The following is a 112601-nucleotide window of genomic DNA, read 5'->3' as shown; positions in this document are numbered from 1 at the left end:
CGCCGGCCAGGGTGGGATCCTGGGCGGCCATGCCCAGCACCTGGTTGCGCGCGGCGACCAGGGCGTCGTGGCCGACGCCGCCGACGTCCTGCAGCTGGAAGTCGAAGCCCGACGAGGTGCCCAGTTCCGGCACGGCCGGCGGCACGATCGCGAAGACCATGGCGTCGCGGATCTGCATGAACTTGCCCATGGCCCGGCCGGCGACGGCCTGGGCCTTGCGCTCGGGAGCCTTGCGCTCGTCGAAGTCCTTCAGGCGGATGAAGGCCAGGCCGGCGTTCTGGCCGGCGCCGGCGAAGCTGAAGCCGGCGACGGTGAACACCGCCTGCACGGACTCCTTCTCGTCGACCAGGAAGTGGTTCCGCACGGTGTCGAGCACGGCCTGGGTGCGTTCTTCCGGCGCGCCGGGCGGCAGCTGGACGATGGTGAACATCGTGCCCTGGTCTTCCTCGGGCAGGAAGGCGCTGGGCAGGCGGATGAACAGGAAGCCCATCACCAGGATGATCACGCCATAGGCCAGCATCCAGCGCCCGCTCTTGCCGAGCAGGTTGCGCACCCGGCCTTGATAGCGCTGGCTGACGTCGTTGAAGTTGCGGTTGAACCAGTTGAAGAAGCGGTTGAACAGGTTGACCACCGGGCCCAGCGGGCCCTGGTGATCGGTGTTGAGGGGCTCGCCATGACCCCGGCTGACCGGCCTGAGCAGGGTGGCGCAGAGGGCCGGCGTCAGGATCAGGGCGACCAGCACCGACAGGCCCATGGCCGAGACGATGGTGATCGAGAACTGACGGTAGATCACGCCCTGCGAGCCGCCGAAGAAGGCCATGGGCACGAACACCGCGGCCAGGACCAGCGCGATGCCGATCAGGGCGCCGGTGATCTCGTTCATCGATTTTCGTGTGGCCTCGACGGGCGACAGCCCTTCCTCGCTCATCACCCGCTCGACGTTCTCGACCACGACGATGGCGTCGTCGACCAGCAGGCCGATGGCCAGCACCAGGCCGAACATGGTCAGGGTGTTGATCGAGTAGCCGAAGGCCGCCAGCACCCCGAAGGTGCCCAGCAGGACGACCGGCACCGCGATGGTCGGGATCAGGGTCGCGCGCCAGTTCTGCAGGAACAGGAACATGACGATGAAGACCAGCACGACGGCTTCGACCAGCGTCTTGATGACTTCCTCGATCGACAGCTTCACGAACGGCGTGGAGTCGTAGGGGATGACGTACCGGAAGTTGGCCGGGAAGTTCTTCTCCAGCACGGCCATCCGCGCCTTGATGGCGTCGGCGGTGTTCAGGGCGTTGGCGCCGGGGGCCAGGCGGATGGCCAGGCCGGCGGCGGGCTTGCCGTTGTACTTGGCGCCGAAGCCGTAGCTTTCCGCGCCCAGCTCCACGCGGGCGACGTCGCGCAGGTGCACGATGGCGCCGCCGGGGCTGTTCTTGACGATGATGTTCTGGAACTCGGCCGGGGTGCTCAGGCGCGACTGGGCCGTGATCGTGGCGTTCAGGCCGATGCCGGGCACGTTGGGCACGCCGCCCAGCTGGCCGGCCGAGACCTGGGCGTTCTGGGCCCGGATGGCGGCGATCACGTCGGCGGGGGTCAGGCTGTAGCTGGCCAGCTTGGTCGGATCCAGCCACACGCGCATGGCGTATTGCGCGCCGAACAGCTGGACCTCGCCCACGCCGTCGACGCGGCTCAGCGGGTCCTGCAGGTTGCTGGCGATGTAGTCGGCCAGGTCGGTGTTGGTGGTCTTCGGATCGTCCGAATACATGCCGACGATCAGCAGGAAGTTACGGGCCGACTTGGCGACCGTCAGGCCCTGCTGCTGGACTTCCTGCGGCAGCAGCGCGGTGGCCGTCTGCAGCTTGTTCTGGACCTGCACCTGGGCGATGTCGATGTCGGTGCCGGCCTTGAAGGTCAGGGTGGTGGTCGCCGAACCCGAGCTGTCGCTGGTCGACGACATGTAATCCAGGCCGTCCAGGCCCTTCATCTTCTGTTCGATGACCTGGGTGACGCTGTCCTCGACGGTCTTGGCCGAGGCGCCGGGATAGATGGCGTTGACCGAGACCTGGGGCAGGGCGATGTCGGGATACTGGGCGATCGGCAGGGTGCGGATGGCCAGGGCGCCCGCCAGCATGATGACGATCGCGACGACCCAGGCGAAGATCGGCCGATCGATGAAGAAACGGGAAAGCATGAGGGGCCGGCCTTACTGAGCAGCGGGGGCGGTGATGACGGCCGGCTTAACCGGAGCGCCGGGACGGACCTTCTGCAGGCCCTCGACGATGACCTGGTCGCCGGCCTTCAGGCCCGAGCTGACCAGCCACTTGTCGCCCACCGTCTGGGTGGTGACGATCTGGCGGGGTTCGGCCGCGCCCTTGGCGCCGACCACCATCACGGTGGCGTTGCCCTTGGGGTCGCGGCTGACGGCCGCCTGCGGGATCAGCATGCCGCTGTTGGCGACGCCCTTGCCCAGCTGGGCGCGGACATACATGCCGGGCAGCAGCACGCCGTTCGGATTGTCGAAGGTGGCGCGCAGGCCGACCGAGCCGGTGGTCGGGTCGACGGTGACGTCCGAGAACTCCAGGCGGCCGGAGATCGGGTAGACCGAGCCGTCTTCCAGCGTCAGGGTCACCTGCGCCGAGCCCGAGCGGCCCAGCTGGCCGCTGTTCAGCGCCGCCTGCAGCTTCAGCATGTCGGACGAGGACTGGGTCAGATCGACATAGATCTTCGACAGGTCCTGGACCGTGGCCAGGGCCGTGGCCTGGCTGGCGGTGACCAGGGCGCCCGGGGTGACCGAGCTCTTGCCGATGCGGCCCGAGATCGGCGAGACCACCTTGGTCCAGCCCAGGTTGATGCGGGCGGCGTCGACGGCGGCCTTCTGGGCGGCGACGTTGGCGACGGCCTGCAGCGCGGCGGCCTGGGCGTCGTCGTTGTCCTGCTTGGAGACCGCGTTGATCTCGACCAGACCCTTGTAGCGGTCGGCCTTCAGCTTGGCGGCCGTGGCGGTCGCCTGGGCCTGGGCCAGGCCGGCGGCGGCGCTGTTATAGGCGGCCTGATAGGTGGCCGGGTCGATCTGATAGAGCGGCTGGCCGGCGCGGACATAGCCGCCTTCCTGGAACAGGCGGGCCTTGATGATGCCGCCGACCTGCGGGCGCACTTCCGAGACCAGGTAGGCCGAGGTGCGGCCGGTCAGTTCGGAGGTCAGGGTGACCGGCTCGGTCTTGGCGACGATGACGCCGACCGGGGTCGGGCCGCCGGGGCCCATGCCGCCGGCTCCGCCCTTGCCCGGGCCGCAGGCCGCCAGGGTTAGAGCGATGGCCGCCAGGGAGGCCGCCGACAGAGCGGCGCGAGAACGGTCGAAAGACATGCAGAAACCCCAGGAGCGACAGGGCGTCGCAGGCCTTCAGCCTTGACGACGCCCTGTTGGTGACCAACATGAGAATGAACGTTCATTCTCAACGGGGCTGGACATAGGTCCGAGGTTGTCGCAAGTCAACCTCGGGGGTTCCGTCCAGCTTGACGTGACGGAAATTTAATTGGGAAGCGAAGCTTTCGATGACTGACGACGCCAACACGACGCTGAGGCCTACGCCGGAAGCGCGGCGGCAGCAGATTCTGGACGCCGCGTGCGATTGCGTGCGGCAGGCGGGGTTCCACGGCGCCAGCATGGCCGAGATCGCCAAGGCCGCCGGCCTGAGCGTGGGCCAGATCTACCGCTATTTCGAGAACAAGGAGGCGATCATCGCCGCCATCGTCGCCCAGGACCTGGCCGAGATGCGCGAGAAGTTCGCCGAGATGGAAAGCCGGCCCGGCGACCTGCTGGACGCCATGAGCGAGCACATGCCCGAGGCCGTCGACAAGTGCTTCGACCTGCGCCGCGCGGCCCTGACGCTGGAGGTCCTGGCCGAGGCCAGCCGCAATCCCAAGGTCGCCGCGATCCTGCAGGCCGCCGACCAGCAGGAGCGGGTCTACGCCCAGGCCATGCTCGACCGCAGCCGCAGGCCCGAATGGAGCGACGCCGAGTTCGAGGCGCGTTGCGAGGCCGTGGGGCTGCTGTTCGACGGCATGATCATCCGGGCGGTCAATCACCCCGACACCGACCGCGAGCCTCTGGCCCGCGTGCTGATGGCCACGATCCGGCAACTGCTGAGCTGAAGCCGCGTAACTGCTCAAGAACCGTCTCCAGGGGGCGGGATCGGGCCGACGTAGCGGGTGGACAGCAACACCGACCCTTCCGTAACGTCAAGTCGCGACGAGAAAAAGGCCGGCCCGATGTCGGATCCGTGCACGGTGCTGCGTCCTTCGTGGGACCGTGCGCCTCGGATTTGACCGGAAGGGTGCGGCCGCCAACTTAGTAGGGAAGACGCCATGACCTTTTCGACCGTTCCGCACGCCCTCCCCAAGGCTTCCTGGCCCAAGGTCTCCTGGCTGATGGCCGGCGCCGCCGCCCTGGCCCTGGGGGCTTGCTCGCCGCCGACCGCCAAGAAGGCCGAGACTCCCGCCGCCGCGCCGTCCGCCTCAGCGCCGGCCGACAAGTTCGTGATGCCGCAGGTGCCGGCCGGCGACTACACGCTGGACAAGAGCCACGCGAGCCTGTCGTTCAAGGTCAATCACCTGGGCTTCTCGCACTACACCGCGCGGTTCAGCGACTTCGACGCCAAGCTGAAGTTCGATCCGGCCAATCCCTCGACCTCGAGCGTCGAGGCGACCATCGATCCCAAGTCGCTGACCCTGCCCAGCCCGCCGGCCGGCTTCAAGGACGAGCTGACCGGCAAGAGCTGGCTGGACGCGGGCCAGTATCCGGCCATCACCTTCCGCTCAACCAAGGTCGAGGTCACCGGCGCCAACACGGCCAGGATCACCGGCGACTTCACCCTGCACGGCGTGACCAAGCCGGTGGTGCTGGATGCGACCTTCAACGGCGGCTACGCCGGCCACCCGATGGACCCGCACGCCCGCATCGGCTTCTCGGCCCACGGCGTGTTCAAGCGCTCGGAGTTCGGCATCGGCGGCGGCGTCCCCGCGCCGGGTTCGACCATGGGCGTCAGCGACGAGGTGGACGTCAGCATCGAGTCCGAGTTCAGCGGCCCGGCGTTGCCCGACGCGAAGGCTCCGGCGGCGCCGGCGGCTCAATAGCAGCGAGGCTCGCGATAGGGGACATGCCCATGGGCGTGTCCCCGGCGGCGGCTACGGAACCAGGTTGCGCGCCAGCGCGGGAACCGCCTTCACCAGTTCCTCGGCGATGATCTTCGAGCACGCCGCCGCGCCCTCGGGGCCCAGGTGGGTGTAGTCGAACTTCGACGGGTTCGCGGGCGCCGCCCCCGGCGGGTCCATCGGCACGGGCGCGGCGCCGGGGATCGGCGGTTCGAAGAACTTCACGCCCACGGTCGTGCCGCCGGCCAGCGCCTTGGCCAACTCGGGCGAGGGCGGACCCTCGGCCCAGGCGGCGGCCTTCAGCGGTCCCAGGGCCTGGGCGGCCGCGGCGCTGCGGGCGTTCAGGTCGACCAGCGGCGTCCCGGTCTCGGCGGCGACCGCGCGGACCGCGTCGGCCCACGGGATCAGGTCGTCGATCAGCTTGCCGTCCTTGAACTGCCGGCGCGACAGCGGGGTGACCAGCACCGGATGGGCGCCGGCCGCGCGAGCCTCCTCGACATAACGTTTCAGATTGGCCGGGAACTGCGTCTTCAGGTCGGTCAGCCGCTCGGCCCGGCCGTAGGCGTCGTTGTGGCCGAACTGGATCAGCACGTAGGTGTCGGCGAACGGGCCGCCCTTCGCCTCGCCCAGGGCCAGGGCCCAGGAGCCTTCGCTGCGGTAGGTCTTGGTGCTGCGCCCGCCGCGACCCAGGTTCACGCAGGCGATGTTCGAGGTCACCCGCGTGCCGCAGAACACCCCGCCCCAGCCGCTGTTCACGGCCGTGGTGGAGTCGCCGACCAGCACGATCTTGGTCGCCTTGAACGGCGGCGGATCGGCGGGCGCCTGGGCGAGGGCCGGCGTCGCGAACAGGACGGCGGCGAGGACGAGGGGCTTGAACGTCATCTTCGAAATCCAACTCCACAAACGCCTGTCATCCCGGACAAGCGAAGCGCAGATCCGGGACCGCCGGAAGCGCTGAGCTCAGGCGTCGGTCCCGGATCTTCGCGCTGCGCACTCGTCCGGGATGACAGCCTTTGGGGTTAAGCCAGCGCCCGGTACTTGAAGTTCCGGAACCGCGCCGAGCCCTTGCCCGCCGCGTAGAGGCCCGGCTTCAGCATCAGGAAGCCGCCGCGCACATTGTGGTGGTAGCCCGAGACCTCCATGCCCCGGTCGAAGCGCTTCCAGGTCTTGCCGCCGTCGCCGCTGGTGTGGAAGGCCACGATGTGGCGGTCGTTGCGCAGCCGCATCAGCATCTTCGACCCGTGTGGGTTCGAGGGGCGCCCGCGCTCGATGCCGTACTGGTGGGTGACGAAGTTCTTGGCGTCGAAGCCCAGGCCGCAATAGAGCTGGCGGTCGTAGAACAGGATCAGGCCGGCGCGGGTGTCGGCGTCGATCTCGATCTCGCACTCGATCTCGTAGGCCTGGTCGCCGTTGACGAAGATCAGCGGCGCGCCCGTGCTGGGTGCCTCGCCGGCGCCCTTCAGGGTCAGGACGCCGCCCTCGCGCTTGATCCGGTCGCGGTCGCCCGGCTTGGGGTCGAAGAAGCTCCACTGCACGCCCAGCTTGTCGGTCGTGAAGTCGTCGGACAGCGCCATGCCGTGGGGCAGGGCCTTGCCGCCCTTGGGCTTGGCCAGGGGCTTCGAAAGGTCGCCGCCGCCGACCTCGAACCAGCCGTCCTTGGTCCAGGTGACGGGGGCCAGCAGGGTCTGGCGGCCCAGGGTGTAGAAGCCGTTTTCGTAGCCGTGATAGACGGTCCACCAGTCGCCGGCCGGGCCTTCGACCAGGGTGGCGTGGCCGCGCGACCACCACTTCTCGCTGTTGTCGGTCGTGCGCACGACCGGGTTGCGGGGATCGTCCTCCCACGGACCGCCCAGCGACTTGGCGCGGGCGACGATGACCATGTGGCCGGTCGGCGGGCCGGCCGTGCCGCCCACGGCGGTGACCAGGTAGTAGTAGTCGCCGCGCTTCATCACCTTGGGGCCTTCGGGCGAGAAGCCCTCGACGTCCCAGTCGTCCGGATAGCGCCAGGGATTGTAGACGTGCTCGGGCTGGCCGACCGTCGACAGGCCGTCGGGCGCCAGCTGGATGCGGTCGCCGCCCGACAGGAACAGCCAGCGCACGCCCTTCTCGTCGACCACGTGGCCGGGGTCGATGTAGCGCGGCAGCTTCAGGTCGACCGGCTCGCTCCACGGGCCCTCGATCTTGTCGGCCCAGATCACGTAGCTGGTGTTGTTGTCCGGGAACTTGGCCGGCAGGTAGATGTAGTAGCGGCCCTTGTGCTTGCAGAGCTCGGGCGCCCATATCGAGCCGACGTTCTTCTTCAGGGTGGGACCGACCGGCGTCCAGTTCACCAGGTCCCTGGAATGCCAGATCAGCAGGCCCGGATAGGCGTCGAACGACGAGTGGGTCATGTAGTAGTCGTCGCCGTCCTTGAGGATCGACGGGTCGGGATGGTCGCCGGCCAGGATGGGGTTGAGGAAGGTCCCGTCGCCCAGGTCGGCCTTGCGCTGGCCTTCGATCCCCTTGACCCAGGTCGGTCCCGCGCCGGCTTCCGGCTTGCCCGGCAGCGTGCCCATCTGGGCGGCCTGCGACGCGGCGGGAACGGCGGCGACCGCCGCTCCGGTGAGCAGGGAGCCAAGGGCGCCGCGACGGCTGACATCGACCATGAAAAACTCCTCCCGACTGTAGCGTTCGCACGCTTGTTGCCGGCCACTTAGCGGCAAGGCCACGGCCTTGTCCACCGGTGTCATTCCCGGTTTTCGCGGGTTTTCGCCGGTCTGAAACTGACGCTGAAAGCGACGTCCGGCAAAGGAAAAACCGCACAAGAAAACGCCCGGGAGGCGGAACCTCCCGGGCGTTTCCAGTTCGTCGATGCGAAGAGGGCCTAGCCCTGCATCGCCTCCAGTTCCTTGCCACGGGTCTCGTGGATCAGCTTCTGGACCAGGAAGAACGAGACCACGGCGCTGAGCGCATAGAAGCCGTAGGTCGCCGACAGGCTGAGCTTGGCCATGGCCGGGAAGCTGAACGAGATGGCGAAGTTGGCCATCCATTGGGCGAAGCCGGCGACGGCCAGGGCCGAGCCGCGCATCTGGTTGGGGAACATCTCGCCCAGCATGACCCACATCACCGGGCCCCAGCTGAAGTTGAAGAACACCACATAGGCGTTGGCCGCGACCAGGGCCAGAACGCCCGTGCCGCTGGCCAGGTGCAGCGCGCCGTTCACCGTGGTGGCGGTGGAGAAGCAGTAGGTCAGGATGCCCAAGGTCACGGCCATGCCGGCCGAGCCGATCAGCAGCAGCGGCTTGCGGCCGATCTTGTCGATCACGGCGATGGCGGCCAGGCAGGCCAGGATCGACAGCGCGCCCGACAGGATGTTGATCTTCAGGCTGTCGTCTTCGGAGAAGCCGACCGACTGCCACAGCACCGAGCCGTAGTAGAAGACGATGTTGATGCCGACCAGTTGCTGGAAGATGGCCAGGACCAGGCCGGCCCACAGGATCGGGCGGATCTTCTTGCTGACCGGATCCAGCAGGTCGGAGAACTTGGGCTTGTGGTCGGCGCTCAGCGAGGCGCGGATCTCGGCGACCTTGGCCGCGCCGGTCCCCGGCCCGAACAGGCGCGAGAGAATGGCTTCGGCCTGGGCGTCCTTGCCCTTGGCGACCAGGTAGCGCGGGCTTTCCGGAATGGTCAGCAGGGCGAAGAAGAAGACGCCGGCCGGGATGACCTGCATCCAGAACATCCAGCGCCAGGCGGGGAAGCCCAGCCAGAACTCGGCGGTCGAGCTGCCGGCGGTGTGGGCCAGGATGTAGTTGGCCACGAAGGCGCCGGTCAGGCCGGTGATGATCATGATCTGCTGCACGGACGACAGGCGGCCGCGGATGTTGGCGGGCGTGACTTCTGAGATGTAGACCGGGCACAGCACGCTGGCCGCGCCCACGCCCAGGCCGCCGATCAGGCGGAAGATGACGAACACGGTCGAGCTGGGGGCCGCGCCGGTGCCGATGGCGCTGATCAGGAACAGCAGGGCGGCGACGATCATCACCGTGCGGCGGCCCCAGACGTCGGCCAGGCGGCCGGCGGCGAAGGCGCCAAAGGCGCAGCCGATCAGGATGGCGGCGACGTTCAGGCCGGTGCCGAACTCGGTCAGGTGGAAGGCGCTGTTCAGGCCTTCCTGCGTGCCGTTGATGACGCCGCTGTCGTAGCCGAACATGAAGCCGCCGATGGTGGCGACGGCCACGATGGCGGCGATGAAGGCGATGTTCACTTTGGCGCCGTCGGCGCTCATCCCCGGACTCGGTCCGGCGTTAGCTACAGATGCCACTGTATCTTCCCCATGAGGCCCGAAGGCCGCGTTTGATCCCTAACGAGCCCTGAAGCGGGGCCTTGGTTGGCGTGACCTTAGTGTTACCGGTATCAGCGTGCAAGCGGTGGTTCGGAGCCTCCGCCCGCCGCCCCGATCGGCCGACGCGAGGGGATAGTGTCAACGCTGTCATCGGCCCGCAACCGTCCTGCGCGCCCTCTTCGCGAAAACATTGCCGAAAAGACATTTGCTTCGGCTCGCGAGTTGGCCTCTTTCGCGCCTCTAAGTCGTGGGCAAGCTTCACCTTGCCGCTCAAGTATCCATCGGGGGATGACCTTGCGCCTGAAAGTCCTGTTGCTTGCCGCCACGGCGATCCTGTCGCCGAGCCTGGTCCTGGCCCAGACGGCTCCGGCGCCCGCTCCGGCGAGCAAACCCGCGCCCGCGCAAGGCAAGGCCTCCGACACCCCCACCGCCGTCGAGGGCGTGACGGTGACCAGCGACTCCACCGCCATGCGCACCTCGATCGACCGCCGCAGCTACAGCGTCGCCAACGACCTGTCGGCCAAGACCGGCTCGATCAGCGACGCCCTGCGCAACATCCCCTCGGTCGAGGTCGACGTGCAGGGCAATGTCAGCCTGCGCGGCGATCCGAACGTCACGATCATGATCGACGGCAAGCCGTCCAGCATGTTCAACGGCGAGGGCAAGGCCGACGCCCTGCAGCAGATGCCGGCCGACCAGATCGACCGCGTCGAGGTGATGACCAACCCTTCGGCCGCCTACCGCCCCGACGGCACGGCCGGGATCATCAACCTGATCACCAAGAAGACCCACAAGCCCGGCGCGACCGGCTCGTTCAAGCTGAACGTCAGTCCCAACAACCGCTACAACACCGGGATCACCGGCAATCTGGTCAAGGGCAAGCTGACCCTGTCGGGCGAGGCCGGCTATCGCTACGACCGCCAGAAGTTCTGGTCGACCGACGAGCGCGAGACCATGCCCCTGGTCGTCGCCCCGGCCCACACCCTGCAGGACGGGGCGTTCGTGAACGACGGCAGCTCGGTGAACCTGCGCGGCGGCCTCGACTACAACCTGACCCCGAAGGACCGGCTCAGCGCCGAGGTCCGTTACCGCGGCATGGACTACGACGCCGACGGCGTGGAGAGCTTCACCGACCTGACCGTGTCGCCGACCGCGCCGGTCTATACGCGCGCCTCGGGCGCCCGCATGCAACGCGACAACAGCGCGGTCAGCGGCGACTGGCGCCACCAGTTCAAGGGCTCCGAGCACGAGCTGGACGCCCACCTGGAGTACGAGGTCACCGACTTCCAGCGCGACGGCAAGGCCTTCATCGACAACGCGGCGGTCGCCGACGTCTACGAGTCGTTCGGCTTCGGTTCGGACCAGGACCGCGTGAACTTCAAGCTCGACTACACCCGCCCGATGCCCGACGAGGCCAAGCTGAAGACCGGGCTGGATTTCGAGGTCGTCGACAACGACTACGACAACCACGGCTCGACCGGCCCGACGGCCGCCGACCAGACCGAGGATCCGCGCCGCACCAACCGCTTCCTCTACAGCCAGGACGTCTATGCGGGCTACGTCACCTACGAGCGCCCGTTCGGCGACTTCACGGTGCTGGGCGGCCTGCGCGCCGAGCAGGTCGAGATCCGCACCAACCAGGTGACGACCGGCCAGAAGGACGACAACGCCTACTTCCACGTCTATCCGTCGCTGCACATGGGCTACACACTGAGCCAGACCCAGACGGTGACGGCCAACTACAGCAAGCGGGTCCAGCGTCCGCAGGCCCAGGACCTGAACCCCTATCCGATCTACCAGGACCCCAAGAACTTCTTCGCCGGCAATCCCGACCTGAAGCCGCAGATCACCGACTCCTACGAGCTGGGGTATCAGTACCGGAAGGGACCCGCCTCGTACCTGGCCACGCTGTACTACCGCGAAAGCCGCGACGGGGTGACCAACGTGGTGCGGAACCTGGGCGACGGCGTCTTCCTGACCACCCGCGAGAACCTGGCCAAGAGCCGCAACGGCGGGCTGGAGCTGGTGGCCAACGGCAAGCTGACCCCCAAGCTCAGCTACAATGTCAGCGGCAACGCCTATTGGAACGAGATCCAGTCCACGACCCTGGGCGTGGCGGGCACGCGCTCGGGCACGACCCTCACGGGCCGCGGCAGCCTCAGCTGGCAGGCCACGCCCAAGGACTTCTTCCAGCTGAACGGCTTCACCTCGGGCAAGCGCCTGACGCCCCAGGGCTATCGCGAGCCGATCTCGATGCTGAACCTGGGCTATCGCCGCAAGGTCAACGACAAGCTGAACTTCGTGGTCACGGCCAACGACGTGCTGGACTCGTTCAAGGACAACGCGATCCTCGACACGCCGACCCTGCAGCAGCGCGTCGAGCGCCGGGTGGACGTGAGGGCGGTGTTCTTCGGCTTCACCTACGCCCTGGGCGGCGGCAAGGCGCGGCCGGAACAGTTCGACTTCGGCACGGGCGCGGTCGGCGGCTAGTTCAACGGCGGCCCGCCAGGCAGCTGGCGCGCGCCTGGTCGAAGGCCGCCTGGCTGGCCGCCACGGCCTGGGCGTTGGCCTCGTTCTGGGAGCGTGCCGCGCGCCGGTTCTTGCCGCGTCGGACGACCCCGCCCGCGACCGCTCCGGCCACGGCCGCGTCGCCCGCGTCGCCGCCCGAGATGGCGCCGATGCCGGCCCCGACCGCCGCGCCCTTGACCCTGGCCCCGCTGCCCGTCACCGGGGCGGCCGAAGCCTGGGCGGGCTGGGGCGGATTCATCGGGTCGAAGCCGGTCTGCTGGGTGGCCTGCCGCGAGCACTCTGCCTCGTCCTGCTGCGACTGGCCGAGCGCCGAGCCGGCCATCCCAAGCTCGCCGACCAGCAGCGCGATCGCCAAGGCCGTCCGGATCCTGCCCGCCATGGAACGTCTCCCGTCGTGAGGCCCGGGCCCGCCGTGGCGGCGAGCCGAGCCTGAAGACAGAAGCTTTGCGCGTCGCCCGGACCCGCCGCCATCGGGCCATCGCCGCAGGGGCGCCCGGGCAAATCCCCTAGCCGGCCAGCCGTTTCTCGTAGCGCCAGACCTCCAGCGGGAAGAGGCCCTCGGACGTTTCGGTCGGCACGTTCTCGATCCTCGCCATCGTCCAGCCGGACTTCTCGTAGAACCGCGCGGCCCGGGCGTTGCCGATCGCGCAGGCCAGCCAGGCGGTCTCGACGCCGGCCCGGGCCAGCCGCGCCTCGGCGTCGGCCATCAGCACCGCCGCCGCCCCGGTCCCGCGCGCCTCGGCGGCCAGGTAGAACTGATAGAGCTCGTCGTCCTTCAGCAGGTGGAAGCCCAGCGGCGCCCCGACGGGGCCGAGGGTGCGCACCTTGGGCAGGGCGAGCGCCATGCGTTCCTCGAAGCTTTCCAGCGTGCGCAGACGCCTCAGGGCCTCGGGCAGCAGCCCCTCGTGGCCGTCCCGCCAGCCGGACCACCACAGGCGGGCCAGGGGCTTGAGGTCTTCCGGCTTGGCGCCTCGCACCGCCGTCATCGCGTGGCTCCGTCCAGCGCCTCGACCAATTTCTGCGGGGCCAGGACGCGATAGCTGACCTTCAGCAGTTCCGCCAACTGGTCCCAGTCGGTCGCCTCGTCCAGGACCAGGCCCACGATGTTGGGGAACCAGACCGGGCGGAAGAACGGCGGGGCCTCGAAGTCGACCGGGTCGAACTGGCGATCCAGCGTGCGGAAGGTGACGACGCAGCCGTCCGTCTTGGCCGCCCGCGCATAGGCCTGCGGTCGGCCCTCGGCGATCATCAGCACATGGGCGAAGGTCTTGTCCCGCACCCGCCAGCGCGTCCCGACCCAGGCGGCTTCCTCGCGGGTTTCCGGCAGGGCGCGGCAGAGGGTCCGGAGGCGAACGATGATCTCGGACGGGACCTGGGGGCGGGCGGGCGTCATGCCGGGAAGGTTGGCGGATCGGGGAGGGGCGTCAACCGTGGGATCTCACCCACTTGCCCCCACCTGACGGCTTCGCCGTCTGTCCGCCCCCATAGGGGGCGGAGGACCCCCCCCAACGCACGGCGCGCCTCTTCCCCCTGTGGGGGAAGACGACCGCGAAGCGGTCCGTAGGGGGCAAGTGTTAGCCGCCGATCCCCAAACCAAAGGCCCTCGGATCGCTCCGAGGGCCTTCCAGATCAGTGGTTATGCCTGGGCAGCTTGGACGCCAGGTCCTGGTACTTCACGGCGAACTCCAGGACCCCGCCGGTCTCCAGCTGGCCCGTGTGGGCGCGGTAGATTTCCTGCCAGGGGGTCATGGTGGCCGGGACGGCCGGGATGCCTTCCTTGCGGCGCTCGGCGATCACGGCCTCGTCCACCAGGGCGTCGCAGCGGCCGGTGTTCAGGTCGATGCGGATGGTGTCGCCGGTGCGCAGCCACGACAGGCCGCCGCCGATCGCGCTTTCGGGCGAGGCGTTGAGGATCGAGGGGCTGTCGGCGGTGCCCGACTGGCGGCCGTCGCCCAGGGTGGGCAGGCTCATGATGCCGCGCTTCAGCAGGGCGTCCGGCGGCTGCATGTTGACGACCTCGGCAGAGCCCGGCCAGCCGATCGGACCCGCGCCGCGGATCACCAGGATGCAGTGCTCGTCGATGGCCAGGGCCGGGTCGTTGATCCGGGCGTGATAGTCGTCCGAGCCGTCGAACACGATGGCCCGGGCCTCGAAGATGTCTTCCTGGCCGGGCTTGCTGAGGTAGCGTGCCCGGAAGTCGGCGCCGATGACGCTGGACTTCATGATCGCGAAGTCGAACAGGTTGCCCTTCAGCACCAGGAACCCGGCCTTCTGCGCCAGCGGCTCGGCGTAGGGGAAGATCACCTCGCGGTCCTTGGTCTCGCGGCCTTCCAGGTTCTGCGCCATCGTCTTGCCGGTGACGGTCAGGACGTCGCCGTGCAGGCGGCCCTGTTGCAGCAGCTCCCACAGCACCGCCGGCGCGCCGCCGGCCCGGTGGAAGCGCTCGCCCAGATACTTGCCGGCCGGCTGCATGTTGACGATCAACGGGATGTCGTAGGCCGCCCGCCAGTCGTCGGCGGTGATTTCGAGCCCCGCATGCCGCGCCATGGCGGCGATATGAGGCTGGGCGTTGGTCGAGCCGCCGGCCGCCGCGACCAGGGCGATGGCGTTCTCGAACGCCTGCTTGGTCAGGATGTCCTTGGGCTTGATGTCCTCATAGGCCAGGTCGACGATCCGCTGGCCCGTGCGATAGGCCATCTGGCCGCGCTCGCGATAGGGGGCGGGGATGGCCGCGCAGCCGGTCAGCGACAGGCCCAGGGCCTCGGCCACGGCGTTCATGGTCGAGGCGGTGCCCATGGTGTTGCAGTGGCCGGCCGAGGGGGCGCTGTCGGCGGCGCGCTGGATGAACTCGTCCTCGTTGATCTCGCCGGCCGCCAGCTTGCGGCGCGAGCGCCAGATCACCGTGCCCGAACCGACCAGCTCGCCGTCGTGCCAGCCGTCCAGCATCGGACCGCCCGACAGGACGATGGCCGGGATGTTGACCGTGGTGGCGGCCATGATGCCGGCCGGGGTGGTCTTGTCGCAGCCGGTGGTCAGGACCACGGCGTCGATCGGATAGCCGTGCAGCGTCTCGACCAGGCCCAGATACGACAGGTTGCGGTCCAGGGCCGCCGTCGGGCGACGGCAGTTCTCGAAGATCGGGTGGACCGGGAACTCCATCGGGATGCCGCCGGCGTCGCGGATGCCGTCGCGGATCCGGGTCACCAGGTCCAGGTGGATGCGGTTGCACGGCGAGATGTCGCTGCCGGTCTGGGCGATGCCGATGATCGGCTTGCCGCTGCGCAGTTCCTCCGGGGTGATCCCGTAGTTCATGAACCGCTCCAGATAGAGGGCGGTCATGTCGATGTGGTCCGGATTGTCGAACCAGTCGCGCGAGCGGAAGCGGCGGGGAGTTCTATCAGGGGCGGTCAAGACGCACCTCGTATTGGGGCTGGCCGGCGACGGCGACGGGCAGGGCGAACAGGCCGCCGCACAGGGGATAGGCGGCGAGTTGCTCGTCGCTCAGGCCCTTGCGGGCGGTGGTGAAATAGATGGTCTTCAGGTCGGGCCCGCCGAAGCAGGGCTTGGTGACGTTGATGGCGTCGAGCGTGACGCGATCGACGATCTCGCCGGCGGGCGACAGGCGCAGCGCGCCGTGGCCGCCCCACAGGGCCGTCCAGACGAAGCCCTCGGCGTCGACCACCGAGCCGTCGGGCCAGGCGTCGTCGATCTCGAGCTTGAAGAACGGACGCTTGTTCGACAGCGCCCCGTCGGCGTCCAGGTCGTAGGCCCAGATCACCTTTTCCAGGGTGTCGGTGTGGTAGAAGGTCTTGCCGTCGGGCGACACGCAGGGACCGTTGGTGATGCAGACGCCGCTGTCCTGCTGGATCGGCCGGCCCGCCTCGTCCAGGCGGTAGAGCGCGCCCGTCGGGGCCTCCTCGCCGTCGTGCATGGTGCCGAACCACAGCCGGCCCGCGCCGTCGACGGTGGCGTCGTTGGGGCGGTTGTTCAGGGCCGCGTCCTCGATCTCGCCCAGGAAGGCGAAGCCGCTGTCGGGGTGGAAGTGGTGCAGGCCGCTCTTCAGCCCCGCCACGAAGCCGCCGCCGGCCCGGGGCGCCAGGAAGGTCACCTGGTCGGGAGCGTCGAAGCTGGCCGTCTCGCCGCTGGCCGGATGGAAGCGGTGGACCTTGTGGCCCTTGATGTCGACGAACCACACGGCCTGTTCCTCGGCCGACCAGATCGGCCCCTCGCCGAGGGTGGCCTTCAGGTCCCAGACGCAGGTGGGGTTAGGCATGCGCGACGTCCTCTCGGTTCATAGCGGTATACCCCCTCGGCCGCCTCGCGACAGCACCTCCAAAGGTCGAGGATCGGCGCGGCGCTTTTTGGAGCGAGGCCGGGTGCGCGGGGGTTACGCGCCGATCAACGCCAGCCGGCGTCGATCCAGTATTCGTGGCCGGTGCACAGGCTCGCGTCGTCCGAGGCCAGGAACATCACCAGCGAGGCGACGTTCTCGGGGATCAGGCGGCCCTTCAGGGCCTGGGCCTTGACGATCTCGGCCTCGCCCTCGGGCGTGTACCACTTCTCCTGGCGCTTGGTCTTGACGTTGCCCGGCACCACGCAGGTGACGCGGATGTCGTCGGGACCCAGCTCGCGGGCCAGGGCGCGGGTCATGCCCTCGATGCCGGCCTTGGCGGTTTCGTAGAGGACCAGGTCCTCCAGGCCCAGGTGCCAGCTGATCGAACCGAAGTTGATCACCGCCCCGCCGCCGCGCGCCTTCATCCCCGGGGCCACGGCCTGGGTGCAGAACAGCATGTGGCGCAGGTTGACGTTCATGCGCTCGTCCCAATAGGCGGGCGTCACGTCGGCCAGCTTGTGGCGGTCGTCGTTGCCGGCGTTGTTGACCAGCACGTCGATGGGACCGATGTCGGCGAAGGTCTTGGCCACCGCGTCCAGGTCCATCAGGTCGCAGCGGATGTAGGTCGGCGCGATGTTGGAGCCCGCGAGTTGCGCGGCCAGCGCCTTGGAGTCTTCGTCGGCGACGTCCAGGAAGATGACTTCCGAGCCCTGGCGCGCGAAGCCGGCGACGATGCCCGCCCCGATGCCCGAACCGCCGCCGGTGATGACGACGCGTTTGCCTCGAAGGCTGGGATAGATGGCGGAGGAGGTGCTCACTTGCGGGCGCTTTACTTCAATGTTCACAGCAGGCCTCGGCCGGCCAGATTGCGGATCAGGGCGGAGACGCCGAACGTCCACGGGGCGGCGAGATCGCAGGTGGTGACCTCGTTCTCCAGGACGCCCAGCTTGGGGGTGGCCACGCGCACGCGGTCGCCGACCTTGTGGGTGAAACCCTGACCGGCGGCGTCGCGATCCTGGATCGGGGCGAACATCGTGCCCAGGAACAGGGCGAAGCCGTCGGGGTACTGGTGCTGCTTGCCGTAGGCCTGGCCGGCCAGCACGGCCGGGTCGCGGCTGATCAGGCTCATGTTGCTGTGGCCGTCGAGCACGAAGTTGTCGCGGCCGGTGATGTTCAGCGTCACTTCGGCCGAGCGCACGTCGTCCAGCGAGAAGCCGTCGTCGAACAGGCGGAAGAACGGGCCGATCGAGCACGAGGCGTTGTTGTCCTTGGCCTTGCTGAGCAGCAGGGCCGAGCGGCCTTCGAAGTCGCGCAGGTTGACGTCGTTGCCCAGCGAGGCGCCGCGGATCCGGCCCTGGCCGTCGCACAGCAGCACGACTTCCGGCTCGGGATTGTTCCAGTGGCTGTCGCTGCGCACGCCCACGTGGTCGCCCCAGCCCATCGAGGACAGGGTCGGACCCTTGGTGAAGATCTCGGCGTCGGGGCCGATGGCGACTTCCAGGTACTGCGACCACAGGCCGTCGGCGATCAGGGTCTGCTTCAGGCGGTCGGCGCCTTCCGAACCCGGGTTCACGCTGCGCAGGTCGCCGCCCATGCTGGCCGACAGCTGCTCGCGGATCTTCAGGGCGGCGGCGGCGTCGCCGCGCGCGCGTTCCTCGATCACCCGCTCCAGGGTCGAGACGGCGAAGGTCACGCCGGCGGCCTTCAGCACCTGCAGGTCGACCGGGGCCAGCAGCTTGGCGGCCGCGCCTTCCGGGTTCTCCCACACGGCGCGCACGTCCAGCGCCTCCAGCGGGCCCAGGTCCTCGCCGCGCGGGATCGCCGCGCCGGGCTCGAAGGCGTTCATCAGGTCGGAGGTGGTCGGGGCGATCTTGCTGACGTCTTCGATCCGGCCGCCGCGGATCAGGACGGGAGTCGGACCCTGGCCGAAGTCGATGCGGCCCAGCAGGGTCGCGTCACGCCAATCGTCGGGAAGGAAATCGCTAAGGGCCACCGGTCGTCTCTCTCCCTGGCGGGCGCGTTGGACCGGTCTTAACTCGCCGCCCACGCCCCCCCGTCACTTGTCGATGACGTTGTTAGCGCTAACACGACGCTCAGCGCAAGCCCCGGCGCGAGGTGCAAATCGCGCCTATGCCCTAGCGGAAGGACCGGCCGGAGACCACTTACAACGGTGTAAGCTTTAGCGGGACAACGCCATGACCGATCGCCCGATCAAGATTCCGGGGCCCGATCACCCCATCACCGTCACGCCGAATCCCAGGCGGGTGGTCGTCACCCTGGGCGGCAAGGTCATCGCCGACACCCGCGACGCCCTGACCCTGAAGGAGGCGTCCTATCCGGCGGTGCAATACATCCCGCGCAAGGACGTCGACATGACGCTTCTGGCCCGCACCGACCACGCCACCTACTGCCCCTACAAGGGCGAGGCCTCGTATTTCAGCATCCCGTCGGGCGGCGAGCGGTCGGTCAACGCCATCTGGACCTACAAGGCGGCCTATCCGTCGGTGGCCGCGATCCAGGACCACCTGGCGTTCTATCCGGACCGGGTGGACGGGATCACGGAAGAGGGGTGAGCCTCCAACCTTCGTCGGATCAATCTCGGTTCGCGACCCTGGTCGGACGTCGGGAAACGCGGTTAGCTCAACCATGAACTTCAGATGGGTCATCCTGATCGCGCTTGGCCTTGCGCTTTCCGCATGCAGGGAAATCGGCTTTGACGGCCGCGCTCGCCAGTATTCCGGCGTCTGGCTCTACGAGTTCGAAGGTTCAACCTTTGTCGAGGGCGCGACCGCGATTCCAAAGGCGCGTCCTTCCTACAAGGAGACGGATTGGCTGGAGTACCGGTTCGACCAGCCTCGCCTGGGCCAACTGGTCGAACCGGTCGGGTATGATGACAAACGGGACTGCTACTCTGTTCAGCCGTTCTTGGTCACCTTCGTCGGCCATCGAACGCAACGCCCCTTTGGAGCAGGCCACATGGGGCTATGGCGCTCCCAGGTGACGGTGCACAGGACGATTTCGTTCGAGCGATTGGGCCCCGCATTCTGCTACCCCGGATAGGTCCGCCCAACCTTCTCCGAGGATCGAAGGTCGATACGACCTCAGACCCCGTAGTCCATCGCCTTGAGATCGGCGATCAGGTCCGGGCCCGTGGGGGTCCAGCCCAGGGTCTGCCGCGTCCAGGCGCTGGACGCCGGCATGTCCAGGCCCGCGAACATCGCGAACCAGCCGAAATGACCCGCCGCCTCTTCCGGCGTCAGGGACACCACGGGAACCTTCAGGCCCGCGCCGACGACTTCGGCGATCTCGCGGGCCGAGACGCCTTCCTCGGCCACCGCGTTGTAGCGGGCCCCGGCTTGTCCGCGCTCCAGGGCCAGCGGATAGAGGCGCGCGACGTCCAGCACGTGGGCGGCCGCCCAGCGATTGGCGCCGTCGCCGACATAGGCCGAGATCCCCTTGGCGCGCGCGATCTCGATCGAAGGCGTGATCAGCCCCTGCTTGACCGGGTCGTGGACCTGGGGAAGGCGCATCACCGAGACGTTGACGCCGGCCTCCAGGGCCGCCGCGCCGGCGATCTCCGAGGCGCTGCGGGGGTTGGGATGGTCGAGGTTGAAGACGTCCTCGGTCGCCGGCTGGCCAGGTCCGGGGCTTCCCATGCCGACGCCCGAGGTGATGACCAGCGGGCGATCCGATCCCCTCAGCGCCGAGGCCAGGGCCTCGATGGCGCGCGCGTCTTTCTCGCAATTGGCCAGGAAGTTGGAGAAGTCGTGGTCGAAGGCGCAGTGGATCACGCCGTCGGCCTGGGCCGCGCCGGCGCGCAGGCTATCCAGGTCCTCCAGGCTGCCGCGATGGGCCCGCGCGCCCGCGGCGGCCAGCGCCTGGGCGCCGGCGTCCGATCGCGTCAGCCCCAGGACCTGATGACCCGCCTTGAGCAGTTGCGGAACGATGGCCGAGCCGATGAAGCCGGTCGCGCCGGTGAGGAAGACACGCATGGAAACTCTCCGAGTGTTGTCCGGAGAGGGATATCGCCCTAGGATGATCCTATTAAAGTAGTGACTTTATCCTAGTATAATACCTAACAGGATCGGCATGAGCGTCGAGACGGAAAACCGGTTGGGAGCCTATCTCAAGGACCGCCGCACGCGCCTGGATCCGGCCGCCCTGGGGTTCCCGGCGTCGCGCCGGCGGACGTCGGGCCTGCGCCGCGAAGAGGTCGCCCAGCGCGCCAACATCAGCCCCACCTGGTACACCTGGCTGGAGCAGGGGCGGGGCGGCGCGCCCTCGGCCGACGTGCTGAACCGGATCGCCGGCGCCCTGATGCTGACCGATGTCGAGCGCGAGCATGTTTTCCTGCTCGGCCTGGGGCGTCCGCCCGAGGTTCGCTACAAGGCCAGCGAGGGGGTGTCGCCCCGCCTGCAGCGGGTGCTGGACGGCATGGCCTTCAGCCCCGCCATGATCAAGACCGCGACCTGGGACATCATCGCCTGGAACCGCGCCGCCGCCGTGGTGCTGACCGACTACGGCGCTCTGCCGCCCGACCAGCGCAACCTGCTGCGGATGATGTTCGGCAACCCCCGGGTCCGCGCCGCCCAGCACGACTGGGAACGCGTGGCCCGGTTCGTGGTCAACACCTTCCGCGCGGACGCGGCGCGGGTCGGTGCGATGTCCGAGGTCAGCCAGCTGGTCGACGAGCTCTGCCTGACCAGCCCCGAGTTCAAGCGCCTTTGGCTGGAGAACGACGTGCTCGCGCATGGCGAGGGGACCAAGCACCTGCGCCACCCGATCCTGGGCCCGCTGGCGATGGAATATTCCGCCTTCGTCGTCGACGGCCGGCCCGACCTGAGCATGGTCGTCTACAACCCGGCCACGGACGCGGACGCCGAGCTGGTGCGGTCTTTGGTGGAGGGGGCGACGGGGGCGTGATCGGGCGTTAATCCAGGCCGATCTTGCCGGGCGCCCAGTAGGCCTTGCTGGCGATGCGCCCCGGCGGGACGCCATGAAGCTTCAGGCCCTGGCGAAGCCTTTGGACGGCGCCCGCCCTTCCGGTCAGCACGAAGGACGCACCAGCGGCGACCAGCGGCGCGAACGTGCTCGCCATCGCCTCGAGATGCGCATCGTCGCCAGTCCTCGCGAATAACCCGGCGTCGGGAAGACCGAGCCGAGCCATGACCCGTTTGGCGTCTTCGACGTCGCCGACCTCGAAGGCGCATGAAATCGGTCGGGCGCGGTCCCGCGCCGCCAACGCATGCGCCAGGCCCATCGAGGTTTCGTCGCCGAAGACAGCCAGCGGCCCGGCCATGCCTCCAACCTCCAGCGAGGCGCGCGGGCCGAAGATGTCGCATTCGGCGCCGGGTTGGAGCGCTCGCAGCCAGGCGCTTCCCGGCCCGGCGCCATGCGCGAAACCGAGGATCCGGGTGCGCCCCTTCGCGCTATCCCAGTCCATCGGGGTGTAGGTGCGCGCCGTGAACGCCGAACCCATGGCGATCTGGATCTTCTGTCCGGGTGTCCAACTGACGCCCGCCAGGGCCGGCCCCTCCAGCGTGACAAGCCCGAAGCGGTCGGCCAGCGGTTCGACGGCGACGACGGTCGCGCGCTTCATCAGCAGCCGCGTCAGCGCCTGGCTCAGGCGTCCCGGCGCCTTGGGGGGCGGCCGCAAGGACAAGGTCATCTTGGCCATCACTTCACCCTCACGGCGAACTCGTTGCCGCGACCTTCATCAAGGGGCAGCGTCTGGGCCAGGTAGCCGTTGTCGGGGTCGCGCACATAGCTCAGGTAGTCGGGGTCGAAAGCGTTCTCACCCAGGACCACGGCGCCGGGGCGCAGATAGGGTTCCACGAGCTTGAGCACCGGCAGGTAGAGCGAGAACGCGCCGTCCACCAGCAGCAGATCGACTTCACCGCCGGCGTCCTTCAGCGTCTCGCGCGCATCGCCTTCGCGGATCTCGACCAGATCGCCGAGGCCCGCCGCCTCGAGATTGGCGCGGGCTCGAGCCACCTTGGCGGGCTCGAACTCCGAACCGACGAGCCGGCCGCCGCCATTGTCGCGCAGGGCCGCGGCCAGATAGATCGTCGAAATCCCCATCGAGGTGCCGAACTCGATGATGCGGGTCGCCTTGCAGGCGCGGGCCATCGCGTAGAGGAAGCGCCCATACTTGGCGGTGACGGCCAGGTAGTTGCCCGCATAGCGGCGATACACCGCCCGATAGTCGGAGCGCTCCTCGGCCAGCAGGCCCGCGATCAGCTCGTCCATCGACGCGCCCGGGGCCTCGATGGCCGCCATCATCGCCTCCAGGTGCTCCCGATCCGAGGCCTCGGCGTCACCATGAAGTCGGATCAACAACTGCGCGACGCGTTCGCTGGCCAATGTGGTCACGATGATTTCCTTCCGGGCTCCAAGTCGATGCGGTCTCGACTTCTCCAGGGGTCTGCGATAGCCGTGGCCAGGCTTGGCGTCATTCCGAAGTCTGGACAGAATGTTATTCAATCCCGCCATCGATGATATCCGGCCGGAGCGCGCGCCTTGCCGATCCTGAACGCCGCGCCGACCGACGACTGGATCGAACCCGACGACGTGCCTCGCCCGATCGTGGCGTTCGGCGCGGAAATGGACGGCGTCGGCGAGATCGAGCTCGATCACCATCGTCACAGGAAGGGCCAGATCATCCTGGTGCAGCGGGGCGCGCTCAGCTGCGAGGTCGAAGGCGGGCTCTGGATCGTGCCGCCGCGCAGCGCCATCTGGATCCCCGGCGGGGCGCTGCACGCCATCAAGGCCAGCGGGACGCTGGAAGGCTACAACGCCTTCATCGATCCGGACGTCGGCGTGGGCCTGCCCGAGGCCTGCCGGGCGGTGTCGGTGACGCCCTTGCTGCGCGAACTGCTGGCCCGAGCCGCGCACCTGCCCTACCTCTACGAGGAGGGCGGCGCCAATTCGCGCCTGGTGTCGGTGCTGCTGGACGAACTGGCGCAGGCGCAGGTCGAGGACCTCCACCTACCGATGCCGAGCGACCCTCGCCTGCGCAGGATCGTCGAGGACATGATGGCCTCGCCGGCGGCTCGGGGAACCCTGGATAGCTGGGCCCGGCGAGCCGGCATGAGCGAGCGGACCCTGATGCGCCTGATCGCCCGGGAAACCGGCATGAGCTTCGGACGCTGGCGCCAGCAACTGGGCATCGTGCTGGCCGTCAAATGGCTAGCCGGGGGCGCCTCGATCCAGACGGTCGCCGCCGACCTCGGCTATGAGAGCGCGCCCAGCTTCGTGACCATGTTCCGAAAGGCGCTGGGCGCCTCGCCCGGTCGCTACATGGCCGAACGGCATCCGACGCGAGGCTGACGTCCTACCCCTCCGGGGCCGGCCCCGTGGAATCCCGCACGATCAGCGTGTGCGGGTGCATCAGCTGCCTCGGCTCGCCGGCCTTGCCGCGTTTGCGGCGGATCTCTTCCAGCACCAGGTCGACGGCGGCGCGGGCCATGGCGGCGATGGGCTGGTGGACGGTGGTCAGGGCCGGCCAGATGTTGGCGGCGATCGAGGTGTCGTCGAAGCCGACGATCGACAGGTCTTCCGGCACGTCCAGGCCCATGCGGTGGGCGACGCCCGCCGTGGCCGCGGCCATGTCGTCGTTGCCGGCGAAGATGGCGGTGGGGCGGTCGTCCTCGCCCAGCAGCCGCTCGGCGGCCTCCAGGCCCGAGCGATAGGTGAAGTAGCCCTGCTCGACGCGGACGTTGCCGTCCGGGACGCCGGCCGCCTTCAGGGCCGACAGGAAGCCGTCCAGGCGCTGCTGGCTGACCGTCTGGTTGGGGTGGCCCTTGATGACGCCGAAACGCTTGTGGCCCAGGGCCAGCAGGTGCTCGGCCAACTCGTAGGCGGCGGCCTCGTTGTCGATGCGGATGGTGGCCATGTCGGCGCTGGGCATGCCCGGGGCCACGGCCACGGCGGCGGCGCCGGCCTTCTTGACCTCGGCCAGCACCTGGGCGCTCTCGCACAACGGGGCGGGCAGGATCAGGCCGTCGACGCCGGTCTTCAGCAGGCGGGTCAGGGTGGCGCCGGCCAGCTCGGGCTCGGCGCACTTCTCGATCACCACCTGCGCGCCCGTGCGGCTGCTTTCGTCCAGCGCCCCGACCAGGAACTCCGACAGGTAGCCGGTCGACGGGTTGTCGTAGAGCAGGCCGATGCGGAACGGGGCCGAGCCGGCCAGGCTGCGGGCGGCGGGGTTGGGCGCGTAGTTCAGGTCGCGGATCGCCGCGTCCACCAGGGCCTTGGTCTCGGACTTGACCGTCGTCTCGCGGTTGATGACCCGCGACACGGTCATCGGCGACACGCCGGCCAGGGCGGCCACGTCGCGGATGGTCGCGCTCTGGGTCGTGCGGCGGCGTTGACGCTCGTTACGATCGTTCATCGATGTTCCGTCCCTTGATCGCGGCGGACACTAGACCGTTTCGGCCGCGTCTTGGAAGACAAGCCGCAAGTCTTTGATGGAGCACGCGGTCCGGCGGCGCGATCACGAAGCGTGGTTTCCTGTCCTGACCTGCTTTCGTCCGAACCCGTCGGGCCACGGGCGGGTGCAGACGGCGAACTTTGTCTGACCTAGTCTGTCGGCATGAATCTGTTTGGGGCGATCATCCTGACCGGCGGCGCCTCGCGTCGCATGGGCGCCGACAAGGCCGCGCTGGAATGGGACGGCCAGCGGGCGGTCGACCGGGTGGCGGCCCTGGCGACGGCGGCCGGCGCGGTCCGCGTGCTGACGGCAGGCAGCGATCACGGGCTGGAGCATGTCGACGACCCGGCCCCAGGCGCGGGCCCGGTGGGCGGGGTGCTGGCCGGGGCGCGGGCCCTGGCGGCGCACGGCCTGACGCGGGCCCTGGTGCTGGCGGTCGATGCGCCGACCGTGACGGTCGAGGACCTGGCGCCGTTGCTGGCGGCCGGGGAGCCGGGAGCGTTCTACGAGGGGCTGCCCGTGCCGATGGCGCTGAAGTTGGCCGCCTTGCCGACGGACGCCGAGGCGGGCTGGCCGCTGCGGCGGCTGGTCGAGCGGGCGGGGCTGGCGGCGCTGGCCTGTGACGAGGCGCTGCGGTTGCGGCTGCGGGGGGCGAATACGCCGGAGGAGCGGGATCGTCTGTCCAACTGACGGGGACATGCCCTTGCGGCGTGTCCCCAAGTTTCGCACTGCATCTGCCGGGGACACGCACAAGTGCATGTTCCCGGCCTCAGTACACGTCCCGACGATACCGTCCTTCATCCGCCAGGCGCTCCATCGTCTCTCCGCCCAGCACCGACACGAGCACGGCGTGGACGTCGCCCGACATCCCCTCCAGCGAGCCGCAGACATAGATCGCCGCCCCGTCGGCGACCCAGGCGCGCAGGGGCTCGGCGGCTTCCATCAGCCGGTGCTGGACATAGACCTTGCGGTCCTGGTCGCGGGAGAAGGCCAGGTCCAGGCGGGCCAGCACGCCAGCCGCCCGCCAGGCTTCGATCTCGTCCCGATGGAAGAAGTCGTGGGCCGAGGTGCGCTCGCCGAACACCAGCCAATTGCGGTGACGTCCAGAGGCCGCGCGGGCTTTGAGGTGGGCGCGCAGGCCGGCCAGGCCGGTGCCGTTGCCGATCAGGATCAGCGGCCGGTCGTCTTGCGGGCCGTGGAAGGCGCGGTTGGTCCGCACCCGCGCGGCGATCTCGGCGCCTTGCGCGGCGTGGGCGGTCAGCCAGCCCGAGCCCAGCCCCGGCTTGCCGTCGGCCCGCTTCATCGCCCGGACCAGCAGCTCGACCCCGCCGTCGGCCGGCAGCGAGGCGATCGAATATTCGCGGTGGGGCAGGGGCGGCAGGGCGTCGACCAAGGTCTGGGGCGTGGCCGCCGCGAAGCCGTCGTCGTGCGGCAGGCGTCGCCAGGACAGGGCCTCGGCCAGGGTGGCGGCCTCCTCGGCGACGACCAGGGCCGAGCCGTCCAGCCCCAGCCGGACCAGCAGGGCCGCGACCTCGGCCGGGTCGTTGCGGGGACCGACCTCCAGGATGTCGCCGGCTTCCCAGGTCGCGGCGTCCAGCGCCTCGAGCCGGATGTGGAAGGCCGCGTCGGCGGGGCTGCCAGGGTTCAACCGGCGGCGATCGACCAGCCGCCAGCGGCCGTAGCGCGGACGGGTCCAGTCGGGGGCGTCGGTGACGCCGGCCAGCACGCCGACGTGGCTCTGCCAGTGGCGCAGGGCGGCCGGATCGCCGTCGTCGACCTCGACCCGGTCGAACAGCGGCGCGGCGCCGTGGCGGGCCAGCCAGGCGTCCAGCGTGCGGCCGAACGCGCAGAAGTGGGTGTAGCTGCTGTCGCCCAGGGCCAGCACGCCGTAACTGAGGCCGTGCAGGGCGGGCTCGCCGCTCATCACGTCACGAATGAAACGGCGGGCGGTGTCGGGGACGTCGCCCTCGCCGGTGGTGCTGACCACGAACAGGGCGCGGCCGGCGGTGGTGAGGTCCGACGACGTCACTTCCGCCAGGCTCTTCAGCGTCACCCGCGCGCCGGCGTCGCCCAGCAGCTTGGCGGTGGCCATGGCCAGTTCCTCGGCGAAGCCGGTCTGGCTGGCGTGGACGACCAGGATGGGCGCGCCGGTTCCGGTCGACAGGGCGTCGGCGGCGCGGCGCGTGGCGCGGCGGCGCAGGGCCTCGCGCAGGGCGATGGCCAGGCAGAACAGGACGTAGACGCCCAGCACCAGGCCGGCGGTCCACAGGCGGCGGGCCTCGGGCGTCAGGGCTTCCCAGAAAGCGCTCATGCGTCGAGCATCGCCGACAGGGCGGGCGACAGGCGCTCTTCCAGGCCCGCCGGGCCGCGCGCCAGGATCATCGCGGCCAGGCCGTGCTGGGTCGCGAAGGCCAGGGCGGCGTCGGGGGCCATCACGGTCAGGGCCGTGGCGTAGGCGTCGGCGCGCATGCAGCTCTTGTCCAGCACCGTGACGCTGACCGTGGCGTTGGCGACCGGGGCGGCGGTGGCCGGGTCCAGCGTGTGGGCGTAGCGGCGGCCGTCGTGTTCGAAGAACCGGCGGTAGTCGCCCGAGGTCGCCACGGACAGGCCGTGCAGGGCGACCAGGGTGCGCGAACCGTCGTCAACTGGATGAAGATGCGCGCCTCCGCGCGCGGGGGCGGTGGGCGGCCGCTCCAACTCGACCCACCAGGGCTGGCCATCGGGCTTGGCCCCGGTCCCGCGCAGCTCGCCCCCGACCTCGACCAGGTAGGAGCGGGCTCCCGCGCGGTCGAGGGCGGCGGCGACCTGGTCGACCGCAAAGCCCTTGGCGATCCCGTTGAGGTCCAGGCGCAGGCCGCCGGGCTGGAACAGGCTGTCGCCGTCCAGGGTCACGCGACGCCAGCCGGCGGCCGTGTGGGCCTCGACGACGTCCTGGGTTTTCGGCGGCTCGCCGGAGAAGGGGCGGGGCCCGAAGCCCCAGAGGTCGACCAGGTCGCCCAGCGTCGGATCGAAGGCGCCGTGCGTGGCCTCGGCCACGTCCAGGGCGCAGCGCAGCACCTGGGCGAAGGCCGGGGGCAGGGCGGTCCAGCTGCCGGCGGCCGCGCGGTTGTAGCGCGACAGGTCCGACAGCGGCTCCCACGGGCTCATCTGCTCCACCACGCCGTCCAGCTCGCGCTGGGCCATGGCGGTCAGGGCGTCGGCGTTCGCGGTCGGCGGGGCGACCAGCTTGACCGACCAGGTCGTGCCCATCGTCTGGCCGGCGAGCGCCAGCACCGCGCCGCCGATCGGGCGGGCGGGCGGTTCGGCCAGCTGGGGGACGAGGACGCGGGTCATTGCGGGATCGCTGTCGTCCCGGGCGGAGCGCGGCCCGGGACGACAGCAGCAGGGTCTACGGCCGCAGGGCTTCGAGCGTGGCGGTGTAGCTGGCGCTCATGCCGTTGCCGGCCAGGGGCGTGGCGGGGGCCGGAGCCGCGCCGGGGGCGCCGCCGCCCATGCCGCCGCCAGGACCGCCCATGCCGCCGCCGGGACCGCCCGGACCACGGCCGGTCTCGCCCGTGCGCACGGTGGCGTTCAGCCAGTACATGCCCGCTTCCGGGAAGGTGACCTTGAACGAGCCGTCCGCGCCGGTCTTGACCTTGAAGTCGCCGGGCGTGGCGCGATAGCGCGAATTGCCGGGGGCCAGGGTCACTTCCAGGTCGGCGGCCGGCTTGCCGTCCAGCAGGAACTTGAAGGTCGCCGCCTCGCCCGCCACCAGGTCGTTGGGGTGGGTCACGGGCACCAGCTCCAGGCCCTTGCCGGTCGGGGCGAACACCGTGGTGGTCGGCGCGTCGCGGGTGACGAAGGTTTCGTTGCGGTTGAAGCTCTTGATGGTCTTCAGGTCGGCGGCGCCGGCCGGGACCTGCTTGGCGAAGTCGTCCGGCGAACCGCGGAAGCGCTTGACCTGGCCGTCCTGCGTCCAGCTGGCCATGACGGTGCTGGTGGCCGAGCCGATCTTGTAGGTGCCCGGCTTGGCCAGCTGGACGTCGAAGGTCGAGCGGTACTTGCCGGTCGTGGCGTTCTGGATCTTGTCGACCGAGCCGTCGGGCGCGGTGACGGTCACCGCGTCCAGCCGCATCGGATTGTGGTCGGCGTAGAACAGCTCGTTGGAGATCGCCGCGTCGACGGTCACCCAGGCGCCGTCGCCCGACAGCACGGTGAACGACGGCACGATCCAGCCGCGGTGGGCGCTGGCGGCCGAGGGCAGGATCAGGGCAATGCCGGCGGCGACGGCGAGAAGGCGCTTCTTGAAGGTCATGGCGTTTCTCTCTGGTTCTATTTGACGGCGACGGTGACGGCGCCGACTTCGGCCGTCCCCTTGGCGGTGGCGGGCTTGCCGGGCTTGCCCCCAGGGGCGCCCCACACGAACGGCACGCGGACGGCCTCGTGGCCGCCGACCTCGCGGGCCGCCTCGACCACCAGGGTGTAGGCGCCGGGCTTGAGGTCTTTCAGCGGGCCCTTGGCGCCGCTGAACACCAGCTTCTGCGGACCCGGCGCGCGGGTCGCGCCGCTGAGGCCGTCGGCGGGGAAGGTCATGGTGCGGCCGGCCTTGCGCCACCACTGGCGCATGTCCTTCAGCCACTTGGTCCCTTTGTCTTCCTTGGAGTCGGCGTCGTACCAGACGGCCAGGGTCGCGGAGGCCGAGGCGTCGGGCGCCTCCACCCAGATGGCGACGTAGGGCTTGTGGTACTCGGCGACCGTCAGGCGCGGCACCTCGACGGTGACGTTGAGGTCGGCGGCCAGGGCCGGAGCGCCGGCGACGGCGGCACCGGCGAAGGTCAGGAGAGACAGGGAACGCTTCATGTCGGGACGCCTCACAGGTGGACGAAAAGGATGACGAGCAGCAGCGGGATCACCAGACCGCCGGCCACCAGGGGCCAGGTCAGGGGGCGGGCCCGGGCGTGGAACTGCAGGAGGATCAGGCCGGTGACCGCGAAGACCACGCAGGCGCCGGCGAAGATGTCGATGAACCAGCCCCAGGCCTTGCCGGCGTTGCGGCCCTTGTGCAGGTCGTTGAGCAGGCTGATCGCGCCGCGCGTGGTCTTCTCGTGCTCCACCGCGCCGGTCGCGCGGTCGATGCTGATCCAGGCGTCGCCGCCGGGGCGGGCCAGGGCGATATAGACCTCCTCCTCCGACCACTCGCCCGCGCGGCGGGTGATGTCGGCGTCGACGGCCTTGTCCAGCCAGGTCTCGACCCGGATCGGCAGCGGGCGCTTGCCTTCGACCGGACCCTTGGCCAGTTCGGCCAGCAGGTCGGCGGGCACGGTCGCCTTGCGGCTCACCACCTTGGGCTCGGCCTCGATCTGGCCGGCGTGGTTCAGGGTGAAGCCGGTGATCGCGAACAGCAGCATGCCGATCAGGCTCAAGGCGGCGCTGATCCAGTGCCACTGGTGCAGCTGCTTGAGCCAGAACGAGCGGCTTTGCTGGGCGGGTGCGGTCTTCACGAAATCCAGAGGCGGGAGGTTTGGGAGGCGGGAGGGCCTTGGCTGAGCTTCATGCCCATACTTGAGAACGACTTGCAAAAGCAAGCCTTCCCGCGCGAAGCCGACCGCCCGTTCCGGCTTTCCGATCGGATTAGGGAAATTTCGATCACCCCCTGCTTGGATCGCCCCCTGCTTGGATCGCCCAGTGCGACGATAGCGCACGGGGACGCGCGCCGCAGGGGCGGCTACACCTGTTTACCAGTTGTTAAGCACGTCCGGGGGCGAGCGTTGCGCAAGATCCTAGTCGCGGAGGACGACATCCTCCTGGCCACCATCCACGAGATCACGCTCAGCGAGGCGGGGTTCGAGGTGCTGGTGTGCCGCGACGGCGAACAGGCCCTGGAGGCCATGGACGCCTTCGATCCGGACCTGCTGATCACCGACTTCTCGATGCCCCGCATGAACGGCGGCGAACTGATCAAGGCCACCCGCCGCCGCCGCGGCGCCCGCACGGCCGTGCTGCTGGCCTCGGCCCGCGACGAGCACCTGCTGAAGGAAGACGAACGCGGCGACGCCCGCCTGGAAAAGCCGATCTCGCCGGCGAGGCTGCTGGGCGCGGTGAGGGCGCTGGAGGCGCGTTGGCCGGAAGCGGCGTGAGCGGGCGGCGGTCAGCATCTACCTTTGGCGCGATGCCGTCAGGTCCGGACCTGCATCGACCGAATCCGGCGGAACGTCGCATGAAACCCAACGACCTCCGCGACGGTCGGCCCGTCGACCGGAGCTCGCTGGCTCCGAAAAAACCTATAATATAGATAACGGCGTTATTGCTTAATTGCCTCGATTGCCTCTAAGGTTGCAGATCTTTTTTGCATGTCTCGGGGGTTACATGCGTTTCCAGTCCATTGCCGTTTCGCTAATTGTGCTCCTAGCGGGTGCAACCACTCCAGTACAGGCTCAGGCACCAGCCGCACCTTCGGCTCCAATAGATGTATGTGCGCCAGCCTATGCCGCGAGGATCGCTGAAGCGAGCGCTAGCGCTCGCGCCGATCTCCAGGCCAAGGCCCTGACCAACTTGGTCAACGACGCAAGGAGCCAGCTCGGCGACAAGTCGTCGGTAAAGGCGAAGATCGACGCGCGGTATGCAGTGGCCGCCGCCGGCGGCCTAGCCCAAAATGCCTATCTCGACACCGCTCAAAGCTACTTCTGCTCCATGCGGAAGGCGGCTACGAACGACGCTGCCAAGGTCGCGATCATAGACAGGCAAGAGAAACTCTTTCGTGTCCAGGTCCTAAAATATTTCGATCCTGGGCTGTGGGTTATCGAAGCGACTGACAAGCGCTCGGCTGTTCTTGACGGCTTTACCGACGCAGCGCCGCAGCCGCCGCTGGTCGCTAGGGGCTTCGTCGACGCGGCGATCCCGACCTACAACTTCGATACCGTAAAGCTGTATGAGATCACGGGCGAAGCAACCTTCGCCAATGCGGCATCAGTCTCAGCTTGCGCAGGTATCGTCCGTCGCTCAATCAAGCGCATCAGCCCGTCGGTGCTTTCCAACCTTCAGAATCTGCGTGGCACCGTGATCGATTGGATGAGCGGGGATCAGACTAACGCTCGACTGGATATGTGGACCTATACCGCCTCGCAGATGGGTAACCTTGTGGCGACAGCTGGCACCAAGGAGGAATTCGATATCAAGCCCGAGACGATCGTCTGCATGGAAAAGGTGCGTGACGAATCTGCAGCCAAGACCAGTGCCCCGCCTGCCCCACCGTCCACGCCGCAGATCGGCTGACGTTGGCCAAGCGGATCATAACTCTTTCGACAGCTCGCGTCTGTGCGGCCGCATTGGCGGTGTGCAGCCTGTCGGCCTGTGCCCATGACGGCGTGGCTGTCGGTGGTCAGACCGCCAAGGAAGAAGTGAGGGAGCGCAAGCAGCGCTGCGATACGATCGCTCGTTCCCTTGAGCCTGATCGTGGGGGCTCGGGCGGTGTGTCGGTCCTGAATTTTGGTTTGAAAGGCGAATACCGCGTCGACCACGTCAATAACGTCAAGGACGAGTATCTGACAGCCTTGCAGGGACTCCTGGTGGACTGCCGCGAATGGCAAAGGTCGGCGATCTCAAACCGTGAGTGGCTGGAAGCACGTAAGCGCTTCGCGCTCGTCTATACCAGCAAGCTCGATGCCGCTGCCGTCGATGCGGCGATCCAGAAGCTCGGTGAGGTCTTTACTTCCGGCATCAGCGATCAGGCTGACAAGGCCCAAGCCATCCAGGCCGAACTGACGTCGCTGCGCGAGGCGCGCGACCAGGACGGTCAGGTCCTCGAAACCCGCATCCGCGAACTCATGGATCTCGTTGAAAACCTCCGTGAGGATGTGCGGACGAGATCGGTGACGACGACACCCATGACGTCAATAGGACCCGGTGGGCCCGTAGTAACGAAGCCAGAACAGGGGGCGGAGATCTCTGGTGTCGAGCGTCCAAATCTCAAATTCCAGTGGACGATCAGCTTTGAGGTCGGTCAGGCAGCGCCTGATCTCACCCAACTGGACCAGGCTGCAGCAGCGCTCAAGACACTGAAGACACGAGAACCAGCAACGCGGTTCGAACTTACCGGTTTTGCCGACACGATCGGCGACGAGCGCGCTAACTTGGCGCTGGCGGTTCGTCGGGTGCAGGTGGTTCGCCGCGCGCTCGACAATAGAGGGATACATGGCGCCACAGCCGTGGCGGTTGGTGAGACTGAGGCGTTCGGGAACGCGTTGGGCGCCAATCGCGTCGTGTTGATCTCGGCCTACTTGCCGGCCGCGCGCCTTCAGCCTGAGGCGCGCTCGACCGCGCGCTGATCGTCGCTAGGCCCCGTCGAAGTTCCGGCTCCGATGCACTCAACCCAGTTCGCCGGCATCGACGCTACGGTTTTGCACGCCGCTCCGGACCGCGTTGAGCTCGCGGAGCTTATAGGCCTGAGGGGCGCCATTCTGGACCGATGCGAGCGTCCGCTCCTGGCGCACTTCGGTCCCGTGAGGAACGGCTTCGAAAGCGACAGCCATCCTGGCTGATGATCGAAAGGTCGGCGCTCGGCCACCCGCCAAGTAACCCCGGTCACCCAAAGACACCGCCTGCCCGCCGCTTGGGCGGGCGTCGAAAAGGCGATGAACCACGCGCCCTCCACGACACATGACCTCGACAAGCACGGCTTTAGAGGAGAAGTATGCCGCCTTTCGTCGCGGGAGCATGCCTGCGCGTCGCATTGGGGTCGTTTCTTGAAAACGCTGTTCTTTACCGCCTCCGCCCTCGCCATGTCCTTGAGCTTCGGGGCCGCCTTCGCCCAGGAGCGCGTTCCGGTCCAGGCTCCGCCGACCCCGGCGATCGCCGCCGCCCAAGACGTGGCCTATCCCGGCGTGCTGAAGCTGTCGGTCGACGCCACCGACCTGGACCGCCGGATCTTCCAGGTCCGCGAGACGATCCCGGTGGCCAAGTCCGGCCCGATGACGATCCTGTATCCGCAATGGGTTCCCGGCGGCCACTCGCCCCGCAACGACCTGGACAAGGTGGCCGGCCTGGTGATCACCGCCGGCGGCAAGACCCTGCCGTGGACCCGCGACCCGGTCGCCGTCCACGCCTTCCACTTCGACGTGCCGGAGGGCGCGACCGAGGTCCAGGTCAGCTTCCAGTTCCTGACCCCGGTGAAGTCGGACGTCGGCCGCATCCTGGTGACCGACGACATGCTGAACGTGCAGTGGCTGCAGCTGGGCTTCTACCCGGCCGGCTACTACACGCGCCGCGTCCAGATCGAGCCGACCGTCAAGCTGCCCGAAGGCTGGGCCTTCGGCACCGCGCTGGAGAAGGCCTCGACCAGCGGCCAGAGCACGACCTTCAAGACCACCACCTTCGAGACCCTGGTCGACTCGCCGATGTTCGCCGGCCGCTACTTCAAGCAGGTCGACCTGGATCCGGGCGCGGCCGTGCCGGTGCGCCTGAACATCGTCGCCGACAAGCCCGAGCTGCTGGAGATCAAGCCGGAAGCGCTGCAGATCCACCGCAACCTGGTGCAGCAGGCCTACAAGCTGTACGGCGCGCACCACTACGACCACTACGACTTCCTGCTGGCCCTGACCGACAAGATGGGCGGCATCGGTCTGGAGCATCACCGCTCCAGCGAAAACGGCGTGGTGCCCAAGTACTTCACCGACTGGGAAAAGACCTATGTCGGCCGCGACCTGCTGGCCCACGAATACACCCACTCGTGGAACGGCAAGTTCCGCCGCGGCGCCGACCTCTACACCCCCACGCTGAACGAGCCGATGCGCGACAGCCTGATGTGGGTCTACGAGGGCCAGACCCAGTACTGGGGCAACGTGCTGGCCGCCCGCTCGGGCCTGCAGACCAAGCAGCAGGGCCTGGAGTCGCTGGCCATGACCGCCGCGCTCTACGACACCCGCGCCGGCCGCAACTGGCGCAACGTGCTGGACACCACCAACGACCCGATCATCTCCAACCGCAAGCCGGCCTCGTGGACCAGCTGGCAGCGCAGCGAGGACTACTATTCGGAAGGCCAGCTGATCTGGCTCGACGCCGACACGCTGATCCGTGAGAAGACCAACGGCAAGAAGTCGCTGGACGACTTCGCCAAGGCCTTCTTCGGTGTCGAGAACGGCTCGTACGTGGTGCTGACCTACGACTTCGACACCGTGGTCCAGACCCTGAACGGCGTGGTGGCCTATGATTGGGCCACCTTCCTGAAGACCCGCGTCGAGGGCCTGTCCGAGCATGCGCCGCTGGATGGCCTGACCCGCGGCGGCTACAAGCTGGTCTATACCGACACCCCGACCGAGTTCTTCAAGGCGGCCGAGACCAAGGGCAAGATCGTCAATCTCAGCTACTCGCTGGGCATCACGATCGGCAAGGACGGCCTGCTGTCGGCGGTCAACTGGGACACCCCGGCCTTCAAGTCGGGCCTGACGGCCGGCGAGACGATCGTGGCGGTCAACGGCACGGCCTATTCCGACGACCTGATCAAGGACGCGGTCAAGGCCACGGCCAAGGCCGACGCCCCGCTGGTCGAGCTGCTGATCAAGGACGGCGAGCGCTACCGGACGGTCAAGATCGACTACCGCGGCGGCCTGAAGTACCCGCGCCTGGAGCGCATCGAGGGCACGCCGGCGCGGCTGGACGACATCTACACCGCGCGGAAGTAGGCGCCCGCGCCACGGATGATGAAGGGGCCGCCGGTGGAAACGCCGGCGGCCTTTTCGTCATCCCGCCACGGTCTTGATGCCGCCATCAGTTCCGTGGAAGACAGCTTAGCTTCAAAAACGCACCGTGAGTTTCAGATGAACCGTATCGCCAGCCTGGCCCTGGGCCTCTGCCTGATCTCCGGCCCCGTCCTGGCGCAGCAGCCGTCCGCGCCGCCCCAGCTGTCGGCGGCCGTCGACACCACCAAGACCCTGGCCGAGGGCCAGGCCTTCCTGGCCAAGAACGCCAAGGCGCCGGGCGTGGTCACCACGGCCTCGGGCCTGCAGTACAAGGTGACGACCTCGGGTCCCAAGACCGGCCCGTCGCCGAAGGTCGGCGACATCGTCAAGGTGCACTACGAGGGCAAGCTGCTGGACGGCACGGTGTTCGACAGCTCGTTCCAGCGCGGCCAGGCGGCGATCATGCCGGCCGACGGCCTGATCCCGGGCTGGCTGGAGGCCCTGCCGATGATGCACGTCGGCGACGAATGGACCCTGTGGATCCCGGCCGACCTGGCCTACGGAGAACGCACCGCCGGCCCGATCCCGGCCAACAGCGTGCTGGTGTTCCGGCTGCAGCTGGTGGGGATGCTGGCGGTGGATTGATGATGAGCGTGGGAGGGGGGCGAACACTTGCCCCCTCCGCGCCTGCGGCGCTCCTCCCCCAAAGGGGGAAGAGGACGCCGCGCGAACTTCCTCCGCCCCATGCGGGGCGGACAGGCGGCGAAGCCGCCAGGTGGGGGCAAGTGTTAGCCGCCTAGACCCTTCCGGCTCGCCATCAGCGGCTGGATCTTCGTCCCGAAGTTCTCGACCCCCGCCACGAAGTCGTCGAACACCAGCAGCACCCCGGCCGTGCCCTCGACCGCGGCCACCTCGTCCAGCATCCGCGCGACGCTTTCGTACGAGCCCACCAGCGTGCCCATGTTCAGGTTCACCGCCGATTCCGGCGCGGCCAGCTGGGCGGTGTTCGTCGTGGAGCCCGCCGCCGCGTTGGGCGCGGCCTGGTTGGTCAGCCAGGCCAGGGCCTCCTGGTCGGCGCCGGCCCGGTAGGCCTGCCACTTGGCCATGGCCGCCTCGTCGGTCTCGTCGGCGATGATCATGAACAGGATGTACGAGGCCACGTCGCGGCCGGTCTTGTCGGCGGCGGCCTTGAGGCGGTCGTTGACCCCGCCGAAGGCGGTGGGGGTGTTGGTCCCCTTGCCCAGGGCGAAGCTGTAGTCGGCATATTGCGCCGTGAACGCCAGGCCCTCGTTGGACGAGCCGGCGCAGATCAGCTTGGTGTCTTCGGGATGCGGGCTGACCCGGCAATCGGTCATCTCGAAATACTTGCCCTTGAAGTTCGAGACGCCGGTGTCGAGCAGCTCGCGCAGCACGGTCGCGTATTCGGCCAGGTAGTTGTAGCGGTCGGTATAGTGGCCCTCGCCCGGCCACAGGCCCATCTGGTCGTACTCGGCCTTCTGCCAGCCGGTCACCAGGTTGATGCCGAACCGGCCGGGGGCGATCGAGTCGATGGTCGAGGCCATGCGCGCCACGATGGCCGGCGGGATGGTCAGGGTGGCGGCCGTGGCGAAGATCTTGATCTTGTCGGTCACGGCCGCCAGGCCGGCCATCAGGGTGAAGCTCTCGAGGTTATGCTCCCAGAATTGGGTCTTGCCGCCGAAGCCGCGCAGCTTGATCATCGAGAGGGCGAAGTCGAAGCCGTACTTCTCGGCCTTCTGCACGATCTCCTTGTTCAGCGCGAAGCTCGGCATGTACTGCGGAGCCGCCTCGGAGATCAGCCAGCCGTTGTTGCCGATCGGGATGAAGACGCCGATTTCCATGGGTTATTCCCCCTCTTGAAGGTCGCCGCCGAGGAAGCTCAGCAGGCGTGAATTGAAGGCCTCGGGCGCGGTGACGGTGAAGCCGTGGCCGCCCCAGGGCGCGATGTCGAGCACGGCGTTGGGCAGGCGCTCGGCCAGGCGGCGCGAGCAGGCCAGGGGCACCAGCATGTCGTCGGCGCTGGCGCTGACCAGCACCGGGCAGACGATGCGCTCCAGGTCGGCGTCGATGTCGAACTCGAGCAGGGCCTGGATGCGGGCCCGCATGACGTCCGGGTCCGGGAAGCCGTGGATGTGGTGCACCTCCTCGGCCTCCAGGCGGGCGTTGTTGGCGCTCAGCCAGTCGGCCGGATACAGGAACAGCGGCTGGGCGTGCACATAGGCGGCGATGCCGGTGTTGTTCAGCAGGGCCAGGCGGGTGTCGAAACAGCGCTTGATGTGCGGGTCGGGCCGCGACCAGCCGTTGACCACAACCAGCCTGCCCATGCGGTCCGGATGGTCCAGCGCCATGGCCAGGCCCGCGTTGCCGCCCGCCGCGTGGCCCACCACGTGGGCGCGGTCCAGGCCCAGGGCGTCCATGACCTTGACGATGTCGTCGCCCATGACGGCCACCGTGTGCGGATCGGTCAGGGTCCGCACGCTGCGGCCCGTGCCGCGATGGTCGTACAGCACCACCCGGAAGCGGCTGGTCAGGGCCGCCATCTGCGGGGCCCAGAAGGCGCCGGAACCGCCCAGGCCGGCCGACAGGATCACCGTCCCGCGATCCGCCGCGGGACCGCCGTGAACCTCGTAGTACAGCCCGTCGACGGTCCCGCTCTGCATCGTCTACTTCTTGCCCCCGTCTTTTTGGCCGATGTGGGCGACGGAAGCGATCTCGACCACGAAGCCGGGCTTCACCAGGCCGCACTGGATGCAGTAGCGGGCCGGTTTGTCGCCGGGGAAGTACTCGGCATAGACCTTGTTGATCGTCTGGTAGTTGGACCAGTCGGTCAGGAAGATGTGGTTCATGGTCACGTCGTCCATGGTGCCGCCGGCGGTCTCGATGACCGACTTGATGGTCTCCAGCACCTGGCGGGTCTGGGCCTCGGCGTCGTCGGGGAAGGCGACGTTGTTGTCCTTGTCGAAGGCCAGGGTGCCGGAGACGTAGACGATCCCGTCGGCCAGGGTTCCCGGCGAGAACGGGGCGATGGGCGTGCCCGTGCCGGGCGGGAGGATGATGGTCTTGGGCATGGTGCTCTCCGTGATTGCGAGGCCCTGCGTCCTTCGAGGCCGCTTCGCGGCGCCTCAGGATGAGGAAATCAGTTGGCTCAAAAGGTCCTCATCCTGAGGTGTGAGGCGCAGCCGAGCCTCGAAGGACGCAGGGCGCGGCTCACGCGCCTGCTTCCCTCTGCCCCACCGCCCCCTTGAAGTCCGCCGTGGTCGAGACCCAGCCGAAGAAGGTCTCGATGTTGAACAGCGCGGCCTTCTGCACGAAGTCGGGCCCCGCCTGGTGGGTGGCGTCCTCCAGCACGGTGCCGAAATATTCCAGGAAGAAGCCGTCGCGCAGGGTCGATTCCACGCAGACGTTGGTGGCGATGCCCACGAACACCAGGTGGCGCACGCCGCGCGAGCGCAGCACGCTGTCCAGCTGGCTGTTGAAGAAGCCGCTGTAGCGGGTCTTGTGCAGCACGATGTCGCCGGGGACGGGTTTCAGCTCGTCGACCAGCTCGTAGTCCCAGCCGCCCTTGGCCAGCAGCTTGCCCTGCAGCTCGGGCCGGGCGCGCATGGTCTTCAGGGCGTTGGACTTGTGCCAGTTGGGCGAGCCGGGGCCGCCGGCCTCGACATAGTCGCTGTCCCAGCCGTTCTGGAAATAGATCACCGGCATGCCCGCAGCCCGGGCCACGTCCAGCACGCCCTTGATCTTGTCGATCACCGCCGCCGCGCCGCTGATGTCGAACCCGGCCAGGTCCAGATAGCCGCCGGGCGAGGCGTAGGCGTTCTGCATGTCGATGACGATCACTGCTGTCTTATCGACAGGGAGCGCGATCGGCTCGGGCCGGGCCGGCAGCATCAAGGTGTCGGGTGTCGTCATACGCTCGATCTCTCGCTGGGCGCGTCCCAGGGGGGTGAGCGACGCAGGTAAGACCATCGCGGAGCGCGGCGCAATCGATCGATGAACGCCGATATGCGCCTTGGGCCCGATTGCCTAGGTCTTGGGCTAATTCAGAAACGACTTACTAAATCTCGCCCTCTGGATTTCCCGCCCTGTCCTCGGCCTCTTCCTTGCCGGTCCGGGGCAGGGACAGGGTCAGGACGCAGACCAGGCCGCTGGGGCGGTAGTCGACGCGGGCCTCGCCGGCCAGGTCCGACTTCAGGCTGGCGGCGATCAGGCGCGAGCCGAAGCCCTTGCGGGCCGGCGGCGACACGGTGGGGCCGCCGCGCTCCTCCCAGTGCAGGGTCAGCCGGTGCAGCGCGCCGGGATCCACGTGCCAGACCACCGTCACCGAACCCTCGGGCACCGACAGGGCGCCGTACTTGACCGCGTTGGTGCCCAGCTCGTGGAAGACCATCGACAGGGCCAGCGCCGCGTTGGGCGTCAGGGCCACCGGCGGGCCCGCCAGGACGGTGCGGTCCAGATAGGGCTCCAGCGTCTCCTCCAGGATCTCCTTGAGGTCGGCGCCCTCCCAGACGCTCTGGGTCAGCAGATCGTGGGCCCGGGCCAGGGCCATCAGGCGCTCGTTGAAGGCGTGCAGGCCGGGGGTATCGGCGGGGCGGCCCAGGCTCTGGCGCGCCAGGGATTGCACCGTGAACAGGGTGTTCTTCACCCGGTGGTTAAGCTCGTTGATCATCAACTGCTGGCGCTGGTGGGCGCGCAGCTCCTCGGCCTCGCGGGCCCGCAGCTGGGCGGCGGCGTCGTGCAGGGCCGCGCGCACCTCGGCGATCTCGCGGAAGCGGTCGGGGACCAGGGCGATCTCCTCGCCCGCCGCCATGGCCTTGGCGTCGGCGCCCAGCCCGCGCACCGAGGCCGAGATGTCGCGCGAGACCACCAGGGCCACGCCCGCGCCGATGACCAGCAGCAGCAGGCTGGCCGCCGTCAGCCAGCCCACCGACGACCAGTTGGCCCGGCTCAACTCGGTCCGCGGCACGCCGACGATGAACGACCAGCCGCTGCTCGACGACCGGGCGAAGGCCGACAGGGTGGCCGTGCCGTCCAGCGTATGGCTCAGCGCGACCCCTTCGTTGCCCCGGGCCATGGCGGCGCGCATCTCGCCGCTGACCTTGCGGCCCATGAAGCGGTCGATGTCCTTCGAGCGCGCCATCAGCGACGCGTCGCGGTCGACGATGCTGGCCGTCCAGCTGTGCGGGATGTTCTGGGCGGCGAAGATCGACGAGAAGGCCTTGGGCGACTGCTGGTAGGCCAGGTCGTACAGCTTGCCGTCGACGATGACCGGCATGTCGATCGACACGAACGGCGGGAACTGGTCGGCCTTCTGGGGCCGCACCAGGTTCGACACCGAGGTGCGGCCGGCGCGGATGGTCTGCCAGCGATAGTCCGGCAAGCCGATCCCGGGCGGGGGCGCGCCGGCGGGATGACGGGTGTTGACCAGCTGCCGCTCGTTGTCGAGCAGCACGATCCAGCCGTCGCCGCCCTGCACGGCCGCCCGGGCCTGGCGCTCGAAGGCGGGGATGTCGCCGGAGATCAGGGCGGGCGAGACGGCCAGGGTCTGCAGCACGCTCTGGCCCTGGCCGATCTGGCGGTCGGTGGCCAGCAGCAGGGCGCGGGTGGTGGCCATCAGCTGCTGCTCGTAGCGCGCCCGGCTCTCGCCGAACTCGGCGCGGGCCAGCAGGGCCATGAAGATGGTGGCCGGCACGACCAGGCTCAGGGCCATCAGCAGCAGGCGCCGGCGCACGGTGCCGGCGGCGAGCGAGGGCGAAGTCGTTACGGGGTCGGGGGCGACCGGGTCTTGCAAGGGCGGAACGGGCTCATCCTGCGGGATCGGCCTCAAGAGAAGGCGACCGCCGCGCCGGGTCAAGCGCTTAGGGCGCCAAAGAGGTCGACCGGGCGGAGCGGCAACCTTCGGCGGTCCTCCGGGTTCTCTTGCTCAGCCCACGGCAAAGATGTCGGGGATTTTGGGAGACTTCACAGCATGCGTATCGTCACCATCGCGGCCGTCGCCGCTCTCGCCCTCGGCGCCGCCGCCTGCCAGCCCAAGGCTGAAAAGGCCACCGAAGCCGCCGCGGACGCCAACGCCGCCGCCGCCTCCAGCCAGCAAGCCGCCGACGCCGCCGCCCAGGCCGCCGGCTCGGCCACCACCGCCGCCCAGACGGGCGACACCGCCACCGCCAAGGCCGCCGGCGACACCGCCGCCGCCGCGGGCGACCAGGCCGAGAAGGCCGGCGACGCGGCTGAAAAGGCCGGCGACAAGGCCAAGGACGCCGCCCACTAGGCATCCGGATATCGAACGGAAAGGGCCGGCTCCGCCACGCGGGGCCGGCCTTTTTTCTGGCGGGCGGAGCGAAGGCCGTGGGGGCGGCGTTGTCCCCTCATGCCCAGAACCCGCAAGCCCCGCCGCAAGGCCACGCCCGCCGACACCTTCGCCCTGGCGACCGCCGGCGCCGAACTGGCCCTGGCCTCGCTGCGCGTGGTCAACGCCCGCACGCCGATGATCGTCCAGGCCCTCCAGGACCCGATGCGCGGAAACTACGCCGAGCTGACGCGCATGGTCTCTGAAAAGCCGCTGGCCTTCGCCCAGGGCGCCTCGGCGGGCGGACCGGCCTGGCTGGCCATGGCGGCGGAGTCCAATCGCTACCTCGCCCAGGCCTGGAAGACGCCCAGCTTTGGCGTCGCGCCGGCCATGTCCGCCTCGCTCGGCGCCTTTGCGTTCTGGGGGCGGATGATGTCGCTGGGCGTGGCCTGGCAGTCGGCGATGCTGGCCCCGGTCCACGCCGCCGCGACGGCCAACGCCCGCCGCCTGAGCCCCAAGGCTTGACCGGAAAGTCCGGGCCCGCCGCGTCCGCGAACGCGATTTTCCCTAGCCGCGCGCCGGAATTGACCCTCATCCTGAGGTCTGACGAAGTCGAAGGCGGCGCCAGACCGCCTCGAAGACGCGAGGAGACACGTCGACCATGCCTGGATCCGCCCCCGGACCCGCCGTCGATTTCGATCGCATGACGACCCTGGGCGACGTCGCCCGCTATCACCACGAGGTCCGGCCCGAGGCGACGGCCCTGGTCTTCGAAGGCCGGTCGACCAGCTTCGCCGAGTTCGACCGCCACACCGACCAGGTCGCCAACGCCCTGCTGGCCGAGGGGCTGGGGAAGGGCGACCGCATCGCCTATGTCGGCAAGAACAGCGACCACTATTTCGAGCTCCTGTTCGGCGCGGCCAAGGCCGGGGTGGTGCTGGCCCCGATCGGCTGGCGGCTGGCCCCGCGCGAGATCGCCTACATCCTGGGCGACGCCGAGGCCCGCATGGTGTTCGTCGGCCCCGAGCTGCTGGCCCATGTCCGCGACGTGGCCGTGCTGATGCTGGACCAGCCGGTGGTCGTCGGCATGGAGGCCAACGAATACGGCCATCCGACCTTCGAGGACTGGCGCGACGCGTTCGGCTGCGACCGGCCGGCCGCCGCGATCACCCCCGCCGACATCGCCGTCCAGCTCTACACCTCGGGCACCACCGGCCGGCCCAAGGGCGCGATGCTGACCCATTCCAACATCCTGACCACCCGCAAGCTGGCGGCCCAGGCCGACATGGCCTGGAACCGCTGGGGTCCCGACGACGTCAGCCTGGTGGCCATGCCGGTGGCCCACATCGGCGGCACCGGCTGGGGCGTGGTCGGCCTGGTCAACGGCGCCAAGGGCGTGGTGGCCCGCGAGTTCGACCCGACCAAGGTGCTGGACTTCATCGAGAAGGACCGGGTCTCCAAGATGTTCATGGTGCCGGCCGCCCTGCAGATCGTGGTGCGCCTGCCCCGTGCCCGCGAGGTCGACTACAGCCGCCTGACCCACATCCTGTACGGCGCCGCGCCCATCCCGCTGGACCTGCTGCGCGAGTGCATCGAGGTGTTCGGCTGCGGCTTCGTCCAGCAGTACGGCATGACCGAGACGACCGGCACGGTGGTCTATCTGCCGCCCGAGGACCACGATCCGGCCGGCAACGCCCGGATGCGCTCGGCCGGCCTGCCCATGCCCGGCGCCGAGTTGAAGATCGTCGGCGAGAACGGCCAGACCCTGGGTCCCAACGAGGTCGGCGAGGTGGCCGTGCGCTCGCCCGCCAACATGGCCGGCTACTGGAAGCTGCCCGAGGCGACGGCCGACACTATCGATTCCGATAGCTGGTTGCGGACCGGCGATGCGGGCTACATCGACGCCGACGGCTATCTGTTCATCCACGATCGCGTGAAGGACATGATCATCAGCGGCGGCGAGAACATCTATCCGGCCGAGGTCGAGAGCGCGGTCTACGGCCATCCGCACGTGGCCGAGGTGGCGGTGATCGGCGTGCCCGACGACACCTGGGGCGAGGCGGTCAAGGCGGTGGTCGCCCTCAAGCCCGGCGCGCCGCAGGACCCGGCCGACATCATCGCCTTCGCCAAAAGCCGCATCGCCGGCTTCAAGGCCCCCAAGACCATCGACTTCATCGAGATGCTGCCGCGCAACGCCTCGGGCAAGATCCTGCGGCGCGAGCTGCGCGAGCCGTACTGGGCGGGCAGGGAACGACGGGTGAATTGATGGCGCCCAACTGATGGGGAGTCACGACGGTCGCATCGCGGGGCTTGTTCAGGGGCTGTACCAACCCGAGGGCGGACCGCGCGTCGACTTTCGCCAGCCGGCCGGAGAGCCGGCCCTGGCCGCGCCGGACTCGGTGTCGTGGCGGGTGTTCAAGAACCCGGTCTCGCTGTTCGTCGGCGGGGTGACGGCGGTGATCCTGGAGCTGGCCGAGCCGCGCGTGCGCTCCGGCGTCTGGGAGCATTCCAGCTTCCGCACCGCGCCGCTGCCGCGCCTCAAGCGCACCGGCCTGGCGGCGATGGTCACGGTCTATGGCGCACGCTCGACGGCCGAGAAGATGATCGCCGGCGTGCGGCGGATGCATGATCGGGTCACCGGCGACACGCCCGCCGGGGCGGCCTACCGGGCCAACGACGTGGAGCTGCTGGACTGGGTGCAGGCCACCGCCAGCTTCGGCTTCATGGAGGCCTATCACGCCTTCGCCCGGCCGCTGAGCGACGCCGACCGCGACCGCTTCTACGCCGAGGCCGCCCCGGCGGCGGCGCTGTACGGCGCGCTCGGGGCGCCGGCTTCGGTGGCGGAATGGGAGGCGCGGCTGGCGGCCATGCTGCCCAAGCTGGAGCGCCACGAGATCGTCTTCGAGTTCCTGGAGCTGATGCGGCGGACGGCGATCCTGCCCGCTCCGCTGCGCGGCCTGCAAGGCGCGCTGATCAGGGCGGCGGTGGCGATCACGCCGGCGCAGGTGCGCGAGGTCGTGGGGCTGGGGCGTGAGTGGGACCTAGGGCCGGTCGAGGGGCGGCTGGTGCGGTTGGCTGGGGCGGCGGCGGATCGGTTGCCGGTGAAGGGCGCCCCGGCGGTGGAGGCCTGTCTGCGGATGGGGCTGCGGGCGGACTATCTGTATCGCTAGTGCGGCTAGCACTTGCCCCCTACGGATCGCTTCGCGATCGTCTTCCCCCACAGGGGGAAGAGGCGCGTCCTCCGCCCCCTCGCCGCGACAGACGGCGAAGCCGCCAGGTGGGGGCAAGTGGGTGTGATCCCACGCTAGGACCGATGCAGCCTCAACGGCTTCGTCGCCTCCCGCCGAACAACGCCCTTAGCCTCCAGATCCAGCTGGGCGGCCTTCAGCCACCACCCCGCCTTGTCGCCGCCCGGGAACAGCGCCTCGGGCAGCAGGGGCAGCAGCCGTTCCTTGGCCTCGGCCACCGTCAGCCCAGGCGCGCCGACAGGCAGCACCTGGAGCAACGCCTCGCGCATCGCCTCGTACTTGGCGCGGTCGACGCGCTGCACGTGGCCGGGCGAGGTGAAGTTCTCGATCTCGATCCGGTCGTCGGCCTTCGGCATCGTCAGGTATGGTCCTTGTGCTCGATATGGCCTTCGAGGACCTCGGTTCGGGAGAACACCTCCTCCTGGCCGTCCTGCAGCAGCTCCTCGAAATCGTCCCGGTCGCGCTCGGCCTGGGCCAGGACGAGGCGCAGGGCGTCGACCTCGGTCGGGGCCTCGACCACCATGCTGCGCAGCGGGGCTTCGGGCGGGGCGTCGCCGAGACGGACATCGATGCGCCAGCGGGTGGTCATGGAGCTTCTCCGAGGTTGAAGGCGTTGGTTCGCTCCTCAGGTAACGCACCATTGCACCAAGCGGCGTTTCTGGCGAGGTTGCGGCGAGTTCAGTTCGGGGAGGCTTCATGGCGACGGGTGGCGGGCGACAGGGTCCGAAGCGACAGGGCGTGGATCGTAGAGCGGTCCTGGCCGGCGCGACGGGCCTGGCGGGATTCGCCCTGGCCGGAGCGGGCGCGGCCCGCGCCGCCTCGCCCCGCGTGGAAGCCCTGATCGCCCAGATGACCATGGAGGAGAAGGCCGGCCAGCTGTCGTGCTATTCCGACATGATCCGGCCGCCGGTCGGCGACATCAATCCGCTGGTCAACCAGCGCAACACCCAGCAGATCCTGGCCGACGTCCGGGCCGGCCGCATCGGGACGCTGATGAACGGCGTCGGGGTCGAGGGGGCGCTGCTGGCCCAGACCGCCGCGGTCGAGCATTCGCGCCTGCACATCCCGCTGCTGTTCGCCGCCGACGTGATCCACGGCTTCAAGACCATCTACCCGATCCCCCTGGCCGAATCCGCCAGTTTCGATCCCAGCCTTGCCGAGCGCACGGCGCGGGCCGCGGCGATCGAGGCCTCGTCGTACGGCAACCACTGGACCTTCGCCCCGATGGTCGACGTGGCCCGCGACCAGCGCTGGGGCCGGGGCGCCGAAGGCTCGGGCGAGGACGTGTTCCTGGGCGAGGTGATGGCCCAGGCCCGGGTGCGCGGCTTCCAGGGCCCGAACCTGGCCGCGCCCGACAGCCTGCTGTCGACCGCCAAGCACTTCGCCGGCTACGGGGCGGTGGCGGCGGGCCTGGACTACAACACCGTCGACCTCTCCGAAGAGACCCTGCGCGAGGTGCACCTGCCGCCGTTCAAGGCAGCCTTCGACGCCGGCTGCCTGTCGGTGATGTCGGCCTTCAACGACATCAACGGCGTGCCGTCCACGGCCAACAAGCACCTGCTGACCGACATCCTGCGCGGCGAGTGGAACTTCAAGGGCGTGGTCATCTCCGACTACACCGCCGACCAGGAACTGGTGGCCCACGGCTTCGCGGCCGACGACAAGGATGCCGCGCGGCTGGCGATCCTGGCCGGGGTCGACATCAGCATGCAGAGCGGCCTCTACAGCCGCTACCTGCCCGAGCTGGTGGCCCAGGGCCGGGTGCCGATGGCCGTGGTCGACACCGCCGTGCGCCGGGTGCTGAGCCTGAAGGAGACGCTGGGCCTGTTCGACCGGCCGTTCCGCTCGATCGACGCCAAGGCCCAGGCCGCCAACACCGCCACCCCGGCCATGCGGGCGCTGTCGCGGGAGGCCGGGGGCAAGTCGATCGTGCTGCTGCGCAACGACGGCGGCCTGCTGCCCCTGCCGACCAAGGGCAAGAAGATCGCCCTGATCGGCCCGTTCGGGCAGGACCGCGACAACATCCTGGGGCCCTGGGCCTTCTTCGGCGACACCAGCCTGGGGGTCGACCTGGCCGCCGGGATCCGCGAGGCGATGGCCGATCCCTCGCAGCTGACCATCGCCAAGGGCTGCGACGTCGAGAACACCATCCCCGGCGGCTTCGACCAGGCCGTCGCCGCCGCCAGGGCCGCCGACATCGTGCTGCTGGCCGTGGGCGAGAGCCAGAACATGTCGGGCGAGGCCCAGTCGCGCACCGAGATCGGCCTGCCGCGCGTGCAGCAACAGCTGGCCGAACTGGTCGGGGCGGTGGGCAAGCCGACCGTCGTGCTGCTGCGCCACGGCCGGGCCCTGGTGCTGGAGGGCGCGGTCAAGGCCGCTCCCGCCGTGCTGGCCACCTGGTTCCTGGGCACCGAGACCGGCCACGCCGTGGCCGACGTGCTGTTCGGCAGGGTCAATCCATCGGCCCGCCTGCCGGTCAGCTTCCCGCACGAGAGCGGCCAGGAGCCGTTCGCCTACAATCACCGCACCACCGGCCGTCCCGCGCCCCAAGCCGACGACAGCCAGGAGTACAAGGCCCGCTGGCGCACCACGCGCAACGAGGCGCTGTACCCGTTCGGCCATGGGCTGTCCTACACCAGCTTCGCCCTCAGCGACGTCAAGCTGTCGACCACGCGCCTGGCCTGGAACGAGAAGCTCATCGTCACCGCCACCGTGGCCAACACGGGAAAGGTCGCTGGCGAGCATGTGGTCCAGCTCTACATCCGCGACCGGGTGGCCAGCCGCACCCGGCCGGTGCGCGAGCTCAAGCGCTTCCTGCGGGTGGCGCTGAAGCCGGGCGAGCGGCGCGAGGTGCGCTTCAGCCTGGAGCGCGGCTCGCTGATGTTCGTCGGCGACAACGACCGCTGGATCGCCGAGCCCGGCATGTTCGACCTGTGGGTGGCCAACAGCGCGGTCGACGGCCTGACGGCCAGCTTCGAGCTGCTGGGGGCGTAGGAGACTGGATCGAAATCATGACCAAGAGCCAACTGCTGCGAATGGACAATATCGGCATCGTGGTGGAATCCCTCGATGACGCCGTCGCCTTCTTCACCGAGCTTGGCCTGACGTTCGAGGGGCGGGCCATGGTCGAAGGCGAATGGGCCGGACGCATCACCGGACTGGGCGATCAGCGCGTCGAGATCGCCATGATGGTCACGCCCGACGGCCACAGCCGCCTGGAGCTCTCGCGTTTCCTGGTCCCGTCCGTCGTCGCCGATCACCGCAACGCCCCGGTCAACGCCCTCGGCTACCTGCGCGCCATGTTCACGGTGAGCGACATCGACGACACCCTGGCCAGGCTCCGCAAGCACGGCGCCCAGCTGGTCGGCGAGGTGGTCGAGTACGAGAACGTGTACCGGCTCTGCTACATCCGCGGCCCCGAAGGCCTTCTCATCGGACTGGCGCAACCGCTCGGCGGCGATCAGTAGCGGCTAGGGCGAGCCCCAAGCCTCACTGGCCGTTTGACATCCCAAGCGTCACCAAGCATTTATCCTACAAATAAGCGTTCCCAGAGTCGCGAGGCCCCATGACCGACGCCACCTCCATCCGCGTGGCCCTGATCGGCCTGGGCAAGATCGCCCGCGACCAGCACCTGCCGGCGATGGCCGCCGATCAGCGTTTCGAGCTGGTGGCGATCGTCAGCCGTCACGCCGAACAGCCGGGCCTGCCCAGCTTCCACACCCTGGACGAACTGCTGGCCAGCGGCGTGGCGTTCGACGCCGTGGCCCTGTGCACCCCGCCCCAGGTGCGCCACGGCCTGGCCCGCCAGGCGCTGGAAGCCGGCAAGCACGTGATGCTGGAAAAGCCGCCCGGCGCGACGCTGAGCGAGGTCGAGGACCTGCGCCACGTCGCCGAGGTCCAAGGCGTCACCCTGCAGACCACCTGGCACTCGCGCCACGCCCCGGCCGTCGCCCCGGCGCGCGACTGGCTGGCGGGCAAGACGATCACCGCGGCCCGCATCAACTGGCGCGAGGACGTGCGGGTCTGGCATCCGGGCCAGGACTGGATCTGGGAGCCGGGCGGCCTGGGGGTGTTCGATCCCGGCATCAACGCCCTGTCGATCGCCACCGCCGTGCTGCCGCGCCCGTTCTTTCTGACGCAAGCCACCCTGCACGTGCCGGAGAACCGCCAGTCGCCGATCCAGGCCGAGCTGTCGTTCGTCGACACCGCCGGCGTGCCGGTCACCGCCGAGTTCGACTTCCTGCAGACCGGTCCGCAGAGCTGGGACATCGAGGTCGACACCGACGGCGGCGCGCTGCGCCTGTCGCACGGCGGCTCCAAGCTGTGGATCGACGGGGCCCTGGTCCACGAGCGGCCCGAGGCCGAGTACCCCGGTCTGTACGCCCGGTTCGCCGAGCTGATCGCCGCCGGAGCGTCCGATGTCGACGTCACGCCGCTGCGCCACGTGGCCGACGCCTTCCTGCTGGGACGCCGCGTCACGGCGCCCGCTTTCGTGGAGTAGGACGCCGGTCCTCGACCATTCGGCGCAACGACGTTCTTGCAAATTGGCGGGTCGCAACGTTAGGTACCGCCCAGGGGCGTGAGACCTGCGTGCGGCGAATGGAGCTGGCGGAGAGGGACGCGTCCTGGGGAGAGACGCGTGAAGTTCCTGGACGCACCGCTGCCGCCGCCTCTGGTCGCCGCCCTGCGGGCCTGCCGCCCGCACCTGATGGCCGCCGCCGTGTTCAGCGCCTTCATCAACCTACTGCTGCTGGCCCCGACCATCTACATGATGCAGGTCTACGACCGGGTGGTGCCCACCGAGGGCCGGCTGACCCTGCTGTACCTGACCCTGGTCGTGGCCTTCGCCCTGGGCACCCAGACCGCCCTGGAATCGGTGCGCTCGCGGCTGCTGACCCTGGCGGGCCTGCGCCTGGACCGGCTGCTGGCCGGCGGCATCCTGCAGAAGCTGATGAGCGCCATGGCCCCCGGCGCCTCGGCCCAGGGCATGCGCGAGTTCGACGTCGTGCGCCAGGCCCTGTCGGGTCCCGTGGCCGTGGCCGTCTTCGACATCCCGTGGACCCCGATCTACGTGCTGGTCGCCTTCATGATCCACCCGGCCCTGGGCGCGATGACCATCGTCGGCGGCGCGGTGCTGGTGGTGCTGGCGGTGTTCAACGAGCGGGCCACGCGGACGCGGGCCCGCGAGGCCTTCATCGCCCAGGCCCAGGCCTACGCCTCGCAGGAGGCGGCCGCCGCCAACGGCGAGGTCGTGCGGGCTCTCGGCATGCGCGGCGCCCTGCGCGAGCGCCAGCTGGCCGATCGCCGCGTCGGCCTGGACCTGTCGGCCAAGGCCCAGTTCACGGGCGGCGGCTATTCGGCGGCCACCAAGTTCACCCGCATGTTCCTGCAGTCGGCGGCCCTGGGCCTGGGCGCCTGGCTGGCGGTCGACAAGCAGATCTCGGCGGGCGCGATCATCGCCGCCTCGGTGCTGATGAGCCGCGCCCTGCAGCCGATCGAGCAGTTGGTCGGCTCGTGGGGCGTGGTCGGCCAGGTGCGCGGCGCGCTGAACAACCTGATCAAGCTGTTCCCCAACCGGGGGATGGAGATGTCCGGCACCCAGCTGCCGGCCCCGACCGGGGCGCTGGCCCTGGAACAGGTGGCCGTGCGCGCGCCCGGCGAAGGCCCGGTGCTGCTGCGCGGCGTCTCGTTCCGCCTGACGCCGGGCGAGATCCTGGGCGTCATCGGTCCCAGCGGCGCGGGCAAGACCACCCTGGCGCGGGTGGCCGCCGCGGCCATCGTTCCCGACGCGGGCGTGGTGCGCCTGGACGGCGCCAACCTGGTCGACTGGGACGGCGATCGGCTGGGCCGATACATCGGCTATGTGCCGCAGGACTCGGGCCTGATGGCCGGCACGATCAAGGACAACATCTCGCGCTTCGCCACCTGGGTGGGGGCCGATGCGGCGATCGTCGACGCCGAGGTGGTGGCCGCGGCCCAGGCGGCGGGGGTGCATGAGCTGATCCTGCGCCTGCCCAAAGGCTACGACACCCTGCTGGGCGCCGGCGGACGCGGGCTGTCGGCGGGCCAGGCCCAGCGCGTGGCCCTGGCGCGCGCCCTGTACGGCGAGCCGCCGCTGCTGATCCTGGACGAGCCCAACTCGGCGCTCGATGCCGACGGCGAGGCGGCGCTGAACAGCGCGCTGCTGGCCGCCAAGGCGCGCAAGGCCGCGATCCTGATCGTCGCCCACCGCACCGGCATCCTCAACGTCGCCGACCGCCTGCTGGTGCTGCGCGAAGGCCAGATCGAGATGCTCGGCCCCCGGGTGGAGGTGGTCGCCAAGATGGCCGAGGCCGCCCAGGCCCAGGCCAAGGGGAGCGGCGCCAAGCCCGCTTCCGCCACGACCGCCCTGCAGGCCGCCAAGCCATGACCGACACGATGTTCCAAGCCTCGAGCGAAAAGCCGGGCGAAGCCCCCAACGTCCCGCCGCGCCTGTCGGACGATCCGGCCATGGCCATCCGCGTCGGCGCGGGGGTGGCGGGCCTGTTCTTCGTCGGCTTCCTGGGCTGGGCGGCCCTGGCGCCGCTGGACGCCGGCGCCTACGCCCACGGGGTGATCGCCGTGGCGGGCAACCGCCAGTCGGTCCAGAACCGCGAGGGCGGGGTGGTCACGGCCATCCGGGTGGTCGAGGGCCAGAGCGTGGTCAAGGGCCAGATCCTGGTCGAGCTGTCGGCTTCGGAGCTGCGGGCCAGCGAGCGGGGCATGACCGGCGAGGTCCTGACCCTGCTGGCCCAGCGCGCCCGCCTGGTCGCCGAGCGCGACAAGCAGGCCGGCTTCGCCGCCCCGCCCGAGTTCGCCAAGCTGGAGCCCGAGGACAGGCCGCTGGCCGAGGACGCCCTGCGCCTGCAACGCCAGCAGTTCCAAGCCCGCCGCAGTTCGCTGCAGACCCAGCGCGGCGTGCTCAACCAGCGGATCCTGCAACTGAGCCAGCAGACCAGCGGCGCCGAGCGTCAGCTGGACGCCAACCGCGAGCAGCAGAAGCTGATCGAGGAGGAGCTGGCGGGCGTGCAGGAGCTGGCCGCCAAGGGCTATGCGCCCAAGACCCGGGTGCTGGCCCTGCAGCGCAGCGCCGCCTCCCTGACCGGCGAGGACGGCGCCTATCGCGCCCAGATCGCCCGCTCGGGCGAGCAGATCGGCGAGACCCGGCTGCAGACCCTGTCGCTGGAGCGGCAGATGATGGAGGAGGTCTCGGGCCAGCTGCGCGACGTGCAGGTGCGGCTCGACGACCTGCAGCCCAAGGTGCTGGCCGCCCGCGAGCAACTGGCGCGCGCCACGGTCCGCGCCCCCTCGGGCGGCAAGGTGGTGGGGCTCAGCGTCTTCACGGTCGGCGGGGTGGTGGCACCCGGCCAGACCCTGATGGAGATCGTGCCCCAGGACCGCCGCCTGGTGATCCAGGCCAAGGTCTCGCCCAACGACGCCGACGACCTCAAGCCCGGCCAGAAGACCCAGATCCGCTTCACCTCGCTGCACGAGCGCGACCTGCCGCTGCTGAACGGCACCCTGACCGAGCTGTCGGCCGACAGCTTCACCGACGAGAAGACCGGCGCCCAGTACTTCCGGGCCGAAGTCGCCGCGCCGCCGCAGGAGCTGGAAAAGATCCGCAAGATCCGCGGCGCCCAGTCGGGCCTGCAGGCCGGCCTGCCGGTCGAGGTGCTGATCCCGCTGCGCAAGCGCTCGGCCCTGGCCTATCTGGTCGAGCCGCTGTTCCAGACCTTCTGGCGGATGGGACGGGAACACTAGGGTTTATCAGGAGCCTACACGTTGGCTGCTCCGGTCAACGACGCTGAAGCGGGAATAGCGGTCGGCTGTTCGGCGTCGTGGGCAGACGTTTACGGTGGATCGACGTTTAGGACCACTCGGACGCCACATCAGTTCTTACGGCCGCCATCCTGCAGCGCCTCCAGAGCCTTCTCCACGCCCAGCGAGCCTGAGACTTGGCTTGGCGGGTAGTCTTTGAAGGTGGAGAGGAACTGACCCATGATGACGGTGGCGGGCATCATGACCCACAGCTTTTCTCCCCACCATTGGCCGTATGACGTCGATTCGCTCTGATATCGCTCCCACGGATCGACGCGCAGATTGGTCACGATCGGCACGTTGGTGGAGTCTTCCTTTCCGCTGAACAGGTTGCCGACAATCGTCTTGAACGTGATCTTCCATTGGTCGTAGCGCAGGGCCATGAGATCGGCGTTGTCGCTGAAATAGAAGAACTCGCGGCGCGGACCTTCAGTGACCTCGCCTTCGAAGAACGGCTTGAAGTCGTAACCGTCGAGGTGGGTCCGGAAGGTCTTCTCGCCCGCTTGGTGTCCGGCGAGCAGCTTCTCCTTGATCTCCGTCTCGCCCGCCGCGGCGACCAAGGTCGGCAGCCAGTCTTCGGCCGACATGACGTCGTTGATGATGACACCGGGCTCGATGACGCCGGGCCACTTCGCCAGCATCGGCACGCGGAAGCCGCCTTCGTACACGGTACCTTTCTCGCCTCGAAACGGATGGTTGCCGCCGTCGGGCCAGCTGAAGATTTCCGCGCCGTTGTCGCTGGTGAACAGCACGATCGTGTTGTCCGCGATGCCCAGTTCGTCGAGCTTGGCGAGCAGTTCGCCAACAATCCAGTCCAGCTCGGCCATGGCGTCGGCGAACAGACCGTAGCCGGTCTTGCCGTCCCACTGTTTGGACAGGTGCGTCCAGGAGTGGCACCGGGTCGAGTTGTGCCAGAGGAAAAACGGCTGCCCCGCCCTGACGGAGCGGTCGATGAAGTCGCACGAGCGACGCACCAGATCGGCATCGATGTCTTCCATGCTGACCTTGGCGGCGGGGTCCATGCCCGGATGCGGCGGCAACGGACCGGCGTCGGTGATCTTCTGTTTGCCGACCCGTCCCCAGCGCGGATCGTCCGTGGGGTCGTCGACCTCGGTGGCGACACTGCTGACGATGTTGCGCGGGCCGAACTTCGTCAGGAATTCCGGGTTTTTGGGGTACTCCGGGTCGTACGGCTCTTCCATCGCATTGAGGTGGTAGAGGATCCCGTGGAACTCGTCGAAGCCGTGCACGGTGGGCAGGTATTCGTTGCGGTCGCCCAAGTGGTTCTTGCCGATCTGCGCCGTGGCGTAGCCGAGGGGCTTGAGCAGTTCGGCGATCGTCGGATCGGTGTCTTGCAAGCCCTGCTTTGCCGCTGGCAGGCCGACTTTTAGCAGCCCCGTGCGGAACGGCGTCTGCCCAGTGATGAACGCGGCGCGTCCCGCCGTGCAGGATTGTTGCCCGTAATAATCGGTGAAAAGCGCCCCCTCCTGGGCGAGCCGATCGATGTTCGGCGTGCTGCCGCCCATCATGCCGCGATGGTAGGCGCTGATGTTCCATATGCCCACGTCATCGGCCATGACCATGATGATGTTGGGCTTGGCTGAGGCGGCCATCGGACACTCCTGCTGATCGTGGCCAAACGGGCCCCGCACGAAGAGATTTAAGGCTCGCGACCCTGGGGTCGCCATCGGGGATTCCCCGCGCCAGACCGCAGGGACATTGCCTAAGGGCGCCGCTGGGACTGTCCGACTAGGGCCCAAGTTCGCCCTGGCGCCTTGTCGGCAGGCGGACCCTACGGATCGCCACCCGCCAGCGCTGTCATCGGCAAAATAAAAGGCGGGCCTCCCCCAAGGCCCGCCTTCAGTTTGAGTCCCCCTCGGGACGTGGGCGACGCTAATCGCGAAGACCCCCCCAGGCCTCGCGGTGCGTCGTTCTCCGAGCCGATGACTTCGCGTCCAAGCGTCGGTGAATACGGTCCCGGACGATTATTGATCACTGATCAGCGTTCGTCCGAAGGGACCGACACCAGTAAGGCTTTGCGCGGCGTAACCATTACATGCCGGTCCCATTTTCTTGATCGTTTGTCTCAAAGGAAAAAGCCGCCCTCGCGTGGTGCGACGAACGCCCGCATTGGGCGAATACAGTAAATGCGTGATTGTGCCTTGGGGGAGGCCACATGAGTGAACCTTTGAGTCCGCCTAGCGAGTCCGTGTTCCAGCTAGGGCGATCGAACTTCAGCACCCGGAGCGTCCCGCCCGAGGAGCGACACGATCATTATCGCCGAGAGGTGCTGGTCGCGCTGGACGCCCGCGACCCCGAGCCGGGCTTCTCGGCCAACATCACCTCGCTGCGCCTGGGCCCCCACGCCTTCTACGTGACCGAGACCGGCGGCCACACCATGTTCCGCACGCCGGAGATGATCGCCGCCGACGGCCATGACGCCTACATCGTCCAGTTCAACATCGCCGGATCGCACACCGGCGACTTCGACGGCGTGCCGTTCTCGGCCGGACCGGGCGAGGTCGGGATCTGCGACCTGTCGCGGCCGATGCTGCTGCACAGCACGGCGGTCAAGGTGCTGACCACCTTCCTGCCCCGCGCCGACGTCCAGGCCGTGGCGCCCGGCGTCGAGCTGCACGGCATGGTGCTGGACGGCAACCGCGCCGGCCTTCTGATCGAGCATTTGACGGCGGTTACCCGCTGGTTCCCGCAGCTTCTTCCCGAGACCCTGCCGGGCATCACCCGCGCCACCACCGAGCTGCTGGGCGCCTGTCTGGCGATGGAGGCCGGACGGGCCGACTTCGGCGTGCGCGAGTCGCCGGTGCTGCTGCGGGCCCGCGCCTATGTCGAGCACAACCTGCTGGAGCCCAGCCTGAACCCGGCCCGGATCAGCGAAGCCCTGGGCGTGTCGCGCTCCACCCTCTACCGATTGTTCGAGCCGCTGGGCGGGGTGACGGCCTATATCTGGGAGCGCCGCCTGCACCTGGCCCGCGCCGCCCTGCTGGACCCCAAGCGGGCCCGGCGGATCAGCGAGATCGCCTTCCAGTGCGGCTTCAGCAGCGAGGCCCACTTCAGCCGCAGCTTCCGCAAGGCCTTCAACATCCGCCCCAGCGACCTGCGTTCGCTGCAGCCCAGCCTGGTCGACGAACCCGACACCCCGTTCTCGCGATGGAGCGATACGGCGACGGGGGCTTAGGGCGCGCTAGCACCCTCTCCCCATGGGAGAGGGTTTCAGTAACGCTGCATCAAATCTGCACGGCAAACGCGTCGCTGGACCGGCTTTGTCTCGACCCCGCGCGGGCACTCAACGGGCTCCTTCGGTCGGAGCCCGCCATGCTGCTTTCCCGTCGCCCGCGCGATCTGTCCTTCACGCTCAAGGCCAGCGCCGCGCTGGCCCTGGCGATCGTCGCCGACCTGCTGTTCTGGGGGCATCGGATCGGCTGGACCCTGGGCGCCTTCGCGCTGCTGCTGACCCTGGCCGCGACCGCCCTGCATCCGCACGCCCGTCGTGACCTCAAGGCCGGCTGGGCGCTGGTCGCGGCGACGGTGCTGGCGATCCTCCTGGCCTGGGCGCCCAGCCTGCTGGGCTGGCTGCTGTTCTGGGCGATGCTGGGCCTGGCGGTCCTGCTGCCCCGGGCCGCGCGGTTCGACGACGCCTGGCGCTGGAGCCAGCGCCTGGTCGCCCAGGCCGTGGTCGGGATGTTCGGGCCGTGGCTCGATCTTCGCCGGGCGCGCAAGGCGGGCCGGACGACGACGCCGGGCTGGAACTGGCGGGGGATCGTGCCGCTGCTGGCCCTGCCGGTCGTGGGCGGGGCGGTGTTCCTGACCCTGTTCGCCGCCGCCAATCCCGTGATCGGCCAGGCCCTGTCGACCCTGCGATTGCCGGCCTTCAGCGGCGACCTGTTCTGGCGGGCGGTCTTCTGGGTGATGGTGCTGACCCTGGCCTGGAGCCTGCTGCGGCCGCGCCGCCGCCGCGCCCTGCCGACGGGCAAACCCCGGTCCCTGGGCGCCGTCGCGGGAGTCTCGATCGCCTCGGTGACCCTGTCGCTGATCGTCTTCAACGCCCTGTTCGCGCTGCAGAACGGCCTGGACGCGGTGATCCTGTGGGGCGGGGCGGGACCGCCGGCCGGCCTGACTCTGGCGGAGTACGCCCATCGCGGCGCCTATCCGCTGATCGCCACGGCGCTGCTGGCGGGCCTGTTCGTGCTGGTCGCCCTGGACCCGCGCATGCCCACCGCCAAGGTCCCGCTGGTCCGCGTGCTGGTGGTGCTGTGGGTGGGCCAGAACCTGTTCCTGGTGGCCTCCAGCATCCTGCGGACCGTCGACTACGTGCAGGTCTATTCCCTGACCCGCCTGCGGATCGCCGCCCTGGTCTGGATGGGGCTGGTCGGGCTGGGCCTGGTGCTGATCTGCTGGCGGATGCTGCGCGGCAGGAGCGGGGCCTGGCTGATCAACGCCAACGCCGCCGCGGCCCTGGCGGTGCTGGTCGCCGCCTGCGGGGTCGACCTGGGCGCGGTCGCCGCCGTTTGGAACGTCCGCCAAGCCCGCGAGCTCGGCGGCCAGGGGCCGGAGCTGGACGTCTGCTACCTGAACGAACTGGGTCCCTCGGCCCTGGTCTCGCTGGTCGAGGCCGAGCGCCGTTCGACCTCGCCGGAGCTGGCCGACCGCGTCGCCTGGGTGCGGGAGCGGGCCCTGATCGGCCTGCGGATCCGACAGGCCGACTGGCGCGCCTGGACGCCGCGCGGCGCCCTGCGGCTGGAGCGGGTCCGCGCCCTGAAGCGCGAACGCCCCCTGATCCACAGCGCCCGGGGCTATCCGCGACAGTGCGACGGCCGCCCCGTGATGCTCCCGGAGCCCGAACCGCCGCCCGAACCGTCGCCGTCCTATGAAGCGCCTGCGACAAGCCAGGACGTCTTGCCGTCGACCCCCGACCCGTTGACCAAAAGCCCGGAGCACTGAACATGAGGCCCATGCAGCGCACGATCCTGGTCGTCGACGACGATCCCCACATCCGCCAGCTCCTGGTGTTCGCCCTGGCCAAGGTCGGGCTGGAGACCCGCGAGGCGGCCGACGGCGAGGCGGCCCTGGCCTCCGTCGCCGAACGCGCGCCCGACCTGGTGGTGCTGGACATCAACATGCCGCGCCTGGACGGGCTGGAGGTCTGCCGCCGCCTGCGGGCCCAGGGAGACCTGCCGATCCTGTTCCTGTCCTCGCGCGACGACGAGATCGACCGGGTGCTGGGCATCGAGCTGGGCGCCGACGACTACGTGGTCAAGCCGTTCAGCCCGCGCGAGGTGGTGGCCCGGGTCCAGGCGATCCTGCGGCGCACGGGCGGCAAGAGCGCCGAGGCCGCACCCGCCGACGGCCTGATCGTCCGGGGCAAGCTGACCCTCGATCCCGAGGCCTGGAGCGCGGCGTGGGCGGGCGGCGAGGTGTCGCTGACCGTCACCGAGTTCACGATCCTGCGCACCCTGGCCGCGACCCCGACCAAGGTGTTCAGCCGCGACGCCATCATCGACCGCCTGCGCGGCCCGGGCTTCGCGGTGACCGACCGCACCATCGACAGCCACGTGCGCAACCTGCGCGCCAAGTTCGCCGGGGTGGGCGGGCACGACGTGATCGAGACGCGGGCCGGGATCGGCTACCGGCTCGGCGCTTGCGCGGGCGTCGCCGGATGAGCAGCTGGCTGCGGCGTTGGTGGCCGGCCCTGCGCCTGCGGACCATCCTGCTGACCGTGCTGCTGTTCGCCGCCGCCATGCCGGCCATCGGCGCGGTGTTCCTGCGCACCTACGAGAACACCCTGATCCGCCAGACCGAGGCCGAGTTGACGTCGCAGGGCGCCGCGCTCGCGTCGGCCGCCGCCAACCTGTGGCCCGGCGCGGTGCGCGACCTGACGCCGGCCGACCCCGACGCCCGCGACGACCCCGGCTACTACCGCCCCGAGTCCACCAGCGTCGACCTGCGCACCTCGCCGGTGCTGCCCGAACGCCCGGCGGCGATCCCCGGCCAGACCGCCGACCCCAAGGCCGAGACGGCGGCCGAGGTGCTGGAGCCGATCTTCGACCAGACCAGCCGCAGCACCCTGGCCTCGATCCTGATCGTCGACCGCCGAGGCGTGGTGGTGCGGGGCCTGGGGCAAGGTGGAAGCCTGGCGGCCCTGCCCGAGATCCAGGCGGCCCTGCACGGCCATTCGCGCACCGTCCTGCGCCGCAACGGGGCCTATCATCCGCGCTATTCGTTCGAGTGGCTCAGCCGCGCCTCGGCCGTGCGGCTGCACCATGCGCGGCCGGTGAGCGTCAACGGCCAGGTCGTGGGCGCCCTGCTGCTGTCGCGCTCGCCCCGGGCGCTGTTCCGCGGCGTCTACCAGGACCGGGGCAAGCTGCTGGTCGGGGCGGGGGCGACGATCCTGCTGCTGGTGCTGCTGTCGGGCCTGGTATCGCGCGGCGTGACCCGGCCGATCGAGGCGCTCAGCGCGGCCACCCGCAGCGTGGCCGCCGGCCAGGGCAGCGTGCCGGAGACCCCCGCCACCGCCGCCGTCGAGATCCGCCACCTCTACCAGGACTTCCGCGTGATGGCCGACGCCATCGCCGTGCGCTCGCGCTACCTGCGCGACTTCGCCTCGGCCGTCAGCCACGAGTTCAAGACCCCGCTGGCCGGGATCACCGGGGCGGTCGAGCTGCTGGACGACCATTTCGACACCATGACCCCGGACGAGCGCCGCCGGTTCCTGGGCAACATCTCGGCCGACAGCGCCCGGCTCTCGCAACTGGTCGGCCGGCTGATGGACCTGGCCCGGGCCGACATGGCCATGCCCCAGGCGGGCGTCGTGACCGACCTGGCCTCGACCGCGCGCCGCGTCGCCGACGCCCAGGGCGGCGGGCAGGGCGGCCGGGGACTGGACATCGTCCTGGACCTGCCCGCCGCCCTGCCGTCCGTCGCCGCGCCCGAGGCGACCATCGAGGCGGTCCTGACCGCCCTGGCCGAGAACAGCCGCCAGGCCGGGGCCACGAGGCTGCGGATCAGCGGCGCGGCGGTCGACGACGAGATCGTCCTGCGCATCGCCGACAACGGCCCCGGCGTCCCGACCGCCGACCGCGACCGCCTGTTCGAACCGTTCTTCACCAGCCGGCGGGAAACGGGCGGGACGGGGTTGGGGCTTTCCATCGCGCGGTCGCTGCTGGCGGCGAGTTCGGGGCGGATTTCGCTGGTCGAGGAGGAGGCGGGGGCGGTGTTCGAGGTGGGGGTGTTGAGCGGGTGAGGGCGGGGCTAGAGGGCTGCCTTCGACCCTGAGCGGACGGTCAGATTCCCTCTCTCATAGAGAGAGGGAGGGGCCCGCCGCCAAAGGCGGTGGGAGGGTGAGAGGTTACACCCTTACCGAACGAAGCGCGGTGAGGATGTCGTCGATGACCGCATCGGGATCGGCCAGGACCCGTTCGTTGGGAAATCTCAGGACCACATATCCGAACAGCTCCAGCGTCCGCGTGCGGTTCTCGTCGTAGTCCTCGCGCCCTTCGTGGGCCGCGCCGTCCAGCTCGACGATGAGCTTGCCCGCCTCGCAGACGAAGTCGGCGAAATAGCGGTCGATCGGAACTTGCCGCAGGAACCTGAACCCGCCCGCCCGGCGGTTGCGGACCAGCTTCCAGAGGGCCTTCTCGGCCAGGGTCTGGTTCTGGCGAAGGCGGCGGGCGTTGGCGGTCGCGTCCATGGCGACAGCTTGGGTTCGCCTCGGCGACCGCGCAATGGAAGGAATCGGGGTTTTCCGGCTGACGGTGAAACCTCTCACCCTCCCACCGCTTCGCGGCGGGCCCCTCCCTCTCTCTATGAGAGAGGGGCATCCACGGCCCGTCTTCCGTCCATCGCGGACCTTCAAAATCTCCGCCTGTCGAAACAGACCATCCGCCCCGGATGAGGCCGCGCCTTAAAGCCTTGGTGGAGCAGGCTCGCCATCAAGGTTTCAAGGCGCGGCCTCCCCGCCGCGGGCGGTCTTTCGACATCCCCGACGTCCGTCATCCTCGGACTTGTTCCGAGGACCCCTGTCTCCGCCGCGAAGGCCGTGGGGTGGCGGGCCGGCCCGCCGATGAACCGACGGCTCGGCTGAACGCGGGGTCCTCGGAACAAGTCCGAGGATGACGGTGTGAAATGGAACGGGACGGGATTCTCCTATTGGCTCAGCAGGCCCCACCCGACCCTGGCGCCGCCAGGGCCACCCTCCCCACAAGGGGGAGGGAAGGACCTACGGCCGCCGCCGCATCCCGCGTACCGCCCGCCGCGCCGTGATCACCCCGATCGTCGCGATCACCGCGCCGCCCAGGCGCCAGGTGTCGCCCGTCTGGGTGAAGGCGGCGGCGACGCCGGCGGCCACGAGGGCGGCGCCGAGCAGGATCTGGAGCAGGACGGGTCTGGTCATGCGGCACAGGTAGGGCGGGGGGCACGGTTGCGAAACCCCTCGCGGCTCACAACCGTCCGCGACGCCCGCCCTTCAGCTTGTCCAGCGCCCGCCGGGTGTGTTCGGCCTGCGCCGCCACGGGGGCGTCCACGGGCGGGGCGGCCGGCGTCGTGGCCATGATCATCGCGCTGACGTTCGCCACGCCCTGGGCGGCGTGCAGGCCGGCGGCGGCCGTTTCGGCCAGCTGCGGCTTGCCGCGCGGGGTCGGGACGATCAGGGCGACCTTGCGGGCCATGGCGGCCAGCTCGCCGACGGCCTTGGCCTTGTCGCGGGCCTGGCGGATCAGGACGGGATTGGTGGAGGCCTCGATGCTCGCCCAGGCCGCTTCGAGGGCGGCCATCAGCTTGAGCTGGAAGGTCAGGCACCGGGTGGGGATGTCGATGGTGGCTTGGGTCATGCCGCTAGTGTGCGGCCGTCCTGGAGGGTGAGGACGGGAAACGTGCGTTTTTGTGCAGGGGGTTGGATTTGCGAGGGTTTGTTTTGCGGGGTGCGGGGATAGACGCCCTCCGATCCCCTTTCAGCCGTCATCCCGGGCACAAGGCCCGGGATGACGGTGTGAAAAATGGACCGACAGGCTCGGTGTCCTGTGGATAACTTTTGGTGTCGTGACCGGCGATGGGGACACGCCCAAGGGCATGTCCCCGGTCCGGATCGGGGACATGCGCTTGTCGCGTGTCCCTAGTTTCAAGCGCCTACGACGTCCACCCGCCGCCCAGCGCCTTGTAGATCGCCACGACATTGGTGTTCACGCCGGTCTCGGCGACCGTCATCGAGTCCTCGGCCGCCAGCAGCGTGCGTTCGGCGTCCAGCAGCACCAGGAAGTCGATGCCGCCTTCCTTGTACTGGATCCGCGCCAGTTCGGCGGCGCGTCGCGAGGCGGCGGCCTGGTTTGTGAGGCTCACAAGCTGGGCCTGCTGCTGGCGGTAGGCGACCAGGGCGGTCTCCAGGTCCTCCAGGGCCCGCAGGACGGTCTGGTCGTAGACGGCCAGGCTGGCGTCGTTGCGGGCTTCGGCCGCCTTCAGGCGCTGGTGCGCGCCGCCCAGGTCCAGGGCGGGCCAGGTGACCGAGGGGGCCACCGACCAGGCCTGGCTGGCGGCGTTGCCGAAGCCCGACGAGGTGCCTGACAGGAAGCCGATGAAGCCCGTGACCCGGACGCGCGGGAAGAGGTCGGCCGTGGCCACCCCCACCTTGGCGGTCTGGGCGGCCAGGCGACGCTCGGCCGCCTGGACGTCGGGACGCCGGCGCAGCAGGTCGGCGGCGTCGCCGATCGGCAGGGCGGCGATCAGCGGCGTGACCTCGGCGGTCGTGGTCGCGACCAGGGCGGTGTCCAGTTCGCCCGGCCGCTTTCCGACCAGCACGCAGAGCCGGTAGTTGGCCCGCTTCTCGGCCGTGATCAGGGCGGGGATCACCGCCTCGGTGGCGTTCAGGCGGGCCTGGGCGCTGGCCACGTCGATCGGGTTGCCGGCGCCAGCGTCGTAGCGGACCTTGGTCAGCCGCAGGGTCTCGCGCTGGGTGTCGAGGTTGCGGTTGGCCACGGCCAGGCGGGCCTGGGCGCCGCGCAGTTCCAGGTAGTTGCGGGCCACCTCGGCGGCGATGGTCACCTGGGCGTCGCGCAGGTCGGCTTGCGCCGCGCCTGCCTCAGCCCGGGCCGACTCCACGCCCCGGCGAACGCGGCCGAACAGGTCGATCTCCCAGCCGGCGTCGAAGCCGGCCTGGTAGGTCTCGCTCTCGACCCGCTGGCCGTTCGAGCCAGGCTGCTGCTGGTCGCTCTTCTGATAGGCCCCGCTGGCGGTGACCCGCGGGATCTGGTCCAGGCGCGCGTCCTTGAACAGGGCCCGGGCCTCGTCCACCCGGGCGACCGCGATGCGGATGTCCAGGTTGCCCGACAGGCTCTGGGTGACCAGGCTGTCGAGCACCGGGTCGTTGAACGCCTTCCACCACTGGGCCTCGGGGTTGGCGGTGGAGAAGGCGCCGGCCGGGGCGTTCTGCAGCACCACCGGCGCTGAGACCGGGGTCTTGTAGTCCGGCCCCACGGCGCAGGCCGACAGCAGCAGCATGCTGGCGAACAGGCCGAGCTGGACCTTCAGGTTCCGCCAGCCCGGCTGGCGGATTTGAGAAGCAAACATCAGTGCGCCTCCACGGCGGTCGTCGTTTGTTTGGCCGCCTTCAGCGCCGCCCGGCGGGCGGTGTTGCGACGGATCACGAAGTAGAAGATCGGGGTCAGGATCAGGCCGAAGACCGTCACCCCCAGCATCCCCGAGAACACCGCCACGCCCATGGCGCGGCGCATCTCGGCGCCGGCCCCGTGGCTGACCACCAGGGGCGCCACGCCCATGATGAAGGCGATCGAGGTCATCAGGATCGGCCGCAGGCGCAGGCGACAGGCTTCCAGCACCGCTTGCAGCGGCGTGTCGCCATGCTCCTCCCGCTCCTTGGCGAATTCGACGATCAGGATGGCGTTCTTACAGGCTAGGCCCACCAACACGATCAGCCCGATCTGGGTGAAGATGTTGTTGTCGCCATGGGTCAGCAGCACGCCGGCCAGGGCCGACAGCAGGGTCATCGGCACGATCAGGATGACGACCAGCGGCAGGCTCCAGCTTTCGTACTGGGCGACCAGCACGAGGAAGGCCAGGAGCACGCAGAGCGGGAAGATGTAGATCGCCGTGTTGCCCGCCAGGATCTGCTGGTAGGTCAGCTCGGTCCACTCGTAGCCCATGCCGTTGGGCAGCTCCTTCTTGGCCAGGTCCTCCAGCGCCTTCTGGGCCTGGCCCGTAGAGTAGCCGGGGGCCGGGCCGCCGTTGATCTCGGCCGTGAGCACGCCGTTGTAGTGGCTCTCGCGGTCGGGGCCGGTGGCCTCCTTGAAGCTCACGAAGGCGCCCAGCGGGATCATCTGGCCGTCGGCGTTCCGCGTCTGCAGGCGCAGCATCTGCTCGGGCTGCATGCGGAATTTCTGGTCGGCCTGGACGTTGACCTCGTAGGTGCGGCCAAAGCGGTTGAAGTCGTTGACGTACAGCGAGCCCAGATAGACCTGCATGGTCTCGAAGAGGTCGGTCAGGCTGACGCCCGAGGCCCGCGCCTTCTCGCGATCGATGTTGGCCTCGATCTTCGGCACGCTGACCTGGTAGGTCGAGAACACGCCGACCAGGGCGGGGTCCTTGCGGGCCTTGTCGATCAGGTTCTGGGTCTGCTTGTTCAGCTCGTCCGGACCCAGGCCCGCGCGGTCGACGATCTGCATGCGGAAGCCGCCGATCGTGCCCAGCCCCTGCACCGAAGGCGGCGGGAAGACCGCGATCTGGGCGTCGGGGATGGCGCCGAACTTGGCGTTCAGCTGGCCGACGATGGCGTTGGCCGACAGGTCGTGGCCGGTGCGGTTCTTGAAGTCGTCCAGCGGGAAGAACACCGCGCCGGAGTTGGGGCTGTTGATGAAGCCGTTGGCCGACAGACCGGGGAAGGCGACCGAGTGCTTGATGCCCGGCACCTTCATGGCGATGTCGCCCATCTGGCGGATGACGGCCTCGGTGCGGTCCAGCGAGGCCGCGTCGGGCAGTTGCACGACGGCGACGACATAGGCCTTGTCCTGCTGCGGCACGAAGCCGCCCGGGGTCTTGGCGAAGGCGAAGACCGTCAGGGCCAGCAGGACGCCGTAGATGACCAGGCCCGCCGTCGACTTGCCCAGGGTGCGGCCGACATTGCGGACATAGCCGTCCGACGCCTTGGCGAACATGCGGTTGAACGGGTTGAACAACCAGCCCAGGGCCGCGTCGATCATCTTCTGGAAGCGGTCCTTGGGCGCGTCATGGCTCTTGAGGAGCACGGCGGCCAGGGCCGGCGACAGGGTCAGCGAGTTGAAGGCCGAGATCACCGTCGAGATGGCGATGGTCAGGGCGAACTGGCGGTAGAACTGGCCGGACAGGCCGCTGATGAAGGCGGTCGGGATGAACACCGCGCACAGCACCAGGGCCGTGGAGATGATCGGTCCGGTGACCTCGCTCATGGCCTTGCGCGTGGCCGCCGCGGGTTCAAGGCCGTTGGTTATGTTCCGCTCGACGTTCTCGACCACGACGATGGCGTCGTCGACGACGATGCCGATGGCCAGGACCAGGCCGAACAGGGTCAGGGCGTTGAGGCCGAAGCCCAGCATCAGCAGGACGGCGAAGGTGCCGATCAGCGAGACGGGCACGGCGATCAGCGGAATGATCGAGGCGCGCCAGCCCTGCAGGAAGATCACCACCACGATGACCACCAGGATGATGGCCTCGATCAGGGTGTGGATCACCGAGTTGATCGATTCCTGCACGAAGGCGGTGGTGTCGTAGATGATCTCGTAGTCGACGCCTTCCGGGAATTCCTTCTTCAGCTCCTTCATCGTCTTTTTGATGTCGGCGGCCATCGCCAGGGCGTTGGAGCCGGGGCGCTGGAAGATCGGCATGGCCACGGCCGACTTGTTGTCGAGCAGCGAGCGCAGGGCGTAGTTGTTGGCGCCCATCTCCACGCGGGCCACGTCGCCCAGGTGGGTCAGTTCGCCGTTCTCGCCCGAGCGGATGATGACGTTGCGGAACTGCTCTTCGTCGGTCAGGCGGCCGGGCGCGTTGACCGACAGCTGGAACTCGGCGCCCACATTGGTCGGCGGCGCGCCCAGTTGGCCGGCGGCGACCTGGACGTTCTGCTCGCGCAGCGACTTGACCACGTCGCCGGCCGTCATGTTCAGCGAGGCCAGCTTTTCCGGGTCCAGCCAGATCCGCATCGAATAGGCGCCGGCCCCGAAGATCTGCACGTCGCCCACGCCGTCGACGCGCTTGAGGCGGTCGCGGACGTTCAGCTGCGCGTAGTTGCTGAGGTACAGCATGTCGTAGCGGTTGTTGGGCGAGATCATGTGCACGACCAGGGTCAGGTCGGGCGAGGCCTTGTCGGTGGTCACGCCGATGCGCTGCACCTCCTGGGGCAGTTTCGGCAAGGCCTGGGCGACGCGGTTCTGCACCTGCACCTGGGCCTTATCGAGATCGGTCCCCAGCGCGAAGGTGACGGTCAGGATCATCGCGCCGTCGGAGGCCGACTGCGACGACTGGTAGATCATGCCCTCGACGCCGTTGATCGCCTGCTCCAGCGGAGCGGCGACGGTCTGGCCGATGACGGCGGGGTTGGCGCCCGGATAGGCGGCGCGCACGACCACGGTCGGCGGCACCACCTCGGGATATTCCGAGATCGGCAGGCGCGGCAGAGCCACCAACCCGGCGATGAAGATGACGATCGAGAGCACGGCGGCGAAGCGCGGTCTGCTCACGAAGAACTTGGAGAAATTCATGGGAGGCGCCTTTTGCGGGCGAGTATGGGGAGGAGGCAAAGGGGGAGCGTCAAGCGCCGTCGGGCGCTCGTTTTTCGCCCGCTCCGGACGGTCCGGAGCGGGCTTTTTGGGGTACGCTTAGTTCTGAGCGACGCTGTTGATCATCGCGACACGCTGCGGGCCGGTTTCGAACTGCGACAGGTCGGTCGACAGGTCGGTCTTGACGACCACCGGGCTGACGGTGTCGCCCGGCTTGACCTTCTGCAGGCCGCCGACGATCACCCGGTCGCCGGGCTTCAGGCCCGTGCGGATGATGCGCAGGTTGCCGGCCAGCGGGCCGATCTCGACCGGGCGGTACTCGGCCTTGTTGTTGGCGCCCACCACCACGACGTAGCGCTTGCCCAGGTCGGTGGCCACCGCGCGGTCGGGGGCCAGGGCCACCGTCGCGGACGTGTCGCTGACCATGCGGATGCGGGCGAACAGGCCAGGGGTGAACCGGCCGTCGGCGTTGGCGAAGATCGCCCGGCCGCTGATCGTGCCGCTCTTGGCGTCCATGGCGTTGTCGATGAACTTCAACTGGCCCTGGTGCGGATAACCGTCCTCGGTCATCAGGCCCATATAGACCGGGCTGGCCTTGCCGCGTTCGGCCGAGGCGTACTTCAGGAAGGTCTGCTCGTCGGCGTTGAAGGCGGCGTAGATCGGGGTGTCGCTGACCACGGTGGTCAGCAGGTTCGACGGGGTCACCAGGTTGCCTCGGGTGATCAGGGCCTTGGAGATCCGGCCGTCGATCGGCGAGACCACGCGGGTCCATTCCAGGTTCAGGCGGGCGGTCTGGTAGGCGGCGTCGGCGGCGCCGAGATTGGCCTGGGCGGCCTTTTCTTCAGCCGAGAGCCGGTCGAACTCGCTCTGGGCCAGGGCGTTCTGCTCGATCAGCCGGCGGCCGCGCTCGCGGTTGACGACGGCCAGGTTCAGCTGGGCCTTGGCGCGATCGACCTCAGCCGACGCGCGGTTGGCTTCGGCCTGGTAGGGGCGCGGATCGATCTGGAACAGCACCTGGCCCTTGCGGACCCGGGCGCCTTCCTCGAACCGGGCGCCGTCGATATAGCCGCTGACCCGCGGACGGATGTCGACGGTGTCGATGGCTTCGAGGCGGCCGGTGAAGTCATCCCACTGGCGCAGTTCCTTGAAGGACACGGCGGTGATGGTGACCTGGGCGGGGGGCGGGGCGGCTTCCTGCTTGGCCTGGGCGCTGCAGGCGGCCAGCACGGCCATGGCGGCCAGGCCGGCGAAAGACGTGAAAACGGGGCGGAGGGACATCGGAGGACCTGTCGGACGAATGAAGCGGGGGAGGAGACGCGGAGGTTTTTCTATTCCCAAACGGGGCGCCGGGATTTCTGGCGGGCCTTGGACGAAGAGGCCCAGTCCTGACCGGACGGGCCTTCGGCGCCTTGGCCGATCAGTTTGTGGAGGGAACGGACTGACCCGGCGATCCAGCGGGGAACGCTGGCGGGCGGGGCGGCGGGGTGTTGGCTCGCGCTCGGGGGCATGGCTCGCGCTCCGTTCTGGGGTTAATGATCAAATGTCGCAGTTGCTGTTGCTTGACGTGACGTCCATCTGTGACGATGTAGTCGTATGTGACGATACCGTTCGGTATCATCCACGCGGTGAGAGATACTGACCGGTAACTCTCACGTCAAGGTGAGGTGCTGTGAAAATGGCTGAGAGAAATTCTGGCGGGGGCAAGGTGGACGAGTTGGAGGCAGTCGCGTGCCCTCCGTTGTCCAAAAGACCGGCCCGTGACCGGATCTTCGAAACGGCCCGCGAGCTGTTCTATCAGCACGGCATCCGCGCGGTGGGCGTCGAGGCGATCGCCCACGAGGCCGACGCCACCAAGATGACGCTGTACCGCAACTTCCCGTCCAAGGACGAGCTGGTCGCCGAGGTGCTGCGCGAGCAGGAACGCGACTACTGGGCCTGGTGGGACGAGGTCGTCGGTTGCACCTGCGGCGACCCGCGCGTGCAGCTGGAAGCGATCTTCGACGCCTTCGAGACCAAGGCCTGCAATGCCGACGTCCACGGCTGCCCGCTGTCCAACGCCGCCATCGAACTGCACGAGGCCGACCACCCGGCCCAGAAGGTGTCGGTGGCCTACAAGCAGCAGCTGCATGCCCGGCTGGTCGAGCTGTGCCGCAAGGCCGGCGCGCCGGACGAGGACCTGGCCGACGGCCTGATGCTGCTGATGGAAGGCTCCTACACCGCCCGCGTCACCCTGGGCCCCAGCGGCCCGGTGCGGGCCGTGGCGCGCGCGGGCCGGTCGCTGATCAAGGCGCACCTGGACAAGCCGGACTGCTAGACGCGCCGCGCGAAACCCATCCCCCGACGGGTCCCGCGCGGCGCGCGCCGGCGCCGTCAAAGGGGAGGGAAAAGACGTCGCCTCCAAAAATCTATCAAATTGATAGGAATTGAGTCTCGGCAGATTTTCTGACCCGGCTCGCAGATCATCGAACGACCCGAGAAACTAAAAACGGGGCCAGGAGTTCTGGCTCGCGTCAGTTGCGTTCGGGTCATACCCATGTCGTCAAGTTGTGAAATTGCGAGCCTATAAGATGTGTCGATGTCATCCCCTCGTAGGGCGAATGCCGATCTGACCTCGATGTTTCGGGGCTGATCAGCGCCCGAATAGCCCCGCTCGTTCGCGCCCTTCCAAGGCTTTCCGGCCCGGCGCTCCCAAGTCCGATTTGCGTAAGGAGCTCTCCATGGCTCTGTTGATTTCCGTCACTCCGGCCGAGCAAGGCTGGTCCGTGCGCTCCGAGGCCCTCGAGGCCGAACTCACCTTCGAACGCGGCGGTCGCGCCGAAGCCGCCGCTCGCGACCTGGCCAACCGCCTGGCCGCCTCCGGCCGCGCCGCCGAGGTGCGGGTGTTCCTGCGCGACGGCGCCGAGGCGGGACGTTTCCTGCATCCCGCGCGGGCCTGGGCCAGCTAGCTGGCGCGGCCGGACGCCCCTACAGCCACCCGTTCCTCTTGAACCGCCAGTACAGATACCCGATCAGCCCCGCGACGCCGGCCATCACCATCGGATAGCCGAACGTCCATTTCAGCTCGGGCATGTGTTCGAAGTTCATGCCGTAGATCCCGGCCACCGCCGTCGGCACGGCCAGGATGGCGGCCCAGGCGGCCAGCTTGCGGGTGATGGCGCTCTGCCGTTGCTGTTCCAGCAGCGAGGCGGCTTCGAACACCGAGGTGATCACTTCGCGCAAGGCGTCGACCATGCCCTCGACCTTCTGCGTGTGGTCCAGCACGTCGCGGAAATAGGGGCGGACGTCGTCGTCCAGGCACGGGGTGTCCAGATGCTCCAGCCGCCCGCAGACCTCGGCCATGGGCGACAGCACCCGCTTGAAGCGGATCAGGTCGCGTCGCAGGTGGAACAGGCGCTTGACCTCGGCGTGGCTGAGGAAGGCCTCGAGCGTGCGGCGCTCGATGTCCAGCACCTCGTCCTCCAGCGCCTGGATGATCGGCAGGTAGCCGTCGACCACGAAGTCGAGCACGGCGTGCAGCACGTAGTCCGAGCCCTTGGCCAACAGGGTCGGCGAGGCCTCCAGCTGGGCGCGCAGCTCGGTATGGGCCCGGGCCGAGCCGTGGCGGACGGTGATCAGGTGGCCCTGGCCGACGAAGATCGCCGTCTCGCCATAAGCGATCTGGTTGTCGACCAGCTGGGCGGTGCGGGCCACCACGAACAGCTCGCGGCCATAGACCTCGACCTTGGGCCGCTGGTGGGCGTTGAGCGCGTCCTCGATCGCCAGGGGATGCAGCTTGAAGCGGGTCTGCAGCCGCGCCAGCTCGGCCGCGCTGGGCTCGTAAAGGCCAATCCAGACGAACTCGCCCGGCTTGGTGACAAGGGCGTCTTCGTGATCGAGGCTGACCTCGCGGTTCCTGACGCCGTCCTTGTAGATATAGGCCGCAACGACGCTCATCGGGATCCCGGACCGCTTGCCTGGTCCCGTAAAATGGGACGGCGAAGATTCCTTTTAGCCAACGCTTCGGCTTTCGTCCGGTTCATGTTTAGCCTCTCGCCAACGCCGCGAACGCCGTCCATGATGGTTGCGGTAACATGGTTCGATCGCCCGTAGCGGCGACGCCAAGGATTGCTTGGGGGAGATACGCATGGGAAGCGACGCCGCGAAACCGGTGAAGGGCGCCAAGGGCGGTCGCGCCGTTGGGCGCAAGGACGGCCTGGTGATCGGGGCCGCATCGGTCGGCACCGTCTTCGAGTGGTACGACTTCTACCTCTACGGTTCGCTGGCCACCTACATCACCAAGCACTTCTTTTCGGGAGTCAACGAGACCACCGGCTACATCTTCGCCCTGCTGGCCTTCGCCGCCGGCTTCGCGGTGCGGCCGTTCGGGGCCCTGGTGTTCGGCCGGCTGGGCGACCTGTGGGGTCGTAAGAACACCTTCCTGGTCACCATGCTGCTGATGGGCCTGTCGACCTTCGTGGTCGGCCTGCTGCCCAGCTACGCCAGCATCGGCATCGCCGCCCCCATCGCCCTGGTGGTCATGCGCCTGGTCCAGGGCCTGGCCCTGGGCGGCGAGTACGGCGGCGCGGCCACCTATGTGGCCGAGCACGCCCCGCCCGGACGGCGCGGCTTCTACACCAGCTTCATCCAGGTGACGGCCACCTTCGGTCTGTTCCTCAGCCTGGTGGTGATCCTGCTGACCCGCAACGCGGTGGGCGAGGACAGCTTCCAGGCCTTCGGCTGGCGCATCCCGTTCCTGATCTCGGTGCTGCTGCTGGGCGTGTCGCTGTGGATCCGCCTGCAACTGGCCGAAAGCCCGTCGTTCCAGAAGATGGTCGACGAGGGCAAGGGCAGCAAGAAGCCCCTGGCCGACTCGTTCGCCAAGTGGGGCAACCTGAAGATCGTGCTGCTCGCCTTGGTGGGCTTGACCGCTGGTCAAGCGGTGGTCTGGTACACCGGCCAGTTCTACGCCCTGTTCTTCCTGGAGAAGATGCTCAAGGTCGACGGCGGTACGACCAACCTGCTGGTCGCCGTCGCCCTGCTGATCGGCACGCCGTTCTTCGTGTTCTTCGGCTGGCTGTCGGACAAGATCGGCCGCAAGCCGATCATCATGCTGGGCTGCATCCTGGCGGCCCTGACCTATTTCCCGCTGTTCAAGACCCTGACGACGGCGGCCAACCCGCAGCTGGCCGCCGCCGTGGCCAGCGCGCCGGTGACCGTGGTGGCCGACCCGGCCGACTGCTCGTTCCAGTTCGATCCGGTGGGCAAGACGGTGTTCAACCGCTCGTGCGACCTGGCCAAGTCGTACCTGGCCAAGGCCGGCGTGACCTACGCCAACCAGGCCGCTCCGGCCGGCTCGGTGGCTCAGGTCAAGATCGGCGCGACGACCATCGCCTCGTTCCCGGGCCAGACCCTCGACAAGGCCGCCTTCAAGGACCGCAAGACGGCGTGGGAGAAGGAACTGGGCGCGGCGCTGAAGACCGCCGGCTATCCGGCCAAGGCCGACGACGCGCTGATCAACAAGCCCATGGTGGTGGCGATCCTGACGATCCTGGTGCTGTACGTGACCATGGTCTACGGCCCGATCGCCGCCATGCTGGTCGAGATGTTCCCGACCAACATCCGCTACACCTCGATGAGCCTGCCCTATCACATCGGCAACGGCTGGTTCGGGGGCTTCCTGCCGACCACGGCCTTCGCCATGGTCGCGGCCACGGGCAACATCTATTACGGCCTCTGGTACCCGATCGTGGTGGCCGCGGTGACCGCCGTGGTGGGCGTCCTGTTCCTGAAGGAAACCAAGGACGTCGACATCGAGGCCTAGGGGAGGCCTAGCTAAGCCTAGGCGGGCTGGCCGGGGCCTAGCGTCCCGGTCAGCAGGCCGTCGATACGGGCGCCCTGCGGGGTCTCGCGACGCGCGTCGAGATAGGCCGTCACCCGGTCCAGCATCTGTTCGGCCTGGGTCAGGCCGCCCAGCGCCCAGTCGATCTCGCTGACGGTCCGGTGGTCGCCGTGCAGGCGCTCGCGGGACGAGGCCAGGGCCTTCATGGCCACCGCGTGCAGGGCGGTCATGTCGCGGCAGGCCTCGGCGGCCATCCAGCCGACGGCGGCCATGCGACGGGCCCGACTCAGGGCCGCTTCGGCGTCGCGCTGACGATTCTCCGCCTCGCGCAATACGGCCTGCGCCCGACCCAGTTGGCGGGCTCCGCTTTCGGCGATCTGGCGCCTTTGCCGCTGTTCGCCGTCGCAAACGGCCTTCATGTCGCGCAGAGCTTGCGCCCAGTCATCCTGCTCTCGCGGGTTGCTTGGAGTCTCCGAGAGATTCCGTTTCCCGAAGATCGCCATTTCCTTCCAATTTTGACGAACCATAGAGTCCTCCGTGACCCTGTTTCGCCCTCATGTTTCTTCCGAATCTCTCGGTCTGCTATGCGGCAAGTGCCAATCGCACATCTGTTCCTTCTAATTTTGTGTATTAATGAATAATATTAAATTAACTATACACAAAACTTGGTTATCAAGCTGCGCCATTCGCAAATTTTGTAATTTTCTCTGCTGTTTCGATGCTTTCTAGTGGTTTCACCTTACTTACAACAAAGATGGTCCGTGCCATCCTCAAAGGGTGAATCGGGCGTGACGACAGGTGCGATCGCTTAAAGCTTATGGTGCAGACGCCATTGATCGCATGGTCTCCGCCAGGAGAGGTCCGATGGACAATGAAGGCATGCGGGGAACACACTCTCATTCTCGATCTTGGTCAACCGCTGACTGGCGGCAACCCGCGACGGCCAAGCCGAACGACAGCCTGAGCGACGACGGACTGGTCTCCGGAGGGCTGGACGAGCAGCGGTCGTTCGGCGCGCGCGCGGCGCCGGTGTCGCTGGGCCATGTGGTCCTGAGCGAGACCCGCGGCCCGCACGAGGTCTGGGCCCACACGGCCGGCCGCGACCTGGCGATCACCCAGCTGACGCCCGAGCCGTGCCGCGGCCACCTGCTGCGGGCCAGCCTGGGCGACATGGGCTTCGACGCCGGGGCGTTCGACGGCGACCTCCGCGTGCGCGGGGTCATGGCGCGCAAGGCCTTCAGCCTGGTTTCGGTGATGGAGCAGGAGGGCGTGCTCAACCAGTGGGGCCACCGGATCGAGGAGGGCGACGTCATCGCCATCCCGCCGGGCGGCGAGCTGGACGGGCGGTTCCAGGGCCACGTCGCCTACGCCGTCGTCACCGCGCCTTGGGGCCTGGTGATGCAGCGGGCCGAGGCGTTCGAATGGCTGGCCGACCCGTGCTTCTGGACCGAACCGGCGGTCTATTCGCCGCCGCCCGAGGCCCGGGCCGCCTGCAAGCGCGTGCTGCAGGGCTGCTCCAGCCTGCTGCGGGCCATGGGGGCGGGCGTTCCCAGCAGCACCGTCGCCTTCCTGCGCAACGAGCTGCTGGACGGCGTGCTGTCGGCCCTGGCCGAGGTCAAGGTCGAGGGCGCCCGCCGGCAGGGCGCGCTGAACGCCGCCCGGATCGTCCGGGGCGCGGAAGACTTCCTGGAAAGCGGCGGGGCCCGCCAGGCCGTGCAGATCGAGGATATCTGCTCGGCCCTGAACATCTCGCGCCGCACGCTGTACCGGGCCTTCCACGACCTGCTCGACGTCAGCCCCAAGGCCTATCTGCGGCTGAAGAACATGTCGGCGGCCCGGGCCCGGCTGCTGGACGCCGGCAATCGGCCGACCACGGTGACCCAGGTGGCGCTGGACCAGGGCTTCTGGGAGCTGGGGCGGTTCTCGGGCGCCTATCGGGCGATGTTCGGCGAGTCTCCGTCCGAAACCCTGCGCGGGGCCCAGGGGGCTGTTCAGAGCGCGGCTCAGGGCGACAGCCTTAGGCGTTGACAGCGACCGCCGACGCCGCCGACGCTTGAGGCGAGCGCGCCAGGCGCTCCCGTGCAGGGCGGCGTTGATGGCTTCGCGTTTCCTCCGTGCCCGTTTCGGCGTCTAGTTCGCCGGGCATGCGTAACCGACCGACCGCCGTGGTCCTGTACAACTGGCGCGGCCAGTGGCCGATGCGCCGCTGGGAGCATCAGCGGATCTTCGCCTGGAAGGCCTGTTTCCCCGGGCGGGTGAGCTTCCTGAACATCGGGTTTCCGTTCAATCCGGCCTGGATCACGGGGCTGGATCCCGACCTGGTGGTGGTCGACGCCACCGCCCTGACCGCGCGCTACACCCGCGTCGGCCTGGGCGGCCTGCGGCGGGCGATGGACGCGGTCCCGGCGCGCTCGCGGCGCGTGGCCGCGCCGCTCGACGAGTTCCTCGGCCTTCAGGACCTGCGCGATTTCCTGGTCGAGGCGCGGATCGACCTGCTGCTCACGGCGCTGGAGCCGGCGCTGTGGGACAGCGTCTATCCGGTCGCGCAGCGGCCGTTCGCCCTGAGGCGCTTCCTGACCAGCTATGTCGACGACGGGCTGGCGCGACGGACGTCCAGCGACCTGGCGCGGCGGTCGATCGCCGTCAGCTACCGGGCCTGGGAGACGCCGGCCTGGCTGGGCGAGATGGGCGTGCTCAAGCGCGAGGTCGGGCTGAGGGCGGCGGCCTGGGCCCAGGCGCGCGGCCATCGCGCCGACGTGGCGGTGGACGGCGAACGCAGGCTGGTCGGCGACGCCTGGCTCCGCCTGCTGGGCGCCAGCCGGGCGGTGGTCGGGGTCGAGGGCGGCTCGTCGCTGGTCGATCCGGCCGCCGCCCTGACGCCCCAGCCCGAGATCCGCGCCATGTCGCCCCGCCACCTCGAGGCCGTGGCGACCCGGACCTTCCAGGTGCTGGTGGAGGGCGACTACAGCGGCGTCCTCGAGGCCGGGACCCACTACCAGCCGGTCCGCCGCGACCTGTCCGACATCGAGGCGGCCCTCGATCTCAGCCGCGATCCGCAACGGGCCCAGGCGATGGTCGACCGGGCCCACGACGAGATCGTGGCGTCCGGCCGCTACAGTTGGCGCACGGCGGTGGCCGAGATCACCGATCAGGTGCTGGCGTGAAGCGGGGCCTGCCGCTGTTCCTGCGCCTGCGCGATTGCGCCGCGTGGGCGGTGATCATCGTGGAGGCGCGCCTGCTCAAGGCGCCCATGCTGCGACGGCGGCTGGGCGCCGTCGCGCGCCTGCCGTTCCTGCGGCGCTGGATCGGCGTGGACTAGGCCTTGTCCGGGATCATCGCCGCAGCAGGCGGCGCGCCAGGCCTTCGAGTCCGGCGCGGCGCACGGCCGCGCGCGCCAGCCGCCAGGCCAGGCCCGGGGGGCGCATCTCGTGCGGATTGTCGATGGCCATGAACGGGAAGGCCTTGCGAAATTTGGCGTCGATGCGGTCGGTGGTCACCGCGGCCGGCCGGCCGACGGCGGTCTCGGCGACCCGCTGGTCGAACACCTCGATCATCGCCCCGTAGCCATAGGCGGGATTGAGGGCGATCTCGGCATAGGCGTTGGTGATGATCTCGGCGACCCGCTCCGGATCGCGCAACACGGCCGCCACTTCGGCCATGTTGCCGTGGTCCTTGTCGAGCGGGACATAGTGCCGCCACGGCTCCAGCACGCCCGAATAGCGTCCCGGATAGGCGATGATCAGGGTGCGCAGGGCGATCGCCTCGAAGACCCGGGGCGAGATCTGGGCGATGTCGATCTGGTCTTCCCGCCCGGCGAAGAACCGGTCGCGCAGCATCTCGTACGAGGGCTTGCGGGCCAGGGCGGGGATCGGGTGCGGGCGCTCGATCAGCGCGGCGAAGCTTTCGGTGCGGGCAGCCACCGCGCCGTCGAAGTCGAAGACGCTGGCCCCGCTCTCGACCGCCAGCACGGCCTGGCAACTTCGGATGAACTTCACCCAGTCGCGGCCGTAGAGCCGGCTGCGTTCGGACCAGGCGATGTCGGTCGAGATGCCGAACCGCTTGGCGTCGCGCTTGAACAGCTTGCCGATCCGGATCTTCTCGCGGCCCTGCTCACCGTGCCAGGCCGGATAGGTGCGGCCGCGATAGCCGACCATGGTCTTGCGGGCCGCCAGCGGCACCGGCGGGTACTGGGTAAGCCATTGGGGCACGTAGCCGGTCAGCACCTGCTGGGTGCGCAGCTTGCCGGCCTTGCCGTAGACCTGCTCGGCCTCGGTCGGCCCCAGGCAGGTGAAGACCAGGTCCACGCCGCAGGCCTCCAGCGCGTCGAGGGTGGCGTTCACGAAGCGGTATTCGTCCTGGATGAACACCGCCTTGGCCCCGCGGAAGGCGGCCAGGGCGCGGCGCGACCGCGGGCCGACGAAGGCCTCGATCGCCAGGAACAGCGAATAGTGGATCACGACCGCGTCGAAGGTCTCCAGCTTCACGCCGTCGAAGATCTCGCCGGTCCGCGACAGCACCCGGACCTCGTGGCGCGAGTAGCGGGCGAAGGCGTTGATGTGGTCGCAGACCGTGGCGGCGTTGGCCGGATCGTAGTTGCAGGCCAGCAGGATGCGCAGCGGCCGCGCCTCGCCGTTCAGCGCGTTCTCGAGGGCTTGCTCGGGCGACACGTCGTGAGCGGGCAGAGGCGGCCGGGGACGGTCGCCCCGAGGCTGGTCATGCGTGTCCTTCATGGACGGGCTCCGGTCATGGCGCGCGGCGCGGCTAGCTCGCCTTCGAGAAAACGCGCGATCGTCTCGACGATCCGCTCGGCGGCGTCGCCGGCGCCGTAGTCGTCGATCTCACGCCGCGGTCGGTAGTCGTTCACGGTCCACAGCCGGTTCCACCCCGCGTCCACCGTCTCGCTCCATTCGGTGTCGTCGCGCAGGGTGACACAGGGCTTGCGATGAAAATAGGCCTCCTTCTGCAGGCCGCCGGAATCGGTGAGCACCAGGGCGCAGTGGGCCAGCAGCCGCTGCATGTCGATCGGCCCCACGGGCTCGATCACCGTCAGGCCGGCCAGGTCGACGCCGAACCGGGCCGCCGCCTCGCGGGTTCGCGGATGCAGGGGCAGGATCACGGGACCCCGGCCGACATGCTGGCGCAGATAGCCCACGGCGGCGGCCAGGCCGGCGGCGCTGTCCGTCGTGGCCGCGCGATGCAGGGTGGCGACGGCGTAGGCGCCGAGCGGCAGGTTCAGGCGGCACAGGACGCTGTCGGCGGGGCGGGGCAGGGCGGCCATGGCCAGGACCGCGTCCTGCATCACGTCGCCCACATGATGCACGCCCTCGACCAGGCCCTCGCGCGCCAGGTGGCCGACCGCGGCCCGCGTCGGGGCGAACAGCAGCCGGCTCAGATGGTCGACGACCACGCGGTTGGTCTCCTCGGGCATCGACCGGTCGAAGATCCGCAGCCCCGCCTCGACATGGGCCACCGGCACGCCGGACTTGGCGGCCGCCAGGGCGCCGGCCAAGGTCGAGTTGGTGTCGCCGTAGACGATCACCAGGTCGGGCGCATGGCGGGCGATGACCCCGTCGAGGGCGGCCAGCATCCGGCCGGTCATCTCGCCGTGCGAGCCCCCGTGGATCCCCAGGTTCTCGGCCGGTTCGGGCAGGTCCAGTTCGCGGAAGAAGCGGTCCGACAGGGTCGCGTCATGGTGCTGGCCGGTATGGACCATCACCTCGGTCAGGCCCAGCGTTCGGGCGATGGCGCGGCTGACGGGCATGGCCTTGACGAACTGCGGCCGGGCGCCGACCACGGTCAGCAGGCGCCCCATGACACGCGCTGTCACGCCGGCTGTCCCGAGTGCGCCAGGCGGGCCCGCACCCGCGCCGTCACGCGGTCCAGGCCCTCGTCCAGCGACACCTTCGGCGTCACGCCCAGCAGGTCGCGCATGCGGGTCAGGCTGGGCTGCTTGGCGGCGGTCATCCGGGCCGGCAGGTCGTGCAGGGTGACCAGCGACGGCGAGGCGTTCAGGCGAGTGCGCAAGCCCTCGGCCAGGGCCTCGATCGGCGTCACGTCCGGGTGGCCGATATTGATCACCGCGTGCTCCTCGACCCCGGCGGCGGCCTCGATGGCGCGCACGGCGTCGGAGATGTGCAGCCAGCCCCGGGCGCTGCCGCGATGCACCTGGATCGGCCGGCCGCGCGCCAGGTCGTGGGCGAAGCGGATCATCGCCGAGCGGTGGTCGCCGAAGTCCTCGTTCTCGTCATAGATCATGAACGGCCGCAGGGTGACCGCGCGCAGGCCGTGCTGGGCCACTTCGTAGTCGACCAGCTGCTCGCCCAGCAGCTTGGTCAGGCCGTAGCGGTTGTTGGGGCGGGGAACCGTCAGGGTCTCGTCCATCGGCCCGTCGGTTGGGCCGTAGACTTCCGAGGTCGAGAAATAGACCAGCTTGGCGTCGGCGGCCTGGGCCAGCAGCACCACGTTGTTCAGCCCGCCCAGATTGGTGGCGACCGCCAAGCTGGAGGCCTGCTCGCAGGTCACCCGGCTGACCACGGCGGCCAGGGCGAAGATCACGTCCGGCTTCCAGCGCAGGGTGGGCATCAGGTCGGCCGGCTGGTTGATGTCGACCTGCAGGTAGTCCTTGCGCCAGCCGGGCTTGATGTCGGCGCACAGCACCTCCCAGCCCTGGGCGCGCAGATGCGCCGCCAGGGGCTTGCCGATATTGCCTTCCGATCCGATGACCAGGGCCCGCTTCATCCGACGCTCGCTGACTGTTCTTCACTGATGTCTTCGCCGAAGCCCGACAGGTTGATCACCCGTCGCAGCCCGTCCGGTCGCTCGGCATAGCGGTCGCCGGTGCGGGGGCAGACCAGGTCCGGGCCCAACACCTCGCCGGCGTGGCTGACCCAGCCGACCCGGCGGGCCGGAACGCCGGCCATCAGCGCCAGGGGCGGGACGTCGTGGGTGACCACGGCGCCGGCGGCGATCAGGCACCAGGCGCCCAGGGTGTTGCCGCAGACGATGGTGGCGTTGGCCCCGATCGTCGCGCCGCGTCCCACGCGGGTGGGCCTGAACTCGGCCTTGCGGTCGATCTCGGCTCGGGGTGTCGTGACGTTGGTGAACACGCAGCTGGGACCGCAGAACACGCCGTCCTCCAGGACCACGCCGGCATAGAGGCTGACATTGTTCTGGATCTTGCAGCGGGCGCCGATGATCACGCCGGGGCCGATGGCGACGTTCTGGCCGATCACGCAGTCGCCGCCGATCAGGGCCCCGGCCGCCACGTGGCTGAACCGCCAGACCCGGGTGCCGGCGCCCAGCACCGCGCCCGGTTCGACCTCGGCCGAGGGGTGGGCCCAGGCCGGAGGACGGTCCGATGACGAGGCGGCGCTCATCTCAGGCCTTCACGATCTTGCCGGCCAGGGCGGGATCGACCCGGGCGGCGGCGTTGCGGGTGTCGATCACCAGCGGCGTCTCGCGGACCAGCCGCGCGTAGTCGAGCGCGTCGTGGTCCGTGACGATGATGGCGCAGTCGAAGCCGGCCAGCGCGTCGCGGCCGATGTCGATCGACTGCATCAGCGTGTCGCCGACCATCAGCTCCGGCGCCAGCGGGTCGTGGTAGCTGACCCGTGCGCCGCGGCTGCGCAGGATCTCGATGATGTCGCGGGCCGGGGTCTCGCGGGTGTCGTCGATGTTGCGCTTGTAGGCCACGCCGACGATCAGGATGTGGGCGCCGATCGGCGAGCACCCGCGCTTGGCCAGGGCCTCCAGCGTCTTGTCGACCACCCGCCCGGGCATGGCCTGCGAGATCTCGCCGGCCAGCTCGACCATCTTCAGCGTCGCCCCCTCGGCCTTGGCCCGCCAGGCCAGGTAGAAAGGATCCACCGGAATGCAGTGGCCGCCGACGCCGGGGCCGGGGAAGAACGGCATGTAGCCGAAGGGCTTGGTCTGGGCGGCGTGGATCACCTCCCAGATGTCGATGCCCAGGGCCTCGAAACTGACCTTCAGTTCGTTGACCAGGGCGATGTTGACGAACCGGAAGACATTCTCGGTCAGCTTGACCGCCTCGGCGGTGCGCGTGTCGCGGACCGGCACGGTCGCGGTGATGGCGTCGTAGAGCGCGCAGGCCACGTGGCGTTCGGCGTCGCTGTCGGCGCCGACGATCTTGGGGGTCGAGGCGGTGGTGAAGGCATGGTTGCCGGGGTCCTCGCGCTCGGGCGAATAGGCCAGGGCGAAGTCGCGGCCGGCCCGCAGGCCCGAACGCTCCAGGATCGGCTTGAGCACCTCGACGGTGGCCCCGGGGAAGGTGGTGGACTCCAGCACGATCAGCTGGCCCGGGCGCAGCACGGTCGCCAGGGTCTCGGCGGCCTCGACCACGTGGCTCAGGTCCGGGGCGTTGTGCGAGGTGATCGGGGTGGGCACGCAGATCAGCACCGCGTCGGCGCGGGCCAGGACGTCCGGCGCGCTGGTCGCGGCGAAGCCCCGCTGGCGCATGGCCGCCACGCGCGCGTCGGCGAAGTGGCTCAGATACGACGCGCCCCGGTTCAGGGTCGCCAGGCGGGTCTCGTCCAGGTCGAAGCCGATCACCCGGAAGCCCGCCGAGCAGAAGGCGTCCGACAGCGGCAGGCCGACATAGCCCATGCCGACGACGCCGACGACGGCTTCGCGTTGCAGGATTCTCCGGGCCAGGATTTGAAAGTTCGACGTTAAGTTGTCGTCTGTGTGCAATGGAAACGTCGGAACGTGGACGTTCATCGGCCCCTCGCGCGGCAAGCGTTCTTATTGGAGGTCAATGCGCCCCTCGACATGGCGAGATCGTACGCGTTGAAAGCCTTCGGGAAAAGGTGTTTGTCTCGGGTATATTTACCGAGCTCTGAACGGTATTCACCCTAGTCTTGTCATGCAAGAGTGTCTTTACTTGATGTGGTGAAGTCTTAGAACGATGTTATGCGAGTTGTCGCAAGATAATCCCCATCGCTGACTAGGTCCGAAGCTGATCGAGGCAATGGTTCAATTGGTATTGAACCTGCTCAAGCACCCGCTGTACGCGAAAGCCTTCATCGATACCCGTCAAAGGAGCGTTCCTGGTCTGGCAACACTCGACGAAGTGGCGGATTTCTCTGGTCAGGGGCGGCTCGGCAAGCAGATCGACGAAGCGGGGCTCGCCTCCAGCGGCGACCGGCCCGGCGGCGGTCAGGCTGACGGCCTGGTCGCGCCGCATCAGCTTTTCCGGCCAGGGGCGGACGTCGTCGAACACCAGGGCCCCGGTCTCGCCGACCACCACCAGCTTCTGCTCCTTGAACGGGCTGAGCCAGCCGGCGGCGACGTGAGCGTGGACACCGCCGGCAAAGCCGAGATCGGCGTGGACCTCGTCGGCGACGCCCGGCGTGACGAAGGCCCGGCCGGTCGCCGCCACGCTGACCGGCGCGGCGTCGGCCAGGGCCAGGATCATCGAGACGTCGTGGGGCGAGAGGCTGAGAAAGGCGTTCTCGTGCGTGCGCACCCGGCCCAGGCTCAGCCGCGAGGCGGTGATGTAGCGCAGCGCCCCGATCTCGCCGCGCGCGACGATCGCCGCCAGGGCCTCGAACGCCGGGTGGTGGCGCAGAAGGTGGCCGATCATGAACACCCGGTCCGACCGCGCGACGTGGGCGGCCAGTACCTCGGCCTCGGCCAGGTCGGAGGCCAGGGGCTTCTCGACGAAGACGTCCTTGCCGTGGTCCAGGGCCAGGTGGCAGAGCGCGGCGTGGGCCGGGGCGGGGGCGGCGATGATCAGCGCGTCCAGTCGGGCGTCGTCCAGGGCCTGGGCCAGGGAGACTGCGGGGACGTTCCAGGCCGCGGCCTCTCGCCCGGCGGCCGCGGCGTCGGTGTCGATCACCGCGCCCAGCACGTTCAGCTCGGCGCAGGTCCGGATCAGGTTCCGGCCCCAGGCGCCGCAGCCGACCACGGCGATCCGGGTCAAGCCGCGTCCCCTGGAGTCGAAGGCGGGGCGGGCCAGCGCAGGGTCAGGTGGGTGTCGTTCGCCTCCGTCATGACGAAGCCCTGCCGATGATACAGTCGCTGGGCCGCGAGGTTGTCGCGGGCCACCTGCAGGATCAGCGGCGCGCCGGCGGCGGCCGCCTCGTCGATCAGCGCGCGCAGGATCGCCCCGCCGATCCCCTGGCCACGCCGTTCGGGGATCAGCGCGATGTCGATCAGGTGCATGGCGCCCGCGCGCCGGTCGGTGGCCAGCCGCCCGACCGGCGCGGCGTCGACGGTGACGATCTCGAGCCGGGCCTGGGGATAGGCCGCGCGATAGCCCTGGGTCTGGGCTTGGAACTGCTGCTCCATGATCCTGGTCAGCATGTCGGCGGGCAGGGGGATCTGGTCCCAGCCCGGACCGCGCGAGGCGCGGAACAGCGCCAGGCGGAAGGGCGCGTCGGCCTCGACCTCTGGGCGCAACGCGAAGCGGACAGGCGCCTCCCCCAGGCTTGCGTCTTCAGGGCGCGATGCGACAGGGTCTTCCCGTCCAGGTGGCGAGGTCGTCATAATGGCCACGCTTCGATTCTGACCCGAGGGATTCCATGGCCGCCGAGTTCGTCGCCCTGACCGCCGACACCTTCGCCCCGCACCTGGGGACGTCGTTCCGCGTCGAGGGCGGCCATCATGTCCTGTCGCTGAGGGAGGTCGAGCGGCTCGCGAGCCAGCCGGGTCACGGAGATCCGGCTTTCGAGCCGTTCGTCCTGATCTTCAGCGGTCCCCCCGGCGATGTGCTCGCCGAGGGCATGCATACGATCGCGCGCGAGGACGGAACCGCCTACGACCTGTACCTGATCCCGGTCCACACGCCCGCGCGAGAGCGGCAGGACTACCAGGCCGTGTTCAACTGAAGCCACGCCGCGAACCCAGAGCCTAGTTCCGCGACGGGAAGATCCCCGACAGCGCGATGCAGATGTTCAGCGTCAGGAACGGCTGGCGGTTCTCGTGCGGTTGGCTGGCGCCCGCGTTTCCCATCGCCTGGGGGGCCAGGGGCGCCACGGGCGTCGTCGCGGTGCTGTAGGTGTTGAACGGCGGAGCATCGCCCGAGCTGGCGCTGCTGCCGTTCTGGCCGAAGCTGTAGCCCGCCTGGGCGGCGGACAGGTTGGAGCCGCCCGCCGCGGTGGAGTCGACCTTCATGACGTGCATGTGCTGGGGGATTTCGGTCAGCAGCAGCGTGTGGCTGTACTCGCCGGCGATCGCGCCCAGGGGATAGGTCGTGGACATATGGCCTGGAACCATCGTCTGCAGGTTCGGCAACTGGAAGGTCGACACGCCGTTGCCGCCGTAGGTGGTGCCCAGCAACGAGAACAGCGCCTGGTTCTGTTGGATCGACAGTGTCTGACCGTTGCACACCGCCCAATATTTGGGGGGATAGTTGAAGGCCATGATCCGCACTTCGCCGATATATTGCATCGTCATGAGTCTTGCTCCTCGTGTTCTTCGCGGCGGATCAGTTGCGAGCCGGGAAGGCGCCCTGCAGGGCGATGCAGTAGTTCAGGAACAGCGTCGGCATGACGTTGTTGTGGGGCTGGCTGCCGCCGGCGGCGGTCATGGTCTGGACCGGCAGCTGCGTAACCGGTGCCTGGACGTTGGCGTAGACCAGGCCCTGGGTGCTGCCTTGAAGGTTGCCGATGAAGGCCTTGGCCGGCTGGTTGTTGGCCGAGGCCGTGACGGTTCCGGGGGCGGTGGTCACCATCGGCGAGTGGCTGTGCGTCGCCATCTCTGGGTCCAGGATGGTCACGCTGGTCGAGCCGCCCATCTCCCCCAGGTCATAGACGCTGAGGCCGGGCCCGGGCTGGTTGCGCCCGACGTGCAGCGGGATGTTGCCCATCAGATTGGGCAGGCCGAAGTTGGAGGTGCCGTTGCCGCCGAACGTGGTGCCGAGCAGCGAGAACAGCGCGGTGTTCTGCTGGATCGCCATGATCTGGCCGTTGCACAAGGCCCATCCGCGCGGCGCGAAGCCGAATCCGAACATGCGGATTTCCGCCAGGAATTGATCACTCATGTTTTTGAGTCTCCAAAAGGTCGTCGGGCGGACGGGCCTCAGTTCTGGGGCGGAAAGATGCCGGCGATCGCGAGGATGAAATTGACGCCCAGATAGGGCTGCCGGTTCTCGTGAGGCTGGTTGCCGCCGGCCAGCGAGGTCGAATTGGCCGTCAAGGCGACCTGCTCGTTCGCCGAGTTGTAGGGCGTGTAGGCGAAGATCTTCTGGCCGGCCGGGCCCTGGTCGGAAATCATCGTCGCCGTGGTCGGAACGCCCACCGCGCCCGCCGCCGAGACCGCGAAGGTCGGATGGGTGTGCGACGGCAGCTGGCTGGAAGTCAGGGTGACGGTCTCGCTTCCGGCCATCTGGCCGATCACGTAGGTCTGGCCGCTCCTCGAGCCCTGGTGGGTCGGAACGCGGCCGCGCAGGTCGGGCACGCCGAACGTGTTTTGCCCATCGCCGCCGTAGGTGGTGCCCAGCAGCACGTACAACGTGTCGTTCTCGGCGATCGACAGCAGTTGGCCGTCGCACATCACCCATCCCCTGGGCGCGAAGTTGCCCCCGAACATGCGGATTTCGCCAAGATAAGGCTCGGTCATTGTTGTCTCCCTCGCTCCCAGAAGTCTTCGAAGCCCAAGCTTGAAGTCGCGACCAGGCAAACTAAACCTTAGGTCGCGCTCGCGTCTTAACCTTGATCAAGAATAGGCGCCCCCGCCCCGCGATTGACTCTCTCGTATCTCACTATCCTGAGCTGCACAACAGGTAGGCGAACGATGTTCGCTGATCTGCGTATGTTGACTTGTGCGCCTTGGGACTCCTCGTTAAGGTTGCGTTCAGCGTTTGACTAGAGCGAGGGGGGAGTAAAGGGGGCGGTCGCGAACCAAGGCGTTCGCACGCGCGGATTTCCGCCCCCATTGTGAGCTGCACGTGTGTGCGCCCGCATTCCCCTCTTCATTGATTTCATACGGGGCGGGCGCCCCGGGGCACTGCGTGCGCGTCGGCTGGCGTGCCGCCTTGCCGAGGCAAGGGGTTGAATTCATGCCGTTTTCCGGGCAACTGTGGTACCTGACCGAGGGCGGCGACGCCGAAACCCGTCTGGTGCGGATCAACGACGACGGCACCACCAGCACCATCGTCAACGACAACGGCGGGGCGGGCACGGGCGATGACGATTTCATCAGCTCGTTCACCGCCGACGTCGGTGTCGACACCGCGGCCGGCTTCTATTTCGCGATCACCAACGCCCCGGCGCCGCAGAACGACACCGCCTATCTGGTGCGGGGGACCATCGGGGGCGGGGCGGCCCCGGTCATCGTGGTCGACTTCGCCGACGGCCTGATCGTCAACACCATCGAAGTCGATGCGATCAACCATAAGATTTATGTCGGCGTCCAGGACGGCCTCGGAACGAACGGCGCCATCACCGGCATCAAGGTCTACACCTACGACCCTTCGACGGGCGCGGTCACCGACACCGGCTTCCTGACCACGGCCAACACCGACAACCGGGCGGACGCGGGCGGCAGCAAGATTCTCGACCCGTTCGACTTCGCCATCGACTATTCGATCAACCGGATGTTCTACACCGAGGCGGTCGACGGTCTGACGTCGGGGCTGTTCCGCATCGATCTGTCCAGCCCGAACGTCGCCACCAACATGCTCACCGTCGCCCAGTTCCCGGTGGACCTGAGCAACGGCCAGATCATGGACGTCGAGGTCGATGAGACCACCGACCTGGTCTATTTCACGACCCGCTCGCGCAGTCCGTCGCCCAACGTCAACTACGACGCCAACGACAACGCGCTCTGGTACGTCAGCGAGAACGCGACGGGCGCCACCGCCACCAAGGTGACGCTGACCGGCCTGCCCGCCAACGTCTACTACGGCGGCGACATGGCGTTCGATCAGAGCACGCGCCAGATCTATCTCGAGAGCTCCGAGGCCAGTCCCGGCGCCGCCGACAACAGGATCTACGTCTTCCAGCTGGACGGCGCCGGCACCACCGCCTCGCTGATCCGCACGATCAATCCGGGCCTCACCGTCAACGGCGCGGTCACAGAGGGCATGACCTTCGTCGACCTGGCGGCCCTGAGCGTCAGCGGCACGGCCACGACCCCGACCGAACAGGGGGCCACGGTCACCCTGCTGACCGGCGCGCCGACGATCACCGACACCGACGGCGGCTACCTGACCGGCGCCACGGTTCAGATCACCGGCGGCACGTTCTTGTCCAACGAGAACAGCACGGCCGACGACCATCTCGGCTACAGCGCCAGCAAGCAGATTTCGGGCACGATCGCCGGCACCAGCATCACGATCAGCTGGAACGCGGCGAGCGAAACCCTGACGCTGAGCGGCTACGACACCTTCGCCCACTATCAGACCGCGATGGCCGGGCTGGTCTACTGGGCGACGGGCGACAACCCGACGAACTACGGCGCCAACACCTCGCGCACGCTTACCTGGACGATCAACGACGGCACGCAGGGCGTGCTGGCCGGGTCGGTCAACAGCACCACGAGCACGCTCAACCTCTCGGCGGTCAATGACGCGCCGGTCAACGGCACGGTCTCGAGCGCCACCGGCAACGAAAACGCCGATATCGCCGTCACCGGCCTGCAGGTCAGCGACGTCGACGCCAATCCGGCCTCGGCGACGATGACGGTCACCCTGAGCGTGACCAAGGGCATACTGACCCTGCGGACCAACGTCGCGAGCGGCCTGACGGCGGGCAACATCACCGGCAATGGCACCGGCTCGGTGACCGTCACGGGCACGATCAACGCAATCAACACCACCCTGGCGGCCAGCAACGGCCTGCTGTTCCACGGCAACACCAACGTCAGCGGCACCGACACCCTGACCGTCGTCACCAGCGACGGCGGGGCCACCGGCGCCGGCGGCGCGCAGAGCGACACCGACGGCTACACCATCACCATCATCGGCGTGAACGACGCGCCGGTCGTGGCCGGCGACGGCACCGAGGTCCTGGGCGCGACCAACGAGGAGGTGGCCAACGCGGCCCTGACCAACACGGTCTCGACCCTGTTCAGCGGCCAGTACAGCGACCCCGACACCGACACCTTCGCCGGCGTGGCGGTGACCGCCAACGGCTCCTCCGCCGGTACGGGCCAGTGGCAGTACTATAACGGCTCGACCTGGGTGAACATCGGCGCGGCCTCGACCGCCGCGGCGGTGACGCTCTCCGCCACGGCGCCGATCCGGTTCCTGCCGGCGACGGACTTCAACGGTCCGGCGCCAAGCCTGACGGTCAGGCTGGTCGACGCCTCGAGCGGCGCCCTGACCAACGGCGCGGTCGTCAACACCACCACCAGCGGCGGATCGACCCAGTACAGCACCGGCACGGTGGTGCTCAGCCACACCGTCACCGCGGTCAACGACGCCCCGACCATCACGGGCGGTTCGGCCGTCAGCCTGGCGACCGTCGGCGAGGACTCCGCCCCCGGCGCCGGCGAGACGGTGTCTTCGCTGTTCACCAGCCACTTCTCCGACGCCAAGGACCAGGTGTCCGGCGGTTCGTCGGCCAACACCCTGGCCGGCGTGGCGGTGACGGGCAACTCGGCGACCGCCGCCCAGGGCGTCTACCAGTACTTCGACGCCGGGGCCTGGCACGACCTGCCGGCCGTCTCGGCCTCGAGCGCCTTCGTGCTGGACGCCAGCACCCTGGTGCGCTTCGTGCCGGCGGCCGACTATTCCGGCACGCCGCCGACGCTGGTCGTCTCGATGATCGACAACTCGGCCGGCGCGGTGACCACGGGGGCGACCTCGGACCTCACCACGACCGGCGGCAGCACGCCCTACAGCGCCGCCCTGACGCTGGGCATAACGGTCACGGCGACCAACGACGCGCCGGTCGCCAGCGGTTCGGCCACCCTGGCGTCGGTCGCCGAAGACACCGCCGCGCCCGCGGGCGCCAGCGTCTCGAGCCTGTTCACGTCGCACTTCACCGATCCCGACAGCGACGGCCTGGCGGGCGTGGCGATCACCGGCAACGCGGCCTCTACGCAGGGCGTCTGGCAGTACTTCAACGGCGCCTGGACCACGATCGGCTCGCCCAGCGAGGGCTCGGCCCTGGTGCTGGCGGCGGGGACCCTGGTCCGCTTCCTTCCGGCCGCCAATTTCGAGGGTTCGGTTCCGGCCCTGACGGCCTATCTGATCGACAATTCCGGCGGCGCGGTCACGACCGGAGCCACCCTGGACGTCAGCGTCAACGGCGGTCAGACCCGGTTCAGCGACGCCAGCCTCAGCCTGAGCACCAGCATCACGGCCGCGAACGACGCGCCCGTGGTCCCGGCCAGCGCCACCACGGTCGGCGCCACCGAACAGACGGCGGCGGTCCTGCTGGGCACGCTGACGGTCTCCGACATCGAGCTCGACGCCCGCAACGGCGGCATCGGTGACTATGCCGGCGCCACCTTCACGGTGCAGCGCGCCTCGCCCAACGCCGCCGACACCTTCTCCTTCGGCGGGGGCAGCGGGTTCACGATCAGCGGCGCCAACCTGCAGATCGGCGGGTTGACCTTCGCCACCTTCACCAGCACGGGCGGCGTGCTGACGATCACCTTCACCAGTTCGGGCGACTCGGCGACCACGGCGCTGGTCAACGACGTCATCCACAATATCCGGTACACCAACACCAGCGACGCGCCGCCCAGCTCGGTGTCGCTGAACTACAGCCTCAACGACGGCGGCGGCCAGGGAACCGGCGGCGCCCTGGCGAACGGCGGCTCGGTGACGGTCAACATCACCGCGGTCAACGACGCCCACACCGGCGGGGCCAGCATCACCGGCACGGCGGCCGAGGACCAGGTTCTGACGGCGGTCTCGACCCTGGTCGACGTCGACGGCCTGGGCACGCTGCACTACCAGTGGCAGCACGACGTCGGCGGCGGCTACGTCAATGTCGGCGCCGACCAGGCGACCTACACCCTGACCGACGCCGATGTCGGCGGCGTGGTCCGCACGGTCATCTACTACACCGACGCCGGCGGCACGGTGGAATCGGCGACCAGCGCGGCGACCGCGGCGATCGCGGCCGTCAACGACGCCCCGACCGGCGCCGCGTCGATCACCGGCACGGCCACCGAGAACCAGGTCCTGACGGCGGACACCTCCACCCTGGCGGACGCCGACGGCCTGGGCACGCTGCACTACGACTGGCAGCGCAACACCGGTTCGGGCTTCGTCAGCACCGGCGAGGCCGACCAGGCGACCTATACCCTGGGCGACGTCGACGTGGGCGGTCTGGTCCGGGTGGTGGTCAGCTACACCGACGGCCAGGGCTTCGCCAACAGCGTCACCAGCGCCGCCACCGCGGCCATCGCCGCGGTCAACGACCCGCACACCGGCGGCGCCAGCGTCACCGGCACGGCGACCGAGGACCAGGTGCTGACCGCGGTGTCGACCCTGGCCGACGTCGACGGCCTGGGCACGCTGCACTACACGTGGCAGCACGACGTGGGCTCGGGCTTCGTCAATGTCGGGGCCGACCAGTCGACCTACACCCTGAGCGACGCCGACGTCGGCGGCATCGTCCGGGTGGTGATCAGCTACACCGACGGCCAGGGCTTCTCCGAGTCGGCGACCAGCGCCTCTACGGCGAGCATCACCCAAGTCAATGACGTCCCCACGGGCGGCGTCTCGATCACCGGCACCAAGACCGAAAACCAGGTGCTGACGGCCAACACCGGGTCCCTGGTGGACGCCGACGGCCTGGGCACGCTGCACTATCAGTGGCAGCGCGACACCGGCAGCGGCTTCGTCAATGTCGGAACCGACCAGGCGACCTACACCCTGGGCGACGCCGACGTCGGCGGCACGATCCGCGTGGTGGTCAGCTACACCGACGGCCAGGGCACGGCCGAGGCGCTGACCAGCGCCGCCACCACGGCGATCGCCGGGGTCAACGATCCGCACACGGGCGGGGCCAGCATCACCGGCACGGCGACCGAGGATCAGGTCCTGACGGCGGTCTCGACCCTGGCCGACATCGACGGCCTGGGCACGCTGCACTATCAGTGGCAGCACGACGTCGGCGGCGGCTACGTCAATGTCGGGACCGACCAGGCGACCTACACGCTCGGCGACTCCGACGTCGGCGGCATCGTCCGGGTGGTGATCAGCTACACCGACGGCCAGGGCTTCGCCGAGTCGGCGACCAGCGCCTCCACCGCGGCCATCGCCAACATCAACGATCCGCACACTGGCGGCGCCGGCATCACCGGCACGGCGGCCGAGGACCAGGTCCTGACCGCGGTCTCGACCCTGGCCGATAACGACGGCCTGGGCACGCTGCACTACCAGTGGCAGCACGACGTCGGCGGCGGCTACGTCAATGTCGGGACCGACCAGGCGACCTACACCCTGGGCGACGGGGACATCGGCGGCGTGGTCCGCGTGGTCATCAGCTACACCGACGACCAGGGCACGGCGGAATCGGCGACCAGCGCGTCCACCGCCGCGATCTCGGCGACCAATGACGCCCCGACCGGCGGCGCGTCGATCACCGGCACGCCGACCGAGAACCAGGTGCTGACGGCCAACACCGCCACCCTGGCGGACTCCGACGGCCTGGGCACGCTGCACTATGACTGGCAGCGCAACACCGGTTCGGGCTTCGTCAGCACCGGCGCGGCCGACCAGGCGACCTACACCCTGGGCGACGCCGATGTCGGCGGGATCGTGCGGGTGGTGGTCAGCTACACCGACGGCCAGGGCTTCGCCAACAGCGTCACCAGCGCGGCCAGCGCGGCCATCGCCGGAGTCAACGACGCCCACACCGGCGGCGCCGGCATCACCGGCACGGCGACCGAGGACCAGGTCCTCACCGCCACCTCGACCCTGGCCGACATCGACGGCCTGGGCACGCTGCACTACCAGTGGCAGCACGACGTCGGCGGCGGCTACGTCAATGTCGGGACCGACCAGGCGACCTACACCCTGAGCGACTCCGACGTGGGCGGCATCGTCCGGGTGGTGATCAGCTACACCGACGGCCAGGGCTTCTCCGAGTCGGCGACCAGCGCCTCCACCGCGAGCATCTCCAACGTCAACGACGCCCCGACGGGCGGCGTCTCGATCACGGGCACCAAGACCGAGAACCAGGTCCTGACCGCCAACACCGCGCCCCTGGCCGACGCCGACGGCCTGGGCACGCTGCACTACCAGTGGCAGCGCAACACCGGCTCCGGCTTCGTCAACGTCGGAACCGATCAGGCGACCTACACCCTGGGCGACGCCGACGTCGGCGGCACGATCCGGGTCGTGGTCGCCTATGTCGACCAGCAGGGCACGGCCGAAGCGGTCACCAGCGCGGCGACCACGGCCATCGCCGGGGTCAACGATCCCCACACCGGCGGCGCGTCGATCACCGGCACGGCGACCGAAGACCAGGTCCTCACCGCCACCTCGACCCTGGCCGACATCGACGGCTTGGGCACGCTGCACTACCAGTGGCAGCACGACGTCGGTTCGGGCTACGTCAATGTCGGGACCGACCAGGCGACCTACACCCTGAGCGACTCCGACGTGGGCGGCATCGTTCGGGTGGTGATCAGCTACACCGACGGCCAGGGCTTCTCCGAGTCGGCGACCAGCGCCTCCACCGCGAGCATCGCCAACGTCAACGACGCCCCGACGGGCGGCGTCTCAATCACGGGCACGACGACCGAGAACCAGGTCCTGACCGCCAGCACGGTGTCACTGGTCGACGTCGACGGCCTGGGCACGCTGCACTACCAGTGGCAGCGCAACACCGGCGCCGGCTTCGTCAATGTCGGAACCGACCAGGCGACCTACACCCTGGGCGACGCCGACGTGGCCGGCACGGTTCGCGTGGTGGTGTCCTATGTCGACCAGCAGGGCACGGCCGAAGCGGTCACCAGCGCGGCGACCACGGCCATCGCCGGGGTCAACGACCCGCACACCGGCGGCGCGTCGATCACCGGCACGGCGACCGAGGACCAGGTCCTGACGGCCGTTTCGACCATGACCGACGCCGACGGCCTGGGGACGCTGCACTACCACTGGCAACGCGATCTCGGCGGCGGCTTCGTCAACATCGTCGGCGCCACCCAGTCGACCTACACCTTGGGCGATGCCGACGTTCCAGGCCAGATCCGCGTGGCGATCACCTATACCGACGGGCAAGGCTTCGCCGAAACCGCGGTCAGTGTCCCGACGGCGCAGATCGCCAACGTCAACGATCCGCACACAGGCGGGGTATCGATCAGCGGCGCGTCGAACGTGGGCCAGGTCCTGACCGTGGTTTCGACCCTGGCCGACATCGATGGGCTGGGAGTCCTGTACTACCAGTGGCAGCGCGATACAGGTTCGGGCTTCGTCGACATCATCGGCGCGGATCAATCCACCTACACGCTCACCAGCGCCGAGCTCGGCGCGGTCGTCCGGGTGGTGACCACCTATTCGGACGACTACGGCACGGCCGAAACCGCGACCAGCGCCAACACCTCGACGGTCCTTCCCGCCAATGGTCCGCACACCGGGGCGGTGACGATCACCGGCACGGTGACCGAGGACCAGGTCCTGACCGCCAACACCTCGGCCCTGGCCGATCCGGCTGGCCTGGGCACGCTGCACTACCAGTGGCAGCGCAACAGCGGCAGCGGCTTCGTCAACGTCGGAACCGACCAGGCGACCTACACCCTGGGCGACGCCGACGTGGGCGCCATGATCCGCGTGACCGTCAGCTTCACCGACGGCCAGGGCGTGCTCGAAAGCGAAACCAGCGGCGCGACCGCCGCCGTGGCCAACGTCAACGACCTGCCGACCGGCACGGTGACGATCGCCGGCACGGTCGCCGAAGACCAGGTCCTGACCGCCAACGTCTCGCCCCTGGCCGACGCCGATGGCCTGGGTCCGTTGCACTACCAGTGGCAGCGCAACGCCGGCAGCGGCTTCGTCAATGTCGGAACCGACCAGGCGACCTACACCCTGGGCGACACCGACGTCAGCGCGACCATCCGCGTGGTCGTCAGCTACACCGACCTGCGCAGCACGGCGGAAAGCAAGACCAGCGCCGCCACCGCGGCGGTCGCCAACGTCAACGATGCGCCCACCGCCGCCAACGACGCCAAGTCGGTGACCCAGCGCCTGACCACCACCGTGGACTCGGTCCGCACCAACGACGGCGACATCGACAACGCGCTGGGCACGCTGACGGTGACCAACGTCGCCTTCAACACCACCCACGTCGACCAGGCCGTCGTGGCCGGCGGCACGGTGGTGAACGGCGCCTACGGCAAGCTGACGATCAATCCGGACGGCACGTACACCTACAAGGCCGACTACGAAGGCCTTGTCGTCGGCCAGGTGGTGACCGACAAGTTCGACTACACGATCAAGGATCCTTCCGGCGCCTCGGCGACGGCCCAGCTGACGGTTACCGTCACCGGCTCGGAGACCGGCGACGCCAACGCCAACATCCTGATCGGCAACGCCTCGGCCAATAACCTGACGGGCAAGGGCGGGGCCGACACCATCACAGGCGGCGGCGGAGCGGATCTGTTCGCCTATGAGGCCATCGGCGACAGCACGATGGTCGCCTTCGACACGATCACCGACTTCACCCACGGCTCGGACACGCTGCGGCTGACGCCTTTGATCACCGGCTCGACCACGCTGACCCTGAGCACGGACGGGACCGACAAGATCCTGTACATCGACCAGAACGGCGACGGCACGGCGGACGGCCAGATCAAGCTGCTGGGTCAAGGCCTGCAGGTCGGCGACATCGTCACCGGCGTGGCCAATTTCGGCTTCACTCTCAACGGTTCGTCATTCGGCGAGGTTTTGACGGGCGGTTCGGGCGCCGACGGCATCAACGGCGCCGGCGGTAACGACACCATCCGCGGCGGCGGCGGCGGCGATTTCCTGATCGGCGGCTCGGGCGCGGACACCTTCGTCTACGACGACGGCGACTCGCCCATCCTGCACTGGGACGTGATCGCCGACTTCCAGACCGGCCAGGACAAGCTGGACCTCTCGGCGGCCGACGACGGCATCGTCATCCTGGCGCGGTTCGGCGCCAGCACGTTCATCTATTTCGGCGCCCTCGGAAACTCGAGCGTCATCCAGGTCTTCGGCGACATCAGGACCTCGGACCTGATCGTCAGCAACGGCGTCAAGTTCTCGATGTTCGGCGACGACGGAAGCCATGGCGGCAGCGGCGTCAGCAGCGACAGCCTGGCGGGCGGCACCGGGGACGACGTCCTGGTCGGCGGCACGACCGACTCCACCCTGACCGGCGGCGACGGCGCCGACATCATGTACGGCGGCGCCGCGCATGACACCTTCCGGTACGACTCCATCTCGAACTCGAACTTCAGCGCCTACGACAGCGTCATCGACTTCACCTCGAACCAGGACAAGATCGACATCTCGGCGATCGACGGCGGCAAGGTCACCATCGCGCACTATGCTGGGACGACCTTCATCTACTCGGCGCCCGACGCCGGCGGGAACTTCCAGTCGGTGATCACCGTCTCGGGCACCTCGCTGAAGGCCACCGACGTGATCGCCAGCGGCGGCGCCACCCAGTCCTTCGTGATGGTCGGCGACGGCACTGGCGCCAACATCGCCGACACCCTGGTCGCCGGCGCGGGCAACGACATCCTGTACGGCATGGACGGGAACGACACCCTGACCGGGGCCGGCGGGGCCGACTTCATGCTGGGCGGCGCGGGCGCGGACAGCTTCGTCTACACCGCTCCGGCCGACAGCTCGCCGTTCGCCCAGGACCTGATCTTCGACTTCAGCGGCGCCGAGGCCGACAAGCTGGACCTGACCGGCATCGACGCCAATTCGGGCACGGGCGCCAACGACGCCTTCTCGGTGGTGACCAGCTTCTCCAGCGTGGCGGGCCAGCTGATCATCGCCGCCCCGGACGCCTCGGGCTACTACCACGTCTCGGGCGACGTGAACGGCGACGGGGTGGCCGACTTCGTGATCGCCCTGAAGGTCACCGGCACGCTCGCCGCGTCGGACATCCTGCTGTAGCGACTTCGCGGCCAGATCAATCTTGAGTGTTGATCTGGCCGCATCGCAACCTAAGATGATGTCCGGCCGGGTCGAGTCGTCCCGGTTGCGCCGGCCGCCCCTCGACGGGCGTTCGCCGGAATAGCTCGGAGGACGCCGTGACCCGCACCCTCAGCGCCAGCGCTCAGGCGCCGCGCGATCCCGCGCTCAAGAACACCGACAGGACGGCCTTGCGGCTGATCGCCCAGGCGGCGGTCGACGTCGAGCTGTTCACGATCCCGCTCTACATGACCAGCCTCTATTCGATCCAGGGCATGCACGCGATCACGGGGCAGGGGAACGCCTTCTACAAGGGCCGGCTGTGGCCCGGCTCCAAGACCTCGGCCAACCCGGTCACCGCCAACGAGCAGGCCTTCAACCTGGTGTTCTCGGTGTTCATCCAGGAGATGCTGCACCTGCAGATGGCCGCCAACATGGCCACGGTGCTGGGCGTCAGCCCCAGCTTCACCGACACCGCCCTGCAGGACGATCGCCACGGCTGGACCTGCTACGGCCCGGCCAAGAGCATCATCCCCAACATCATCGACCTGAAGGACACGATCCACCACGAGGACGTGCCGGTGAATGTCGGGCCGCTGTCCGACACCCTGCTGCGGCTGTTCATCGCCATCGAGCAGCCCGAGGCCGACGCCCGCGCCAACATCAAGCCGGGCAAGGAGAAGGACTACTTCCCCGCCGCGCCGTTCGCCGACTGGACGACCGATGATCCCCTGCCGCCGTTCGGCACCATCGGCTGGATGTACCAGTGCTACTACGACTATCTGAGCCTGACCTACAGCGACGGCACGACGCTGTGGGACGAGATGTTCACGGCCAGCGCCGTGCAGAACGACCTGTTCAACAACTTCTCCTCGCCCGGCCACCCGATGCGCGAGTTCATGGGCTTCGAGACCACGATCGCCACCACCGACCAGGCCATCGCCTTCGAGCAGATGATCTCGATGATGGACGCCATCACCGACCAGGGCGAGGGCAGCGAGATCCAGCGGCGGCCCCAGCTGTTGCAGGCGGTCAAGCCCAAGTACCAGCCGTCGAACACCGCCCTGCGCGCCGACTATCCCAGCTATGACGACACAGGAACCCAGATCCCATCGGCCGACGCCGTGGCGCGGTCGGACAACGATCCGATGGACCACTACGAGCGGTTCAAGAAGGTGGCGGACCTGCTGCCCCAGGTCGTCACCTGGCCGATGTGGCTGGAGGCAAACAAGGCCTGGACGGCCCAGGAACTGCAGGGACCGGACTACGATCCCACCAACCCGCTGAAGCTGCCGACCCCCGACGAGCTGGCGGCGGCGCTGAACGCCCTGAACGAACCCGCCGCCCGGGCCGAGAGCCACACGCTGCTGAGCCAGGCGGTGATCGGCGCGATCGCCGGGGTGACCACGGTGCTCAACGACTACTGGAGCCCGCCGGCCACTGGGCCGGTGCTGTTCCCGTTCCCGTCGATGGCGGGGTCGGGCGACCGGATGTCGATCGCCTGGGCGGTGCTGGGGATGACGCCCGACCTGTCGATCGGCCTGGACCCGGCCACGCCGAACAAGCTGTACCACTCGTGCCAGGCGCTGGACTTGGACGGGACGGGCGACAACACCTGCGCCGCGGTCGAGATCTTCCACACCTGCCGCGGGTCCAACAACTGCCACGCCCAGGGCGGCTGCGGCTTTGTCCAGCCGATCGGCGGCGGCGGCAACTGCGGCTCGGCGGTGGTGGTGCGCGGCGGGGCCGGCGCCCCTGTCGGCGGCGGCTGCGGCCTGCCGCCCCAGAAGCTGTACTCGGCCCCCAGCGACAACAAGTGCGGCGGGTTCGGCGGCTGCGCGGTGCCGATCTCGGCCTCGCAGGTGTTCCCCGCCTTCGGCCAGATGCAGCTCTATGATTTCGAGAAGGGCAGCGAGGGCAACGACGGCTGGCAGTCCGTGGCGTTCGGCGAACCGATGACCTACGACCGCGGCGAGAAGGTGCACGACGTGGCCTATCGCGCCTACCAGTTGGTGATGGCCAACCGGGGCAAGACGGTTCCGGCCGATCCTCCGGCCCCGGACAACCTGCGCCTCGTCTTCCCGCCGTCGACTTAATGGCCCGTTCCCGACCAACCCCGCGTCTCGGCCTGCCCAACCTGGGCGACGGGGTGGGGCTGCGCGAGCCGCATTTCCCGCACCTGATGTCGACCGCCCCCGCCGACTGGGGCGTCGACTGGTTCGAGGTGATCAGCGAGAACTTCCTCGACCACGCCGGCTACGCCGCCCATGTGCTCGAGGTGGTGGCCGCCCATCGGCCCGTGGTGATGCACGGGGTGTCGCTGTCGATCGGCGGCGCCGACCCGCTGGACTCAGGTTATCTGGACAAGCTGGCGGCCCTGGCCGACCGCATCAAGCCGGCCTGGATCTCGGACCACCTGTGCTGGACCGGGGTGGCGGGGATCAACACCCACGACCTCTTGCCCCTGCCGTTGACCGAGGCGGCCCTGGCCCATGTGGTCGACCGGGTGAAGGCCGTGCAGGACCGCCTGGGCCGGCCGCTGATCCTGGAGAATCCCAGCAGCTACCTGGAATTCCACGTCTCGCAGATGCCCGAATGGGAGTTCCTGGCCCGCCTGGCCGAGGCGGCGGACTGCGGTCTGCTGCTGGACGTCAACAACGTCCATGTCAGCGCCTTCAACCACGGCTTCGACCCGACGGCCTATATCGCCGCCATCCCGGCCGAACGGATCGTGCAGACCCACCTGGCCGGGCCCAGCGACTTCGGCACGCACCTGATGGACACCCACGACGCTCCGGTGCCGGACGCGGTCTGGCCGCTCTACGCCGAGGTCCAGGCGCGGACCGGCGGGGTCTCGACCCTGCTGGAATGGGATGCCAACATCCCTGCCTGGGCCGACCTGCTGGCCGAGCTGGCCAAGGCGGGCGCGGCGCGGAACGGCTGGCTGCCCGCCGGAGAACCGGAGCCGGCGCGGGCCCATGGCTGATCCCCATCTGACTGGCCTGCAGCACTGGATGCAGGGCGCGATCCTGGGCCGGGCCGCGCCGCCGGGCCTGGACGCGGTCATCGTCAGCGACGAGCGCCTGACCGCCGCCCAGCGCCTGACGCTCTACGCGCGCGGCTACCGCGCCCGCCTGATGGAATGCCTGGCCGCCGAGTTCCCCTGCCTGCGGGCCCTGGCCGGCGAGCAGGTGTTCGAGCTGTTCGCGGCCGGCTACATCGCCGCGCGGCCCTCGACCGACGCCAGCCTCTACGGCCTGGGCGCGGGTTTCGCGGACTATCTGGAGGCCACGCGGCCGCCCGGCGACGACGGGCCCGCCGCGCTGTCGGCCCTGCCGGCCGACTTCGCGCGACTGGACCGGGCGCGGGCCGAGGCGCAGCGCGCGGCTGGCGTGGAGCGCCTGGCCGGACCAGCCCCCGGCGCCGACCTGCTGCTGACGCCCGGCGCGCGGCTGCGTCGTCCCGACAGCGTGCGGCTGCTGACCCTGGGCTTCGATCCGGGACCGGTGCTGGCCGCCGTCGACGAGGGCGGCCCGATCGACCCGCCGCCGCCATGCCCCACTCCGGTCGCGGTGGCGCGCAGCCGCTGGCGGGTCGCCGTCCACGTCTTGCCGGCTTGGCGTCACGCCTGGCTGGAAGCTCTCGGAGAAGACGGCGCCGACGTCCACGCCGCCGCCGCCCGCGCCGCCCAGGCCAGCGGCCGCCAGACCGGCGCGGTGATCGCCGACCTGGTCCTGTGGCTGCCGGTGGCGGCTGCCAACGGGTTGGTTGCGGTCTAGGGTTTCAGCCCCAGCAGCTTGGCGGCGTTGTCATGCAGGACCAGCCGTTCCTCGTCGGCCGTCAGGCCCAGGGCGCGGACGGCGGCGATCGCCGTCGCGGGGGTGTCGACCGGCCAGTCCGACCCCATCAGCACATGGTCCATGCCGTGTTGGCGCAAGGTCCAGACGAACTCCGGCTGCACCGGCGAGCCGGCATAGGCCGTGCCGATGGCCGAGATGTCGAGCCAGACATTGCCGCCCATGCCCAGCTTCTTCAGCGTAGCCAGGGTCAGGGTGTCACGAAACTGGGTGAAGCCCATGTGGGCGAAGATGAAGTCCGTCTTGGGCTGTTGCAGCGACAGCATCAGCAGCTTGCCCAGTTCGTTGGCGTCCAGCGGGTTGAAGCTGTCGAACAGCACGGCCATGCCCAACTCGCCGCACTTGGCCGTCACCCTGGCCACGGCCGGGTCGGCGACGTCGAACCGCTGGGTGTTGGGATGCAGCTTGATCACCTTCACGCCCAGCTTGGCCAGGCGATCCAACTCCGCCAGGGCCGCGTCGCCGTCGGCGGGATGCACCGAGGCGATGGCGTAGAAGTGTTGGGGATCGGCCTTGGCCGCCGCGATCGCCGCATCGTTCAGGGCGCGAGTGGCGGCCATGTCGCCCGGGCGGGCGATGACGATCAGCGCGCTCTTCTCGACCCCGGCCGCCTGGTCGAGGGCGCGCAAGGCCGCCGTGCCGAGCGGATGGGCCGGCGACAGGCCGTTGCCGTCGTTGGTGCGCAGGTGGGCGTGGGTGTCGATGATCGGGCCGGTATAGTGCTCGGCGGCCAACGCGGGTGTAAGGCTCGCGCCTAGCAACAGCGCCGACAGCGCCGCGAGTCCGATCTTGCCCATTCCATGCCCTTGCTTGTCGCGAACGTTGTTCGGTGAAGCTTCGGATATAGGTACGGTCTAGTCGAACACCACCGTCTTGGCGCCGGCGATCAGCACGCGGTGTTCGACGTGCCAGGTCACGGCGCGGGCCAGCACGGTGCACTCCACGTCGCGGCCCAGGGTCACCAGGTCTTCGGGGGTGTGGCTGTGGTCCACGCGGTGCACGCCCTGCTCGATGATCGGGCCCTCGTCGAGGTCGGTCGTGACGTAGTGGGCCGTGGCGCCGATGATCTTCACGCCGCGCTCGAAGGCCTGGTGATAGGGCTTGGCGCCCTTGAAGCTGGGCAGGAACGAGTGGTGGATGTTGATGCACCGCCCCGACAGCCGCGCGCAGAGGGCCGGCGACAGGATCTGCATGTAGCGGGCGAGAACCACCAGATCGACGCCCAGGTCGTCGACCAGCTTGAGGAAGGCTTCCTCCTGCTCGGCCTTGTTGGCCTTGGTGGTCGGCAGGTGGAAATAGGGCAGGCCGCTCCACTCGGTGAACGAGCGCATGTCCTCGTGGTTGGACACCACCCCGACGATCTCGACCGGCAGCAGGCCGGCGCGCCAGCGGTGCAGCAGGTCGAACAGGCAGTGGCCGAATTTGGAGACGGCGATCAGCACCTTGGGCTTGGCGCCCGCGTCGTGCAGGGCCCAGGTCATGCCGAAGCGCTTGGCGATCAGCTCGAAGCCCCGGCGCAGGTCGTCGACGCCCGGCATGGCGCCGTCGGGGCGGAACACCGTGCGCATGTAGAACTGGTCGGCCAGGCCGTCGTTGAAGTGGCTGCTCTCGACGATCGAGGCGTCGTTGTCGGCCAGGAAGCCGGACACGGCGGCGACCACGCCCTTACGGTCGGGGCATTGCAGGATCAGGATGTAGCGTTCGGCGGAGGTCTTGGCGTCCATGGCAGGGGTCGTAGTCGACCTGGGGCATGGGACCAAGACGCATTGTTCTGAAAGGGCTTTCACAAAAGGAAGACGGGCCGCGATCACCGACATGATCGCGGCCCGGGCTCAAGCCGACCGAAGGGGATAGCGCCGGCTCGAGAACCTCTAGAACTTCACCGCCAGCGAGACACTGTAGTTGCGGTCGGGCTGGGTGTAGGCGTCCTTGACGACGGAGTTGTCGGCCAGGCCGCGCACGTCGCTCCACCAGGCGTAGGTCTGACCGGTGATGTTGAAGACGCCGCCGCGCAGGGTGACGTTGTCGGTGACGTTCCAGAAGGCCGTCAGGTCGAACACCGTGAACTCCTTCGGCATCCAGCAGTAGTCCGAACCGGTCTGGGTCAGCGGCGGCAGGGGCGCGGGGCGGGTGATCGTCACGCTGCAGCTGACGCCCGAGCGACCGGCCGACTGCTTGGCCGAGTGCACGGCGCTGAGCGCGCCGCCGAACCGGCCGGCCGGATCGCGGTACGACACGCCGGCCACCAGCTTGACCGGGTCGATCGTGACCAGCGGGGCCTTCCTGCCGTTGTTCTCCGAATTGCCCCGGGCGTAGGACGCCGCGCCCTGCAGGGTGAAGCCCCTGCCCAGCTCGGTGACGAACCGGGCCTCGGCGCCGCTGATCTCGGCCTTGGACTGGTTGATGTACTGGTAGACCGCCGGGTCGGCGGGGGTGAACGTGCCGCGCACCTGCACCTGCTCGATGAAGTCGTCGTACTTGCCGGTGAAGCCGGTGACGCTGGCGTTCCAGGTCGGGCGGTTCAGGCGGAAGCCCAGCTCGAAGGTCTCGCTGGTCTCCGGCTTCAGGTCGGGGTTGGAGATCGACATGTAGTTCGAGACCAGGTTGGCGAAGCCGTTGTTGACCTGGGACGGGGAGGGGGCCTTGAAGCCGGCGGCGGCGTTGGCGAACACCGTCACCAGGTCGGTGGCCTTCCACACCACGCCCAGCTTGGGCGAGACGTGGCTGTCGCTCTGGCTGGCGGGGACGTTGGCGGTGAACAGGGCGTCCTTATTGGGCTCCAGCTTGTAGTAGTCGAAGCGCACGGCCGGATAGAAGGTCACCGGTCCGAAGGCGACCTCGTCCTGCGCATAGGCGCCGGCCAGGGTGTAGTCGGTGGTCGGGAAGGCGCGGGTGGGGAACACCTCGCCGGCCGGCGGGACGGTGCCGTCGCGCACGCCCTCCTGGCGGGTGATCGAGGCGTCGCCGCCCCAGACGAACTTGTTGGTCACGCCGCCGATGACAGCATCGCTGTGGAGCTCGAGAGCCGCGCCCCAGACCTCGTTGTCGAAGGTGGCGTCGCGGGTGCGGTCGACGGCGGTGTTGCGGTCCTCGGCCGAGTACTGCCGGGTGGTGCTGCTCTGGTAGTAGACCGTGGTCTGGGCCGACTGGATCAGGCCCTGGCCGCCGTTGAAGCGGTGGTCGAGGCTGACGCGGTCGCGCTTCATCTTGTCGAAGGCGGTCAGGCCCAGCACGCTGGTCGCGGCGAGCGGCGGCTTGGCGATGGCGCTCAGCACGTTCCAGTTGGTGTCGCTGTCCAGGTGGTCATAGGTCAGGCGGAAGCGGTTCTGGGCGTTCAGGCTGTAGACCACCCGGGCCAGCACGGCGTTGGACTGGTTGTCCTCGGGGTTGGCGGTGGTGCGGTCGGTGTTGGCCGCGTCGTTGGTCCCGGCCGTCTTCTGGCCCTCGCCGTCGCGGCGCGTATAGGCGACCAGGCCCTCCCAGTTCCCCGACTGGCCGGCGGCGGTCAGGCTTTCGGTCCAGCTCTCGTCGGACGAGGCATAGCCGACGCGGCCGCGCAGGCTGAAGGCCTTGCCCGAAGTCAGCAGGTCGGACGGATCCTTGGTGAAGTAGTTGACCGAACCGGCCAGGCCGTCGCTGCCATAGAGGGCCGAGGCCGGGCCGCGCACGATCTCGACGGACTTCAGGGTGTCCAGGTCCACATAGTCGCCGCGACCCATGTTCTGGGCCCCGAAGGCGTAGCCGTCCGGCACGCGCACGCCGTCCACCATGATCAGCACGCGGTTGCCTTCCAGGCCGCGGATGTTGAAGCCGGAATTGCCGTCGCGGCCGGTCGAGGCGCCGGCGGCGGTGAAGCGGGTGGGGGCGCGGCGCACCGAGACGCCGGGCTCGAAGCGCACCAGGTCCTTGATGTCCTTGACCAGCCCGTCCTCGATGTCCTGGTCGGAGATGACGCTGGCGGTGACCGGGGCGTCCTGCAGCTTCTTCTCCGAGCGGGTGGCGGTGACCGTCACCTTGTCGAGCTCGACGGCGGCGTCAGCGCTGGGCGCCGCGTCGGCCGCGCCCGAAGCCGCGAACGCCGCCTGGGCGCAGAGCAGGGCGGTGGCGGAAGCGGCCGCGAAGCAGGTGAGCTTGGCGAGCTTGGAGCGAGACATCGAAGACCCCCGGGTCTGGTTCTATAGATGCGAACCATTCGCATCTCGTTGGGGTCGAGCTACGGCCATCGAACGGCTCGGTCAAGCTAAATGAGATTGATTCTTAGAATCACTAGCAATAAGGCTTTCGGCGACGCTTCCTCACATCCGGAGATTCCGCCCATGCGCCGTTCGCTATCCTTCGCCGCCTTCGCGATCGGCGCGGCCCTCGCCGGGACCCTGGCCGGCGCGGCCCAGGCCCACTCGCCCTACCTGCTGCCCAGCACCTTCGACGTCACCGACCGCAAGCTGGTGACCGTGCAGGGCTCGTTCACCGAAAGCTTCTTCAGCCCCGAGGTGGTGATGAAGTCCGACGCCTGGGCGGTGGTCGGGCCGGACGGCGCGCGCACGCCGCTGACCGCCGTCAACCTGCGCGAGCTGGCCCTGGTCGAGGTGACCACCGACAAGCCCGGCACCTATCGCGTCACCACCGGCCAGCGCACCGGCCGCACCGCCAAGGCCGTGCTGGTCAAGGGCGAGTGGGAGTTCCTGGAGGATCCCAGCAAGGCCCCGGCCGGAACCACCCCGGTCGACATGCAGAGCCTGACCCTGGCCGACGTCTACGTCACGCGCGGCGCGCCCAACGCCGCGGCCCTGGCGCCCATCGGCAAGGGCCTGGAGTTCGTGCCCGTCACCCATCCCAGCAGCATCTTCACCGGCCAGGACGCCAAGTTCGTGGTGCTGTTCGACGGCAAGCCGGTGAAGGGCCAGGCCATCACCCTGCACGCCGGCGACGACCGCTACGCCGACGCCAAGACCCCGCCGGTCGACCTGGTCAGCGACGACCAGGGCCGGTTCACGGTCAAGGTCGCCCGCTCGGGCGTCTACCAGATCCAGGCCCGCCACCGCGTGGCCCCGACGGCCGCCGATCCGGTCGGCCACTCCTACACCTACGCCCTGACCTTCGAATCCCTGCGCTGAGAAAGACCAGCTCGATGAACACCAAGATCGCCCTCCTGGCCGCCGCCGCCCTCTGCGTCGCCGCCCCGGCCTTCGCCGCCTCGCACGCCCGCGACACCTTCATCAAGGAGCAGGACGTCAACGGCGACGGCTCGGTCAGCAAGGAAGAGTTCAAGGCCCGCCGCGACAAGCAGTTCGCCGGCATCGACGCCGACAAGAACGGCGCCCTGTCGCACGACGAATATGTCGGCGAGTTCACCGCCCGCCTGACCAAGCGCCTGGCCGCCTCGACCGACACGGCCGAGAAGAAGGAAGAGGAACGCGTGCGCCAGACCCGTCAGGCCGAGGTCCGCTTCGGCGTGCTCGACACTGACAAGAGCGGCGGCATCACTCCGGCCGAGTTCGAATATTCCGGCTGGCGGATGTTCGTCACCCACGACACCAACAAGGACGGCGCGGTCACCGCGGCCGATCCGGTGGCCGAGGATACGAACTGATCGAGACCTAGGGCTGGGGACAGGCGCATGCGCCTGTCCCCAATCAATGGCAACTGAAAGGTTGCTCTTTTCCCTGATCGGAGTCATGAATGAGCAACCAGGAGGTTGCCATCATGACCGACCGCACCGAGAAAACCATCGACCTGAACGCGCCCGTCGAGCGCGTCTGGCGCGCCGTCAGCGACCACAAGGAATTCGGGACCTGGTTCAAGGTCGACCTGGAGGCCCCGTTCGTCGTCGGCCAGGAGGCGCGGGGCCAGATCACCCATCCGGGCTACGAGCACGTGACGTGGAAGGCCAAGGTGACGGCCATCGAGCCGCCCAAGCGCCTGGCCTTCACCTGGCATCCCTATGGCGTCGACCCCGACGTCGACTACGACAAGGAAGAGCCGACCCTGGTCGAGTTCCTGCTTGCACCGAACGGCGCCGGCACGCGGCTGACGGTCATCGAGTCCGGCTTCGACAAGGTCCCCGCCCATCGCCGCGAGGAGGCCTTCCGGATGAACGACGGGGGGTGGACGCAGCAGGTCCAGAACATCAAGGCCCATGTTGAATCCTAGCGCGCCGGATCCCGCGCCGATCTTCGCCGCCTTGGGCGACCGCACGCGCCTGGCGTTGCTCAGCAAGCTGGGCGACGGCCAGGCGCGGTCGATCGCGGCCCTGTCGACCGACACCGCCCTGACCCGCCAGGCGATCACCAAACACCTGCATGTGCTGCAGGACGCCGGCCTGGTGGCCAGCCTCAGGGTCGGCCGCGAGAGCCGTTTCGCCGCGCGGCGGGAAACGATCGACGAGGCCCGCGCCTATCTCGACGGCGTCTCGCGCCAGTGGGACGACACGCTGGGCCGACTGAAGGCGTTCGTGGAGAGCGACACCCCTTAAGCTGTCATCCCGGACAAGCGCGTAGCGCGCCGATCCGGGACCGACGCGTGAACGCGGCGCTTCCGGCGGTCCCGGGTCTTCGCTTCGCTACGCCCGGGATGACAGGATTGGGGTTCAGACCCCCGCCTTCACCGGCGGCTCCGCATACGAAGCCGACGCCGTGATCACCTCGTCGGGCACGGCCAACATCTGCAGATAGGCCTTCTTCGGATAGGCCATGTGCGGCTTGTCCTCGGCATAGGCCGGCTGCGGCACGGGGCTGGGGCCGTCGTAAGGGGCGGGGGCCTTGAAGCGCGCGGCTTCCTCGGGACTGATCCCGGCCTTGGCCAGCACGGCGGGATCGACCCAGCGGGCGGCGTCGAGCGGCTCGCCCGGCGCGGCGACCTCCAGGGTCATCTGGTCGGGGCCGGCGAAATAGATCGAGCGGCACATGCCGTGGTCGATCGGACCCAGCACGTTGATCCCATGGCTGCGGATGCGGTCGCGCATGGCCAGCAGTTGTTCCTCGGTGTCGGCCCGGAAGGCCAGGTGCTGCAGCGTGCCCGGCGCGCTGGGCAGGGCCCCGTTGCCGGCGTGGGTGACGCCCAGCTGCACGGGGATCTTGTCGACGTCCGGCAACTGCACGATCGAGAAGTAGCTGTGGTCGTTCATCCGCAGGAAGGCGTGCAGCCCGCCCGGCACGCCGTGCATGTCGAACAGCGCCACCAGCGGACAGCCCATCACCTCGCTGAAGAAGGCGATGTGCTTCTTGATGTCGCCGGCCATGAAGGCCAGGTGGTGGATGCCCGTCGGATGCTGCGCCATGGCGGCGGCCCTCGTGCGATGGGTTTGGGGCGCTTGACTTCCCCGGGGACAATTTCCTGTCCTTGAGCCTTCAGATAACGAGGTTACGTAAGGGGCGGCAAGTGACCAGTGGTTCGATGCGCGTCGTTCGCGAGCCTTACGGCTACGCCTATGCCGAACGCTCCCGCCTGAAGGAGACCTATGGCGGGCCCGACGGCCAGGTGTTCGTCGAGTGCATGCGCATCCGGCCGGAAACGGGCGAGCATGGGGCGGGCGACTCCGACACCGTGATCCTGTTCAGCCACCCGATCGGCGGCGGCTCGTTCCTGCCGCTGGTCACGGCCCTGGCCCGGGCCGGGCGGCACGTCGTCTATTGCAACACGCGGTATCGCGGCAACGATACGGCGCTGATCCTGGAGAAGTGCGTGCTGGACCTGGGGGCCTGCGTCGCCGACCTGAAGACCCGGTTCGGATACAAGAAGGTCGTGCTGGGCGGCTGGTCGGGCGGCGGTTCGCTGTCGCTGTTCTACCAGGAGCAGGCCGAGCAGCCGACGATCACCCACACCCCGGCCGGCGATCCGGTCGATCTGGTCGGGGCGGGGCTGCAGCCGGCCGACGGGGTGATGCTGCTGGCCGCCCACATCAGCCGCTCGGTGACCCTGACCGAATGGCTGGACCCCTCGATCCTGGACGAGGACCGGCCCTTCGACCGCGACCCCGCCCTGGACATCTACGCCCCCAACTGCCCTCACCAGCCGCCGTATGACGCGGCGTTCGTCACCGTGTTCCGCCACGCCCAGCTGGCCCGCAACCGCCGCATCACCGCCCGGGTCCGCGAGACCCTGACGGCGCTGAAGGCCCGCGATCCGGACATGGAGCGGCCGTTCGTGGTCTACGGCACCATGTGCGACGTGCGCTGGACCGACCCGAGCCAGGACCCGTCCGACCGCCGGCCGCACACCTGCTATCTGGGCGATCCGCGCATCGCCAACGACGGGCCGGTGGGGCTGGCGCGGTTCACGACGCTGCGCTCGTGGCTGTCGCAATGGAGCCATGACGAGAGCCGGGCGAACGGGGTGTTGAACGCGGCCAACATCACATGCCCGGCCCTGGTGATCAGCAACACCGCCGACCTGGCCTGCACCCCCAGCCACGCCCGCCGCCTGTTCGACGCCCTGGGCTGCGCCGACAAGCGCTATGTCGAGATCAAGGACGCCGACCACTACTACATCGAGCGGCCGGACCTGCTGTCTCGGGCGGTGGCGGCGGTGCAGGGGTGGCTGGAGGAGCGGGGCTTCTAGTCCTGGACCGCCAGCACGCGGACGCCGCGCGCCCGGCCTTCGGGATCGGTCCAGTGGAAGGCCTCGCCGGCGGTCAGGCCGATCAGGGCTGCGCCCACGGGGCTGAGCACCGAGATGCGGTTGTCGTCGATGCTGGCGTCGCGCGGCAGGCTGACGTGGACGATGCGGGTCTGGTCGTTGGACAGGTCCTGGAACGCGACCCGCGAGCCGATGCGCACGAACGGGCGCGGCGCCTCGCCGGGCTCGACGATCACGGCGCGGGCCATCTCGTCAGCCAGCACGCGGCCGCCCGGCGCGCGGCCGGCGGCGGCGTCGGCCAGGTTGGAGAGGATCTCGAAGTCGGCCTCGGTCACATAGACCGCGGGCAGGGCTTGGGATTGGGTTTGAGTGGAAAACATAGTCGTAGTGTCTTTCTGGATTTGTCTTGAGCCCTGGCCGGCGCTTTCTGAGCGCGGGACCGTGTGAGGGCTCGGCGAACGCAGCGCATGCGGCGCAAGCGTTTCATGAAGACCGTAAGCTTCGGGAACGAAGCCGCGGCCCTGCTCAGGATCATGCGTGGCCTTAAGGCGACGCTGGCCGTCTCTTACGGCCGATCTGAAAAGGGCATGGCGGGGATTTTCCGTCTGGCTCCAAGCCCTTGGCGCTAAGCGCGAGCTTTGGAGACTGGAAGCCTGTGGTCAGGCGTCCGGCGCGATCTCGCCGCGCTCGGTGATCGTTAAGTAGGGACGCGGCGTCCCGATGTCAAATTCAAGGAAGAGCGGCGGCGGTGAGGGCTTCGACCAGCGTGTTGGCGCGGATGGCGTGCTCGCTGCGCAGCAGGTCCGTCGAGGCGGTCGGCACGGAGGCTTGTGCGGACGACAGGCGTTCCAGGGCGCGCTCCAGCTTGGGCGCCGCATCCGCCTCGCGCAGGTCCACGCCGTAGCCGCGACGCAGGGCCTGCAGTCCATGGCTTGTCGTTTGGGTGGCCGAGGCTCCGGCGGCCGCGGCCTTCAGGTCCGGCAGGTCGCGCAGCATCGCGCAGACCCCGTTCCGGTCCAGCGCCGCGAAGGGGTCGGCGGGGGCGCCGCGCGGCCCCTTGGGGACCAGGCGCAGCACGGTCTGCGCGAACTGGCGCTCCAGCCCCATCATGCTCGCGGCCGCCGATATCCGGGCCAGTTCGCCCGTTTCGGGCAGAATCTGGCGGCCGGCGCCCAGGCTGAGCAGGCCGATCGGACCGGCTTGGATCGCCGACAGTCCTTGAAGCATGCGTTCAGGGAGGAATTGGAGCGGCGAGGTTCCCGGCGGCCCCGCGCCTCGCAGGCCTTCCAGAAGCCTTAGGCCTTCCGCCGCCCCGGCGTGGCGGTCCAGCCCGCGCAGCAGGTCCGGCGGCGCGCCGGGGCGGGTCAGCCCGCGTAGAAGGTCGCCGGCTCTCAGGCGCTCGACATAGGCCGCCAGGGTCGCGCCGGCGCCCGGCGCGAAGATGTTGATCCTGTGCTGCTCGAACACGCTGGTCGCGCTCATCAGGTTCAACGCCGGCAGGGCGGCGACGGGATCGACGGGCGGCCGGCGGGCCGCCATGTTGCGCAGGGCGTCGATGCGGGCGCGCAACGGGGCGAGCGGATCTCCCAGGCCCGGGCCTGGTCCGCCGCGCGGCAGGGTGAACAACCGGCCGGCCTTCCGCGTGGTGGCCAGCATGGCCGCGAGCGAGGCGGGCAGGGCCAGGGCGTTGAGGGCGACGGCGCCGCCCAGCAGCCGCGCCAGTCCGCCCGCGTTCAATTGTGAAGGCAGCCGCAGGAGGTCCGCGGCGCTCAGCCTGGCGTCGGCGCTTTGAAGATGAGCCCGGCCGACGGCGCCCAGCTGTCCCAGGCGCTCCAGGCAGGGGCCATGGGATCCGGCGTCCAGCGGAATGGACGTGCTCGCGCTCAAGCTGCCGCCCTCCCTTGCTAGCGCCCGGGTTGGAGCTTAGCCCCGGATGGCGGCGTTCGCGAGGGGCCTGCGAGCGGGAGGGTCTCGGTCACCAGCTCGCCGTCGTCGTCCAGCGTGTACCGGAGGCGCGCGGCGCCGTCGTCCGCGTCGGTCCAGAAGGCCTGGATCGGGCCGAAGAACCGCGCCAGCTGCTCGCGCGAGCAGGTGGGCAGGAAGGTGTTCAGCACGCTGGGATCGTAGAAACGGAAGTACATCTGCCGGCCGTCCTCCAGGGCGACCATGAGGAACTTCCGCAGGTGATGGCGGACCTCTTCGATCGGAAGCGGGCAGGCGAGATAGGTCCCGTAATGGGGCGGCGAGTTTTGAGAGCCAGCGGCCTCTTGCATGCCATCGACGTTCACGAGATACGGCGCGGCGCCAGCCAAAGCAATAGCGGCCTCACCTTGGTAGAGTGAAAGTGCGAAATCTGATTGGATCGATACAATGTCCCCCTTCTCCGAGGCATCGAATATATTGTAGATTATCAAGAAATTCTTCCGATCATGTTGTTCAGGAAGTTGGTTGTTTCCACATCATCGAATATTTCAGAAGCTTTCTTCATGAGATTTAGATAATCGCAAAACGAAGCATCGTCGAAAAAGAATTCCGGATATGCGAGCTCGTAGCCTTCCGGATCTACAAATGCTCGAAAAGAAGCCGTTGCTGGCCAGCTATCATAGCCAGTCGCATCTTCAGGTCTCCGTCGCTCGAGAAGCCATCCGGGATCTCCCTCAAGACCTCCGACATTGCCATGTGAATCTAGAAGTTGGCTTAGATCGTCAAATCGGCGATCGGAAATAATAGAGGATAGCGCTAGCTTGAGCGCCGCATCTTCGTCGATCTGCGATCGGAATCCGTCAAAGGCTTCGTCGAGATATTTCATGATTATGGTACCGGATGGGCGTTATCGATGATTGGTGCGCCTGTAATTTTATCTGGTCTAATGTATACTCTCATAGTTACGCCATCTTGCTTTATATCGAATATATCGCGATTTGGATTTTTTATCTGTTGCTTAAAGGCGGTTTCCCCGGCTTTTTGGGCTCTATCCAGCATGCGCTGGTCGCTGTGGATGTTTGGATCGTAAACAGTCTTTCGGCCAACGACTTCCTTACCGCGTTCGTTAGTGTAGCGATACTTCAGCTCAGAAATCCCATGAGTGGATGTTGGCTCGATCGTATGGGTGGCGCCTTTCTCGCGCAGTGCCGCTATGGCGTTTTCCTGATTGTGAGTGCCGTGCAATTTCCCGGCCTTGAAGCCATCCGGTCCGGCAAGGTGCTTTGGAAGGTCGCGTTTATAAGCGAGTCCGGTGACCGCCCGCCTGGCCCTGTTCGCAAAGATTCCGCCCATCCCCGCCGTGACCGCGCCGATCGCGGCGCCGATGCCGGACGCCTTCAGGAGGTCCAGAACGCTGACGCCGTGGCCGTGCAGGGCCGCGTCGGCGCAGGCTTCGATGGCGCTGGAGACGCCGCCGACCAGCGCTCCGGCGGCCATCACGGCGGCGGCGCCGGTCCCGATCGCGGCGGCCAGCGGCGCCAGGAGGACGCCGACGCCGGCGCCGACCAGGCCGACGGCCCCGCCGATCGCCGCCTCCTTGCCGATCTTGCTCCAGTCCAGCGGCGCGTTGGGGTTGGCCTTGTGCTGCCGGTAGGCTTCGACGCCGCCGCCGATCACCGCCCCCACGCCCGCCGCCCCGGCCAGCAGCACTGGCAGGAACTCGCCCGTCGGGTCCACGCGGTTCAGCGCGTCGCCGTCGCCGTAGATGTAGGGGTTCCAGCTGCCGCCCGCATAGCCCAGCGGGTCGGGCGACAGGAAGCGGCCCAGGCCCGGGTCGTAATAGCGGGCCAGGTTGTAGTGCAGGCCGGTTTCCGGATCGGCGTACTGGCCCATCAGGCGGAAGGGCTGGGGGGCCGTGTCGATCTCGAGGCGCGGGCGGCCGAAGGCGGAATAGTCGGTCCGCCAGACCGCGACGCCCTGGGCGTCGGTGGCCGCCAGCGCCTCCCAGCGTCGACCGTGATGGATGTAGACGTCGCGCCCGTCGATCCGTCGCGCCAGGTGGACGCCCAGGTCGGGCGCGGGCAGGTATTCGCACACCTCGTCGTCCCGCCCCGGCCGCGTCGTCACCTCCGACAGCAGCAGGGTGGCGGCCCAGCGATAGCGGGTGGCCGAGACCGGCGTCCCGTCCCGGGCGGTCACCGTCTTGCCCGTCCGCCGTCCGATCGGGTCGTAGTCGTAGCGGACATGGTGGTCCGGCGTGACCACCTCGACCAGGCGGGAGGCGGCGTCGTGGCGCAGTGTGGCGGGGCCGACCGACAGTTCGCACCGTGTGACGCAGCCGTTGTCGTCATGCTCGATCGTCTCGCGCCCGCGGCTCCGGATCTGTTCGGCCAGATCGTACTGGCGCGCCGACCCGTCCGCCTGGGCGGCGTTCCCGTGGTCGTCCAGGTCGTAAGCTTCGCGTAGATCGGGCTGGTCGCTATCGACGCGCAGCAGCCGGCCGTTGGGGTCGTAGGCGAACCGGCGCGTCGCGCGGCCGGCCGCGCGTTCCTCGGCCACGCGGTCGCGGGCGTCGTAGGTCCAGCTCCGTCGGACCAGGTCCTGCTCCGACGGCGTGGTCACGGCCAGGCCGGCGACCAGTCCCAGGTTGTTGCTGGTCCGCTCGACGGCGACGCCGTTGGGGTAATCGATCCGCGTCAGCGCGCCGGCCGGTGAATGGGAGAGGCGGCAGGTTCGCCCCCGGGGGTCGCGGACCTCGATCAGGCGGCCGTCGGCGTCACGCTGGAAGGCGATGCGCGTCGCGCCGGCGACGATGGCGGTCAGGCC

At 68.9% G+C, this 112601-nt stretch carries 97 protein-coding genes and 2 pseudogenes (2 of these 99 running past the window's edge); 42 read left to right on the top strand and 57 right to left on the bottom strand.

Annotated elements, in window-relative coordinates; translation table 11 throughout:
- Positions 1–2188, bottom strand: partial view of an efflux RND transporter permease subunit gene (locus AC1DMQ_RS03855; protein ID WP_477032225.1) — the 5' portion only. The gene continues 1007 nt to the left of window position 1, outside the view; the window shows 2188 of its 3195 coding nt (coding positions 1–2188); its start codon is at positions 2186–2188; the stop codon falls past the left edge of the window.
- 12 nt (positions 2189–2200) lie between these two features.
- On the bottom strand, positions 2201–3361 hold the full coding sequence (locus AC1DMQ_RS03850) for an efflux RND transporter periplasmic adaptor subunit (RefSeq protein WP_477032224.1): 1161 nt from the start codon (positions 3359–3361) through the stop codon (positions 2201–2203).
- 188 nt (positions 3362–3549) lie between these two features.
- On the opposite strand from AC1DMQ_RS03850, the gene AC1DMQ_RS03845 reads away from it, so the two are divergent.
- Both AC1DMQ_RS03845 and AC1DMQ_RS03840 read left to right on the top strand, forming a co-directional pair.
- The gene (locus AC1DMQ_RS03845) at positions 3550–4149 is read left to right on the top strand and encodes a TetR/AcrR family transcriptional regulator (protein ID WP_477032223.1); all 600 of its coding nucleotides are present in this window, start codon (positions 3550–3552) and stop codon (positions 4147–4149) included.
- 213 nt (positions 4150–4362) lie between these two features.
- Positions 4363–5130 carry a YceI family protein gene (locus AC1DMQ_RS03840; RefSeq protein ID WP_477032222.1) on the top strand — a complete coding sequence of 256 codons (768 nt, stop codon included), beginning with the start codon at positions 4363–4365 and terminating at the stop codon, positions 5128–5130.
- A gap of 51 nt (positions 5131–5181) precedes the next feature.
- Here AC1DMQ_RS03840 and AC1DMQ_RS03835 read toward each other — a convergent pair whose 3' ends face one another.
- The 3 genes from AC1DMQ_RS03835 to AC1DMQ_RS03825 all read right to left on the bottom strand — a co-directional run bounded on the left by AC1DMQ_RS03835 (position 5182) and on the right by AC1DMQ_RS03825 (position 9448).
- Positions 5182–6030 (bottom strand): rhamnogalacturonan acetylesterase, encoded by an 849-nt coding sequence (locus tag AC1DMQ_RS03835; protein WP_477032221.1) that lies wholly within the window; start codon positions 6028–6030, stop codon positions 5182–5184.
- 137 nt (positions 6031–6167) lie between these two features.
- The gene (locus AC1DMQ_RS03830) at positions 6168–7793 is read right to left on the bottom strand and encodes a family 43 glycosylhydrolase (RefSeq protein ID WP_477032220.1); all 1626 of its coding nucleotides are present in this window, start codon (positions 7791–7793) and stop codon (positions 6168–6170) included.
- A gap of 218 nt (positions 7794–8011) precedes the next feature.
- Positions 8012–9448, bottom strand: a complete 1437-nt coding sequence (locus tag AC1DMQ_RS03825; protein WP_477032219.1) for a sugar porter family MFS transporter — start codon at positions 9446–9448, stop codon at positions 8012–8014.
- A gap of 315 nt (positions 9449–9763) precedes the next feature.
- On the opposite strand from AC1DMQ_RS03825, the gene AC1DMQ_RS03820 reads away from it, so the two are divergent.
- Positions 9764–11959: a TonB-dependent receptor domain-containing protein gene (locus AC1DMQ_RS03820; RefSeq protein WP_477032218.1), complete on the top strand. Its 2196-nt coding sequence runs from the start codon at positions 9764–9766 to the stop codon at positions 11957–11959.
- A gap of 1 nt (position 11960) precedes the next feature.
- Here AC1DMQ_RS03820 and AC1DMQ_RS03815 read toward each other — a convergent pair whose 3' ends face one another.
- The 7 genes and pseudogenes from AC1DMQ_RS03815 to AC1DMQ_RS03785 form a co-directional block, all read right to left on the bottom strand.
- Positions 11961–12377 carry a hypothetical protein gene (locus tag AC1DMQ_RS03815; protein ID WP_477032217.1) on the bottom strand — a complete coding sequence of 139 codons (417 nt, stop codon included), beginning with the start codon at positions 12375–12377 and terminating at the stop codon, positions 11961–11963.
- Between the two features lie 127 nt (positions 12378–12504).
- Positions 12505–12951 (bottom strand): annotated as a pseudogene (locus tag AC1DMQ_RS03810) (GNAT family N-acetyltransferase); the annotation flags it as partial.
- A gap of 29 nt (positions 12952–12980) precedes the next feature.
- Positions 12981–13391 (bottom strand): MmcQ/YjbR family DNA-binding protein, encoded by a 411-nt coding sequence (locus AC1DMQ_RS03805; protein ID WP_477032216.1) that lies wholly within the window; start codon positions 13389–13391, stop codon positions 12981–12983.
- 236 nt (positions 13392–13627) lie between these two features.
- Positions 13628–15409, bottom strand: a complete 1782-nt coding sequence (xylD, locus tag AC1DMQ_RS03800) for a xylonate dehydratase XylD (protein ID WP_477032215.1) — start codon at positions 15407–15409, stop codon at positions 13628–13630.
- The gene (gene xylC, locus AC1DMQ_RS03795; protein ID WP_477032214.1) at positions 15396–16271 is read right to left on the bottom strand and encodes a D-xylonolactone lactonase; all 876 of its coding nucleotides are present in this window, start codon (positions 16269–16271) and stop codon (positions 15396–15398) included. The genes xylD and xylC overlap by 14 nt, the downstream gene beginning before the upstream one ends.
- Positions 16272–16396: 125 nt before the next feature.
- Entirely contained in the window at positions 16397–17149 is a 753-nt protein-coding gene (gene xylB, locus AC1DMQ_RS03790) for a D-xylose 1-dehydrogenase (RefSeq protein WP_477032213.1), read from the bottom strand.
- Positions 17150–17172: 23 nt separating this feature from the next.
- Entirely contained in the window at positions 17173–18324 is a 1152-nt protein-coding gene (locus AC1DMQ_RS03785; protein ID WP_477032212.1) for a fumarylacetoacetate hydrolase family protein, read from the bottom strand.
- A gap of 202 nt (positions 18325–18526) precedes the next feature.
- Here AC1DMQ_RS03785 and AC1DMQ_RS03780 point away from each other — a divergent pair, with 202 nt between their 5' ends.
- Together AC1DMQ_RS03780 and AC1DMQ_RS03775 are read left to right on the top strand one after the other, a co-directional pair.
- On the top strand, positions 18527–18904 hold the full coding sequence (locus AC1DMQ_RS03780; RefSeq protein ID WP_477032211.1) for a DUF427 domain-containing protein: 378 nt from the start codon (positions 18527–18529) through the stop codon (positions 18902–18904).
- Between the two features lie 73 nt (positions 18905–18977).
- Positions 18978–19391, top strand: coding sequence for a hypothetical protein (locus tag AC1DMQ_RS03775; protein ID WP_477032210.1), 414 nt, complete (start codon positions 18978–18980; stop codon positions 19389–19391).
- Between the two features lie 41 nt (positions 19392–19432).
- Here AC1DMQ_RS03775 and AC1DMQ_RS03770 read toward each other — a convergent pair whose 3' ends face one another.
- On the bottom strand, positions 19433–20323 hold the full coding sequence (locus AC1DMQ_RS03770; RefSeq protein ID WP_477032209.1) for an SDR family oxidoreductase: 891 nt from the start codon (positions 20321–20323) through the stop codon (positions 19433–19435).
- A 97-nt stretch (positions 20324–20420) separates the two neighbouring features.
- Here AC1DMQ_RS03770 and AC1DMQ_RS03765 point away from each other — a divergent pair, with 97 nt between their 5' ends.
- The gene (locus AC1DMQ_RS03765; RefSeq protein WP_477032208.1) at positions 20421–21254 is read left to right on the top strand and encodes a helix-turn-helix transcriptional regulator; all 834 of its coding nucleotides are present in this window, start codon (positions 20421–20423) and stop codon (positions 21252–21254) included.
- Positions 21255–21261: 7 nt separating this feature from the next.
- Here the strand turns inward: AC1DMQ_RS03765 and AC1DMQ_RS03760 are convergent, their stop codons facing one another.
- Complete coding sequence (locus AC1DMQ_RS03760) at positions 21262–22008, bottom strand: siderophore-interacting protein (protein ID WP_477032207.1); 747 nt, start codon at positions 22006–22008, stop codon at positions 21262–21264.
- Complete coding sequence (locus tag AC1DMQ_RS03755; protein WP_477032206.1) at positions 22008–22703, bottom strand: O-methyltransferase; 696 nt, start codon at positions 22701–22703, stop codon at positions 22008–22010. Before AC1DMQ_RS03755 ends, AC1DMQ_RS03760 begins: the two co-directional genes overlap by 1 nt.
- 147 nt (positions 22704–22850) lie before the next feature.
- On the opposite strand from AC1DMQ_RS03755, the gene AC1DMQ_RS03750 reads away from it, so the two are divergent.
- Positions 22851–23660: an AraC family transcriptional regulator gene (locus AC1DMQ_RS03750; protein ID WP_477032205.1), complete on the top strand. Its 810-nt coding sequence runs from the start codon at positions 22851–22853 to the stop codon at positions 23658–23660.
- 4 nt (positions 23661–23664) lie between these two features.
- Here the strand turns inward: AC1DMQ_RS03750 and AC1DMQ_RS03745 are convergent, their stop codons facing one another.
- A complete protein-coding gene (locus tag AC1DMQ_RS03745; protein WP_477032204.1) occupies positions 23665–24723 on the bottom strand; it encodes a LacI family DNA-binding transcriptional regulator in 1059 nt (352 codons plus the stop codon).
- Between the two features lie 201 nt (positions 24724–24924).
- Between AC1DMQ_RS03745 and AC1DMQ_RS03740 the strand changes: the two genes are divergently transcribed.
- Positions 24925–25452, top strand: a complete 528-nt coding sequence (locus tag AC1DMQ_RS03740) for an NTP transferase domain-containing protein (RefSeq protein WP_477032203.1) — start codon at positions 24925–24927, stop codon at positions 25450–25452.
- A 79-nt stretch (positions 25453–25531) separates the two neighbouring features.
- Here AC1DMQ_RS03740 and AC1DMQ_RS03735 read toward each other — a convergent pair whose 3' ends face one another.
- The 5 genes from AC1DMQ_RS03735 to AC1DMQ_RS03715 are packed head-to-tail and all read right to left on the bottom strand — an operon-like array spanning position 25532 to position 30242.
- Positions 25532–27073, bottom strand: coding sequence for a flavodoxin domain-containing protein (locus AC1DMQ_RS03735; RefSeq protein WP_477032202.1), 1542 nt, complete (start codon positions 27071–27073; stop codon positions 25532–25534).
- Positions 27070–28095: an FAD:protein FMN transferase gene (locus AC1DMQ_RS03730; protein WP_477032201.1), complete on the bottom strand. Its 1026-nt coding sequence runs from the start codon at positions 28093–28095 to the stop codon at positions 27070–27072. Before AC1DMQ_RS03730 ends, AC1DMQ_RS03735 begins: the two co-directional genes overlap by 4 nt.
- A gap of 55 nt (positions 28096–28150) precedes the next feature.
- Positions 28151–29056, bottom strand: a complete 906-nt coding sequence (locus tag AC1DMQ_RS03725; protein WP_477032200.1) for a DUF4198 domain-containing protein — start codon at positions 29054–29056, stop codon at positions 28151–28153.
- Positions 29057–29073: 17 nt separating this feature from the next.
- Positions 29074–29601, bottom strand: coding sequence for a DUF2271 domain-containing protein (locus tag AC1DMQ_RS03720; RefSeq protein ID WP_477032199.1), 528 nt, complete (start codon positions 29599–29601; stop codon positions 29074–29076).
- 11 nt (positions 29602–29612) lie between these two features.
- Complete coding sequence (locus AC1DMQ_RS03715) at positions 29613–30242, bottom strand: PepSY-associated TM helix domain-containing protein (protein WP_477032198.1); 630 nt, start codon at positions 30240–30242, stop codon at positions 29613–29615.
- A 267-nt stretch (positions 30243–30509) separates the two neighbouring features.
- On the opposite strand from AC1DMQ_RS03715, the gene AC1DMQ_RS03710 reads away from it, so the two are divergent.
- The 5 genes from AC1DMQ_RS03710 to AC1DMQ_RS03690 all read left to right on the top strand — a co-directional run bounded on the left by AC1DMQ_RS03710 (position 30510) and on the right by AC1DMQ_RS03690 (position 36059).
- Positions 30510–30878: a response regulator gene (locus tag AC1DMQ_RS03710; RefSeq protein ID WP_477032197.1), complete on the top strand. Its 369-nt coding sequence runs from the start codon at positions 30510–30512 to the stop codon at positions 30876–30878.
- Between the two features lie 229 nt (positions 30879–31107).
- Positions 31108–32013, top strand: a complete 906-nt coding sequence (locus AC1DMQ_RS03705; RefSeq protein WP_477032196.1) for a hypothetical protein — start codon at positions 31108–31110, stop codon at positions 32011–32013.
- A 2-nt stretch (positions 32014–32015) separates the two neighbouring features.
- On the top strand, positions 32016–33065 hold the full coding sequence (locus AC1DMQ_RS03700) for an OmpA family protein (protein ID WP_477032195.1): 1050 nt from the start codon (positions 32016–32018) through the stop codon (positions 33063–33065).
- A 417-nt stretch (positions 33066–33482) separates the two neighbouring features.
- Entirely contained in the window at positions 33483–35417 is a 1935-nt protein-coding gene (locus tag AC1DMQ_RS03695; protein WP_477032194.1) for a M61 family metallopeptidase, read from the top strand.
- Positions 35418–35552: 135 nt separating this feature from the next.
- The gene (locus AC1DMQ_RS03690; protein WP_477032193.1) at positions 35553–36059 is read left to right on the top strand and encodes an FKBP-type peptidyl-prolyl cis-trans isomerase; all 507 of its coding nucleotides are present in this window, start codon (positions 35553–35555) and stop codon (positions 36057–36059) included.
- A gap of 143 nt (positions 36060–36202) precedes the next feature.
- Here the strand turns inward: AC1DMQ_RS03690 and rutA are convergent, their stop codons facing one another.
- The 6 genes and pseudogenes from rutA to AC1DMQ_RS03660 form a co-directional block, all read right to left on the bottom strand.
- Complete coding sequence (gene rutA / locus AC1DMQ_RS03685; RefSeq protein WP_477032192.1) at positions 36203–37273, bottom strand: pyrimidine utilization protein A; 1071 nt, start codon at positions 37271–37273, stop codon at positions 36203–36205.
- Between the two features lie 3 nt (positions 37274–37276).
- Positions 37277–38092 (bottom strand): pyrimidine utilization protein D, encoded by an 816-nt coding sequence (rutD, locus tag AC1DMQ_RS03680; RefSeq protein WP_477032191.1) that lies wholly within the window; start codon positions 38090–38092, stop codon positions 37277–37279.
- A gap of 3 nt (positions 38093–38095) precedes the next feature.
- Positions 38096–38500, bottom strand: coding sequence for a pyrimidine utilization protein C (gene rutC / locus AC1DMQ_RS03675; RefSeq protein WP_477032190.1), 405 nt, complete (start codon positions 38498–38500; stop codon positions 38096–38098).
- Between the two features lie 22 nt (positions 38501–38522).
- Positions 38523–38611 (bottom strand): annotated as a pseudogene (locus AC1DMQ_RS03670) (hypothetical protein); the annotation flags it as partial.
- A gap of 28 nt (positions 38612–38639) precedes the next feature.
- Positions 38640–39341, bottom strand: coding sequence for a pyrimidine utilization protein B (gene rutB / locus AC1DMQ_RS03665; RefSeq protein ID WP_477032189.1), 702 nt, complete (start codon positions 39339–39341; stop codon positions 38640–38642).
- 145 nt (positions 39342–39486) lie between these two features.
- Positions 39487–41139: a sensor histidine kinase gene (locus tag AC1DMQ_RS03660; RefSeq protein ID WP_477032271.1), complete on the bottom strand. Its 1653-nt coding sequence runs from the start codon at positions 41137–41139 to the stop codon at positions 39487–39489.
- A gap of 258 nt (positions 41140–41397) precedes the next feature.
- On the opposite strand from AC1DMQ_RS03660, the gene AC1DMQ_RS03655 reads away from it, so the two are divergent.
- The 4 genes from AC1DMQ_RS03655 to AC1DMQ_RS03640 all read left to right on the top strand — a co-directional run bounded on the left by AC1DMQ_RS03655 (position 41398) and on the right by AC1DMQ_RS03640 (position 44885).
- A complete protein-coding gene (locus tag AC1DMQ_RS03655; protein ID WP_477032188.1) occupies positions 41398–41697 on the top strand; it encodes a hypothetical protein in 300 nt (99 codons plus the stop codon).
- A 99-nt stretch (positions 41698–41796) separates the two neighbouring features.
- Entirely contained in the window at positions 41797–42240 is a 444-nt protein-coding gene (locus tag AC1DMQ_RS03650) for a hypothetical protein (protein WP_477032187.1), read from the top strand.
- Positions 42241–42376: 136 nt separating this feature from the next.
- Positions 42377–43981: a fatty acid--CoA ligase gene (locus AC1DMQ_RS03645; RefSeq protein WP_477032186.1), complete on the top strand. Its 1605-nt coding sequence runs from the start codon at positions 42377–42379 to the stop codon at positions 43979–43981.
- Positions 43982–43994: 13 nt separating this feature from the next.
- Entirely contained in the window at positions 43995–44885 is an 891-nt protein-coding gene (locus tag AC1DMQ_RS03640) for an oxygenase MpaB family protein (RefSeq protein WP_477032185.1), read from the top strand.
- A gap of 134 nt (positions 44886–45019) precedes the next feature.
- On the opposite strand, the gene AC1DMQ_RS03635 is transcribed toward AC1DMQ_RS03640, so the two are convergent.
- Together AC1DMQ_RS03635 and AC1DMQ_RS03630 are read right to left on the bottom strand one after the other, a co-directional pair.
- The gene (locus AC1DMQ_RS03635; RefSeq protein WP_477032184.1) at positions 45020–45319 is read right to left on the bottom strand and encodes a DUF6958 family protein; all 300 of its coding nucleotides are present in this window, start codon (positions 45317–45319) and stop codon (positions 45020–45022) included.
- A 2-nt stretch (positions 45320–45321) separates the two neighbouring features.
- Positions 45322–45552: a hypothetical protein gene (locus AC1DMQ_RS03630; protein WP_477032183.1), complete on the bottom strand. Its 231-nt coding sequence runs from the start codon at positions 45550–45552 to the stop codon at positions 45322–45324.
- Positions 45553–45659: 107 nt separating this feature from the next.
- Between AC1DMQ_RS03630 and AC1DMQ_RS03625 the strand changes: the two genes are divergently transcribed.
- The 5 genes from AC1DMQ_RS03625 (at position 45660) to AC1DMQ_RS03605 (ending at position 52742) form a co-directional block, all read left to right on the top strand.
- Positions 45660–47957 (top strand): glycoside hydrolase family 3 N-terminal domain-containing protein, encoded by a 2298-nt coding sequence (locus AC1DMQ_RS03625; protein WP_477032182.1) that lies wholly within the window; start codon positions 45660–45662, stop codon positions 47955–47957.
- Between the two features lie 17 nt (positions 47958–47974).
- Positions 47975–48430 carry a VOC family protein gene (locus AC1DMQ_RS03620; protein WP_477032181.1) on the top strand — a complete coding sequence of 152 codons (456 nt, stop codon included), beginning with the start codon at positions 47975–47977 and terminating at the stop codon, positions 48428–48430.
- 98 nt (positions 48431–48528) lie between these two features.
- Positions 48529–49464, top strand: coding sequence for a Gfo/Idh/MocA family protein (locus AC1DMQ_RS03615; RefSeq protein ID WP_477032180.1), 936 nt, complete (start codon positions 48529–48531; stop codon positions 49462–49464).
- Between the two features lie 138 nt (positions 49465–49602).
- The gene (locus AC1DMQ_RS03610; RefSeq protein ID WP_477032179.1) at positions 49603–51372 is read left to right on the top strand and encodes a type I secretion system permease/ATPase; all 1770 of its coding nucleotides are present in this window, start codon (positions 49603–49605) and stop codon (positions 51370–51372) included.
- Positions 51369–52742, top strand: a complete 1374-nt coding sequence (locus tag AC1DMQ_RS03605; RefSeq protein ID WP_477032178.1) for an HlyD family type I secretion periplasmic adaptor subunit — start codon at positions 51369–51371, stop codon at positions 52740–52742. Before AC1DMQ_RS03610 ends, AC1DMQ_RS03605 begins: the two co-directional genes overlap by 4 nt.
- A gap of 128 nt (positions 52743–52870) precedes the next feature.
- Here AC1DMQ_RS03605 and AC1DMQ_RS03600 read toward each other — a convergent pair whose 3' ends face one another.
- Complete coding sequence (locus AC1DMQ_RS03600) at positions 52871–54412, bottom strand: arylsulfatase (RefSeq protein ID WP_477032177.1); 1542 nt, start codon at positions 54410–54412, stop codon at positions 52871–52873.
- Between the two features lie 674 nt (positions 54413–55086).
- Between AC1DMQ_RS03600 and AC1DMQ_RS03595 the strand changes: the two genes are divergently transcribed.
- The 4 genes from AC1DMQ_RS03595 (at position 55087) to AC1DMQ_RS03580 (ending at position 60057) form a co-directional block, all read left to right on the top strand.
- Positions 55087–55995, top strand: coding sequence for a helix-turn-helix domain-containing protein (locus AC1DMQ_RS03595; RefSeq protein ID WP_477032176.1), 909 nt, complete (start codon positions 55087–55089; stop codon positions 55993–55995).
- A gap of 137 nt (positions 55996–56132) precedes the next feature.
- On the top strand, positions 56133–57758 hold the full coding sequence (locus AC1DMQ_RS03590) for a DUF4153 domain-containing protein (RefSeq protein ID WP_477032175.1): 1626 nt from the start codon (positions 56133–56135) through the stop codon (positions 57756–57758).
- 11 nt (positions 57759–57769) lie between these two features.
- A complete protein-coding gene (locus AC1DMQ_RS03585; protein WP_477032174.1) occupies positions 57770–58477 on the top strand; it encodes a response regulator transcription factor in 708 nt (235 codons plus the stop codon).
- Positions 58474–60057 carry a sensor histidine kinase gene (locus tag AC1DMQ_RS03580; RefSeq protein WP_477032173.1) on the top strand — a complete coding sequence of 528 codons (1584 nt, stop codon included), beginning with the start codon at positions 58474–58476 and terminating at the stop codon, positions 60055–60057. The genes AC1DMQ_RS03585 and AC1DMQ_RS03580 overlap by 4 nt, the downstream gene beginning before the upstream one ends.
- Before the next feature lie 105 nt (positions 60058–60162).
- On the opposite strand, the gene AC1DMQ_RS03575 is transcribed toward AC1DMQ_RS03580, so the two are convergent.
- The 6 genes from AC1DMQ_RS03575 to AC1DMQ_RS03550 all read right to left on the bottom strand — a co-directional run bounded on the left by AC1DMQ_RS03575 (position 60163) and on the right by AC1DMQ_RS03550 (position 67846).
- Entirely contained in the window at positions 60163–60504 is a 342-nt protein-coding gene (locus AC1DMQ_RS03575; protein ID WP_477032172.1) for an endonuclease domain-containing protein, read from the bottom strand.
- A gap of 528 nt (positions 60505–61032) precedes the next feature.
- The gene (locus tag AC1DMQ_RS03570) at positions 61033–61206 is read right to left on the bottom strand and encodes a hypothetical protein (protein WP_477032171.1); all 174 of its coding nucleotides are present in this window, start codon (positions 61204–61206) and stop codon (positions 61033–61035) included.
- Positions 61207–61252: 46 nt separating this feature from the next.
- Positions 61253–61642 (bottom strand): hypothetical protein, encoded by a 390-nt coding sequence (locus AC1DMQ_RS03565; protein ID WP_477032170.1) that lies wholly within the window; start codon positions 61640–61642, stop codon positions 61253–61255.
- 295 nt (positions 61643–61937) lie between these two features.
- Complete coding sequence (locus tag AC1DMQ_RS03560; RefSeq protein ID WP_477032169.1) at positions 61938–63371, bottom strand: efflux transporter outer membrane subunit; 1434 nt, start codon at positions 63369–63371, stop codon at positions 61938–61940.
- Positions 63371–66550, bottom strand: a complete 3180-nt coding sequence (locus tag AC1DMQ_RS03555; RefSeq protein ID WP_477032168.1) for an efflux RND transporter permease subunit — start codon at positions 66548–66550, stop codon at positions 63371–63373. The genes AC1DMQ_RS03560 and AC1DMQ_RS03555 overlap by 1 nt, the downstream gene beginning before the upstream one ends.
- 117 nt (positions 66551–66667) lie before the next feature.
- On the bottom strand, positions 66668–67846 hold the full coding sequence (locus tag AC1DMQ_RS03550) for an efflux RND transporter periplasmic adaptor subunit (RefSeq protein ID WP_477032167.1): 1179 nt from the start codon (positions 67844–67846) through the stop codon (positions 66668–66670).
- Positions 67847–68243: 397 nt separating this feature from the next.
- Between AC1DMQ_RS03550 and AC1DMQ_RS03545 the strand changes: the two genes are divergently transcribed.
- On the top strand, positions 68244–68882 hold the full coding sequence (locus AC1DMQ_RS03545; protein WP_477032166.1) for a TetR/AcrR family transcriptional regulator: 639 nt from the start codon (positions 68244–68246) through the stop codon (positions 68880–68882).
- 403 nt (positions 68883–69285) lie between these two features.
- On the top strand, positions 69286–69513 hold the full coding sequence (locus AC1DMQ_RS03540; protein ID WP_477032165.1) for a DUF2188 domain-containing protein: 228 nt from the start codon (positions 69286–69288) through the stop codon (positions 69511–69513).
- Positions 69514–69532: 19 nt separating this feature from the next.
- Here the strand turns inward: AC1DMQ_RS03540 and corA are convergent, their stop codons facing one another.
- Complete coding sequence (gene corA / locus AC1DMQ_RS03535; RefSeq protein ID WP_477032164.1) at positions 69533–70501, bottom strand: magnesium/cobalt transporter CorA; 969 nt, start codon at positions 70499–70501, stop codon at positions 69533–69535.
- 190 nt (positions 70502–70691) lie between these two features.
- Between corA and AC1DMQ_RS03530 the strand changes: the two genes are divergently transcribed.
- The gene (locus AC1DMQ_RS03530) at positions 70692–72368 is read left to right on the top strand and encodes an MFS transporter (protein WP_477032163.1); all 1677 of its coding nucleotides are present in this window, start codon (positions 70692–70694) and stop codon (positions 72366–72368) included.
- 17 nt (positions 72369–72385) lie between these two features.
- Here AC1DMQ_RS03530 and AC1DMQ_RS03525 read toward each other — a convergent pair whose 3' ends face one another.
- A complete protein-coding gene (locus AC1DMQ_RS03525) occupies positions 72386–72658 on the bottom strand; it encodes a hypothetical protein (RefSeq protein WP_477032162.1) in 273 nt (90 codons plus the stop codon).
- A gap of 592 nt (positions 72659–73250) precedes the next feature.
- Between AC1DMQ_RS03525 and AC1DMQ_RS03520 the strand changes: the two genes are divergently transcribed.
- From AC1DMQ_RS03520 to AC1DMQ_RS03510, 3 genes are all read left to right on the top strand, one after another.
- Complete coding sequence (locus AC1DMQ_RS03520) at positions 73251–74414, top strand: helix-turn-helix domain-containing protein (protein WP_477032161.1); 1164 nt, start codon at positions 73251–73253, stop codon at positions 74412–74414.
- A 116-nt stretch (positions 74415–74530) separates the two neighbouring features.
- Complete coding sequence (locus tag AC1DMQ_RS03515; RefSeq protein WP_477032160.1) at positions 74531–75550, top strand: hypothetical protein; 1020 nt, start codon at positions 74531–74533, stop codon at positions 75548–75550.
- Positions 75547–75705: a hypothetical protein gene (locus tag AC1DMQ_RS03510; RefSeq protein ID WP_477032159.1), complete on the top strand. Its 159-nt coding sequence runs from the start codon at positions 75547–75549 to the stop codon at positions 75703–75705. Before AC1DMQ_RS03515 ends, AC1DMQ_RS03510 begins: the two co-directional genes overlap by 4 nt.
- A gap of 13 nt (positions 75706–75718) precedes the next feature.
- Here the strand turns inward: AC1DMQ_RS03510 and AC1DMQ_RS03505 are convergent, their stop codons facing one another.
- From AC1DMQ_RS03505 to AC1DMQ_RS03475, 7 genes are all read right to left on the bottom strand, one after another.
- Entirely contained in the window at positions 75719–77116 is a 1398-nt protein-coding gene (locus AC1DMQ_RS03505) for a hypothetical protein (protein ID WP_477032158.1), read from the bottom strand.
- Entirely contained in the window at positions 77113–78213 is a 1101-nt protein-coding gene (gene wecB, locus AC1DMQ_RS03500) for a non-hydrolyzing UDP-N-acetylglucosamine 2-epimerase (protein ID WP_477032157.1), read from the bottom strand. The genes AC1DMQ_RS03505 and wecB overlap by 4 nt, the downstream gene beginning before the upstream one ends.
- A complete protein-coding gene (locus AC1DMQ_RS03495; protein WP_477032156.1) occupies positions 78210–79124 on the bottom strand; it encodes an NAD-dependent epimerase/dehydratase family protein in 915 nt (304 codons plus the stop codon). Before AC1DMQ_RS03495 ends, wecB begins: the two co-directional genes overlap by 4 nt.
- Positions 79121–79762 (bottom strand): acyltransferase, encoded by a 642-nt coding sequence (locus tag AC1DMQ_RS03490; RefSeq protein ID WP_477032155.1) that lies wholly within the window; start codon positions 79760–79762, stop codon positions 79121–79123. The genes AC1DMQ_RS03495 and AC1DMQ_RS03490 overlap by 4 nt, the downstream gene beginning before the upstream one ends.
- 1 nt (position 79763) lies before the next feature.
- Positions 79764–81122, bottom strand: coding sequence for a nucleotide sugar dehydrogenase (locus AC1DMQ_RS03485; protein ID WP_477032154.1), 1359 nt, complete (start codon positions 81120–81122; stop codon positions 79764–79766).
- A gap of 226 nt (positions 81123–81348) precedes the next feature.
- Positions 81349–82326, bottom strand: a complete 978-nt coding sequence (locus tag AC1DMQ_RS03480) for a Gfo/Idh/MocA family protein (RefSeq protein ID WP_477032153.1) — start codon at positions 82324–82326, stop codon at positions 81349–81351.
- A complete protein-coding gene (locus tag AC1DMQ_RS03475) occupies positions 82323–82805 on the bottom strand; it encodes a GNAT family N-acetyltransferase (RefSeq protein ID WP_477032152.1) in 483 nt (160 codons plus the stop codon). Before AC1DMQ_RS03475 ends, AC1DMQ_RS03480 begins: the two co-directional genes overlap by 4 nt.
- Positions 82806–82927: 122 nt before the next feature.
- Here AC1DMQ_RS03475 and AC1DMQ_RS03470 point away from each other — a divergent pair, with 122 nt between their 5' ends.
- A complete protein-coding gene (locus AC1DMQ_RS03470; protein WP_477032151.1) occupies positions 82928–83233 on the top strand; it encodes a DUF6916 family protein in 306 nt (101 codons plus the stop codon).
- A 22-nt stretch (positions 83234–83255) separates the two neighbouring features.
- Here the strand turns inward: AC1DMQ_RS03470 and AC1DMQ_RS03465 are convergent, their stop codons facing one another.
- Genes AC1DMQ_RS03465 through AC1DMQ_RS03455 form a run of 3 tightly spaced genes read right to left on the bottom strand, consistent with a single transcriptional unit; the run spans position 83256 to position 84965 of the window.
- The gene (locus tag AC1DMQ_RS03465; RefSeq protein WP_477032150.1) at positions 83256–83801 is read right to left on the bottom strand and encodes a phage tail protein; all 546 of its coding nucleotides are present in this window, start codon (positions 83799–83801) and stop codon (positions 83256–83258) included.
- Positions 83802–83832: 31 nt separating this feature from the next.
- Entirely contained in the window at positions 83833–84387 is a 555-nt protein-coding gene (locus AC1DMQ_RS03460; protein WP_477032149.1) for a phage tail protein, read from the bottom strand.
- A 38-nt stretch (positions 84388–84425) separates the two neighbouring features.
- Positions 84426–84965, bottom strand: a complete 540-nt coding sequence (locus tag AC1DMQ_RS03455; protein ID WP_477032148.1) for a phage tail protein — start codon at positions 84963–84965, stop codon at positions 84426–84428.
- Positions 84966–85404: 439 nt separating this feature from the next.
- On the opposite strand from AC1DMQ_RS03455, the gene AC1DMQ_RS03450 reads away from it, so the two are divergent.
- The 4 genes from AC1DMQ_RS03450 to AC1DMQ_RS03435 all read left to right on the top strand — a co-directional run bounded on the left by AC1DMQ_RS03450 (position 85405) and on the right by AC1DMQ_RS03435 (position 99200).
- A complete protein-coding gene (locus tag AC1DMQ_RS03450; protein WP_477032147.1) occupies positions 85405–95403 on the top strand; it encodes a M10 family metallopeptidase C-terminal domain-containing protein in 9999 nt (3332 codons plus the stop codon).
- A gap of 137 nt (positions 95404–95540) precedes the next feature.
- Positions 95541–97517, top strand: coding sequence for a ferritin-like domain-containing protein (locus AC1DMQ_RS03445; protein WP_477032146.1), 1977 nt, complete (start codon positions 95541–95543; stop codon positions 97515–97517).
- Entirely contained in the window at positions 97517–98407 is an 891-nt protein-coding gene (gene bufB, locus AC1DMQ_RS03440; RefSeq protein ID WP_477032145.1) for an MNIO family bufferin maturase, read from the top strand. The genes AC1DMQ_RS03445 and bufB overlap by 1 nt, the downstream gene beginning before the upstream one ends.
- Entirely contained in the window at positions 98400–99200 is an 801-nt protein-coding gene (locus AC1DMQ_RS03435; RefSeq protein ID WP_477032144.1) for an HvfC/BufC N-terminal domain-containing protein, read from the top strand. The genes bufB and AC1DMQ_RS03435 overlap by 8 nt, the downstream gene beginning before the upstream one ends.
- Here the strand turns inward: AC1DMQ_RS03435 and AC1DMQ_RS03430 are convergent.
- From AC1DMQ_RS03430 to AC1DMQ_RS03420, 3 genes are all read right to left on the bottom strand, one after another.
- Entirely contained in the window at positions 99197–100075 is an 879-nt protein-coding gene (locus AC1DMQ_RS03430) for an amidohydrolase family protein (RefSeq protein ID WP_477032143.1), read from the bottom strand. The two genes, AC1DMQ_RS03435 and AC1DMQ_RS03430, sit on opposite strands and share 4 nt — an antisense overlap.
- A 57-nt stretch (positions 100076–100132) precedes the next feature.
- Positions 100133–101002 carry a formyltetrahydrofolate deformylase gene (gene purU / locus AC1DMQ_RS03425; RefSeq protein WP_477032142.1) on the bottom strand — a complete coding sequence of 290 codons (870 nt, stop codon included), beginning with the start codon at positions 101000–101002 and terminating at the stop codon, positions 100133–100135.
- A gap of 147 nt (positions 101003–101149) precedes the next feature.
- On the bottom strand, positions 101150–103432 hold the full coding sequence (locus AC1DMQ_RS03420) for a TonB-dependent hemoglobin/transferrin/lactoferrin family receptor (protein WP_477032141.1): 2283 nt from the start codon (positions 103430–103432) through the stop codon (positions 101150–101152).
- Between the two features lie 162 nt (positions 103433–103594).
- On the opposite strand from AC1DMQ_RS03420, the gene AC1DMQ_RS03415 reads away from it, so the two are divergent.
- From AC1DMQ_RS03415 to AC1DMQ_RS03400, 4 genes are all read left to right on the top strand, one after another.
- Positions 103595–104392, top strand: coding sequence for a DUF4198 domain-containing protein (locus AC1DMQ_RS03415; RefSeq protein WP_477032140.1), 798 nt, complete (start codon positions 103595–103597; stop codon positions 104390–104392).
- Between the two features lie 14 nt (positions 104393–104406).
- Positions 104407–104868 (top strand): EF-hand domain-containing protein, encoded by a 462-nt coding sequence (locus AC1DMQ_RS03410; RefSeq protein ID WP_477032139.1) that lies wholly within the window; start codon positions 104407–104409, stop codon positions 104866–104868.
- Between the two features lie 113 nt (positions 104869–104981).
- Entirely contained in the window at positions 104982–105428 is a 447-nt protein-coding gene (locus AC1DMQ_RS03405; protein ID WP_477032138.1) for an SRPBCC family protein, read from the top strand.
- Positions 105415–105750 carry an ArsR/SmtB family transcription factor gene (locus AC1DMQ_RS03400; RefSeq protein ID WP_477032137.1) on the top strand — a complete coding sequence of 112 codons (336 nt, stop codon included), beginning with the start codon at positions 105415–105417 and terminating at the stop codon, positions 105748–105750. Before AC1DMQ_RS03405 ends, AC1DMQ_RS03400 begins: the two co-directional genes overlap by 14 nt.
- 114 nt (positions 105751–105864) lie before the next feature.
- Here AC1DMQ_RS03400 and AC1DMQ_RS03395 read toward each other — a convergent pair whose 3' ends face one another.
- Positions 105865–106554, bottom strand: a complete 690-nt coding sequence (locus AC1DMQ_RS03395; RefSeq protein WP_477032136.1) for a VOC family protein — start codon at positions 106552–106554, stop codon at positions 105865–105867.
- Between the two features lie 101 nt (positions 106555–106655).
- Between AC1DMQ_RS03395 and AC1DMQ_RS03390 the strand changes: the two genes are divergently transcribed.
- Complete coding sequence (locus AC1DMQ_RS03390; protein ID WP_477032135.1) at positions 106656–107834, top strand: alpha/beta hydrolase family protein; 1179 nt, start codon at positions 106656–106658, stop codon at positions 107832–107834.
- Here AC1DMQ_RS03390 and AC1DMQ_RS03385 read toward each other — a convergent pair.
- From AC1DMQ_RS03385 to AC1DMQ_RS03365, 5 genes are all read right to left on the bottom strand, one after another.
- Entirely contained in the window at positions 107831–108232 is a 402-nt protein-coding gene (locus AC1DMQ_RS03385; RefSeq protein WP_477032134.1) for a GreA/GreB family elongation factor, read from the bottom strand. The two genes, AC1DMQ_RS03390 and AC1DMQ_RS03385, sit on opposite strands and share 4 nt — an antisense overlap.
- 349 nt (positions 108233–108581) lie before the next feature.
- Complete coding sequence (locus AC1DMQ_RS03380; protein ID WP_477032133.1) at positions 108582–109739, bottom strand: hypothetical protein; 1158 nt, start codon at positions 109737–109739, stop codon at positions 108582–108584.
- Positions 109740–109756: 17 nt separating this feature from the next.
- Entirely contained in the window at positions 109757–110266 is a 510-nt protein-coding gene (locus tag AC1DMQ_RS03375; protein WP_477032132.1) for a DUF4123 domain-containing protein, read from the bottom strand.
- The gene (locus tag AC1DMQ_RS03370; RefSeq protein WP_477032131.1) at positions 110263–110661 is read right to left on the bottom strand and encodes a hypothetical protein; all 399 of its coding nucleotides are present in this window, start codon (positions 110659–110661) and stop codon (positions 110263–110265) included. The genes AC1DMQ_RS03375 and AC1DMQ_RS03370 overlap by 4 nt, the downstream gene beginning before the upstream one ends.
- A 2-nt stretch (positions 110662–110663) precedes the next feature.
- Positions 110664–112601, bottom strand: partial view of an RHS repeat-associated core domain-containing protein gene (locus tag AC1DMQ_RS03365; protein WP_477032130.1) — the 3' portion only. It continues 867 nt past the right edge of the window; only the last 1938 of its 2805 coding nucleotides appear in the window; the start codon falls outside the window, past its right edge — the gene reads right to left on this strand; it ends in the stop codon at positions 110664–110666.

The sequence above is a fragment of the Caulobacter sp. 05L422 genome, assembly GCF_056397765.1.
The sequence above is the reverse complement of the archived record's forward strand: the minus strand, read 5'-3'. Positions and strand labels throughout refer to the sequence as shown.

Excerpts from the sequence above, each read along its gene's own strand:
- AC1DMQ_RS03850 (WP_477032224.1), bottom strand. The coding sequence starts at position 3,361 with ATGTCTTTCGACCGTTCTCGCGCCGCTCTGTCGGCGGCCTCCCTGGCG.
- AC1DMQ_RS03845 (WP_477032223.1), top strand. The coding sequence starts at position 3,550 with ATGACTGACGACGCCAACACGACGCTGAGGCCTACGCCGGAAGCGCGG.
- AC1DMQ_RS03840 (WP_477032222.1), top strand. The coding sequence starts at position 4,363 with ATGACCTTTTCGACCGTTCCGCACGCCCTCCCCAAGGCTTCCTGGCCC.
- AC1DMQ_RS03835 (WP_477032221.1), bottom strand. The coding sequence starts at position 6,030 with ATGACGTTCAAGCCCCTCGTCCTCGCCGCCGTCCTGTTCGCGACGCCG.
- AC1DMQ_RS03830 (WP_477032220.1), bottom strand. The coding sequence starts at position 7,793 with ATGGTCGATGTCAGCCGTCGCGGCGCCCTTGGCTCCCTGCTCACCGGA.
- AC1DMQ_RS03815 (WP_477032217.1), bottom strand. The coding sequence starts at position 12,377 with ATGGCGGGCAGGATCCGGACGGCCTTGGCGATCGCGCTGCTGGTCGGC.
- AC1DMQ_RS03805 (WP_477032216.1), bottom strand. The coding sequence starts at position 13,391 with ATGACGCCCGCCCGCCCCCAGGTCCCGTCCGAGATCATCGTTCGCCTC.
- xylC (WP_477032214.1), bottom strand. The coding sequence starts at position 16,271 with ATGCCTAACCCCACCTGCGTCTGGGACCTGAAGGCCACCCTCGGCGAG.
- AC1DMQ_RS03780 (WP_477032211.1), top strand. The coding sequence starts at position 18,527 with ATGACCGATCGCCCGATCAAGATTCCGGGGCCCGATCACCCCATCACC.
- AC1DMQ_RS03775 (WP_477032210.1), top strand. The coding sequence starts at position 18,978 with ATGAACTTCAGATGGGTCATCCTGATCGCGCTTGGCCTTGCGCTTTCC.
- AC1DMQ_RS03770 (WP_477032209.1), bottom strand. The coding sequence starts at position 20,323 with ATGCGTGTCTTCCTCACCGGCGCGACCGGCTTCATCGGCTCGGCCATC.
- AC1DMQ_RS03765 (WP_477032208.1), top strand. The coding sequence starts at position 20,421 with ATGAGCGTCGAGACGGAAAACCGGTTGGGAGCCTATCTCAAGGACCGC.
- AC1DMQ_RS03760 (WP_477032207.1), bottom strand. The coding sequence starts at position 22,008 with ATGGCCAAGATGACCTTGTCCTTGCGGCCGCCCCCCAAGGCGCCGGGA.
- AC1DMQ_RS03745 (WP_477032204.1), bottom strand. The coding sequence starts at position 24,723 with ATGAACGATCGTAACGAGCGTCAACGCCGCCGCACGACCCAGAGCGCG.
- AC1DMQ_RS03740 (WP_477032203.1), top strand. The coding sequence starts at position 24,925 with ATGAATCTGTTTGGGGCGATCATCCTGACCGGCGGCGCCTCGCGTCGC.
- AC1DMQ_RS03735 (WP_477032202.1), bottom strand. The coding sequence starts at position 27,073 with ATGAGCGCTTTCTGGGAAGCCCTGACGCCCGAGGCCCGCCGCCTGTGG.
- AC1DMQ_RS03730 (WP_477032201.1), bottom strand. The coding sequence starts at position 28,095 with ATGACCCGCGTCCTCGTCCCCCAGCTGGCCGAACCGCCCGCCCGCCCG.
- AC1DMQ_RS03725 (WP_477032200.1), bottom strand. The coding sequence starts at position 29,056 with ATGACCTTCAAGAAGCGCCTTCTCGCCGTCGCCGCCGGCATTGCCCTG.
- AC1DMQ_RS03720 (WP_477032199.1), bottom strand. The coding sequence starts at position 29,601 with ATGAAGCGTTCCCTGTCTCTCCTGACCTTCGCCGGTGCCGCCGTCGCC.
- AC1DMQ_RS03705 (WP_477032196.1), top strand. The coding sequence starts at position 31,108 with ATGCGTTTCCAGTCCATTGCCGTTTCGCTAATTGTGCTCCTAGCGGGT.
- AC1DMQ_RS03690 (WP_477032193.1), top strand. The coding sequence starts at position 35,553 with ATGAACCGTATCGCCAGCCTGGCCCTGGGCCTCTGCCTGATCTCCGGC.
- rutA (WP_477032192.1), bottom strand. The coding sequence starts at position 37,273 with ATGGAAATCGGCGTCTTCATCCCGATCGGCAACAACGGCTGGCTGATC.
- rutD (WP_477032191.1), bottom strand. The coding sequence starts at position 38,092 with ATGCAGAGCGGGACCGTCGACGGGCTGTACTACGAGGTTCACGGCGGT.
- rutC (WP_477032190.1), bottom strand. The coding sequence starts at position 38,500 with ATGCCCAAGACCATCATCCTCCCGCCCGGCACGGGCACGCCCATCGCC.
- rutB (WP_477032189.1), bottom strand. The coding sequence starts at position 39,341 with ATGACGACACCCGACACCTTGATGCTGCCGGCCCGGCCCGAGCCGATC.
- AC1DMQ_RS03660 (WP_477032271.1), bottom strand. The coding sequence starts at position 41,139 with ATGGCCCTGAGCCTGGTCGTGCCGGCCACCATCTTCATGGCCCTGCTG.
- AC1DMQ_RS03655 (WP_477032188.1), top strand. The coding sequence starts at position 41,398 with ATGCGTATCGTCACCATCGCGGCCGTCGCCGCTCTCGCCCTCGGCGCC.
- AC1DMQ_RS03650 (WP_477032187.1), top strand. The coding sequence starts at position 41,797 with ATGCCCAGAACCCGCAAGCCCCGCCGCAAGGCCACGCCCGCCGACACC.
- AC1DMQ_RS03645 (WP_477032186.1), top strand. The coding sequence starts at position 42,377 with ATGCCTGGATCCGCCCCCGGACCCGCCGTCGATTTCGATCGCATGACG.
- AC1DMQ_RS03640 (WP_477032185.1), top strand. The coding sequence starts at position 43,995 with ATGGGGAGTCACGACGGTCGCATCGCGGGGCTTGTTCAGGGGCTGTAC.
- AC1DMQ_RS03635 (WP_477032184.1), bottom strand. The coding sequence starts at position 45,319 with ATGCCGAAGGCCGACGACCGGATCGAGATCGAGAACTTCACCTCGCCC.
- AC1DMQ_RS03630 (WP_477032183.1), bottom strand. The coding sequence starts at position 45,552 with ATGACCACCCGCTGGCGCATCGATGTCCGTCTCGGCGACGCCCCGCCC.
- AC1DMQ_RS03625 (WP_477032182.1), top strand. The coding sequence starts at position 45,660 with ATGGCGACGGGTGGCGGGCGACAGGGTCCGAAGCGACAGGGCGTGGAT.
- AC1DMQ_RS03620 (WP_477032181.1), top strand. The coding sequence starts at position 47,975 with ATGACCAAGAGCCAACTGCTGCGAATGGACAATATCGGCATCGTGGTG.
- AC1DMQ_RS03615 (WP_477032180.1), top strand. The coding sequence starts at position 48,529 with ATGACCGACGCCACCTCCATCCGCGTGGCCCTGATCGGCCTGGGCAAG.
- AC1DMQ_RS03605 (WP_477032178.1), top strand. The coding sequence starts at position 51,369 with ATGACCGACACGATGTTCCAAGCCTCGAGCGAAAAGCCGGGCGAAGCC.
- AC1DMQ_RS03600 (WP_477032177.1), bottom strand. The coding sequence starts at position 54,412 with ATGGCCGCCTCAGCCAAGCCCAACATCATCATGGTCATGGCCGATGAC.
- AC1DMQ_RS03590 (WP_477032175.1), top strand. The coding sequence starts at position 56,133 with ATGCTGCTTTCCCGTCGCCCGCGCGATCTGTCCTTCACGCTCAAGGCC.
- AC1DMQ_RS03585 (WP_477032174.1), top strand. The coding sequence starts at position 57,770 with ATGCAGCGCACGATCCTGGTCGTCGACGACGATCCCCACATCCGCCAG.
- AC1DMQ_RS03580 (WP_477032173.1), top strand. The coding sequence starts at position 58,474 with ATGAGCAGCTGGCTGCGGCGTTGGTGGCCGGCCCTGCGCCTGCGGACC.
- AC1DMQ_RS03575 (WP_477032172.1), bottom strand. The coding sequence starts at position 60,504 with ATGGACGCGACCGCCAACGCCCGCCGCCTTCGCCAGAACCAGACCCTG.
- AC1DMQ_RS03570 (WP_477032171.1), bottom strand. The coding sequence starts at position 61,206 with ATGACCAGACCCGTCCTGCTCCAGATCCTGCTCGGCGCCGCCCTCGTG.
- AC1DMQ_RS03565 (WP_477032170.1), bottom strand. The coding sequence starts at position 61,642 with ATGACCCAAGCCACCATCGACATCCCCACCCGGTGCCTGACCTTCCAG.
- AC1DMQ_RS03560 (WP_477032169.1), bottom strand. The coding sequence starts at position 63,371 with ATGTTTGCTTCTCAAATCCGCCAGCCGGGCTGGCGGAACCTGAAGGTC.
- AC1DMQ_RS03555 (WP_477032168.1), bottom strand. The coding sequence starts at position 66,550 with ATGAATTTCTCCAAGTTCTTCGTGAGCAGACCGCGCTTCGCCGCCGTG.
- AC1DMQ_RS03550 (WP_477032167.1), bottom strand. The coding sequence starts at position 67,846 with ATGTCCCTCCGCCCCGTTTTCACGTCTTTCGCCGGCCTGGCCGCCATG.
- AC1DMQ_RS03545 (WP_477032166.1), top strand. The coding sequence starts at position 68,244 with ATGGCTGAGAGAAATTCTGGCGGGGGCAAGGTGGACGAGTTGGAGGCA.
- AC1DMQ_RS03540 (WP_477032165.1), top strand. The coding sequence starts at position 69,286 with ATGGCTCTGTTGATTTCCGTCACTCCGGCCGAGCAAGGCTGGTCCGTG.
- corA (WP_477032164.1), bottom strand. The coding sequence starts at position 70,501 with ATGAGCGTCGTTGCGGCCTATATCTACAAGGACGGCGTCAGGAACCGC.
- AC1DMQ_RS03530 (WP_477032163.1), top strand. The coding sequence starts at position 70,692 with ATGGGAAGCGACGCCGCGAAACCGGTGAAGGGCGCCAAGGGCGGTCGC.
- AC1DMQ_RS03525 (WP_477032162.1), bottom strand. The coding sequence starts at position 72,658 with ATGGCCGCCGTCGGCTGGATGGCCGCCGAGGCCTGCCGCGACATGACC.
- AC1DMQ_RS03520 (WP_477032161.1), top strand. The coding sequence starts at position 73,251 with ATGGACAATGAAGGCATGCGGGGAACACACTCTCATTCTCGATCTTGG.
- AC1DMQ_RS03515 (WP_477032160.1), top strand. The coding sequence starts at position 74,531 with ATGCGTAACCGACCGACCGCCGTGGTCCTGTACAACTGGCGCGGCCAG.
- AC1DMQ_RS03505 (WP_477032158.1), bottom strand. The coding sequence starts at position 77,116 with ATGAAGGACACGCATGACCAGCCTCGGGGCGACCGTCCCCGGCCGCCT.
- AC1DMQ_RS03495 (WP_477032156.1), bottom strand. The coding sequence starts at position 79,124 with ATGAAGCGGGCCCTGGTCATCGGATCGGAAGGCAATATCGGCAAGCCC.
- AC1DMQ_RS03490 (WP_477032155.1), bottom strand. The coding sequence starts at position 79,762 with ATGAGCGCCGCCTCGTCATCGGACCGTCCTCCGGCCTGGGCCCACCCC.
- AC1DMQ_RS03485 (WP_477032154.1), bottom strand. The coding sequence starts at position 81,122 with ATGAACGTCCACGTTCCGACGTTTCCATTGCACACAGACGACAACTTA.
- AC1DMQ_RS03470 (WP_477032151.1), top strand. The coding sequence starts at position 82,928 with ATGGCCGCCGAGTTCGTCGCCCTGACCGCCGACACCTTCGCCCCGCAC.
- AC1DMQ_RS03465 (WP_477032150.1), bottom strand. The coding sequence starts at position 83,801 with ATGACGATGCAATATATCGGCGAAGTGCGGATCATGGCCTTCAACTAT.
- AC1DMQ_RS03460 (WP_477032149.1), bottom strand. The coding sequence starts at position 84,387 with ATGAGTGATCAATTCCTGGCGGAAATCCGCATGTTCGGATTCGGCTTC.
- AC1DMQ_RS03455 (WP_477032148.1), bottom strand. The coding sequence starts at position 84,965 with ATGACCGAGCCTTATCTTGGCGAAATCCGCATGTTCGGGGGCAACTTC.
- AC1DMQ_RS03450 (WP_477032147.1), top strand. The coding sequence starts at position 85,405 with ATGCCGTTTTCCGGGCAACTGTGGTACCTGACCGAGGGCGGCGACGCC.
- bufB (WP_477032145.1), top strand. The coding sequence starts at position 97,517 with ATGGCCCGTTCCCGACCAACCCCGCGTCTCGGCCTGCCCAACCTGGGC.
- AC1DMQ_RS03435 (WP_477032144.1), top strand. The coding sequence starts at position 98,400 with ATGGCTGATCCCCATCTGACTGGCCTGCAGCACTGGATGCAGGGCGCG.
- AC1DMQ_RS03430 (WP_477032143.1), bottom strand. The coding sequence starts at position 100,075 with ATGGGCAAGATCGGACTCGCGGCGCTGTCGGCGCTGTTGCTAGGCGCG.
- purU (WP_477032142.1), bottom strand. The coding sequence starts at position 101,002 with ATGGACGCCAAGACCTCCGCCGAACGCTACATCCTGATCCTGCAATGC.
- AC1DMQ_RS03420 (WP_477032141.1), bottom strand. The coding sequence starts at position 103,432 with ATGTCTCGCTCCAAGCTCGCCAAGCTCACCTGCTTCGCGGCCGCTTCC.
- AC1DMQ_RS03415 (WP_477032140.1), top strand. The coding sequence starts at position 103,595 with ATGCGCCGTTCGCTATCCTTCGCCGCCTTCGCGATCGGCGCGGCCCTC.
- AC1DMQ_RS03410 (WP_477032139.1), top strand. The coding sequence starts at position 104,407 with ATGAACACCAAGATCGCCCTCCTGGCCGCCGCCGCCCTCTGCGTCGCC.
- AC1DMQ_RS03405 (WP_477032138.1), top strand. The coding sequence starts at position 104,982 with ATGACCGACCGCACCGAGAAAACCATCGACCTGAACGCGCCCGTCGAG.
- AC1DMQ_RS03400 (WP_477032137.1), top strand. The coding sequence starts at position 105,415 with ATGTTGAATCCTAGCGCGCCGGATCCCGCGCCGATCTTCGCCGCCTTG.
- AC1DMQ_RS03395 (WP_477032136.1), bottom strand. The coding sequence starts at position 106,554 with ATGGCGCAGCATCCGACGGGCATCCACCACCTGGCCTTCATGGCCGGC.
- AC1DMQ_RS03385 (WP_477032134.1), bottom strand. The coding sequence starts at position 108,232 with ATGTTTTCCACTCAAACCCAATCCCAAGCCCTGCCCGCGGTCTATGTG.
- AC1DMQ_RS03370 (WP_477032131.1), bottom strand. The coding sequence starts at position 110,661 with ATGAAATATCTCGACGAAGCCTTTGACGGATTCCGATCGCAGATCGAC.